The sequence below is a fragment of the Telluria sp. AZSoR62 genome (genome assembly GCF_058111565.1).
Genome location: NZ_JBYTST010000012.1, coordinates 1 through 110,900 on the forward strand (window position 1 = coordinate 1; position 110,900 = coordinate 110,900).

Below are 110,900 nucleotides of genomic sequence, written 5' to 3' on the forward strand. Positions count from 1 at the left end.
GTAACGGAGGAGTTCGAAGGTACGCTAGGTACGGTCGGACATCGTGCTAATAGTGCAATGGCATAAGCGTGCTTAACTGCGAGACCGACAAGTCGAGCAGGTACGAAAGTAGGACATAGTGATCCGGTGGTTCTGTATGGAAGGGCCATCGCTCAACGGATAAAAGGTACTCTGGGGATAACAGGCTGATTCCTCCCAAGAGTTCATATCGACGGGGGAGTTTGGCACCTCGATGTCGGCTCATCACATCCTGGGGCTGTAGCCGGTCCCAAGGGTATGGCTGTTCGCCATTTAAAGTGGTACGTGAGCTGGGTTTAAAACGTCGTGAGACAGTTTGGTCCCTATCTGCCGTGGGCGTTGGAAATTTGAAGGGGGCTGCTCCTAGTACGAGAGGACCGGAGTGGACGAACCTCTGGTGTACCGGTTGTCACGCCAGTGGCATTGCCGGGTAGCTAAGTTCGGAAGAGATAACCGCTGAAAGCATCTAAGCGGGAAACTTGCCTTGAGATGAGATTTCCCGGAGCCTTGAGCTCCTTGAAGGGTCGTTCGAGACCAGGACGTTGATAGGCTGGGTGTGGAAGTGCAGTAATGCATTAAGCTAACCAGTACTAATTGCCCGTACGGCTTGTCCCTATAACCTTGGTAGGCTATAGACAAGTCAAGAATACAGCTGCTGTTTGTTGATACAGCTACCCCAAAAAAACTACTTCTTCCGGATTCAGAGTGCCTCACTACACGGTGAAGCGCTCGTACAAGTCAAAGCCTGATGACCATAGCAAGTCGGTCCCACCCCTTCCCATCCCGAACAGGACCGTGAAACGACTTTGCGCCGATGATAGTGCTGCAACCAGTGTGAAAGTAGGTTATCGTCAGGCTAGTTATAAGCAAAACCCCACCAGTGATCTGGTGGGGTTTTTTGCGTTTGGAAGCCCGCCCGTTTGGATTCACATGATGGACCCTCTCCTGATGGGCTTTTGCATTTGCACGCTTGGGCGCAGGCAAATAAAAAAGCGGAGCCAAAGCTCCGCTGTTTCCCTGCATTCCTGCAGTTGGCTCAAGGGCGGGCATGCCCGCCTGGCTACCTGACTCAGACGCCCCAGAGCACGTCGGTCTTCTGGTCGCGCGCCGAACGCAGCATTTCCAGCAGCGGGTAGGCACGGGTGGAGAAGGTCACGACCTCGATCGGCTCGTGGTCGTTGTCTTCGGTTTCGCCATGGTGCGCATGGACGTCGCGCTCCACCTGTTCCGATACCTGGTGCTTGCGGCTTTCTTCGATTTCGCCCTCGAGCAAAGCGACTGCGCGCGGTGCTTCTTCCGCCGTGATGACGCCGCGTTCCATATCCTTATGCAGCAGGTCGAGAATGCGCTTGGCATGCTCCTGGTACATCAAGACCTCAGGATAGGACTTGCACTTGAATGTAATCAACATAGCTATTCCAATCGTCAGTTAATGACTAAACGATAACACGACTCGGTAACGCGGTCATCCCCGCACACAATCTTACGGCTGGGGCCGGCGTAAAAACCAGGCCAGGACCAGCGTGGCCAGGGCTGCGGCAAACGCACCGGCCGCGCCGAATACTTGCATATCAGAGGCCTTTCCCGTTGCACTTGACACTAAGCACCACGCAAACCCGCCCCAGGACAAGCCATTGAGCACCTCGAGCATCGACCTGAGCATCCCGCCCTTGCCGCGCAATGCGTAGTCGCTGCGTACGCCCGGTCGCGCGCACCAGTTCACGACCAGCGCGGCCGCGCACACTGCGCCGCTGACTGTAAAGCATGCCAGCAAGCCCGCTACCGGGGCGCGCACCACGAGCCAGAGCAGGGGAACGGCGACCAGCGCCAGCGAGGGCATGACCGCAGCGGCGAGCTTGGCCAGCCGGACGGTGCGCGGCGCCGCCGGCGCCATGCGCAGCAGGTCGGGCGCGTCTTCGGCCGAAACCACAATCCAGGTAAGCGATGCCGTCAGCGAGGCGCACAGCAGCGTCAGGCCGGCAGCCACCGCCGGAAGCTGGATCTCGCTGCGGCGGAACACGATAAAGCACAGCGGCAGCAGGTAGATCAGCTGCAGCGCTACCTGCGAGATCAGGTGCGGGTCGCGCACGATCAGCCGCCACTCCTTGAGCACGACGGTATCGAACAGGCTGCGCCCGAAGCGGTAGCGCACGCCGCCTGCCGGCTGGGGCGCGGCGCGCCGGGAGGACGCGGCCTGCTGCAGGCCGTGCACGAAGAAGCGGTGGATGCGGCCTGCCGTGAACAGCGCTGCCGCCACAGCCAGCAGCACCAGCCCGACCACCGGCAGCGGTTCGCCCAGCAGCGCCCGCCCCGGTAGCCAAAGCGGGCTCGATGCGCCCAGCAGGCCGTCTTCCGCGAACGCGCGGGCAAACGCAGTGGCGGCCTGGGCTTCCATCTTGTCGGAGAAAAAGGAGAACAGCTGCGACAGGATGAACAGCAGCGCGCCGGCGAGCGCCCCGATCACCTGGGCGACCACGCGTGTGCGTCGCGCACCGATCAGCCTGACGAGCCCCAGCGTCATCAGCATGGCGATGCAGGCGACGATGGTGGCGCAGCCGAGGATGACGGGATAGACCGCGAGCCAGCGTGCGTAGCCGAGCATGGCCCCAGCATGCCCGAACGGCGCCAGCAGGAACAGGTAGAGCGCGGAGGTGCCGATAGCGACTGTCCCCAGCCGCACGGCGAAGATGCTGCGCGAGGACAGGGGCGAGGACAGCAGCAGGTCGAGGTCGCCGCGTTCGAACAGCACCATCACGCTGGAACTCAATGCGCTCGAGAGCATGAAGGTCATGCAGCCGAACAGCAGGGCGGTGACCGCGACCAGCACGCGCGGGTCGGCCATGTCGATGCCGGCGCTGCGCGAGACCACGAAAAAGGCCGCGGCATGCAGCACCAGCCAGGCCAGGGCGACGGCGGCGAGCCCGCCTGCGCCCGGACGGAGCTGTGTCGTCTTCCCCTTGCCGGAGGCCGCGTTGTACCAGAACAGCCTGGCCTCGTGCCAGGCCAGCCAGCCGATGCTGCCAGGCGCGCCCATCATGGCTGCGCGGTCAGCTGCAGGAAGACCTCTTCGAGACTCCCGCCGCTGGTGCGCGCGCGCAGCTCGTCGAGCGTGCCTTCGGCGATCAGGCGGCCCTCCCGGATGATGCCGATGCGCTGCGCGAGACGCTCCGCCACTTCGAGGATGTGCGTGGTCAGGATCACGGTGCCGCCCTTCGCGACGTGCGAGAGCAGCAGGTCTTTCACCTGGCGCGCCGCGGCCGCATCGAGACCGGTGAGCGGCTCGTCCAGGATCAGCAGTTCCGGCTCGTGAACCAGGGCTCCGGCCAGCGCCAGCTTTTGCTTCATCCCCCGCGAGAAGCCTTCAGTGAGTTCGTGCGCGTGCTGGCTCAGGTCCAGCCAGTCGAGCAGCGCCCGCGCCCGCGCTTCGGCCGTGGCGGCATCCACGCCCCACAGGCCGGCCACGAATTCGAGGTATTCGGTCGGCTTGAGCTTCCCGTACAACATCGGGTCGTCGGGCAGGTAGGCCAGGCGCCGCTTGGCTTCCTGCGGCTGGGACGCAAGGTCGATGCCGAGGACCTCGATAGCGCCGCTATCGGGCGCCACCAGCCCGGCCACCATGCGCAGCGTGGTGGTCTTGCCGGCGCCGTTGGGGCCGAGCAGGGCGTACAGCTCGCCGCGCCGCACCGACAGGTCCAGTCCATCGACAGCGGGACGGCCGAAAGCCTTGTGTAGCCCGGCGATGCGCAGCGCAGGAGAGAGGTCGTCTTTCATGCGGGCCTTGTATCAACGGGCTGCGAAGGAGCCGAGGAACTGCTCGGTTTGCTCGGGCGGCATGGCGTCCGGCCTGCCGATCACGATCACCTGGTAGACGCGTGCGCCCTTGGCCGTGAAGCGTCCCACCAGGCGCATCGGTCCGCCCTGGCCCTTGCCGGTGGCGTCCACCTCGAGCCCCGCCGCGCCGGGCTTGGGCGCCGCGTCGTCGGGTGCGGCGCCGATATTGCGCAACAGCGCCTGGCGCATCGCCGGCAGTGTCGCCTGCGCCAGCGCCGCGTCGGGCGCCAGGGCGGTGCCGACGGCGAAGGTGGTGCCGTCGACCTCGGCGGCCGTCATGGTCATGTCGACCCGGATTCCGCCCAGGTCGATGCTGCGCGTATGGGTCGCGGGCTTGTCCGGGAACGTGACATGGAAGCTGCCGTCGCTGCTGGTGTAGTCGCGCCAGTTATAGGTGGGCGAGCAGCCGCCCAGCAGCAGGGCGAGCAGGCCGGCTGCCAGCGGCGCATAGGAAAATGGTTTGATGTGCATGTGCCAGATGGTAGCAGGAGGCGCAGCCGCTGCGTGTATCCGGCAAGCGCAAGCCTCAGCTTTCGCGCAGCGCGCGCCGGTACTGGATCGCCTCGGCGATATGCGTGGCCGCTACCGCTTCGGCGCCGGCCAGGTCGGCGATCGTGCGCGCCACCTTGAGTACGCGGTGGTAAGCGCGCGCCGACCAGTGCAGCTGCTGCATCGCTGCGCGCAGCAGCCGGTCGCCGGCCGTATCGGGGCGGCACCAGCGGTCGATCTCGCCCGGCGCCAGGCGCTGGTTGGGCTTGCCCTGGCGCGCCAGTTGCGCGGCATGCGCCTGCGCAACGCGTGCCGCGACCACGCTGCTACGCTCGCCGTCGGCCTGCGCGCCGATGCTTTCGGCCGGCATGGCCGCCACCGTGAACTGGATGTCGATGCGGTCGAGCAGGGGGCCGGAAATACGGCCCTGGTAGCGCTGTGCGATGTCGGGCGTGCAGCGGCATTTGCCGGACGGATGGCCGAGCCAGCCGCAGGGACAGGGATTCATCGCGGCGATCAGCTGGAAGCGTGCCGGGAAGTCGGCCTGGTGCGCCGCGCGCGAGATCGTGATCTGGCCCGATTCGAGCGGCTCGCGCAGCACTTCCAGCACGCGGCGGTCGAACTCAGGCAGCTCGTCGAGGAAGAGCACGCCGTGATGGGCCAGCGAGACTTCGCCCGGGCGCGGCAGGTTGCCGCCGCCGACCAGGGCCACGCCCGAGCTCGTGTGATGCGGGCTGCGGAACGGGCGCCGGCGCCAGCGCTCGGGCGAGAACCCGCCGCACAGCGACTGCACCGCGGCCGACTCGAGCGCCTCGTCGTCGCTCATCGGCGGCAGCAGCGCCGGAAAGCGCGACGCGAGCATGCTCTTGCCCGCACCGGGAGGGCCGATGAGCAGCACCGAATGGGTGCCGGCGGCGGCCACCTCGAGGGCGCGCTTGGCCGACTGCTGTCCCTTGACCTCGGCGAAGTCCGGATACCCGATGGCCGCTACCGGCGCCTGGCCCTGGTGGCGCGGCAGCCGCAGTTTGCCCGCACCATGGGCGAAGTGGGCGCAGACCTCGAGCAGGGTGCGCGCCGGCAGGATGGCGGCGTCCGTCACCAGCGCCGCTTCGTCGGCATTGGCGAGCGGCAGGATGAAGGCGCGCGCGCCGCCCTCGGCATCGCGGTGCATGGCCAGCGTCATGGCCAGCGCGCCGCGCACGGGCCGCAGCTCGCCCGACAGCGACAGCTCGCCCGCGAATTCGTAGCGCGCCAGTTGATCCGCCGGCAGTTGCTGCGAGGCGGCCAGGATGCCCAGCGCGATCGGCAGGTCGAAACGGCCGGACTCCTTCGGCAGGTCGGCCGGGGCCAGGTTGACGGTGATCCGGCGCGGCGGAATGGTGAAGCCGGAATTCTGCAAGGCCGCACGCACGCGGTCCTTCGCTTCGCGCACTTCGGCATCGGGCAAGCCGACGATGGTGAACGCGGGCAAGCCGTTCGCGAGGTGGACTTCGACATTGACGACCGGCGCGGCCATGCCGGCCAGCGCACGGCTGCGAAGGACTGCAAGACTCATGATGTGCCTGGACAGGGATGGGGGACCTGCAAAGTCTGCAGGGTGGCCAGGGCCTTACGGTTGCGCTCGACCAAACGTGCGGGCCGCAGGTTTTCTGGAAAGCATTGTTTGTGCTAGGCTCGCTGCTTTCGCCGGAGAGTATCTTGCAGCGTCCGTCCGTACCCAGGAGCCCCAGCGCGGTCGCCGCGGGATTCCGCTACGCGCAGCCCCGCGAGGGGCACATTCCTGGCCTCGACCTGCTGCGCGCCATCGCCATCCTCTGGGTGATGGCCTATCACCTGACCAGCTATGGCGTGCAGCTGCCGGGAGTGGCGGAATTCGGCTGGATGGGCGTGGACTTGTTCTTCGTCCTGAGCGGTTACCTGGTCGGTGGCCAGGCCCTGGCCAGCTGCCTGGCGCGCGGCGGAGCGCGCTGGGGACAATTCATGGCGCGCCGCGTCCTGCGCGTACTGCCCGCCTACCTGGCCGTGCTGGGCATCTACCTGTGGATTCCGGCCTGGCGCGAAAGCCCGGGCATGCAGCCGGCCTGGCAGTTCCTGAGTTTTACCGCCAACCTCTTCCCCGACTACTTCAATGCCCGCGCCTTCTCGCATGCCTGGTCGCTCTGCGTGGAGGAGCATTTCTACCTGGTGCTGCCGCTGGTGGTGTCCTTCCTCGCATGGCGTCCGGCGCTATGGAAGACGGCGGCGATGGCGCTCGCGATTCTCGCCGGGGGCATCCTGCTGCGCAGCTGGGCGTGGCAGCAGGACGTCGCGCCCTGGCTGGGCGTGACCAGTGGCAGGGATACCGGGGTGCTGCGCTATATCGAGCACATTTACAACCCGACCTGGGCCCGGCTCGACGGCTTGCTGGTGGGCGCCGTGCTGGCGGCAGTACGCCTGTTTCGCCCCACCTGGTGGGCGGCGATGACGGCGCGGCCGTGGGCCTTCCTGCTGGCCGGCGTCGCCGGCGTGGCGTCAACCGGCATCCTGCTGTTCGACGGCCCCCTGAACGCGGGCATGGCCATCGCCGGCTTTCCGCTGCTGTCCCTCGGCCTGGGAAGCATCCTGGTGGGCTGCGCCAGCAGGCAATCGATGCTGGGACGCGTGAACCTGCCGGGTGTGCGCATAATCGCAACCCTGGCCTTCAGCCTCTACCTCACGCACAAGAGCGCCTACCATCTGGTCGGGGAGCACCTCGGCATGCTCACCGGCGGCGGCAACCTGGCAGCGCTGGCGACGTATGGCCTTGCAGCGCTGCTGTGCGCCACGCTGCTGTATCTGCTCGTGGAACGCCCCGGCTTGCAGCTGCGCGGCCGCCTGCTCGGGCAACAGCGCACAGCTCCGGGAGCCGCCCTTACAGCAGCGGGCTCTTCGTGACCGCCACCGCGACGATATAGGCGAAGCAGGCCAGGGCGCCGGCAAAGGCGGCGGTGCGCACGGTCTGCGTGCGGCCGCGTTTCAGTGCGATGGTGCCCAGCACGATATAGCCCACCAGCGCCACCACCTTGGCCGTGAGCCAGGACTGCTGGCCGGGATACTGGCTGCTCCACACGGCCAGGCCGATGGCGCTGACCAGCAGCAGGGTATCGACGACATGCGGCACGATCTTCACCCAGCGCCGCTGCAGCTGCGCGGAGCTTGAGAGCATCCAGATCCCGCGCAGCAGGAACAGCAGGCCGGAGAGGAGGGCAAAGGTGACATGGATGTGCTTCAGGGCGAAATAGGTCATGGCAGGTTAAGAAGTTGACAACCCGCGCAGTATGCCTCAGCCGCACTCTCCCACATAGTGGCATTCGTCGCAGCGGGTGCAGCCGTCGACCTTGCGCAGCGCCCGCGCGCCGCATTCGGGGCATTTGGCTCCACCGGTAGCCGGCAGGGCGCCCGACACCGTCGGCGCCTGCGGTTCGGGCGCGAGCGCCACGCCATCCTCGCGCGCGGCGTACCGGTTCGCCAGTTCGCGCAAGGGCACCTGATTGCCCCAGGCATCCAGGAAGCCGCGCCGGATCAGCACCCGCTGCAGCATGAAGGCGATCGCCGCCACTTCCGAGTCGTGGTAGACCGGCACCTGCACGCCATCCTCGCGCGTGAGGTAGCCGCAGCGCACCGGGCCTTTTTCCCACACCACGTCGCGCATGTCGGCCAGCGCCCGCGCGATCGGCCCGCCGGCGCGCGCCACCATCGACAGCAGGCGCATCGAGGCCGTGATCCATTGCTGGCCGCCGGTACGCTGGTTCGACGGCATGAAGAATTCGAAGGGCCGCTCGACCGTCACCGGCTTGCCTTCGCACGTGCCGTCGGCGCGGATGAAGCTCACCGTCAGGTAGGCCGTCTTGCGGCCTTCCTGGGTCGAATATTCGATTTTCGAGGTCACCGATTCGAGCTCGCCCAGCGGCCGGCGCTCGAAGCGCTTGCGCAATGGGTCGTCGTCGGGCACAGCCGGGCGCTCCGGCTCGGGCGAGGCCGACAGCACGCTGCCCAGCACCGTGTTGGGCCGGTAGGTCGCCAGTCCCTTCAGCCCCGCATGCCAGGCCTGGCTGTACAGGTCGCGGAAATCCTCGAAAGGATAATCTTCCGGCACGTTGACGGTCTTGGAGATCGCCGTGTCGACGAAGGGCTGGACCGCCTGCACCATGCGCAGGTGCTCCAGCGCGCGCATCTCGAGGGCGGTGACGAATTGCGCGGGCAGCTGCGCGGTGTCGTGACCCATCTGGCGATACAGGCGCCAGGCGTGGTCTTCGACCTCGTAGCCGCGCATCGAGCCGTCGGCCATGCGCTTCTTGCGCTGGTAGGTCCAGGAATAGGGCGGCTCGATGCCGTTCGAGGCGTTGTCGGCAAAGGCGAGCGAGATGGTGCCGGTCGGTGCGATCGACAGCAGATGCGAGTTGCGGATGCCATGGGTGCGGATCGCCTCGCGCAATTCGGCCGGCAGGCGCCCGACGAACTGCCCGCGCAGGTATTGCTCCGCATCGAACAGCGGGAACGCTCCCTTCTCGCGCGCCAGTTCGATCGACGCGGCGTAGGCCGCATCGCGCAGCGCCTCCATGACGGTGGCGGCGAATGCACGTCCCTCATCCGAATCGTAGCGCAGCCCCAGCATGACGAGCGCACTGCCCAGGCCCAGGAAACCCAGGCCCACGCGGCGCTTGGCGCTGGACTCCGCCGCCTGTTGCGGCAGCGGCCAGACGGTCGCGTCGAGCACCAGGTCGAGCATGCGCACCGCCACCGCGGCCACCTCGCGCATGCGCTCGAAGTCGAAGGCGGCCTTGTCGCCGAACGGATCGGTAACGAATGCGGTGAGATTGAGCGAGCCGAGGTCGCAGCAGCCATAAGCGGGCAGGGGCTGCTCGCCGCAGGGATTGGTGGCACGCAGCTCTTCGGCATACCAGAGGTTGTTTTCCAGGTTGATGCGGTCGACGAACAGCACGCCCGGCTCGGCATGGTCGTAGGTCGAGGCGACGATGCGGTCCCACAGGGCGCGCGCGGATACCTGCCGGTAGGCCCAGCGGCCATCAATCAGGCGGCGCGCGCCGGCCAGGTCTTCGTCGCCGGGTTCGGCGCGGTGCACCAGCTCGAAGGGCGCATCGGCTTCGACCGCGCGCATGAAGGCATCGGTGACGCCGACCGAGATATTGAAGTTGGTGAGGCCGCCCTCGTCCTTGGCGGCGATGAAGCGCTCGATGTCGGGATGGTCGATGCGCAGCACGCCCATCTGCGCGCCGCGCCGGGCGCCGGCCGATTCGACCGTGCGGCAGGAGGCGTCGAACACTTCCATGTACGAGACCGGCCCCGAGGCGCGCGAACGGGTGCCGTGGACCTTGCTGCCCATCGGGCGGATGGCGCTGAAGTCGTAGCCGACGCCGCCGCCGCGGCGCATGGTCTCGGCTGCTTCCGCCAGGGCGGTGTAGATGCCCGGCAGACCATCGCTGTCGGTACCCGAGATCGAGTCGCCGACCGGCTGGACGAAACAGTTGATGAGGGTGGCCTGCAGACCGAGGCCCGCGGCGGAGTTGATGCGCCCCGCGGGCACGAAGCCCTGTTCCTGGGCCCACAGGAAGCGCGCCTCGAACGCGGCGCGCTGGTCTTCAGGTTCGAGCGCGGCAAGGGCGCGCGCCACGCGCCGGCGCACGTCCTGGATGCTGGTTTCCTGGCCCTTGGCGTATTTCTCGCGCAGGACGTCCAGCGATACCTCCTGCGGCGGCAGGTTAGGCGGTGTGTCCTTGGCATTCATGGTGCGCTGTGCCTCCGCATGAATGCGCCCCGAACATCAGGGCTTGTCGAGGATGACGTGCGGCGCCGACGGGTCGGTGGCGCCGGGCAGGGCGCCGTTCGACGCCGCGCTGGCGGAAGCCGGCGAGCCGGCCTGGGCAGCCAGGCGCGTCTCCAGCTCGACCACGCGCAGCTCGAGCGCTTCGAGCTTGGCGCGGGTCTTGGCCAGCACCTGGGCCTGGATGTCGAATTCTTCGCGGGTGACCAGGTCGAGCTTGGAGAAGCCCTGGGTCACCATCGCCTTGACGTTGCGCTCGATGTCCTTGGCCGGCGTGCTTTCCAGCGCCTGGTTGATCTTGCCCTGCAAGTCGTTGAAGAAAGTATTCATATCCGTGCATTCCTAAATGAGGCGGAATCGGTGCACCACGACGGTGCGTCCGCTGCCCGCCATGGTGCGTGGCCTTGCGGCAAATCGCTGCCGCGCGGTGTTCCTGGGTTGAACGAATGGCACATGGGGCGCATGGCTGAGAAATCAAGCCTGTTTGGCCACATCCGCATCCGGTTTGGGCTGGCACGCATCCTGCTAAAGAGTTGTCAGGCGTGTAGCAAACAGGATTGTAAACCGCAACGGCCAAGACCGTTGAACATGAGGGGAATGTCATGAAGTGCAACACAACCGCGGCAGCAGTGGCCCTGGCCGTCCTGGCCTTGTCGAACGTCACCGCCAGCGCGCAAGAAGCAGCCCCTGAGCATCAAGTCAGCTATAACGCCGCCCTTACCAGCGACTACCGTTACCGCGGCCTGTCGCAAACCAGTCTCGACCCGGCGCTGCAAGGCGGCGCCGACTACGTGCACGGCCCGACCGGCTGGTACGTGGGCACCTGGCTGTCCACCATCAAATGGACCAAGGATCTCGGCGGCGACGGCAGCATCGAGTGGGATATCTACGGCGGCAAGCGCGGCAACCTCGGCGAATCCGTCACCTACGATGTCGGCGGCCTGTACTACCTGTATCCGTCGAACGGCCTGAGCCCGAGCGCGAACACCTTCGAGCTGTACGCGCGCCTCGGCTTCGGCCCGGCCTATGTCAAGTACTCGCACTCGACCACCAATTTGTTCGGCACCGCCGACAGCAAGGGCAGCGGCTACCTCGACGTCGGCGCGGATATCGACGTTGGCAGCGGCTTCCTGCTGAACCTGCATGCCGGACGCCAGGAAGTGCGCCATAACAGCCAGTACTCGTACACCGACTACAAGGTCGGCGTCACCAAGGACCTGGGCGTAGCCACCGTCTCGCTGGCCTGGATCAAGGCCAATACGAGCGCCTACCTGAACCCGCAGGGCAAGAACCTCGGCAAGTCGGGCGCCATCCTGACCGTGTCAAAAACTTTCTGAATGCATAGAGGCACACCATGAAAATGATTACCGCCATCATCAAACCCTTCAAGCTGGACGAAGTCCGGGAAGCGCTGTCGGAGATCAACGTGCAGGGCATGACGGTGACCGAAGTGAAGGGCTTCGGGCGCCAGAAGGGCCACACCGAGCTGTACCGCGGCGCCGAGTACGTGGTCGATTTCCTGCCAAAAATCAAGATCGAAGCCGCCGTGGACGATGCCGTGGTCGACCAGGTCATCGACGCCATCCAGGGCGCAGCCCGCACCGGCAAGATCGGCGACGGCAAGATTTTCGTGGCCGACCTGAACCAGGTCATTCGTATCCGTACCGGCGAGACCGGCAACGACGCACTGTAAGGGGAGCCCAATGAAGCACACCATCACAAAAGTCCTGGCCGGCCTCATGGCCATGAGCCTGGCGCTGCCGGCCCTGGCCGCACCATCCATCAACAAGGGCGACACCGCCTGGATGTTCACCGCCACGCTGCTGGTCATCATGATGGCCATTCCCGGCCTGGCGCTGTTCTACGGGGGCCTGGTGCGCGCCAAGAACATGCTGTCGATCCTGATGCAGGTCTTCATGGTCTTCTCGGTGATCATCGTGCTGTGGTGCCTGTACGGCTATTCGCTGGCCTTCACCCAGGGCAGCGCCTTCATCGGCGGTTTCGACCGCATCTTCCTGAACGGCATCTACGATCCGGTGGCCGGCACCTTCGCCCAGGCTGCCACCTTCAGCAAGGAGACGATGATTCCCGAGTTTATCTTCGTCGCCTTCCAGGGGACCTTCGCCGCCATCACCTGCGCCCTGATCGTCGGCGCCTTTGCCGAGCGCGTGCGCTTCTCGGCGGTACTGCTGTTCATGGTCTTGTGGTTTACCTTCGGCTACCTGCCGGTGGCGCACATGGTCTGGTTCTGGGCCGGCCCGGATGCGATTACCGATGCAGCCTCGCTCGCCACGGTCACCGGCAATGCCGGCTTCCTGTGGCAGAAGGGCGCGCTCGACTTCGCGGGCGGCACCGTGGTCCACATCAATGCGGCGGTGGCCGGCCTGGTCGGCGCCTATGTGATCGGCAAGCGCGTGGGCCTGGGCCGCGAATCGATGGCCCCGCACTCGCTGACCATGACGATGATCGGCGGCTCGCTGCTGTGGGTCGGCTGGTTCGGCTTCAACGCCGGCTCGGCGCTGGAAGCGGGCGACGTCGCCGCGCTGGCCTTCATCAACACCCTGCTGGCGACTGCCGCGGCAGCCGTGTCGTGGATGCTCGGCGAATGGATCTTCAAGGGCAAGCCGTCGCTGCTGGGCGCCGTCTCGGGCGCGGTGTCGGGCCTGGTGGCGATCACCCCGGGCTGCGGCTTCGTCGGGCCGATGGGCGCCCTGGTCATGGGCCTGCTGGCGGGCATCGTCTGTCTGTGGGGCGTGACCGGCCTGAAGCGCCTGCTGGGCGCGGACGACTCGCTCGACGTGTTCGGCGTGCACGGCGTGGGCGGCATCCTCGGCGCGCTGCTGACCGGCGTGTTCGCTTCGCCGGCGCTGGGCGGGCAGGGCATCTGGGACTACATCGCCAACAAGGCCTCCAGCGATTATTCGATCGCGAACCAGGTGTGGGTGCAGGCGCAGGCGGTCGGCATCACCATCGTGTGGTCGGGTGTGGTCGCCTTTATTGCCTTCAAACTGGTGGACATCGTGATCGGCCTGCGGGTGCCGGCAGACCAGGAACGCGAAGGGCTGGACATCACCAGCCATGGGGAGTCGGCCTACCACGCTTGACCCTGGCTTGTTTCCTGAAAGGCGCCTGCGGGCGCCTTTTTTACGTTCAGGCAAGCGTGCGCCTTTAAACTGGCTTCTTCGTCCATATATAGCTGTACCGATATAATTCGAAAAAGCCACTACTAGGACGTCCCACATGGTTCCGCACCTCGCCACCGCCCTTACCGGGCCCCTGCTCGACCTGGAAAAGAAGATCCTCGAAGCCACGCCCGCCATCGAGCGCTGGTTCCGGCTCGAGTGGCAGGAGCATACGCCGCCGTTCTATTGCTCGGTCGACCTGCGCAATGCCGGCTACAAGCTGGCGCCGGTCGACACCAATCTGTTCCCGGGCGGCTTCAACAACCTGTCCACCGAAATGCTGCCGCTGGCGGTGCAGGCCGCGATGGCCGCGATCGACAAGTATTGCCCGGATGCGCGCAACCTCCTGATGATCCCGGAAATCCACACGCGCAACCCGATGTACCTGCAGAACGTGGCGCGCCTGATGCAGATCTTCCGCCAGACCGGCCTGCACGTGCGCCTGGGTTCGCTGTCGCCGGACGTTACCCAGCCGACGCCGCTGGCGCTGCCGGACGGGAACATGCTGGTAGTCGAGCCGCTGGTGCGATCGAGCAATGGCCGCCGCGTCGGCCTGGCCGACTTCGACCCGTGCACGATCCTGCTGAACAACGACCTGTCCGCCGGCATCCCGTCCATCCTGGAAAACATCCACGAGCAGTCGCTGCTGCCGCCAGTCCACGCGGGCTGGGCGCTGCGCCGCAAGAGCAACCACCTCAAGGCCTTCGACGAAGTGGCGAAGAAGTTCGGCAAGCTGATCGACATCGATCCCTGGCTGGTCAATCCACTGCACAGCAAGGTCGGCGAAGTCGACCTGCAGGAAGACGTCGGCACCGAGCAGCTGGCCGATGCGGTCTCGGCCCTGCTCTCGAAGATCAAGAAGAAGTACAAGGAATACGGCATGAAGGAGCAAAAGCCCTTCGTGATCGTGAAACCCGACGCCGGCACCTACGGCATGGGCGTGATGACGGTGAAGGACGCCAGCGAAGTGCGCGACCTGAGCCGTGCCCAGCGCAACAAGATGACCGTCATTAAAGACGGCGTGGCGGTCAACGACATGATCGTGCAGGAAGGCGTGCCGACGTTCGAGAGCATCAACGACGCGGTGGCCGAGCCGGTGGTCTACATGATCGACCGCTATGTGGTGGGCGGCTTCTACCGCATCCACGCCGAGCGCGGCATCGACCAGAACCTGAACGCGCCGGGTTCGCAATATGTGCCGCTGGCCTTTGCCCAGCAACACGCCGTGCCCGACCTCAAGGCCAAGCCGGGCACGGCCGCGCCGAACCGCTTCTACGTCTACGGCGTGGTGGCGCGCCTGGGGCTGCTGGCGGCCTCGCTCGAGATGGAGCGAACCGATCCCAACCCCGAGGTTTACTAAACCTTTACGTATCGGTGGAGACGGCATCCCAGTCGTCTTCCTGATCTGCCCGGATCATCCAGTTCAGCGCGTGGTGCCATTCCAGCACCACGCCCGGGTTGATGCCGGGCGGCTGTTCATGGCCATTCAATTGCGCGTCGCGCACCGCCCAGTGCAGGCGGTAGAGCAGATCGGCCTGGTCCAGGATGTCCGCCTTGCTGCGCAAGCGGATCGCATCGCGCAACATGGCGGCGTCCGCCAGGTCGTGCGGGTAGAGGGGCAGGATGCCTTCCGCGCTGGACGGCGCGCTGGGCAGGAGCGGCTTGTCGGCCAGGCCCGCGCACCAGGCCAGGCACATCATTGCTTCCAGGCGCCACGAGAAACGGATGATGTCTTCTTCGGCCGGCGCATCATTGAACAGGAAGGCGGCCTCGTCGTTCGACAGCATGGCGCGGCGCTCCTCGCCGGCGAAATACTGCTGGAAAAAGGTGTTCTGGCGCACCATGGCCGCGCCCACCACGCCCCACAGCGCCACCAGCCGGCGCCACACCTCGTCCTCGCTGCGCAGGGTAACGTCCCCGCCATCCTCGATCATCGGCAAATGCGGATTGACGGGAATCCCGTAGTCGCGCAATAGCGCTTCGTTTGCTGCCCTGCGTGCTTCTGCTGTCATGTGCTGCCTCCGGAAAGTCTTTGCAGGACATTAACATCAACCGCGCCGGGACCGGCGTACGCCCAGGCGCTTGTGCAGAATGGATGGGCCGCCCGCGAGAAACTGCGTTTCCGGCTAAAATCAGGGCATTCCCCGCATTGGACCGTCCATGAAAATCGCCTTCCTCGCCGATCCCCTTTCCACCTTCAAGATCTACAAGGACTCGACCTTCGCGATGATGCGCGAAGCCGCGAAGCGCGGCCATACCGTCTATGCCTTCGAGCAGCGCGACATGGTGCTGGAAGAGGGCGTGGTCACGGCCCAGGTCAGGCGCCTGACGCTCACCGGCGAGCCGGATGCCTGGTACCGCGCGGATGGGCCGGAAATCCTCGAGCTGTCGGCTTTCGATGCCGTCATCGAGCGCAAGGATCCGCCTTTCGACATGGAATATGTCTATGGCACCTATTTGCTGGAACTGGCCGAGCGCCAGGGCGCGCGCGTGTTCAACCGCCCCGGCGCGATCCGCGACCACAACGAGAAGCTGGCCATCGCCCAGTTCAGCCAGTACACCTCGCCGACCCTCGTTACCTCGAACATGGACCGCCTGCGCGACTTTCACGCCAAGCATGGCGACGTGATCTTCAAGCCGCTCGACGGCATGGGAGGGGCAGGCATCTTCCGCATCAAGGAAGACGGCATGAACCTGGGGTCGGTCATCGAATCGCTGACCGTCAATGGCCTGCATACCATCATGGCGCAAAAATATATCCCGGCGATCAAGGCGGGCGACAAGCGGGTGCTGGTCATCGGCGGCAAGCCGGTGCCGTTCGCGCTCGCGCGCATTCCTCAAGGCAATGAAGTGCGCGGCAACCTGGCGGCCGGCGGCCTGGGCGTGGCCCAGCCCATCACCGAGCGCGACCGCGAGATCGCCGAAGCGCTGGGGCCGGTACTGGCCGCCCGCGGCTTATTGCTGGTAGGATTGGATATCATCGGGGATTTCCTAACCGAAGTGAACGTCACCAGCCCGACCTGCTTCCAGGAAATCACCGACCAGACCGGATTCGACGTGGCCGCGATGTTCATCGACGCGGTCGAACAGCAGCTCCCAGCACACACCGACAGACACTGACATGGTAGGCATCCTCCTGATGACCCACGCACCACTGGGCCAGGCATTCATCACCGCGGTCGCGCACGTCTTCCGCGGCCCCACCGAGCGCTTCGAGGCGATCGACGTGGCCGCCGACCAGGACATCAACGAAGTCAACGCCCTGGCCAAGGACGCAATCGCGCGCCTGGACGAAGGCGACGGCGTGCTGGTCATCACCGACATCAAGGGCGGCACGCCGTCCAATTGCTGCAATTCGCTGGCCAATGCCGGCCATGTGGAAGTCATTGCCGGCATCAGCCTGCCGATGCTGCTGCGTGCAATCACCTACCGCCGCGATACGCTCGACGTCGTGGTGGAAATGGCCCTGGCCGGCGCCCAGAACGGCGCGGTACGGGTGGACAACCGGATCCGCGTTGGATCGAGCTGACGGGCTGCGCTTCCCATCACGACAGTTTTTGGCGACAAGACGATAACGAGAACATGATTCAACAAGAACTAGAAATCATCAACAAGCTGGGCCTGCATGCCCGCGCTTCCGCCAAGCTCACCCAACTGGCCGCGAAATTCCAGAGCGACGTCTGGCTCACCCGTAACGGCCGCCGCATCAATGCCAAGTCGATCATGGGCGTCATGATGCTCGCTGCCGGCAAGGGCGCGAAAGTGCTGCTCGAGGCGGACGGCGCGGACGAGGAAGCCTGCATCGCCGCGCTCACGGGCCTCATCAACGACAAGTTCGGCGAAGGCGAGTAATGCCGCGCGAAGCGGCAGCTCCGCGCCACACGGGACCCTCGATGGCATCGTTCACGCTCCATGGCATTCCGGTTTCGCGCGGCATTGCCATCGGCCGCGCGCACCTGCTCACGCCGGCGGCGCTCGACGTCAAGCACTACCTGGTCCCGGTCGAGCAGGTCGAGGCGGAAGTGAGCCGCCTGCAGCATGCCATCGCGGAGGTGCACCGCGGCCTGCAGGCCCTGTGGACCGAGCTGCCCAAGGACGCCCCGACCGAGCTGGGCGCCTTCATCGACGTGCACGCATTGATCCTGTCCGACCCAATGATCTCGGAGGCGCCGCTCGACATCATCCGCACCCGCCACTACAACGCCGAATGGGCGCTGGTGACCCAGATCGACGAGCTCTCGAGCCAGTTCGACGAGATCGAGGACGAGTACCTGCGCGAGCGCAAGCACGACATCCAGCAAGTGGCCGAGCGCGTGCTCAAGGTCCTGATGGGCACCGCGCTGAGCGTGCCCCCGGTGTTCTCCGGCGAGGACCACGCACCGCCCCAGATGGTCGTGGTGGCCCACGACATCTCGCCGGCCGACATGCTGGCCTTCCGCGACCGTTCCTTCATCGGTTTCGTCACCGACGTCGGCGGCCAGAACTCGCACACCGCCATCGTCGCGCGCTCGCTCGACATCCCGGCGGCAGTGGGCATGAGCCAGGCGTCGCGCCTGATCGAGCAGGACGACTGGGTCATCGTCGATGGCGACGCCGGGGTCGTGATCTGCAACCCGAGCCAGCTGGTGCTGGAGCAGTACCGCGCGCGCCAGGCGGCGCTGAGCCGTGCCCGCAAGCGCCTGCTGAAACTCAAGAAGACGCCGGCCGTGACGAAGGACGGCACGCCGGTCAAGCTGATGGCCAACATCGAGCTGCCGGAAGACTGCGCCGGCGCCCTGGAGGCCGGCGCCAACGGCGTGGGCCTGTTCCGCTCCGAATTTTTGTTCATGGGGCGCGCCAATGTGCTGGGCAATGCGCTGCGCATCCCGAGCGAAGACGAGCAGTTCGAGCAGTACCGCAAGGCGGTGGTGGCGATGAAGGGCCGCCCGGTCACCATCCGCACGCTGGACGTGGGCGCCGACAAGCCGCTCGACCCGACCGAGCACACCGCGCTCAATCCGGCGCTGGGCCTGCGCGCGATCCGCTACTGCCTGGCCGAGCCCCAGCTGTTCCTGACCCAGCTGCGCGCCATCCTGCGCGCCTCCTGCTACGGCAAGGTGCGGATCCTGATTCCGATGCTGGCGCACGCCTTCGAGATCGACCAGACCCTCAGCATGATCGAGCAGGCCAAGCAGCAGCTGCGCGAGGAGGGCGTCAAGTACGATCCGGCGGTCGAAGTGGGCGCGATGATCGAGATTCCCGCGGCCGCGCTGGCGCTGCCGATGTTCGTCAAGCGCATGGATTTCCTGTCGATCGGGACCAATGACCTGATCCAGTACCTGCTGGCGATCGACCGCGTCGATTACGAAGTCGCGCACCTGTACAATCCGCTGCACCCGGCGGTGCTCATGCTCATTGCCCAGACCATCGCCACCGGCCAGAAGGCCGGGCTGGATGTGGCGGTGTGCGGCGAGATGGCCGGCGACACCAAGCTGACCCGCCTGCTGCTGGGCATGGGCTTGCGCGAGTTCTCGATGCACCCGGCGCAGCTGCTGTCGGTGAAGCAGGAAATCCTGAACAGCGACCTGGCCGCGATCACCTCGCGCACGCGCCGCATCCTGCGCTCGATCGAGCCGGACGAGATCGCGAACGCGGTGGAGCAGCTGCAGTCGCTCTGACCTGGCGCATGCGCCGCAACATATAAAACAAGAACACCACGTAAAGCCCCATGGGATCGATCGGAACAGTCACACCACAGGCGATGCAGTTCGCCGAGCCCCTGCGCCTGCAAAGCGGCGCCCATATCGGCGACTACACGCTGATGTACGAAACCTATGGCACGCTCAATGCCGACAAGTCCAATGCGGTGCTGGTCTGCCACGCGCTCAACGCCTCGCACCACGTGGCCGGCACCTATGCCGACCAGCCGAAAAGCGTGGGATGGTGGGACAACATGGTCGGCCCGGGCAAGCCGCTCGACACCAACCGCTTCTTCGTCATCGGCGTCAACAACCTCGGTTCCTGCTTCGGTTCGACCGGCCCGATGCATACCAATCCGGCCACCGGCAAGCCGTATGGCGCGGCCTTCCCGCTGCTGACGGTGGAAGACTGGGTCAGCGCCCAGGCGCGCCTGGCCGACCGCCTCGGCATCGAGCAGTTCGCGGCGGTGATGGGCGGCTCGCTGGGCGGCATGCAGGCACTCTCCTGGAGCATCCTGTTCCCGGAGCGCTTGCGCCACTGCATCGTGATCGCCTCCACGCCCAAACTGTCGGCCCAGAACATCGCCTTCAACGACGTCGCGCGCCAGGCCATCCTGACCGATCCCGACTACCATGGCGGCGACTTCTACGAGCACGGCGTGGTGCCGAAGAACGGCCTGAAGGTGGCGCGCATGGTCGGCCACATCACGTATTTGTCGAACGACGACATGGCCGACAAGTTCGGCCGCAAGCTGCGCAACGCCGCGGAAAACGATGACTACAACTTCGACTTCGGCATCGACTTCGAGATCGAATCCTACCTGCGCTACCAGGGCGACAAGTTCTCGGAATACTTCGACGCCAACACCTATTTGTTGATCACCAAGGCGCTCGACTATTTCGACCCGGCGCGCACCTACGACGGCAACCTGACCCGCGCATTGGCGGGAACGAAGGCGCAATTCCTGGTGGCCTCGTTCAGCACCGACTGGCGCTTCTCGCCCGAGCGCAGCCGCGAGATCGTGCAGGCCTTGATCTCGAACCGGCGCAAGGTCACCTACGCGGAGATCGACGCGCCGCACGGGCACGATGCCTTCCTGCTGGAAGACCCGCGCTACCTCGGCGTGGTGCGCGCCTATTACGACCGGATTGCGCTCGAGCTCGAGGGGAGGGTGGCGGCATGAACTTCAACGACCTGATCGCCCTGCGCCCCGACCTGGCTTTCATCGCCCACTGGGTGAACGACGGCGCCCACGTGCTGGACGTGGGCTGCGGCGACGGCGCCATGCTGCGCTACCTGGAGCTGGGCAAGCGCTGCACCGGCTACGGCATCGAGATCGCCGACGACAAGGTGCTGGCCAGCACCCGGCGCGGCGTCAACGTGATCCAGCACGACATGGAGCAGGGCCTGGCTTTGTTCGGCGACAACGCCTTCGACACGGTGCTTTGTCTGTCCTCGCTGCAGATGATGCAGCACGTCGAGGCCCTGCTGCGCGACATCGTGCGCGTGGGCCAGGAAGCGATCGTCTCGTTCCCGAATTTTGCGCATTGGCCGCACCGGCTGGCGCTGCTGCGCGGGCGCATGCCGGTGTCGCGCACCCTGCCTTACCAGTGGTATGACACGCCCAACGTGCGCTGCGCAACGATCTACGATTTCCAGGAACTGGCGGAAGAATGCGGTCTCGAAGTGCTGGAATGCGTGGCGCTGGCCGACGGCAAGCCGGTCGACTTCCTGCCGAATCTGCGCGGCAGCCTGGCGGTGTTTCGTCTGCGCAAGAAGGTGCGGGCGACCGGCTAGGCAGCCGGGCAGTTGTGCGCTTATGTGCGGTGGCGGCTAGTCGGGCAATCGTGCATCCGCGATGATCGGCGCTATTGTGTGTCCTTCACGGTGTCTTTCTGCGAGGATAGACTGCTAAGAACAGCCTATCGGTAAACGAAATGAAAAAATTCAAGCAATTGGCCGTGTGCCTGTCCCTGTTTGCCGCCGTCGGCGGCGCCTTTGCCCAGGATGGCAAGACCGTGGTGCAGGACGGTATCCGCGTCACCCCGCTCTCGCGCAGCCGCGTCCTGATCCCGGAAGCCCAGCTCAACGAAGCCGCGGCCCAGCAATACACCCAGATGATGGGCCAGGCCCAGCAAAAAGGCGTACTGCTGCCGGCCTCGCACCCGGAAGTGCGGCGCCTGCGCGGCATTGCCCAGCGCATCATCCCGCATGCGCCGCGCTGGAACCAGAACGCAAGCCAATGGCAGTGGCAGGTCAACCTGATCGACTCGAAGGACGTGAACGCCTTCTGCATGCCGGGCGGGCGCATCGGCTTCTTCTCGGGCATCCTGACCCAGCTGAAACTGACCGATGACGAAGTGGCGGCCGTTATGGGCCACGAAATCGCCCACGCCCTGCGCGAACACAGCCGCGAAAAAATGGCCAAGCAGGGCATGACCTCGATGGGCGCGCGCGTGGGCGGCGCCCTCATCTCCGGCATCTTCGGCATCGATCCGGGCATTACCGGCACGGTCGCCAACACGGCCGGCCAGATGCTGGTGCTGAAGTTCTCGCGCAACGAGGAGCGCGAGGCCGACCTGGTGGGCCTGGACATCTCCTCGCGCGCCGGCTACGACCCGCGTGCCGGCATCGCCCTGTGGCGCAAGATGGCGGCCCTGAGCAAGCGCGCGCCGATCGAGCTGCTCTCGACCCACCCGGGCGGCGAGACCCGCATCAAGGACATGGAAGAGCACATGGACGTGCTGCTGCCGCTGTACGCGCGCGCCAAGGGCACCACTGCCGCCAAGCTGCCGCCGTACCGGACCAACGTGGCCCTGCGTTGATGAGACGGTGTTGATGGGCAGTGCCAGGAAAGGGCTGCAAGCGCAGGCCAATGCCTACGTGCCGCTGCCGGTCCGCGACGGGGTCTCGCCCAGCTACCTTTGGCTGACCGAGTCGCTCCCCGGCGGCATGCTGCGCTTCCTGGCCACGCGCTTTCCCGACGTACCCGAAGCCGCCTGGGCCCGGCGCCTGGCGCGCGGCGAGATCGTCGATGCGGCCGGCGCGCGGCTGGAGGCCGCCAGCCCGGTGCGGCAGGGCATGCGCATCTGGTATTACCGCGAGCTCGAACACCCGGAAACGCCGATCCCGTTCAGGGAAGCGGTGCTGTTCCATGACGAGCATCTCCTGGTGGCCGACAAGCCGCACTTCCTGCCGACCATCCCGACCGGGCGCTTCCTGCACGAGACGCTGCTGGTGCGCCTGAAGAAGCAGTTCGATTTGCCGCACCTGACGCCGATCCACCGCCTGGACCGCGAGACCGCGGGCGTGCTGATTTTTTCCCACAATCCGGACACGCGCGGCGCCTACCAGTCGATGTTCCAGAAGCGGGTGGTGAACAAGGTGTACGAGGCCCTGGCGGGCCCGATCGAGGGCAGGGAGTTTCCGTTTACCTATCGCAGCCGCATGCAGGATGCGGAGCAGTTCTTTGTCAGCACCGAGGTGCCGGGCGAGCCCAATTCCGAGACGCTGGTGGAGCTGATCGAGCGGCGCGGAGACTTGGCGCATTACCGGCTGCACCCGCATACCGGCCGCAAGCACCAGCTGCGCCTGCACCTGGCGGCGCTGGGCGCGCCGATCCTGAACGATGCCTTTTATCCGGTGGCGCTGCCCTGCAAGGGCGACGATTTCAGCGCCCCGCTGCAGCTGCTGGCGCGCAGCGTCAGCTTCGTCGATCCCCTGAGCGGCCAGCCGCGCCGCTTCGACAGCGCCTTCCGGCTCGACTGGCCCGACCGCTAGGCTCGCTCCTTACAGGATCGTGAACTGCCACTCCGGCACGCCGATCACGGCGGCATTGCCGGCCAGGTCTTCCACCGCGCTGTTGTTCGCCTGCAGACGCAGAAAACCGGTGAGCCCAATATTGAAGTTCAGGACCGTATCCGCATCCGTGAGATGCCAGCCGTTGCCGTTATGGTTGCTGTCGTAGTCCCGGTTGAGGATCAGGCCGTGCAGCTCGAAGCGTCCGCTCGGGCTGAAGCGGATCGCTTCGGTAAAGCTCAGGGCGAACTGGTTGCCGAGCAGGCTGCCGGCGGCGTTGACCAGGGTCGGGGCGGCGGTATCGATCGTGACCGCCAGTGCATTCGAGTCCACGCTGGCATTGCCGGCGGCGTCGTACTGGCGCACGCGGACCTGGTGCAGGCCGTCGGCCAGCTCCTTGCCGGCTTCGACCGTGTAGCTCCAGTTGCCGGACGCATCGGCGTTGACGCGGCCCACCTCGATGCCGCCCACGACGAGGGCGACCTGGCCGTTGGCCGCGGCGCCGCTGCCCGTGAAGGTCGGCGCCTTGATCCTGGTGAGGTTGTCGCTGCTCGAGACGCCGCTGTCGCTGCTTGCAGCCAGGTCCAGCGTGGGGGCCGCCGCCAGCGCGATGGTGTCGACGACCAGGTTGAACGCGCTCGAATACGGGCTGGCGTTGCCCGCCACGTCGAACTGCCTCAGGCTGACGCTGTAGCTGCCGTCGGCCAGCCCCTGTTCGCCGTCGCCCACGGCGTCGATGGTCCAGTTGCCCAGCGCATCGGTCATCGCGGTCCCGGCTTCGCGCTCGTTGATGTACAGGCCGACGACGGTATTGGCCATGGCGCCGCTGCCGATGAAGGTGGGCGTGGCGTCGCCGGTGATGCCGTCGTTGTCCAGGATGCCGGTGTCGCTGGCCGCTGCCAGCAGCGGCGCCGGCGGCGCGCTGGCGGGGCCGGTGCGGTCGATGGTGAAGCTCAGCGGGCCCGAGGCGGCGCTGGCGTTGCCGGCCTTGTCCTGCTGAAGCACGGTGACGGTGTGCACGCCTTCGGCCAGCGGCGCATCGACATAGGCGGTCCAGTTGCCGTTGGCGTCGCTGGCGCCGGTGCCGAGGAGCGACGCGCCGTTCATGATCTTGATGACGGCATCGGCCTCCGCGCCGGTGCCGGAGATCACGGCGTAGTTTTCGCGCGTGATGCGGTCCGAGTCCGACACGCCGGTGTCGCTGGCCAGGAAGACGCCGGTCAGCGCAGCCGGACCGGTGGCGTCGATGGTCAGCGCCAGCGGGCTGGAAGCGGCGCTGGTGTTGCCGGCGCGGTCGACCTGGCGCACCGTCAGCGTGTGCAGGCCATCGGCCAGCGCATTTTCCAGGGCGAGCGTGGCTTCCCAGTTGCCGGCGGCATCGGCCTGGCTGGACGCGACCAGGGCCGCGCCCTTGTAGACCTCGACCAGGGCGAAGGCTTCCGCGCTGCCCGACAGGGTCGGGGTACGGTCCGACGTGAGCTGGTCGAGCAGGCTGCCCGAATTGCTGGCGCTGGCCAGCAGCGGTGCGGCAGGGGCGGCGGCCGCGGTGTCGATGTCGACGCCGATCAGGCCGTGGCCGAGGTTGTCGTAGATGCCGCTGAAGACGATGTGGGCCGCGTCCAGCACGTTGCCGGCCAGGTCCTGGACCTTGCCGGCCAGGCCGGTGGTGTCGTTGATGGCTAGCGCGCTCTTGTCGTCGCCGGCGGCGACGGTGTAGCGGAAGCTCATCTCGTTGCCGTTCACGCCGGCGAACTGCGCCTGCGCGCCGTTGCTCAGGCCAAGGGTCGGGACCGCGTTGCCGACCGTGCGCACCGCTTCGTCGAAGCGGATGCGGAAGGTCAGGGTTTCGCCGGCGCGGTAGCTGCCGTCGCCGTCGACGAACACGCGCACCGCGCTCGGTCCCCCGACCGTGTGGAAGGCCATCTCGTAGGCCTGCAGCGCATTGCCGGCGATGTCGGTCAGGTTCTGCGGCAGGCGCAGGCTGTAGGCGGAATCGGCCTGCAGCTTGTGCTCGGCCGCCTTGATGGTCAGCGTGCGGCCGTCGTTCGAGAAGCTGGCGGCGCTGAGGTAGACCCGGGTCACGGCCTCGTTCTCGCCGTACAGGTAGAGCACATCGGCTTCGCCTTCCTGCTCCTGCCAGTACACCGCCTCGTCGAAGGTGACGACGATGTCGGCGCCGACCGCCAGGTCGGTCTGGCCGTGCGGCGAAGCGGTGACAGCCGGGGCGGCGGTGTCGAGCACGACCTGCTGCACCACGGTGGCGCTGCTGTGGCCATCGGCCTTGACGACGCGCGCCACGATCGTGTTGGCGCCTTCCTTGAAGACCGGCGGCTCGCCGGCTTCGTCGTTGGCGTCGTAGGTCCAGCTCCAGGCCTCGCCCGTGTTTTCGAGGCGCACCAGCGCCCGGTCGACGGCGCGGCCGTTGATGGTCAGTTCGATGTGCTCGTCGGCGGCCAGGCTGCCGGCCAGGACGCCCGAGGCGTATTGGTTGCGGTCGGCGGTGATGCCGTCGTGCTCGAACGGGCCGGTGTCGCTGACGTCGATGTGCGGATGGAGCCAGGCATCGACGATGGTGTCGACCGCGTAGGGGCTGGAGGCGAGCATGCCGCTGCCGCGCAGGCCGCCGGCGCTGCTCACCTGGCTCATGTCCAGGCGCAGCAGGTTGGCCACGGACTCGACGCTGTCGGCGGCGCCCAGCATGACGGTCCAGGTGCGGCCATCCGGGCTGGCGCTGAGGTCCTTGACGATGGCGTGTTCGGCGCTGAAGGCGCCGGCAGAGAGCGCCGTCACGGACTCGGTGAAGGTGACCGTGACCTTCAGGTCGGCGCCGGCCTTGAGGGTCTTGTCTTCGATCGCGATGGTCGCGCCCAGGGCCGGCGCGGGCGCCCCGGCCGGCGTGGTGAAGGCGGCCTGGCCCGGCGCCGAGATGCCGGCGAAGGCGCGGCCGTCGCCCAGCAGCGCTGCGCCGCCCATGAACACGTTGTAGGCGCCGCCCGGCGTCAATCCGCTGGCGTCGAACTCGACGTGGGCGCCGTTGATCGTTACCCGGCTGAGCGGGATTTCGCGGGTGACCGTGGCGCCGACAACGCGCAGTTCGGGCTGGCCGGTGACGCGGTTGATGACCGTCTGGACCGCACCGTCGGTGACGAAGATCGAGCCGCCACCCTTGGACATGGCGGTCGAAAACGTCAGGTCGATATGGGTGTTCCCGGCAGTCGTCGTGAACGACTTGTTCAGCAGGGTGGGGGCGGCGGTCGTGTTGATGGTCATGGTCGATGCGATCTATTCGTTGGTTTTCCGACAACAGAACATTCTGCTCGGAAAAGTTACCGTACGGATAGTATCAATAAAAAGGCAAGTCGTTTTACCTGGACGGCAAAATAATGCCTTTTAGCATCGTTTTATTGAGGAACCTCTCCCTGATCGAGAGGCTGGGATCAGCTCATCCATAAGACAAGCTGATATATCACTGGTCTTCTATTAGAGATGGTAATCAATAATCAAGGGCGCGTGGTCGCTGAAGCGCTCGTCCTTGTAGACCGATACCGCCTTGGCGCTGGCGGCGATGCCCGGGGTGGCGATATGGTAGTCGATGCGCCAGCCGACATTCTTGGCCCACGCCTGGCCGCGGTTGCTCCACCAGGTATAGTCGGGCGCGTCGGGCGCGACCACGCGGTGCACGTCGACCAGTCCGACTTCGTCGAAGATGCGGCTCAGCCAGGCGCGCTCTTCCGGCAGGAAGCCCGAATTCTTCTGGTTGCTCTTCCAGTTCTTCAGGTCGATTTCCTTGTGCGCGATGTTCCAGTCGCCACAGATCACCACTTCGCGGCCTTCGGCCTTGAGCTGCTCCAGGTGGGGCAGGAACACTTCCATGAAGCGGAACTTGGCCAGCTGGCGCTCCGGCGACGACGAGCCCGATGGGCAATAGACCGAGATCACCGTCAGGTTGCCGAAATCGCAGCGCGTGTAGCGGCCTTCGGCGTCGAATTCGGTACAGCCGAACCCGATGCGCTTGTTGTCCGGCGCCGTGCGGCTGTACACGCCCGTGCCCGAGTAGCCCTTTTTCTCGGCATAGTGGAAATGGCCGTGGTAGCCGTGCGGGGACAGCATGTCCTCGGTCATGTCGGCTTCCTGCGCCTTCAGTTCCTGGACGCAGATGAAGTCCGCGTCCTGCGAGGCGAGCCAGTTGAAGAAACCTTTTTTGTGCGCCGAACGGATGCCGTTCAGGTTCGCGGAGATGATGCGTGGCATGGATCTTGAATGAAAATGAAGGGCCGCCCGGGAGGCGCGCACGGTGGGTTCGGAAGCTGCTGAGCGCGACAGTGTAGCGCGTTTTGCCGCCGCCAGGAATGGCCGGCGGCCACTCCCTGCAGGCAAGCCGAAGCGCGGTTTACAATACGCGCTTTCGGACATTCAGGAGAAGCACGTGAGCGATCTGCGCCAGGAATTTATTGCATTTTCGGTCGAGGCCGAAGTATTGAGGTTCGGTGAGTTCACCACCAAGGCCGGGCGCCTGTCGCCGTACTTCTTCAACGCCGGCCTGTTCCACGACGGCGCCACCCTGGGCCAGCTCGCGCAGTTCTATGCCCAGACCCTGCTCGACTCCGGCGTGCAGTTCGACATGCTGTTCGGCCCCGCCTACAAGGGCATCACGCTGGCGTCCGCCACCGCCGTGGCGCTGGCCGGCAAGGGCCGCAATACGGCGTTCGCCTACAACCGCAAGGAAGCCAAGGACCACGGCGAGGGCGGCACCATCGTCGGCGCGAAACTCGCCGGCAAGGTCGTGATCGTCGACGACGTGATCTCGGCCGGCACCTCGGTGCGCGAATCGGTCGACATGATCCGCGCCGCCGGCGCTATACCTGCCGCCGTGCTGATCGCCCTGGACCGCATGGAGCGCTCCGGCAAGGACGGCGCACTGTCCGAGCATTCGGCGGTGCAGCAGGTCGCGCAGGAATTCAGCATCCCGGTCATCTCGATCGCCAACCTCGACGACCTGTTCGGCTACCTGTCGGGCGCCGGCGCCGATCCGCGCCTTTCCCAGCACAAGGAAGCGGTCGCCGCCTACCGCACTCGCTACGGCGTCTAATAACCCCGAGGGCAATAGCCCCAGGAATAAATTAGGGTCAGAGTCAAATTATTGAGCAATTTTCCAGAATTGCTTTTAATTCGACTCTGACCCTCATTATTTTGCAACGAGTTGCCTGCCCAAAAAATGAGGGTCAGAGTCGAATTGCAGGAAACTTTTCGAAGTTTCCCAACAATTCAACTCTGACCCTATTGGTCTCGCGCGCTTTACCCAACTGCGGTCAGGTGAGCGGGCAGGATCCCCTTATTTGCTGCAGCTGCCTGGCAGGGCCATGTCGAGCTTGGCGACGTCGAGTTTGCCTTGCTCTTCGGCGATCTGTTCGATGCCGGCACCGCCGACAAACGCGCCCATCTTGATGTACTGACGGAGGAAATAGTTTTTACCGGCTTCCAGCGTCAGCTCGAGGTCGTTTGGCGAAAACTCGGATTCGGTCGAGAACTTGTGCTTTCCGCCTGCGACCTGGGTGTAGAAGAAGACATCCGGTGCGCTTTCGCCCAAGCATTTGCCGTCGATCCAAATGTCCTTCTTCAGCGCCTTGCCGACAAAGCTGTTGCGGTAGATGTAAACGCCGGCGTTATCGGCAGTCGGCGCGGCGAATTGCTTTGCTTTGGCGGACTCTTCTTTTGGCGCCATGCCGACGGAAGCGCAACCGGTGAGGAGCAGGGAACCGGTAATGACCAGCAACGAAGCGATTTTCATAAATTTCTCTCAGGTTATAAGTATCAGGTCAATTCTTTTAGCCTAAAGCGAGCTACAGGCAAGGCGGAGAATGATCGGAGAGAATTATCTAAGCGCTTCAATATTGACGCAAGGAATATATTGCTAAAACGTCATGCAACTCGCATAGATTGCCTGCAGCGTGATCACAAAGCGTCCGCCCAATAAAAAACCGGAGCCTCGGCTCCGGTTCTCGATCAAGCGACAGGCGCTCAGGCTGCCAGCTTCTTCTTCAGCAACTCGGTGACCTGGGCCGGATTGGCCTTGCCCTTCGAGGCCTTCATCGCCTGGCCGATCAGCGCATTGATGGCCGCTTCCTTGCCGGCGCGGTACTGTTCGACCGACTTGGCGTTCGCCGCCAGCACTTCGTCGACGATGCCTTCCAGCGCGCCGGTGTCCGAAATCTGCTTCAGGCCCTTCTGGTCGATCACGGTATCGGCCAGGTTCTCGTCATGCGAACCGGCTTCCCACATCGCCGCGAACACTTCCTTGCCGGCCTTGTTCGAAATGGTGCCGTCCTGGATGCGCTTGAGCAGCAGCGCCAGCTGGGCTGCCGATACAGGCGAGGCGTCGATCTCCACGCCCGCGCGGTTCAGGGTCGACGACACGTCGCCCATCAGCCAGTTGGCCGCCGCCTTGGCGTTTTCCTTGCCGGCCCTGGCCACCACCGCTTCGTAATAGGTCGCCATCGCCTTGGACGAAGTCAGCACCAGGCTGTCGTATTCCGGCAGGCCGTATTCCCCGGTGAAGCGCGCGCGCAGGGCGCCCGGCAGCTCGGGCATCTCGGCCTGGATGCGGTCGATCCAGTCCTGGCCAATGACCAGGGGAGGCAGGTCCGGGTCCGGGAAGTAGCGGTAGTCCTGCGCGTCTTCCTTGGTGCGCATGGAGCGGGTTTCCTTCTTGTCCGGGTCCCACAGGCGCGTGGCCTGGACCACCTTGCCGCCGTCCTCGATCAGCTCGATCTGGCGCCGCACTTCGTAATGGATGGCTTCTTCCATGAAGCGGAAGGAGTTCAGGTTCTTGATCTCGCAGCGGGTGCCGAATTCCTGCTGGCCGACCGGGCGCACCGAGACGTTGACGTCGCAGCGGAAGGACCCTTCCTGCATGTTGCCGTCGCAGACGCCCAGCCACATCACCAGCGAATGCAGGGCCTTGGCATAGGCCACGGCTTCGTTCGCGCTGCGCATCTCCGGCTCGGACACGATCTCGAGCAGCGGCGTGCCGGCGCGGTTCAGGTCGATGCCGCTCATGCCGGCATAGTCTTCGTGCAGCGACTTGCCGGCGTCTTCTTCGAGGTGGGCGCGGGTCAGGTTGACGGTCTTGGTTTCCAGCTTGCCGTCTTTTTCGTAGGCGAAGCTGACCGTGCCGCCCTGGACCACCGGGTCTTCGAACTGGCTGATCTGGTAGCCCTTCGGCAGGTCGGGATAAAAGTAGTTCTTGCGCGCGAAGACCGACTGCGGCGCGATTTTTGCGCCCACGGCCAGGCCGAAGCGGATCGCGCGCTCGACCGCGCCGCGGTTCAGGACCGGCAGCACGCCCGGCAGCGCCAGGTCGACCGGGCTGGCCTGCGTGTTCGGCTCGGCGCCGAAACGGATCGAGCTGCCGCTGAAGATTTTCGAGTTGGTCGTGAGCTGCACGTGGTTCTCAAGACCGATGACGACTTCCCATTGCATAGTGTTCTCTCTTTTCTGTGCGCGTGGCTTACACGCCGTCCGGGGCGCGGGTATGCCAGTCCGTCACCTGCTGGTACTGGTGGGCGATGTTCAGCAGCTTGGCTTCGGCAAAATAGTTACCGATGATCTGCAGGCCGACCGGGCGCTTGGCGTTCTTCTCGCCTGCACCGAAGCCGGCGGGAATCGACATGCCCGGCAAGCCGGCCAGGCTGGTCGACAGCGTGAAGATGTCGGCCAGGTAGTTCGCCACCGGGTCGTTCGCCTTGTCGCCCAGGTCCCAGGCCACGGTCGGGGCCACCGGTCCCATGATCACGTCGCACTTGTCGCGGAATGCGGCCTGGAAGTCGTCGGCGATCAGGCGGCGGATCTTCTGCGCCTGCACGTAGTAGGCATCGTAGTAGCCGTGGCAGAGCACATAGGTGCCGACCATGATGCGGCGCTGCACCTCGCGGCCGAAACCTTCGGCGCGGGTTTTGCGGTACATGTCTTGCAGATCCTTGTACTCGGCAGCGCGGTGGCCATAGCGCACGCCGTCGAAGCGCGACAGGTTGCTCGAGGCTTCGGCCGGGGCGATGATGTAATAGGTCGGGATCGACAGCGCGGTCTTGGGCAGCGAGATCTCGACCAGCGAAGCGCCCAGCTTGACGAATTCGTCGAGCGCGGCGCGCACGGCGCTTTCCACGTCGCTGGCCAGGCCTTCGCCAAAGTATTCTTTCGGCACGCCGATGCGCAGGCCGTCCAGGGGCTTGTTCAGGTCGCGCGTGTAATCCTCGGCCACGTTGCCTTGCTCGACCGTCAGGCTGGTCGAGTCGCGCTCGTCGAAGCCGATCATTTCGTTGAGCAGCAGGGCGCAGTCTTCCGCGGTCTGGGCAATCGGGCCGCCCTGGTCCAGCGAGGAAGCGAACGCGATCATGCCGAAGCGCGACACGCGGCCGTAGGTCGGCTTGATGCCGGTGACGCCGCAGAATGCCGCCGGCTGGCGGATCGAGCCGCCGGTGTCGGTGGCCGTGGCCGCCGGCGCCAGGCGCGCGGCGATCGCCGCGGCCGAGCCGCCCGAGGAGCCGCCCGGCACCGCCAGGGTATCCCATGGATTCTTCACGGCGCCGAAGGCCGAATTCTCGTTGGCCGAGCCCATCGCGAATTCGTCCAGGTTGACCTTGCCCAGCGTGACCATGCCGGCTTGCGCGAAGCGGTCCACCACGGTCGCGTCGAACGGGCTTTCGTAATTGGCCAGCATCTTCGAGCCGGCAGTCGTGCGCCAGCCGCGGGTAACGAAGATGTCCTTGTGCGCGATCGGCACGCCGGTCAGCGGACCGGCGCTGCCGTCGGCCAGGCGCGCGTCGGCGCCGGCGGCCTGCGCCAGCGTGCGCTCGTGGTCCACGTGCAGGAAAGCGTTGTAGGGGTTGCTGTCGATGCGGCCCAGGTAGTGGCGCGCCAGTTCGGTCGCGGAGACCTGCTTCGAATGCAGGAGCGCGGACAGCTCTTTGATGGTCTTGTTATGCATGTGCGTGTCGGTGAGGGATGCGTGAATCGGTTACTCGATGACCTTCGGCACCAGGTACAGGCCGTCCTGGGCTTTCGGCGCCGGCGCCTGGTAATCCTCGCGGCGGTTCTCTTCGGTTACCACGTCGTCGCGCAGGCGCAGCGGCAGCGCCAGGATGGCGGCCAGCGGCTGCGACAGCGGCGCAACACCGGTGGTGTCCACCGCCTGCATCTGCTCGGCCAGGGCGAAGATGCCGTTCAGCTCCTGCAGCGCGGTCTCCGCGTGGGCCTCATCCATTTCGAGTTGGGCCAGGTTGGCGATGCGTTTTACGTCTGAAAGTGTCAGGGACATGGCTAAGGGGCGCGGCGCGGGCCGCACGCAAAATGTGGTTGAGCAGTTAACAAACTGGAATCGAGTGAATATCGAATGACTAACGATAAACGGCGGATGTTGGCAAGCCGTCAGCGAACGGCAGGCTACGGACGATAAAACCTTGGTAACACCGTCGATCTCGCTCTGGAATTGGGGTGGAAAACCCCCCGTTTTCAGCGTTTAATCGCCAAATTATAAGGTAGAATGGCGGGCTAATGCGCTATGGGGCCGAAAGCTGGTCCACCGCAGGAAAGACCGCGCTGCCCTCGGCATTCATCGGGGCGGGTACGGCAAGGACAATCCCGATCAATTTTCAGGCGCGCCGCAAAGCGCAATCAGGACACACATGTTTGGTTTTTTACGCAGCTACTTCTCGAATGACCTGGCGATCGACCTCGGCACCGCCAACACCCTGATCTACGTGCGCGGACTGGGCATCGTGCTGGACGAGCCGTCGGTCGTCGCGATCCGCCAGGAGGGCGGCCCGAACGGCAAGAAGACGATCCAGGCAGTCGGCAAGGAAGCCAAGCAGATGCTGGGCAAGGTGCCGGGCAATATAGAGGCCATCCGCCCGATGAAGGACGGCGTCATCGCCGACTTCACCGTCACCGAGCAGATGCTCAAGCAGTTCATCCGCATGGTCCACGATTCGAAGTTCTTCCGCCCGTCGCCGCGCATCATCATTTGCGTGCCTTGCGGTTCGACTCAGGTCGAGCGCCGCGCGATCCGTGAGTCGGCGCTCGGCGCCGGCGCCTCGCAGGTCTACCTGATCGAAGAACCGATGGCAGCGGCCATCGGCGCCGGCCTGCCGGTATCCGAAGCGACCGGCTCGATGGTGGTCGACATCGGCGGCGGCACCACCGAAGTGGGCATCATCTCGCTGGGCGGCATGGTCTACAAGGGTTCGGTGCGCGTGGGCGGCGACAAGTTCGACGAAGCCATCGTCAACTACATCCGCCGCAACTACGGCATGCTGATCGGCGAACAGACCGCCGAAGCGATCAAGAAGGCGATCGGCTCGGCCTTCCCGGGTTCGGAAGTCAAGGAAATGGAAGTCAAGGGCCGCAACCTGTCCGAAGGCATCCCGCGCTCCTTCACCATCTCGAGCAACGAGATCCTGGAAGCCCTGACCGACCCGCTCAACAACATCGTCTCGGCCGTGAAGAACGCGCTGGAACAGGCCCCGCCGGAACTGGGCGCCGACATCGCCGAAAAGGGCATGATGCTTACCGGCGGCGGCGCACTGCTGCGCGACCTGGACCGCCTGCTCATGGAAGAAACCGGCCTGCCGGTGCTGGTCGCCGAAGATCCGCTGACCTGCGTGGTGCGTGGCTCGGGCATGGCGCTCGAGCGCATGGACAAGCTGGGTTCGATTTTCTCCTACGAATAAAACAGCGGCGCAGCCGATGACACTGCGGGCAGGGCGTGCGGATCGACCCGCGCGCGTCTGCCCGCAGTGACATTCGCGCCATACGCCGACTAGACAGGACGCCAAGCCGGACATGCAATACAGTCCTCCGCCGCTTTTCAAACAGGGCGCCCCCGCGCGGGTGAAGGCGATCGTTTTCGCGCTCATTTCCGTCGTGCTGCTGGTCGTCGACGCCCGCTACCACACCCTGGGCGCCGTGCGCCAGGTGGCCGCCACCGTCCTGTATCCCCTGCAGATGGCCGCCCTGATGCCGCGCGAAGCGCTCGGCAACATGGGCGGCTATTTTTCGTCGCTGTCCACGCTCCAGAAGGAAGTGCGCGAGCTGAAAACCCAGCAGCTGGCGCAGGCGCGCGTGCTGCAGCAGGCCCAGTACCAGATGGCCGAGAATACCCACCTGCGGCGCCTGATGGAGGCGCGCGCCCACCTGCCGCTGCAGGCGCAGATGGCCGAGATCCTGTACGACGCGCGCGATCCGTCGACCCGCCGCGTGGTGCTCGACCGCGGCTCGCGCAACGGCGTGGCCGCAGGACTGCCGGTGATCGACCATGCCGGCGTGGTCGGCCAGGTCACGCGCGTGTTCCCGTTCACTTCCGAAGTCACCCTGCTGACCGACAAGGACCAGGCCATTCCGGTGCAGGTGCTGCGCAGCGGCCTGCGCAGCATCGCCTACGGCCGCGGCCACTCCGGCCTGCTCGATTTGCGCTTCGTGGTGGCCAATGCCGACATCCAGGTCGGCGACGTGCTGGTCACCTCGGGCCTGGACGGCATGTACCCGGCGGGCCTGGCCGTGGCCAAGGTGGTGCAGGTCGAGAACGTCGCGGCCGGCGCCTTCGGGCGCGTGGTCTGCCAACCGCTGGCCGGCATCGACCGCCAGCGCCAGCTCCTGATCATCATGTCGCAATCGAATTTGCCGCCGCGCCCGCAGGCGCAGGCGCCAGCCGCCCCCACCACGGCGCGCCGCAAGCTGCCGGACATGGCCCCGGTGCCGCCGCCGCCGCTGGCGCCGATGCCGCTGCCGCCGCAGGGCGTGCCGCAAGTGCCGGGCGCCGCCGCAGGGCAGGGCGGCCCGGCCAATGCCGTGGCCGGCGTCGGCACGCAAGGCGCCGCGCCCCAGGCGGCGCCAGCCATCGTTGCGCCCGCCGCGACGGCGACCCTGCCGCCGGCCCGGCCGCTGGCCGCGCCGGCGACCGGCGCCGTGCAACCGCGCGCCACGCCCGGGACCGCCCCGGCCACCACACAGCCGCCAGCCACGGTGCGTCCGGCGCCGGCCACCTCTAACGGCGCGGCCGCCACGCCGGCGCGCCCCGCCACCACGGAGGGCCAATAATGCCCGGTAACCGCCCGCATTACATCCTGCTGCCCGTCAGCCCGCTGTTCATCACCTTCAGCCTGGTCTGCGCCTTCATGCTCAACCTGCTGCCGCTGGGCCGCTGGGTCGGCGCGCCTGATTTTGTGGCCATGGTGCTGGTCTTCTGGGGCATCCACCAGCCGCGCCGGGTCGGGATCGGCGTGGCCTTCATGATGGGCCTGCTGATGGACGTGCACGACGCCAGCCTGCTGGGCGAGAATGCACTGGCCTATACGCTGCTGTCCTACCTTGCCATCATGATCCACCGCCGCGTGCTGTGGTTCCCCATGATGACCCAGGCCATGCACGTGTTCCCGCTGCTGCTGCTGGCGCAGGCGGTGCAGGCCTTCGTCCACTTCACCGCCTCCGGCCGCTTCCCGGGCCTGCTGCATTTCGCCGAAAGCGTGGTCGCGGTCGCCCTCTGGCCCGTGCTCACCTGGCTGCTGCTCGCGCCCCAGCGCCGCGCCGTCGACCGCGACCACACCCGCCCGATCTGAGCGCACCCGAAACGAGTCTTTTGCCGTGACCGAATTCAAGGACAACGACCGCGAGATCCACCAGTTCCGCACGCGCATGACGGCGCTGGTGGCCCTGGTCTTCATCTGCTTTGGCCTGCTGGTGGCGCGCTTCGTCTGGCTGCAGGTGCTGCGCCACGACCAGTTCGCGCTGCAGGCGGAAGACAACCGCATCGCGCTGGTGCCGATCGTGCCCAACCGCGGACTGATCGTGGACCGCAACGGCGTGGTCCTGGCCCGCAACTATTCCGCCTACACGCTCGAGATCACGCCGTCCAAGCTGCAGTCCAACCTGGAGTCGACCATCGACGAGCTGGCCAAGCTGGTGTCGATCGAAGCGCGCGACCGCCGCCGCTTCAAGCGACTGCTGGAAGAATCGCGCAGCTTCGCCAGCGTGCCGATCCGCACCCGCTTGAGCGACGACGAAGTGGCGCGCTTCACCGCGCAGCGCTTCCGCTTTCCCGGCGTGGAAGTGCAGGCGCGCCTGTTCCGCCAGTACCCGCTGGGCGAAACCGCCTCGCACGTGATCGGCTATATCGGCCGCATCAACACCAAGGAAGCGGCCAAGCTGGAAGAAGACGAGCTGGCCGCGAACTACAACGGCACCGAGCATATCGGCAAGGAAGGCGTCGAGAAGCGCTACGAAAGCCACCTGCACGGCACCACCGGCTACGAGCAGGTCGAGCGCTCGGCCGGCGGGCGCGCGATCCGCACGCTGTCGCGCACCGCGCCGGTCCCGGGCAGCAACCTGATCCTCTCGCTCGACATCGAGCTGCAGAAGATCATCGAGGAAGCCTATGGCGAGCAGCGCGGCGCCCTGGTGGCGATCGAGCCGGCCACAGGCGACGTGCTGGCCTATGTCTCGCGCCCGGGCTTCGACCCGAACCTGTTCGTGGACGGCATCGACAGCCAGAACTGGAACGAACTCAATACCTCGCTCGACAAGCCGCTGATGAACCGCCCGCTGTCGGGCACCTATCCACCGGGTTCCACCTTCAAGCCCTTCATGTCGCTGGCCGCGCTCGAACTGGGCCACCGCAGGCCGAGCGACGCGATCCGCGACCCGGGTTTCTTCATGCTCGGCGGCCACCGCTTCAACGACGACAAGCCGGGCGGCCACGGCACCGTCGACATGTACAAGTCGGTGGTGGAATCCTGCGACACCTATTACTACCAGCTCGGCAACGAGATGGGCATCGACAAGATCTCCAGCTTCATGGGGCAGTTCGGCTTCGGCCATCCGACCGGCATCGACCTCGACTTCGAGAAGACCGGCGTGCTGCCGTCCAAGGAGTGGAAGGCCAAGCGCTTCGCCAAGAACCGCGCGGCCCAGAAGTGGGTGGGCGGCGACACGATCTCGATCTCGATCGGGCAGGGCTTCAACAACTACACCATGATCCAGCTGGCCCATGCGGTGGCCAACCTGGCCAACAACGGCGTGGTCATGAAGCCGCACCTGGTGAAGATGATCGAGGACGGCGCCACCAAGCAGCGCACCCTGACGGTGCCGAAGGAAACCCGCCGCATCCCGCTCAAGCAGGAACACATCGATTTCATCAAGCACACCATGGTCGGCGTGACCCAGGAATCCTACGGCACCGGCCACCGCGCCTTTGCCAACGCCGGCTATATCTCGGGCGGCAAGACCGGTACCGCCCAGGTGATCGGCCTGAAGGGCCAGAAATACAATGCCAACGCCATCGACGAGCGCCACCGCGACAACGCGCTGTATGTCGCCTTTGCGCCGGCCGACAATCCGCGCATCGTGATCGCCCTGGTGGTGGAGAACGCCGGTTTCGGCGCCGCCTCGGCCGCGCCGATCGCGCGCAAGGCGCTCGACTACTACCTGCTGGGCAAGCGCCCGGCGCCGCCCAAGCCCAAGGACCTGCCGCCCGGCGCCAAGGCGCCGCCGGCCGCCAAGCCTGCCGTGCCTGCAGCGCCGGCCGCCGCGCCGGTCATCCAGGCCGCCGCGCCTGCGGCCGGCATCCCTGCCACCAGAAAGGAATAAGCCCATGGCGCGCATCCCAGAACGCCGCTCGCTGCGGCGCCGCCTGCGTCCGTATTTCACGGTCTTCGACTGGCCGCTCGGGCTGGTGCTGTTCGTCTTGATGATCACCAGCGTGATCATCATGAGTTCGGCCGGGGCCGAGTTCCCGGACCGCCTGGAACACCAGATCCGCAACTTCCTTCTGGCCTTCGCCGTGATGTGGGTAGCGGCCAACGTGCCGCCGCAGATGCTCATGCGTCTGGCGGTACCGATCTATACGGTCGGCGTCGCGCTCCTGATTGCGGTGGCGATGTTCGGCATCATCAAGAAGGGCGCGCGGCGCTGGCTGTATGTGGGGGTGGACATCCAGCCCTCCGAGATCCTGAAGATCGCGACGCCGCTGATGCTGGCCTGGTATTTCCAGCAGCGCGCCAATGCCAATAACTGGAAATCCTTTGCGATCGCCGCGGTCCTGCTGGTGGTGCCTTTCACCCTGATCGCCAAGCAGCCCGACCTGGGCACCGCGCTGATGGTCGCCTCGTCCGGTTTCTACGTGATCTTCCTGGCCGGCCTGCCATGGAAGGCGCTGGCCGGCATCGCTGTCGCCGGCGCCGCGGCGCTGCCGATCGGCTGGTCGATGATGCACGACTACCAGCGCGAGCGCGTGATGACCCTGATCGACCCGACCTCGGACCCGTTGGGCAAGGGCTTCCACATCATCCAGTCCGAGATCGCCATCGGTTCCGGCGGGCTGATGGGCAAGGGCTATGGCAAGGGCACGCAGAGTTACCTGGAATTCGTCCCCGAGCAGACCACCGACTTCCTGTTTGCCGTGTATTCGGAAGAGTTCGGACTGATCGGCAACTGCTTCTTGTTGTTCGTCTACCTGCTGCTGATCGGGCGTGGGATGATGATCGCGGCCAATGCCCCGAATACCTTCTGTCGCCTGCTGGCGGGCGCCATCACGATGATTTTCTTCACCTACGCCTTCGTCAACATGGGCATGGTGAGCGGCATCCTGCCGGTGGTCGGCGTGCCTTTGCCCTTGATGAGCTATGGGGGAACCGCCTTCATTACCCTGGGCCTTGGTGCTGGCATATTGATGAGTATCCAAAGACATCGTAAACTAGTGCAGACGTAATTGAACAAGGACTGCGAATGGCCGTTCCAAGAAAACAACTTGCTGCGGTCACCGTAGTTACTGCATTCACCACCCTGCTCACCGGCTGCAGCACCACCGGCGAGCACAAGAGCCTGATACCGCTGCCCTGGGGCCACCGCCCCACGGCGCAGCACCCCGAGGCGCCCAAGCTGCCGGCGGCCAACTCCGGCCGCGGCGGCTACTACAAGGACGACGGCCCCGGCGCCAATCCGCCGCCGGGCCTGCTCGACCTGCCCGACGCCATCGTGCGCGCCGAGCCCTACGCCAAGTGGGCCAACCGCCCGTATTCCGTGCTCGGCCAGAGCTATACACCGATCGTGCACGAAGACCCCTTCACCCAGCGCGGCGTGGCCAGCTGGTACGGCGTCAAGTTCCACGGCCAGAAGACCTCGTCGGGCGAACTGTACGACATGTACAAGATGACCGCGGCGCACCCGACGCTGCCGATTCCCTCCTATGTGCGCGTGACCAGCGTCGACAGCGGCAAATCGGTCGTCGTGCGCATCAACGACCGCGGCCCCTTCCACGCCAGCCGCATCATCGACGTCTCGTACACGGCCGCCCTCAAGCTCGGCCTGCTCGGCCGCGGCAGCCATCAGGTCGAGATCGAACGCCTGTTCCCGAACGACCACCCGAGCCGCATCGCCACCGTGCGCCGCGCCATGACCTCGCAGGCGCAATCGGCGCCGCCCGAAATCACGGCGCTGATGCTGGAAGATACCGTGCGCTCCGACAGCGCGGCCGTGGCCCAGGTGGTGCCCAAGCTGGTGCCGGCAGGGAGCTTCTACGTGCAGCTCGGCGCCTATGGCCGCGCCGGCATGGCCGAGGCGATGAGCGAGCGCCTGTCCCAGGCCGGCCTGGCGCTCGGCGCGCTCGAAGTAGTGAAGGTGGGGGCGGTCAACCGTTTGTACGGCGGGCCGTTCGCCACGCGCGACGAGGCGCAGGCGGCGGCGCGTGCGGTGCCGGCATCGTTCGGCCTGAAGCCGATCGTGGTCAAGCGCTAGGTTCGCCGGCAGGCCGGACCCGGCACTGCCGCCATCATTGATAAAGGAACGCATGCGCCGCCTGCTCGCCCTCTTGCCTCTGTTGTGCAGCCTGCCTGCGGCCATGGCTGCCGCCCCGGTCGACATCTACCCGCCAGCGCGCGTGCAGGCCTGTAGCGAGGCCAAGCCATGCCCGGTCGCCATCGTCAGCCCCGGCTACGGCATGCATGGCTCGGAATACTCCTTCGTCACCGCGCATTTATCCCGGATGGGCTACCTGGTGATCGCCGTGCGCGACAGCGCCGGCGGCGCACAGGTCGACCGCAATGCCCCGATGACGCCGCAAGTGCAGGCCATGGCACGGACGGCCTCGAAGGCGATCTCCGCCGCGATCGACGAGACCGCGCCGCGCTTTCCACGCTTCGACTGGCAACGCCTGCTGCTGGTCGGGCATTCGCTCGGCGGCGACAGCTCGGCCCAGTTCGCCGCCGACAACCCGCGGCGCGTGTCCGCCCTGGTCAGCCTCGACAGCCGGCGGGTCGCCTTGCCGCGCGCGGCCGGTATCCGCGTCCTGAGCATTCGCGCCAGCGACACCGTGGCCGACCCCGGCGTGCTGCCGGACGAGGCGGAGCGCAGCCGCTACGGCGCCTGCGTGGTCCGCATCGAAGGCGCGCGCCACAACGACATGTTCGATGGCGGCAGCGAGCAGTTGAAGGCCAGGATCACGTCGGCCATCGATACCTTCCTCGCTCCGGCGGCGCATCCGGCCTACGCCTGCGCCAGGGATTCCCGGCTGGACTGAAGCTAGCTGCAGGGCCGCAGCTGCACCCCGGCGAAGTCGTCCGCGATGCCGGCCAGGCTGGTGCGTTCGTCCACCGTCAGGTTGCGGAACTGCCAGGCCGTACGCGTGCCCTGGGGCCCGCGCGGCAGCACGCGTACGCCGCGCACGCCCTGGCGTCCCAGGTCGGCCACCAGCTTTTGCGCGGCGGCGTCGGTCTTGAACACGCCCAGCGAGATCGCCCATTTCAAGGGCGACTCGCCCTGCATCACGAAGAAATTGGCGACGCCGCTTTCCTTGAGTTCAGCCACGCGCTTGTCGGCGCCTTCCTTGCCGCCATTCGGCGGCAGATACACCAGGTGGCTGGTCACTTCCTGGAAGGGCACGCTGGTGCGCGCCTGGCGTTCGCCGAAGCCCAAGCGACTGATGCGCGACTCGAAGCGGCGTGCGTCCGTATTGGAAAAGGCGCCGGCCTGCATGCAGGCGATGGTGGCGGCCGCCGGCGCGGCCGGCTGCGGCGCAACGGGGGGCGCGGCAGCGACAGGCGCGCCGGCCGCCGTGCTCTCGGTTGCGGCGCGCGCCTCGGCTGCGGTGAGCATCACGATGCGTTCGGCGGCGAGCTGGTTCTTCAGGCGCTGCGGCTCGCGCTCGCTGCCTTCGACTTTCCCGAGATAGCCCTGCGCATAGGCGAACAGCGCGGCGTTCGCTGCCAGCAGTACCCAGAATACGAATTTCAACAAGGTCGGTCTCCCATCTTCAGGCGGCGGCTGCGGCATGCAGGCCGACCAGCACGATATTATCGACCAGCCGATGGCCGACCTTGAGGGCCGGCGCGATATAGGGTGCTGCGCCGCCCGAGACGATGCAGGCGGTAGCGCCGTGCGCGGCGCAGGCGCGCTCGATCGCCCCGGCCTGGGCCGCCAGGATGCCCGAGACGATCGCGTCGTCGGTATTGTCCCCGAACACCGGCGGCGGCGCGGCGCCCGGCACGACTTGCGGCAGTTGGGCGGTGTTGCGGGCGAGCGAAGCGGCCATCAGCGCCAGCCCGGGCAGGATCATGCCGCCCACGAACAGCCCATCGGCGCGCACCGCATCGACCGTGGTGGCGGTGCCGCAGGTGGCGACCACCAGGTCCTGGCCGGGCGCCAGGGCGCGCGCGCCGATGGCGGCGGCAAAGCGGTCGCAGCCCAGCTGGCCGGGATGGCGATAGCCGTTGCGCAGGCCGGCGCGCTCGAGCGTCGAAGCAAACCACTCGACGTCGATCGCCGCCGGCAAGGCAAGCAGGATGCGCTCGCGCACCTCGCTGCCTGCGACATTCGACACGATCGCGCGGCCGATTCCGGCGCGGCGCCAGGCCGCGGCGATATCGGTGAGGTCGGCGTGCGGCGCGGCATGGCTGGTTTCCCATGCGCCGGGGGCCGCGCCAGGGGCGGCAATCGCCCACTTGATGCGTGTATTGCCGGCGTCGACCAGCAGCAGCTTCATGGCTTCACCCGCAACGAGACGTCGCCCGCCAGGATGGCAACGCGGCCGTGAGGCGTATCGAGCAGCAGGCGCCCCAGCTCGTCCACGCCGGCGGCCAGGCCCTCGTGCAATACTACGCCGTGGTCGACAATGGTGACCGTCCGGCCCTGCCAGGCATGGCGCAGGTTCCAGCGCGCGCAGAAGGCGCCGAAGCCCTGGCGCGCGAACAGCTGCAGCGCTTCGGCCAGGCCGTCGAGCAGGGCGGCCATCAGGACCTCGCGGTCCATGCGCGCCAGCCAGGGCGCGCCCGCGGCGCTGCGGCCCAGGCGCGCTTCCATCTCGTCGGGCATGACGAGGTTCAGCCCGATGCCGATGACGGTCCAGGTGCCGCCGCCCGGTGCGTTCTGCGTTTCGACCAGGATGCCGGCCAGCTTGTCGCCGTCTTTCAAGACGTCGTTGGGCCACTTGAGCTGCACCTGCACGCCCAGCTGCGCCAGCGTCTCGCCCAGGGCCACGCCCACCGCCAGCGGCAGGCCGCTGAGCGCCTGCGGGCCGCCGTCGAATTTCCAGGCCAGCGAAAAGGTGAGCGAGCCTTCGCTCGAGGACAGCCAGCTGCGTCCGGCGCGGCCGCGGCCCGCAGTCTGGTGCTCGGCCACCAGCAGCAGGGGGCCGCTTAGCTGCGCCGCGCGCGCCAGCAGGTCGGCATTGGTCGATCCCGTCTCGGCCACCACCTCGACGGCGACGCCGGCCCGCGCCAGCGCGGCGATACGTTCGGCCTTCATGCTTCGCCCTTGCCCTGCTTGGTCGGCGCGCGCGAGAACGCCAGGTCGAACAGGCCGTTGGGCAGCAGGCGCAGCACTTTGGCCACGAGGCCCATCTGCCAGGGCAGCACGCGGTAGCTGTGGCCGCGCGCGATGACTTCGCGTGCCTGCGCGGCGAAGCGGTCGGCCGGCATCAGGAAGGGCATGGGAAAGCGGTTGTGGCGGGTCATGGGCGTGTCGATGTAGCCGGGGGCGATGGTGACGACCTTGATGTTGGTCGCGCGCAGTTCCAGGCGCAGCGATTCGCAATAGCTGTGCACGGCCGCCTTGGAGGCGCAGTAGGCGCCGGCGCCGCGCATGCCGCGGATGCCCGCGACGCTGCCGATGCCCACCAGCCGGCACGGGCTGCCGAGCTCCTTCATCGACGCGATGAAGGGCGCGAAGGTCGCGACGGTGGCGTTCACGTTGGTGGCGAAGACGGCGTCGAACACCGCCAGGTCGGCCGGGCGTTCGGTCAGCGTGCCGTGCGAAATGCCGGCGCTGGCGATCACGATGTCGGCGCCGCCCTTGGCCGCGATGAAATCGCGGGCGGCCGCCTCCAGGCCCGCGCGGTCGGTGGCGTCGACCGCATAGATCCGGTGGCGTTCGGGGGAGGGCAGGCTGGCCGCGAGGTCGGCCAGCAGGTCGCCGCGGCGGGCCAGCAGGCCGAGGGTGGCGCCGCGCGCCGCGTAGTCGCGGGCCAGCGCCGCGCCGATGCCGCTCGAAGCGCCGGTGATGAAGACCCGGTCCGAGCGGCCCGGCGCCAGGGTCATTTCTTGTCCGCTTTCGCGCGCGCGACCAGGCTGTCCATCACCTGCAGGGTGCCCTGCAGTGCGTCGCCTTCGCCGCGGGTGGCTTCCTGCACCATGCCGGGCGAGGTGATGAAGCGGCCGTCGACAGCGATCATCGGCCAGTGGGTGATGCGGTAGGCTTCCATCATCGACTGTGCACGGCGCACCTTGGCCTGCACGCCGAACGAGCGGTAGGCGTCGATGAAGCGTGCGCGGTCGATGCCGGCGCGGCTGGCCCAGTCGAACACCTGTTCGTCCTGCGCCAGGGGCAGGCGCTCGACGTGCATCGCGGCGAAGGCCTTGCCATGGTATTGCTCGAGCAGGCCGAGCGATTCGAGCGTGAAGAACAGGCGCTGCTGGGCCGCTACCTGCGGGCCGCGCGGCACGTGCACGCGGCGGAACACGATATTGTCGCCCTGCTTTTTCACCCATGCCGCGAGCTGGGGTTCGAAGGCGTAGCAGTGCTGGCAGTAATATGCGAAGAACTCGAGCACCTCGGTCTTGCGTCCGCTGTCGGTCGGCTGCACGTTCGCGAGCGTCTGGTACTCCGCGCCATCGCGCGGCGCCGCGGGCGTAGCGTGGGCGCTGCCGGCCAGCAGCAGCAGGGCGGACGTACAGATCAGGCGGCGTAGTGCGTGCATGGGCTTCCTCAGCGTTGGTTGCGGACGATGGCCACGTCGATGCCGCTGTCGAGCAGCTTGGCGCGCGCCTTGTTCATGGATTCGACCCCGTTGTACGGGCCGACACGCACGCGGTGCAGCACGCCGCCGTCGGTGGTGCGGTCGGTGATTGCGGCCTCGAAGCCGAGCAGGGCCAGCTTGGCGCGGGTGTTCTCGGCGTCGGACATCTCGCGGAAGGCGCCCGCCTGCAGGAAGTAGATATAGCCGTCGCTGCCCGCAGCCGGGGCGGCTGCCACTGCCGGGGCAGGGGCGGCGGCCGGTGCGGCGGCGGGCGCCGCGGCAGGCGCCGGTGCAGCCGCCGGCGCCTGCATGCCGGCGATCGCCTGGCCGAGCGGATCGGCTTGCGCCGTAGTCGCAGCCGGGGCCGGGGCCGGCGCCGGAGCGGGCGCCGCCGCAGCCTTGGTGGCGCGTTCGGCGATCTCGCGGTTCGCTTCGCGCGCGGCGTCGCGGTTGCCGTACAGCGGCTTGTTCGGGTCGCTCGCCTGGCTCGGCTCGAGGTCGGCCGGGCGGCCCATCTTGTTGGAGCGGTCGGTGAACGGCGACTGGCCCTTGGTGATCACGAGCGCGACCGCCACCGCGATTCCCAGGCCGATGATCAGGCCGATGATGACGCCGGTCAGGGTGCTGCCGCGCTGGCGCAGCGCTGAGAAGGATCGAATGGCGGTCATGGGCTTACTCTTGTGGTTCGGTAGGGGCGCGTTCCATCTTGCTCGGGGCCGATACGCCGATCAGGGCCAGGCCGTTGCGCAGCACCTGGCGGGTTGCCGCAGCCAGGGCCAGGCGCGCCAGCTTGAGCGGCTCGTCGTCGTCGAGCAGCCATTTGTGCGCAAAATAATAGCTGTGCAGTTCGCCGGCCAGTTCGCGCAGGTAGAAGGCGACCTGGTGCGGGCCGAGTTCCAGCTTGGCGCGCGCCAGCATTTCCGGATACGACGCCAGCTTGGCCAGCAGGCCCGCTTCGTGCGGAGTGGTCAAGGGCGACAGGTCGGCCTTGGCAAGCTGGGCTTCGTCGCCGCCCCAGTTGGACAGGGCCGAGCAGATGCGCGCGTGGGCGTACTGCACGTAATACACCGGGTTTTCCTCGCCGGTCGCCAGCGCCACGTCGACGTCGAACACGAACTCGGTGTCGGCCTTGCGCGAGATGAGGAAGAAGCGCACCGCATCGCGCCCGCGCGTCACGTCGCCATTGCCCGACCATTCGATCAGGTCGCGCACCGTCACGTAGGAGCCGGCGCGCTTGGAGATCTTGACCTCTTCGCCGTTCTTCATCACCGTGACCATCTTGTGCAGCACGTAGTCGGGGTAGCCCTGCGGGATGCCGATGTTCACGGCCTGCAGGCCGGCGCGCACGCGCGCGATGGTGCCGTGGTGGTCGCTCCCCTGGACGTTGATCGCCTGGTCGAAGCCGCGGCGGAATTTCTGCATGTGGTAGGCGACGTCGGGCACGAAATAGGTATAGCCGCCGTCGGACTTGCGCATCACGCGGTCCTTGTCGTCGCCATAGTCGGTGGTGCGCAGCCACAGCGCGCCATCGAGCTCGTAGGTCACGCCGGCGTCGACCAGGGCCTGCACCGCCTGCTCGACCTTGCCGTCGGCATACAGCGACGACTCGAGGTAGTAGTTGTCGAACTTAACGCCGAAGGCTTGCAGGTCCATGTCCTGCTCATGGCGCAGGTAGGCCACGGCGAAGCGGCGGATCGATTCGAGGTCGTCGGCGTCGCCGCTGGCGGTGGCCGGTTCGCCGTCGCTGGCCGACACGGTCTTTTTCGCCAGGAAGTCGTCGGCGATGTCCTGGATGTAGTCGCCGTTATAGGCCGACTCGGGCCAGGCGGCGTCGCCCGGCTTGATGCCGCGCGCGCGCGCCTGCACCGAATTGGCCAGGGTGGCGATCTGCACGCCGGCGTCGTTGTAATAGAACTCGCGGGTCACCTCGTGGCCCTGCGACTCGAACAGGGACGACAGCGCGTCGCCCAGCGCGGCCTGGCGACCGTGGCCGACGTGCAGCGGACCGGTCGGGTTGGCCGAGACGAATTCGATGATCGCGTGGTGGCCCTTGCCGGAATCGCCCGCCCCAAAAGCCGCGCCCTGCTCGAGCACGGTCTTGACGACCGATTGCTTGGCGCTGGCGGCCACGCGCAGGTTGATGAAGCCGGGGCCGGCCACGTCGGCGGACTCGACCAGGCCTTGCGCGCCCGGTTCGGCCAGCACGGCGGCGACCACGCGGGTCGCCAGCTCGCGCGGGTTGGTCTTGAGCTGCTTGGCCAGCTGCATCGCGATATTGCAGGCGATGTCGCCGTGGCTCGGGTCGCGCGGGCGCTCCAGCACGACGTTGGGGACGAGGTCGGTGCCGGCGACGATCGGCGCGAGGGCGGCCTGGAACAGGGCAACGATTTGTTGTTTTTGTTGAGCGAGCATGGGGAAGTCGGTCTAATTAGATAGCGAACTGCGGAGGCAGGCCTGCGGACAGGCAAACAGCCGTCATTATACTGGTTTGGGGTTCGGCGCAACATGTTCATCCCGGCAAGAACTGCAAGCATGGTTTAAGTTGCACCAAAGCCGATGCCGTTACAATGGGGGCCTTTTTCGACCGTATTGATCCTGCCATGACCGACAAGCGCCCGACGCTCTCCCTGAAACCCACAGCCAAGCCGGCCCGTTCCACGGCGCCGAAGGGCGGGGCGCGCCCGGCCTGGCCTGCCGCCAAGCCGGCGCAGGCGCGGCCGCCGCGCCAGGAGACGCGTCCGCAGGCCAGCGCACCCGCGCCCAATCCGGGGCAGGACCGTCCGCCGCGTCCGGAGCCTTACCGCCCGGCCGCCGAGCGCGGCCAGCCGCCGCGCCGCGAGCAGGCCGAACGCCCCGACAAGAAGCCGGCCCCGCGCCTGCGCGAAAGCCACGAGGTCGTGGTGGCGCCCCAGCAGGACTTCCGTCCCGACCTGAAGGCCGATTCGCTGGCGCTGGCCCTGCTGGGCGCGGCCAATGCCGTGGCGCGGGTGCGCGGCGGCACCGCGCTGCCGCAGGCGCTGTCGATCGTGTTCTCGGTGTACGACGTGACGCCGCAGGCGCGCGGCGCGATCCAGGACATCGCCTACCGCACCATGCGCCAGCTCGGGCGCAGCGAGGTGCTGCTCGGCCTGATGACGACCAAGGCGCCGGAGCCGGCCATGCTGGGTGGCCTGCTGTGCGCGGCGCTGGCCCTGCTCGACCCGCCGCCGGACACCCCGGCCCCCTACGAAGCGTTCACGGTGGTCGACCAGGCGGTGCACGCGGCCGCCCACCACCCGGACTTCGCCCATGCCAAGGCGATGGTGAACGCCGTGCTGCGCCGCTTCCTGCGCGAGCGCCCGGTGCTGGCGGCCGAAGCGATCAAGCAGCCGCTGGCGCGCTGGAACTACCCGCAGTGGTGGATCGACAGCACCCGCGCGGCCTATCCGGACCGCTGGGAGGCGATCCTCGAGGCCGGCAACGTGCATCCGCCGTTGACCCTGCGCGTGAATGCGCGCCGCGGCGACACGGAATCCTATCTGGCCACCCTGGCGCAGGCCGGCATCGAGGCCACGCGCCTCGGGCCCACCGCGGTGCGCCTGGCGCAGCCGGTCAACGTCAGCCAGATCCCGGGCTTCCACGACGGCCTGGTATCGGTGCAGGACGCCGGCGCCCAGCTGGCCGCGCCGCTGCTCGACCTGCAGGACGGCATGCGCGTGCTCGATGCCTGCGCGGCGCCGGGCGGCAAGAGCGGCCACATCCTGGAATCGGCCGATGTGGAACTGACCTCGGTCGACGCCGATCCCCAGCGCCTGGCGCGGGTGCGCGACAACCTCGGGCGCCTTGGCCTGGAGGCAAAGCTGATCGCGGCCGAGGCGCAAAGCGCGGCCTGGTGGGACGGCGTGCCCTTCGACCGGATCCTGGCCGACGTGCCCTGCACGGCCTCGGGCATCGTGCGGCGCCACCCGGACATCCGCTGGCTGCGCCGCAAGTCCGACACACTCCAACTTGCAACACTTTCAAGCAAAATACTCGACAACCTTTGGCAGATGCTGCTGCCCAATGGTAAATTGTTGTTTGTGACATGTTCGCTCTGGCCCCAGGAATCGGAGGCGCAGGCCGCCGCGTTTGCGGCGCGCCACGACGCCATCCGCCTCGACGCGCCGGGCCAGCTGCTGCCAGCCAGCGGTGCCGGGCAGGATCATGACGGCTTGTTCTACGCCCTGTTCCAGAAACGCGCGGCGTAATCGTCATCCCGACATAATGCTTCAATTTAAGGCTCCGGCTCACCCGTGACGTTACGATTTTTCTGCCTCCTCGCCTGCCAGCTGTTGCTGGCATTGGTGTGTACGCAGGCACGGGCTGCGGACGCCGTCGACATCACCCAGGCGGAAATCCAGTTCTCCGAGGACGGCTACCGGCTGAAGACGCGCTTTGCCTTCGAGCTGAACCACGAGCTCCAGGACGCCCTCCAGAACGGCATCAAGCTGCACTTCACGACCGAGATCGAGATGACGCGCCCGCGCTGGTGGTGGCGCGACGAGAAGGCCGTGCTGGCCAAGCGCACCGTCGGCATTTCCTACGACGTGCTCACGCGCCAGTACAACGTGCTGATCGCCGGCAGCCTGCCGCAAAGCTTCACCACCCTGGAAGACGCCATGTCCCAGATCCGCAGTCCGGCGCGCTGGCTGATCGCGCCCAAGGGCGCCCTCAAGCAGGGCGAGGTGTATGACGTCTCGGTGCGCATGTACATGGACCGCGACTACCTGAACAAGCCCCTGCAGGTCAATGCCATCAACGACTCGAGCTGGCGCCTGGCCTCGAGCCGCAGGACCTTTGCCTACCGTGCAGGCTAGGGCGCATGGCCGGATTTCGCATCAGGGCTAAAGCCATCAACCAGGCGCTGCGCTACGCGCTGGTCGTAGGCGGCTTCATCGTCTCGGTCCTGCTGTTCCTGCTCGCGGGCGCGTCCGACAATTCCAGCTTCTTCGACCGCTACTACACCTGGCTGCTGGGCGTGAACGCCGGCATGGCCGGGCTGATGCTGGTGCTGGTGGCCGTCGCACTGGGGCGCCTGTATTCGCGCTACAAGGCCGGCAAGTTCGGCTCGCGGCTGGTGGCGCGCCTGGTCCTGCTGTTTGCCGGCATCGGCATCCTGCCCGGCCTGGTCATCTTCATGGTGTCGGTGCAGTTCGTGTCGCACTCGATCGATTCCTGGTTCGACGTCAAGATCGAGGCCGCGATCGAATCGGGCCTGAACCTGGGCCGCGCCGCGCTCGACGAGGCCGTGGCCGAACTGGGCGCCACCGGCCAGACCGCCGCCGCCACCCTGGCCGGCCAGGATGCGGTGATGGTGCAGGGCATCCTGACCGGCCTGGTCAACGACATCAGCGGCATGCAAAGCGCGATGCTGCTCACCGCCGACGGCACCGTGCTGGCCTCGAGCGCGCAGGACCGCAACGCCAACCTGGAACTGGACCGTCCTTCGCCCGACATGCTCAAGTCGGCCGCGCTGCCGGGCGGCTATGCGCGTCCCGAAGGCAGCAGCGACGCCTCGGCGGCCGGGCCCAATGCGCTCGATGCGGCCACCGGCCTGCGCCTGCGCGTGCTGCTGGCGGTACCGGAAGCCTCCGGCATGGAGCCGCGCTACCTGCAGCTGCTGCAGGCGGTGCCGGTGAACCTGGCCTCGAATGCGGTGGTGCTGCGCAGCGCCTCCGACGAATACCGCTCGCGCGCCCAGGCCAGGACTGGCCTGCGCAAGATGTACATCGTGACGCTGACCTTGACCCTGCTGCTGGCGATCTTCGGCGCCATCGGCAGCGCCTTCCTCATCGCCGGCAACCTGGCGCAGCCGCTCCTGGTGCTGGCCGAAGGCACGCAGGCGGTGGCCGAGGGCGACCTGTCGCCGCGCCCGATCATCGAGACCAACGACGAACTGGGCACGCTGACGCGCTCGTTCAACGCCATGACCGGCCAGCTGTTCGAGGCGCGCAGCGCGGTCGAGCGCAACCGCACCGCGCTGCAGAACGCCAAGGCCCACCTCGAATCGGTGCTGGCCAACATGTCGGCCGGCGTGATGGTGCTCGATGCGGAAGGGCGGGTGGTGAACTCGAACGACGCCGCCTACCGCATCCTGCAGGTCGAGCCGGGCGCGCTGGCCGGCCCGCTGGTGCGCATCGCTGGCCTGGAGACCTTCTACAACTGCATCACGCGCGCGATCTCGGCGCAGAGCGCGCAGAGCGCGGCCGGCAGCAGTGGCAGCGACGACCGCCGCCGGCGCGCGCACTGGCAGCAGCAGATCGAGATTCCGCGCCGCGGCACCGGCGACGAGCATGACCACGACATCACGCTGCTGGCGCGCGGCTCGCGCCTGCCGGTCGGGAACGGCCATGGCTTCATCGTGGTGTTCGACGATATCTCGGACGTGATCTCGGCCCAGCGCTCGGTGGCCTGGGGCGAGGTGGCGCGCCGCCTGGCGCACGAGATCAAGAACCCGCTCACCCCGATCCAGCTCTCGGCCGAGCGCCTGCAGATGAAGCTCGAGGGCTGCCTGCCCGAGCGCGAGGCCGAGCTGCTGAAGAAGAGCACGACCACCATCGTCAACCAGGTCGATGCGATGAAGCGCATGGTCGACGACTTCCGCGACTACGCGCGCACGCCGCCGGCGATGCTCGAGCCGCTCGACCTGAACGCCCTGATCGAAGAGATCCTGCAGCTGTACCTGTCCGAGGACAGCTCCGACATCATCCACGCCGCGCTGGCGCCGAACCTGCCGCGCGTGATGGGCGACGCCACCCAGCTGCGCCAGGTGATCCACAACCTGGTGCAGAATGCCCAGGATGCGCTGGCCGACCGCGTCGGCGGCGCGGCGCCGCCGCGGGTGGACGTCACCACCGAAGCCATCCACTACGAAGGCGCGGACGGCGCCACCGGCACCGCGGTGCGCCTGGCGATCCTGGACAATGGCCCCGGTTTCGCCTCGCGCATCCTGGCGCGCGCGTTCGAGCCCTATGTCACCTCGAAAGCGCGCGGCACGGGGCTGGGACTGCCCATGGTCAAGAAGATCATCGACGAACACGGCGGCCGGATCGACATTGGGAATCAATCGGATGGATCTGGCGCGTCGGTATTCATTTTGCTGTTAAAGTTAGCCCCCGAGGCGAACTTGTCCGAAATATAATGGGGGCATAGAATCCCCGTTAGCGGCAAGGCAGCAGACAGCAGACATTAGGCGAGTAGGCACTGAGCGGGTAAGAGATCAGGAAGGCAAACAGATGGCGAATATACTCGTAGTTGACGATGAAATGGGCATCCGGGAATTACTCTCGGAAATCCTGGGCGACGAAGGCCACGCCATCACCCTGGCCGAGAATGCGCAGCAGGCACGCGAGGCGCGGGCCGCCGGCGCGCCCGACCTGGTGCTGCTCGATATCTGGATGCCGGACACCGACGGCGTCACCCTGCTCAAGGAATGGCAGCGCGACGGCTTGCTCACCATGCCGGTCATCATGATGTCCGGCCATGCCACCATCGATACCGCCGTCGAGGCCACCCGTATCGGCGCCCTGAATTTCCTCGAGAAGCCGATCGCGCTGCAAAAGCTGCTCAAGGCCGTGCAGCAGGGCCTGAACCGCGCGCAGGAAGTGGCGCGCGCGCCCCTGGCGCCGCCGCGCCCGGCCGTCACCGCCGCGATGCCGATGATGGACAGCGGCGCCAGCGCCGTGCCCAGCCCCGCCGCGCCGATGTTCGCGCCGCCGGCCCCGCCGATGGGCAATGGCTCGCGCATGGTGCATGCGATGTCGCAGGGCGAAAGCGCCGGCTACACGCTGTCCTTCGACCTGCCGCTGCGCGAGGCGCGCGACGCCTTCGAACGCATGTATTTCGAGCACCACCTGGGACGCGAAGGCGGCAGCATGACGCGTGTCGCCGAAAAGACCGGCCTGGAACGCACCCACCTGTACCGCAAGCTCAAGCAACTCGGCGTCGAGCCGGGCAAGCTCGCCAAGAAAGGCGTCTGATTGACCAGGCGGGCCGCGACCACCCTGGTCACGGGCGCGTCCGCCGCCGCACGCGAGCGCGCGATCGCCGCGCTGCTCGCCGCATCTCCCCCGACAGGCTTTGACGCCGTCATCCTCGAAGGGCTGCCCGCCGGCAGCCCGCTCATTCCCGAAAGCTCTTCCGTAAGACTTGTCCGACTCGCAAGCGGGTGTCCGTGCTGCGCCGGGAACCTGGTTTTGCGTGTAACATTAAATCGACTGTTACGCCAAGGGCCGGAACGCCTGTTCATCGGTTTGGCGAGCAGTACACATCTTGATCAGTTGCGATCGTGGTTGCAAGACCCACCATACGATCAGCTGTTGGCCCTGGAACCGGTTGTCTCACTTGAAATCGGTCCGGACAGCCCCACCTCTTAACCGAAGTGAACAGCCAGTCGCCCGCCGCCGCGCGGCTGGTACGCACAACCACTCTGATCGAGAGAAGGAGTCATCATGAACATGATCTACAACAGCGAACAGTACAGCGTCGTCGAGTTCGGCGTGGATCGCGAACTCGAAGCGCTGCGCTTCGGCGGCTATGAAATCGTCGACAAGGCCGGGCGGCGCGAAGCCTTCATCGGCGGCAAGCTGGCGCAATCGTTCCGCCGCGACGTCAACAACCTCATCGCGAGCGAACCAACCATGGAAGAGATCGACGACTTCCTGGGTTCCTACGACACGCTCATGAGCCAGCCGGTCGTCCTGCATTGAACCCTCCCTTCGCCATTGCCGCTTGACGCGGCGATGGCGCATCCCGCGCCCCTGGGCGTGGTAAGCTGCACCTCATGTGCCAGCTACTCGGAATGAACTGCAACGTCCCCACGGACATCGTTTTCTCCTTCACCGGCTTCGCCCACCGCGGCGGCCGCACCGACACCCACCACGACGGCTGGGGTATCGCTTTCTTCGAGGGCGCGGGCGTGCGCCACTTCGTGGACCACCAGGCCGCAGTCGCCTCGCCGATCGCCGAACTGATCAAGCGCTACCCGATCAAGTCCACCAATGTCATCGCCCACATCCGCAAGGCCACGCAAGGCCAGGTGGCGCTCGAGAACTGCCATCCCTTCGTGCGCGAACTGTGGGGCCGCTACTGGGTCTTCGCCCATAACGGCGACCTGAAGGAATTCGCGCCCGCGCTCACCGGCCCGTTCCGCCCGGTCGGCAACACCGACAGCGAACTGGCCTTCTGCTGGCTGATGCAGAGCCTGCGCGAGGAATTCGGCGATACGGCGCCCGGCCTGCCGGCGCTGCGCGCCGCGCTCGAGCGCCTGGTGGCGCAAGTAGCCGCGCACGGCACCTTCAACATGATGCTCTCGGACGGCACCGCGCTGTTCACGCATTGCTCGACCAAGCTGTGCTACGTGGTGCGCAGCTATCCGTTCGTCACCGCCTCTTTGTCCGACGAAGACCTGTCGGTCGACTTCTCGCAAGTGACCACGCCGAACGACCGCGTCGCCATCATCGTGACCGAACCGCTCACCACCAACGAGACCTGGACCCAGTTCGCGCCGGGCGAATTGAAGCTGTTCGTGGACGGCTTGCCACAGTAATGGTCCTGTCATGACAATCAGGTATCATTCCGCTAATAAATTAATGCCTAAAAGCCACTAAAACTGACGGATACGGTAAAGTAGGCGTGTTCGCGAGCCCAACCAGACGACATGACCGATACCGCCAGCCTTGACCAGTCCGCGCAGCCCCTGCGCCTGCGTAATTTCTACCTCGGGCGCCAGCCGGTGCTCGACCGTAACCAGGCGCTGTTCGGCTATGAGCTGCTGTTCCGCGGCGGCGCCCAGGGACCGGCCCAGATCGAGTCGGGCATCTCGGCCAGCGCCAGCGTGATCCATCACGCCTCGCAGCTGGGCCTGGCGCGCGCGATCGGCGACGCCACTGCCTTCCTGAACGTCGACGAAGAGGTCTTGAAGAGCGACATGTTCGCCTTCCTGCCACGCGAGCGCACCGTGCTCGAGATCGTGCGCACGGTCGAGCCGACCGATGCAGTGATCCAGCGCATGACCGAACTGTCCACCCACGGCTTCCGCTTCGCGGCCGAGGCCTCGGCCCACGGCGCGTCGCTGGCGCGCCTGCTGCCGGTGATCGACTTCGTCAAGATGGACTTGCGCGAACTGCCGGTGGTGACCCTGCTGTCGCTGGCCCCGCGCCTGCGCGGCACGGGCAAGCGCCTGGTGGCCGAAAAGGTCGAGACCCACAACGAATACCGCACCTGCCTGGACATCGGCTTCGATTACTTCCAGGGCTATTATTTCGCCAAGCCGACCGTCATCGCCGGCCGCAAGCTTTCGCCCTCGCAGGCGGCGGTGCTGGACCTGATGAACCTGGTGACCTCGGATGCCGACAATGCCGAGATCGAGCGCGCCATCAAGAAGGACATCACGCTCGGCCTGAACCTGCTGCGCCTGGTGAACACGCCGGCGGCCGGGGCAGGGCGCCGCATCGAATCGATCAGCCAGGCCCTGATGCTGCTGGGCCGCCGCCAGCTGCAGCGCTGGCTGCAGATCCTGCTGTACGCCGAGCCGGGCGTGCGCGGCCACAACCTGAGCCCGCTCCTGATGCTGGCCACCACGCGCGCGCGCCTGATGGAACTGCTGGCCAAGCGCCTGCGTCCGCAGCAGCGCAACGTCGCCGACATCGCCTTCACGGTCGGCATGATGTCGCTGATGGATACGCTGTTCTGCATTCCGATGCACGACATCGTCGACCAGATCCCGGTGATCGACGAAGTACGCCACGCCCTGCTGGTGCGCGGCGGCTTCTTCGGCGAATTGCTGCGCCTGGCCGAATCGATCGAGCGCATGGAAGACACGGAAGACGAAGTGATGCCGGCGCTGAACAGCCTGTCGATCAACGGCGACGACCTGGCCGAGCTGGAAGTGTCGGCTTTCGAGTGGAGCGACAAGGTGGTTCGCTACGCCATCTGAAGCTTGGACGTGGGCGGAAGATCCGCCCACGCCATCACTGCACACCCTCTACGTTACCCGGCCGCCAGAGCGCCACTGGCTGTACAACTCCGGATCGCTGCGCAGCTCCCACAAGCCCAGCACGATGGTCGCGATCCCCGCGACGACCAGGCTCCAGGTCATCGCCGTGTCATCCAGCGTACCGACCATCCACGGCGAAATCGTCACCCACGCGCCCACGATAATATTGAACAGTACGGCCCAGACATAGGTCTTGACCAGGTCGAAGGCCGCCAGGATGCCGATGACGGCGCCGGCCAGCGTGGCGTTCCACGCCGCCGGCGTGCCGGGCGGATAAGCGAATACCCAGGGCGAAACGAATAGCCAGACGCCGACCACCACCATCAGCTGGTCTTGCCAGCGCCTGGTCGACAGATGCATTGCCATGATGTCCTCCTCCATCATCGAGATGCTGACACCGGCTTAGACAAATCGGGTGGGGCGGACGTTCCGTACGCAGGTGCTCAGGGAGAAGGGGAGCCGTGCCGCCGGCGCGCGGCCGGCGGCAGGTGAAGTGACGATTACAGGTTCGGCGCCAGGTGGCGCTCGAGTTCGGTCTTGTCCATGCCGCGGCGTTTGGCCATGTCCTCGACCTGGTCGTCGCCGATCTTGCCGACCACGAAATACTTCGACTCCGGGTGGGCCAGGTAGAAGCCCGACACGGCCGCGCCCGGGTACATCGCGTACGATTCGGTCAGCTCCATGCCGATCTCGTCGGCCTGCAGGGTGCGGAACAGCTCGGCCTTCACGGTGTGTTCCGGGCAGGCCGGGTAGCCCGGCGCCGGGCGGATGCCGCTGTAGCTCTCCGCGATCAGGGCGTCGCAGCCCAGGTCTTCGCCCGCCGCATAGCCCCACAAATCGGTGCGCACGCGCTCGTGCAGGTATTCGGCAAAGGCTTCGGCCAGGCGGTCGGCCAGGGCCTTGAGCATGATCGACGAGTAGTCGTCGTGCGCCGCTTCGAAGCGCTGCTCGTGCTTCTCGATCCCCAGGCCCGCGGTCACGGCGAACATGCCGATATAGTCCGCCACGCCGGAATCCTTCGGCGCGACGAAATCGGCCAGGCACTGGTTCGGGCGCTGCACGCCGTCGACCACCGGTTTGACGCCCTGCTGGCGCAGGCCATGCCAGGTGAAGGCCACCTCCTGGCGCGATTCGTCCGTATAGATTTCGATGTCGTCATGGTTGACCGAGTTTGCCGGCAGCAGCGCGATCGCGCCATTGGCGGTCAGCCAGCGGCCTTCGATGATTTTCTTGAGCATCGCCTGCGCTTCCTCGAACACCTTGCTGGCCGCTTCGCCCACCACCTCGTCCGTCAGGATGGCTGGGTAGGGCCCCGCCAGGTCCCAGGTCTGGAAGAAGGGGCCCCAGTCGATGTAGCGTGCAAGCGTCGACAGCTCGACGTTCTTGAAGACGCGGCGGCCGATGAACTTCGGTTTCACCGGCGCATATTCCAGGCGGGCGCGGTTGCCGCGCGCCTGCTCGAGGGTCAGCATCGGCAGCGCCTTCTTGTTGGCGTGCTGGAAGCGGATACGTTCGTAGTCCTGGGCCAGCTCGATGATGTAGGCGTCGCGCGTGTCGTCGGTGAGCAGCGACTGCCCCACCGACACCGAGCGCGACGCGTCCGGCACGTAGACCACCGGGCCGTCGTAGTGCGGCGCGATCTTCACGGCGGTGTGGGCGCGGCTGGTGGTGGCGCCGCCGATCAGCAGCGGGATTTTCTTCTCGCGGAAATAGGGGTCGCGCTGCATCTCGCGCGCCACGTGGGCCATCTCTTCCAGCGACGGCGTGATCAGGCCCGACAGGCCGACGATGTCGGCGTTCTCGGCCTTGGCCTTGGCCAGAATGTCCGAGCAGGGGACCATCACGCCCATGTTCACGATCTCGAAGTTATTACATTGCAGGACCACCGAGACGATGTTCTTGCCGATGTCGTGCACGTCGCCTTTCACCGTGGCGATCACCATCTTGCCCTTCGGTTTGGCGACCACGCCGGTGCGCGCTTCTTCCAGTGCCTTTTCTTCTTCGATGAAGGGCACCAGGTGGGCCACGGCCTGCTTCATGACGCGCGCCGATTTCACCACCTGCGGCAGGAACATCTTGCCCTGCCCGAACAGGTCGCCGACGATGTTCATGCCGTCCATCAGCGGCCCTTCGATCACGTGGATCGGGCGGCCGTTGGCAGCGAGCACCTGCTGGCGCATCTCTTCGGTGTCCTCGACGATCCACTGCGTGATGCCGTGCACCAGCGCGTGCGCCAGGCGCTTCTCGACCGTGGCGTTCCTCCATTCGAGGTTCTGCTCCTGCTTGCCGCCGCCGGCCTTCAGGGTGCCGGCAAATTCGATCATGCGCTCGGTGGCGTCCTCGCGGCGGTTCAGCACCACGTCTTCGACGCGCTCGCGCAGCTCTGCAGGCAGGTCGTCGTAGACGCCAACCATGCCGGCGTTGACGATGCCCATGGTCAGGCCGGCCTTGATCGCGTGGTACAGGAAGACGGTGTGGATCGCCTCGCGCGCCGGGTCGTTGCCGCGGAAGGAGAACGAGACGTTCGACACGCCGCCCGAGACCTTCGCGTGCGGCAGGTTCTTGCGGATCCAGGCGGTGGCTTCGATGAAGTCGACCGCATAGTTGTTGTGCTCTTCGATGCCGGTGGCAATGGCAAAGATGTTCGGGTCGAAGATGATGTCTTCCGGCGCAAAGCCCACCTGCTCGACCAGTATCTTGTAGGCGCGGCCGCAGATCTCGGTCTTGCGCGCGAAGGTGTCGGCCTGGCCCTGCTCGTCAAACGCCATGACGATGACGGCGGCGCCGTAGCTGCGGCACAGCGCGGCCTGGCGGATGAATTCTTCTTCGCCTTCCTTCATCGAGATCGAGTTGACGATGGCCTTGCCCTGCACGCATTTCAGGCCCGCCTCGATCACGCTCCATTTCGAGGAGTCGATCATGATCGGCACGCGCGAGATGTCCGGTTCCGAGGCGATCAGGTTCAGGAAGCGCGTCATGGCCGCCTGCGAGTCGAGCATCGCCTCGTCCATGTTGATGTCGATGACCTGGGCGCCGTTTTCCACCTGCTGGCGCGCCACCGACAGCGCCTCGTCGAACTGCTCGTTCAGGATCATGCGCGCGAAGGCTTTCGAGCCGGTCACGTTGGTGCGCTCGCCGACGTTGACGAACAGCGAGCTGTCGTCGACCGTGAAGGGCTCCAGGCCCGACAGGCGCATCGCGACCGGGATCTCGGGGACGGCGCGCGGCGCGTGGCCTTCGAGGATTTTCGAGATCGCGGCAATGTGCTCGGGCGTGGTGCCGCAGCAGCCGCCGGCGATGTTGATGAAGCCGGCGTCGGCGAATTCGCGCAGCAGGGCCGAGGTGTCCGCCGGGAGCTCGTCGAAGCCGGTATCGCTCATCGGGTTGGGCAGGCCGGCGTTCGGGTAGATGCAGACAAAGGTGTCGGCGATCTGCGAGAGCTCTTCGGCATAGGGGCGCATCAGGGCCGCGCCCAGTGCGCAGTTCAGGCCGATGGTCAGCGGCTTGGCGTGGCGCACCGAATTCCAGAAGGCCGGCACGGTCTGGCCCGACAGGATGCGTCCCGAGGCGTCGGTGACGGTGCCCGAGATCATGATCGGCAGGCGCAGCACTTCCGGGCGCTCGTTGAAATACAGGTCGATCGCGAACAGCGCGGCCTTGCAGTTCAGGGTGTCGAAGATGGTCTCGACCAGCAGCAGGTCGGCGCCGCCATCGACCAGGCCGCGGACCTGCTCGTGGTAGCTCGCGACCAGCTGGTCGAAGGTCACGTTGCGCGCCGCCGGGTCGTTCACGTCGGGCGAAATCGAAGCGGTCTTGGGCGTCGGCCCGAGCGCGCCGGCGACGAAACGCGGTTTGTCGGGCGTAGAGTATTTGTCGCAGGCCGCGCGGGCCAGCCTGGCCGCTTCCACGTTCATCTCGTAGGCGAGATGCGCCATGTGGTAATCGTCCTGGGCCACGCCGGTGGCGCCGAAGGTGTTCGTCTCGAGCAGGTCGGCCCCGGCCGCCAGGTAGCGCTCGTGGATTTCCTGGATGATCTGCGGCTGGGTCAGGGTCAGCAGCTCGTTGTTGCCCTTCACGAACAGCTCGCGGTTGCCTACGCCTTCGGGAGCCGCAAAGTCCGCGAAACGCTCGCCGCGGTAGGCTGCTTCATCGAGCTTGTACTGCTGGATGATGGTACCCATCGCGCCATCCAGGATCATGATGCGGCGCGACAGGATGTCGCGCAGCTGGGCGTCGATCGGGGAAAAATTGGCGTGGCGGGCGTTCATGATGGGCGACTTTCTGGATAGGCGGCAATGGGATTGCTGCAGGCCGGTACTGTTGGGCGGTCTGAAATTATACGTCAAGGCGTTGCTTTCCTCTGGAGGGCCCCGATTTGAGGTTTTGTGTATGTATCTTTATGTAAGCAAAACGTGAACTGATACATGACGTTACAAAACCCGGTGTATCCGCAATCTTTACGTTACATACACGGACGACAATTACCCCATCGACACAATGTTGGCGATGCTTTTAACGGGATAATTGTATGAACAAAGAATATGTGCCGGACTGGGACCAAGCGGTCATGCGTGATGACGAACCGGCGGTTGCGCCGAAGCCGCCAATGATCAACGGCGTGAAGCAGATCGTGACGATCCGCCTGGATGTGGACATGCTGGAATGGTTCAAGGCTGCCGGTCCGGGCTACCAGACCCGTATCAACCAGGTGTTGCGTGAACACATGGACGCGCAGCGCGCTGCCGCGGCGGATTACGACAAGTGATGCGATAGGGCGAAGGCCCTTGTTCGTGAAGTGTTCGGGGGCGCAAGCCCCCGTTTCATTTGGTTGACGCCCGACGTCGTGCCTTCGGGGTCAGGTCTGACATTCGGACACGAGCCCAGCATTACACCGGTTGAGCCCGTGCGCCTTCGGGGTCAGGTCTGACATTCGGACACGAGCCCAGCCTTACATCGGTTGAGCCCGTGTCCGAATGTCAGACCTGACCCTGATTTTGTTTGGCGTGCAGATGGATGCGCAGCGCGTTGCTGCGGCGGATTACGACAAGTGATGCGCTGGGGCGAAGGCCCTGGAGATCTGGAGTGTTCGGGGGCGCAAGCCCCCGTTTTGTTTGGCGAGCCTGGCTGGCCTGCCCTATGAAAAGCTCAAACCCGCCAGCGGGAAGCTTTTGAGGAATTCCTGCGCAGCGAGGCGCTTGCCACCGGGCTTCTGCAACTCGGTCAGTCTCAGCGCGCCATCCCCACAGGCCACCACGATTCCCTGCTGGCCATCGGCCGACAGCACCTGCCCCGGCGCGCCGCTGCCCTGCGCCAGTTCGGCATTCCAGATCTTTACCGTCACGCCATCGACGAGGCCATGCGCCCCCGGGAAGGGGTTGAAGGCGCGAATCCGGCGCCACAGCAGGTCGGCCCGCAGGCTGAAATCGAGTTTCGCTTCTTCCTTGCTGATCTTGGCCGCATAGGTCACGCCATCTTCCGGCTGCGGCGCCGATTCGAGGCTGCCTTGCTCCAATTTTCGCAGCGCCTCGACGATCATGCGGCCTCCCAGCGCCGCCAGCTTGTCGTGCAGGCTGCCGGTGGTGTCCGCATCCTCGATCGCCACGCGCTCGACCAGCATCATCGGCCCGGTGTCCAGGCCTTCTTCCATGCCCATGATGGTGACGCCGGTCTCGACGTCGCCCGCTTCGATTGCGCGGTGGATTGGCGCGGCGCCGCGCCAGCGCGGCAGGAGCGAACCATGGATATTGATGCAGGGCTTGATATCGAGGGTGCTGAGCGGCAGGATCAGGCCGTAAGCCGCCACCACCATCACGTCATAGTCGAGTGCGAGCAGGCGCGCGTGGGCGGCGCGTGCTTCGTCGGCGCGCTGCGGGTCCTTGCTGTCCATGCGCAGCGAGAGCGGCTGCGCGACGTCCATGCCGTGGGCCAGCGCATATTGCTTGACGCTTGATGCCTGCAGCTGCATGCCGCGTCCGGCCGGGCGGTCGGGCTGGGTCAGGACCAGGGGAATCTCGAAGCCGGCCTCGTGCAGGGCACGCAGGGCGACAGCGGCGAACTCGGGGGTGCCGGCAAAAACGACTTTCATCGGGGCGCCGCGATCAGTAGCGGCGGCCGGCGGCCTTCAGGGCGGCTTCGCGCTCCATGCCGCGCTCTTCCTTCTGCAGCTTGGCCTTGATGCGGTTGCGCTTGAGCGGCGACAGGTATTCCACGAACACCTTGCCCACCAGATGGTCCATCTCGTGCTGGATGCACACGGCCAGCAGGCCGTCGGCTTCGACTTCGAATTCCTTGCCGTCGACATCAAACGCCTTGCACTTGACGCGCGACGGGCGCTCGACGCCGTCGTAGACGCCCGGCACCGACAGGCAGCCTTCGTCGTAGACCTGCTTGTCGTCGCTGGCCCAGGTGATTTCCGGGTTGATGAAGACCATCAGGTTGTCGTTGGTTTCCGAGACGTCGATGGTGATCACGCGCTCGTGCACGTCGACCTGGGTGGCGGCCAGGCCCACGCCCGGCGCGTCGTACATCGTGGCGGCCATGTCCGCCACCAGCTGGCGCAGGCGCTCGGTGCCGAATTCGGTGACCGGGGCGGCGATCTTGTGCAGGCGCGGGTCAGGGTAGCGGAGGATATTCAGTAAGGCCATAGTCGGGGAGCTTCAGGAATTGGTAGGGATTCAATGGGTCCCGGAACGACCAAAAATGCAACACTCATCAAACCTTGCAGGACGCGGTTTGTCTTGCTAGTTCGGGGAATTGTGTGCAGAATTTGATTCAGTACGGCAACCCTTTTACGATCAGGGAGCGGCGCATCGTGCTGTCGGCCTGCCCATTTGCCGGGGCCTGGTAACGCACGCTGCCAAGCGATCCGGTGTAAAAGCCGCAATTTACGGACGCAATAACGGACGTCTCAATGAAAAATTTTAGCACAGTCGTGACCCGCGCTGCTGCCGTGGCGCTCGTTGCATGTGCCGTGGCCAGCCCGGTCCAGGCCGCCCAGTGCGCCTTCCGCCCGAATGCACCCGACCAGCATGTCGTGGTCAAGGGCGATACCCTCTGGGATATTTCCGGCACCTTCCTGCAGAACCCATGGTGCTGGCCCCAGGTCTGGGGCATGAACCGCGACGAAATCCGCAATCCGCACTGGATTTATCCCGGCCAGGTCATTTATTTCGACCGCGCGCGCGGCCGCCTGTCCTTGACCCGTCCGGGCGGCGACGGCCGCGGCGACCCGCCTATCACGAAACTCTCGCCCCAGGTGCGCACCGAGCCGATCGAGCGCGACGCCGTGCAATCGATCCCGGCCGGCATGATCGAGCCTTACCTGACCCAACCGCTGGTGGTCGAGGCCAATGAACTGGCAGGCGCGCCGCGCATCGTGGCGTCGCAGGAAGGCCGCGTCTTCCTCGGCGCCGGCGACCGCGTCTATGTAAAGGGCAACCTGCAGGGCGGCACCAGCTTCCAGGTGTTCCGTCCCGGCGGCATCCTGCGCGACCCCCAGACCCGCAAGGTCCTGGCGCGCGAAGCCGCCTACCTGGGCAGTGTTGCGCTCGACACCGAAGCCAAGCCGGGCGTGGACGTGCACACCTTCCGCGTCAGCGAAACGCGCCAGGAGATCGGCGTGGGCGACCTGCTCATCCCGATGCCGCCGACGCCGGTGCGCAACTACATGCCGCACGCGCCGCTCCAGCCGGTCGATGCGCGCGTGATGTCGATCTACGCCGGCGTCACCTATGCCGGCCAGAGCCAGGTGGTGACTGTCAATCGGGGTTCGCTTGACGGACTCGATGTCGGCTCCGTGCTGCAGCTTTATCATCTCGGCAGGACGATGGTCGACCCGGCCCACAAAGGCGTGTTCGGCATCGGCAAGCAGAACATCAAGCTGCCCGACGAGCAATACGGCAGCCTGTTCATTTTCCGCGTGTTCAAGAACGTCTCGTACGGCTTGGTCATGCAAGTGACGGCGCCGGTGGAAGTCGGCGACGTGGCCCGCTCACCGGAGTAAACCCACCCGTGCAGGACACGGCCCCCCATCCCGCCAGCAACGCCGCCCCTTCACCCGTCGCCGACTGGATCCGCCTGGAACAGGCGAGCGGGGTGGGGTGCCGCACGGCCCACCTGCTGCTCGGCGCCTTCGGCTCGCCCGCGGCGATCTTTCGCGCCGGCTACGCGGCCCTGGCCGCGCACGTGCCGGCGGCAACGGCCGCCGCGCTGTGCGCTCCCGTCCCGCCGGCGCTCGCGCAACTGCTCGACGCTACCCATGCGTGGCTGGCCCAGCCGCTGCACCACATCCTCGCCCTGCACGACGACGGCTACCCCGCGCTGCTGCGCCATATTCCCGATCCGCCCTTGCTGCTCTATATAACAGGGCGGCGCGAACTGCTGGATGCGCCGATGGTCGCAGTGGTCGGCAGCCGCAATGCCAGCACGCAAGGCCGCGCGAATGCGGAAGGCTTTTCGCGCGCGCTGTCCGAAGCCGGGCTGTGCGTGGTATCGGGCTTGGCGCTGGGCATCGATACCGCGGCGCACGAAGGCGCGCTGCGCGGGGCGGGTTCCACCATTGCCGTGATCGGCACCGGCATCGACCGCGTCTATCCGGCGCGCAACCGCGCACTCGCCCACCGCATCGCCGAAGAAGGCTGCCTGCTCAGCGAATACGCGCTCGGTACGCCGCCGGTGGCCGGCAATTTTCCGCGCCGTAACCGCATCATCAGCGGCATGACGGCCGGCGTGCTGGTCGTCGAAGCGGCGGCGCAGTCGGGTTCCTTGATCACGGCGCAACTGGCGGCCGAGCAGGGCAGGGAGGTGTTCGCGCTGCCGGGCTCGATCCACTCGGCGCTGGCCAAGGGCTGCCACCAGCTGATCCGCGAAGGCGCGCGCCTGGTCGAGACGGTCGACGAAGTGCTGGACGCCATGCAGGCCTCGCCGCTGGCGCGCCGGCCTGCATGCGCGGCGCCTGCAGGCAACACGGTGCTGCTCGATGCGCTGGGCCACGACCCTGTCGAGCCGGATGCATTGCTTGCTTGCGTCGACGGCGATGCCGCCGTGCTGGCGGGCGAACTGCTGGCCCTGGAACTGGCTGGACTGGTCGAGCGCCTGCCTGGCGGCAGGGTGCAACGGGTGGTCCGAATCGCTTGAAGCGCGTAGCATGTCGGTTCTTCCATATTCACTTTGCATGGATTGATGCGATAAAGAATATTCTTCCTGAGATGTCCTAGTGGAATGCCTGGCCTTGATTCCCAAGGAAATAAGGAAAACTGTACGAACCGATAAGGCCTCGATACAACGGTTTTTATCGGCCGCACGCGCGCCTGCGGGACACACTTGTGCCGCGACGAGCTTAGCTGCTACAGTAGCGACACTATGTTCGACATCCTGGTCTACCTCTACGAGACGTACTATCGTCCTGACGCCTGCCCCGAGCCGGCGGCCCTGGCACGCAAGCTGTCCGCCGTCGGTTTCGATGACATCGAAATTTCCGAAGCGCTGGACTGGCTGTCCGGGCTGACCGAAGCGGAAGTTACCGACGCCATCGATGCCTGCACCGGCACGCGCTATTACGTGGACGAGGAATACATCGAGCTGGGCAGCTCTGCCATCGGCTTCATCCAGTTCCTCGAAAGCGCCAAGGTACTCAGCCCGACGCAGCGCGAGATCGTCATCGAGCGCGCGCTGGCCTGCGACGAGTCGCCGGTGGCGCTGGGCAAGCTCAAGATCATCGTGCTGATGGTCCTGTGGAGCCAGGGCAAGGAGCCCGATGCGCTGATGTTCGACGACCTGTTCGGCGACGACGACGAGCAGGAACCGCGGCTGCTGCACTAGGCAGATCGACAGGATGAACGACGGGGCTGATGGCCCCGTTTTTCATTTCTGGCGCACCCTTGATGCGCATCCTGACCATGCCATGCCGCGCGCTACCTGCCGAATGTGCACTTGCGGTATGCGCGTCATCGCGCTTATCATTGGCCGCTCAATCGAGACAGTTACCATACAGACACTACGGCGTTGAACCGCCCACAGGCTCGCAAGCATGTATGATGCGCGTGGCCGACAGCCAGGCCGGGCCCCACACTATATATAAGCAAGTACGAGAAACTATGACCAAATCCCTCATCATCGCCGAGAAGCCGTCGGTCGCGAACGACATCGCGAAGACGCTGGGCGGCTTCACCAAGCACGATGAGTATTTCGAATCCGACGAGTACGTATTGTCGTCGGCCGTCGGCCACCTGCTCGAGATCGCGGTGCCGGAAGAATACGACGTCAAGCGCGGCAAGTGGAGCTTCACCCACCTGCCGATGATCCCGCCGTACTTCGCGCTGAACCCGATCGCCAAGACCGAGTCGCGCCTGAAGGTGCTGAACAAGCTGATCAAGCGCAAGGACGTCACCACCCTCATCAACGCATGTGACGCGGGCCGCGAAGGAGAACTGATCTTCCGCCTGATCGCGCAGAACGCCAAGGCCAAGCAGCCGGTCAAGCGCCTGTGGCTGCAGTCGATGACGGCCAATGCAATCCGCGAAGGCTTCAAGCAGCTGCGCACCGACGACGAGATGCTGCCGCTGGCCGATGCCGCGCGCTGCCGCTCGGAAGCGGACTGGCTGATCGGCATCAACGGCACCCGCGCCATGACTGCCTTCAATTCGAAGGAAGGCGGCTTCTACCTGACCACCGTGGGCCGCGTGCAGACGCCGACCCTGTCGATCGTGGTGGAGCGCGAAGAGAAGATCAAGAAATTCGTCCCGCGCGACTACTGGGAAGTGCGCGCCGAATTCGTGTGCGCGGCCGGCGTGTACGAAGGCCGCTGGCTCGACCAGGCCTTCAAGAAGGACGAGAACGATCCGGAGAAGCGCCCCGAGCGCCTGTGGAGCAAGCTGGCGGCCGATTCGATCGCCGCCGCCTGCCGCGGCAAGCAGGGCAGCGTCACCGAAGAATCCAAGCCGACCACCTCGATGGCGCCGGCGCTGTTCGACCTGACCAGCCTGCAGCGCGAGGCCAACGGCCGCTTCGGTTTCTCGGCCAAGAACACGCTGGGCCTGGCCCAGGCGCTGTACGAGAAGCACAAGGTGCTGACCTACCCGCGTACCGATTCGCGCCACCTGCCGGAAGACTACATCCAGACCGTCAAGGACACGATGGGTGCGCTGGCCGATACCAACAACTACAACCAGTTCGCCAAGCAGGTCACCAAGAACGGCTGGGTCAAGCCGAACAAGCGCATCTTCGACAACACCAAGATCTCGGATCACTTCGCGATCATCCCGACCGGCGTGGTGCCGAAGAACCTGACCGAGCCGGAACAGAAGCTCTACGACCTGGTCACGCGCCGCTTCCTGGCCGTGTTCTTCCCGCCGGCCGAGTTCCTGGTGACCACCCGCTACACCGAAGTGTCGGGCCACCAGTTCAAGACCGAAGGCAAGGTCATGACCAACCCGGGCTGGCTGGCGGTGTACGGCAAGGAATCGCAGACCGACGACAAGGACGGCGCCAACCTGGTGCCGGTGCAGAAAGGCGAGAAGGTCCTGACCGACAAGATCACCGCCAATGGCCTGGTCACCAAGCCGCCCGCACGCTACTCCGAAGCGACGCTGCTGTCGGCGATGGAAGGCGCGGGCAAGCTCGTCGACTCCGACGAGCTGCGCGACGCCATGGCCGGCAAGGGCCTGGGCACGCCGGCCACGCGCGCGGCCATCATCGAAGGCCTGCTGACCGAGAAATACCTGATCCGCGAAGGCCGCGAGCTGATCCCCACCGCCAAAGCCTCGCAGCTCATGACGCTGCTGCGCGGCCTGGGCGTGAACGAACTGACCGCGCCCGAGCTCACCGGCGAGTGGGAATTCAAGCTCTCGCAAATGGAGAAGGGCAAGATCTCGCGCGAGGAATTCATGCGCGAGATCGCGCAGATGACGCAGATTATCGTCAAGCGCGCCAAGGAATACAGCAACGACACGATCCCGGGCGACTACGCGACCCTCTCGACCCCATGCCCGAACTGCAGCGGCGTGGTCAAGGAAAACTACCGCCGCTTTGCCTGCACCAAATGCGAATTCTCGATGTCGAAGACGCCGGGCAGCCGCCAGTTCGAGATCAATGAGGTCGAAGAGCTGCTGAAGAACCGCACCATCGGTCCGCTGCAGGGCTTCCGCTCGAAGATGGGCCGTCCGTTCGCCGCCATCCTGCGCATCGTGCGCGACGAAGAGATCAAGAACTTCAAGCTCGAATTCGACTTCGGCCAGGACCAGGAAGGCGAAGAAGGCGAGGGCGTCGACTTCACCGGCCAGACCCCCGTGGGCCCGTGCCCGAAATGCGCCGCCGGGGTGTTCGAGATGGGCCTGGCCTATGTGTGCGAGCACAGCATGGCCAAGCCGAAGACCTGCGACTTCCGCAGCGGCCGCATCATCCTGCAGCAGGAAATCCTGCCGGAGCAGATGACCAAGCTGCTGGTGGACGGCAAGACCGACCTGATGCCGGGTTTCGTGTCGCAACGCACGCGCCGCGCCTTCAAGGCGTTCCTGGTACGCGGCAAGGACGGCAAGGTCAGCTTCGAGTTCGAAGAGCGCAAGGCCAAGCCGGGCGCCAAGCCCAAGGCCGGTGCTGCCGATGGCGCGGAGGGCGCGGAAGGCGAGGGCGAGGGCGCGGTCGCAGTGAAGGCGGCGCGCAAGGCTCCGGCCAAGAAGGCTGCAGCCAAGCCGGCAGCCAAGAAGGCCGCGGTGCGCAAGCCGGCGGCCAAGAAAATTGCGACGGCCTTGAAAAAATAAGCAGCGCTGCTTCATCGAACGACGCGAACCCGAGGGTTCGCGTTTTTTTTTGCGTGCTTGTTTTTCAGGGCGAAGCACACTCCCCCCCTCGATTTTATGCACCATGCAAACCGTGCATTCCCTACAACAGCTTGTACTACCGATAAGCAATATTTTTCTTTCCAGTATCACTTCTCCAAGTAATAATCAGACAAGCCCTTAAAGCTTGAAGTTTCGTCATGCGGCCTGCCCGGCTTTCCGGGCATCACTCTTATAACTATCTACCCGTCTGAACTTATGAAGCTCTCCGACCTGAAAATCGCCACCCGGCTGTATCTCGGCTACGGTGTCCTGATCGGCATTACCGGCATCGTCGTCGCCATCGCCTATGCCAACGTGATCGCGCTCGATGCCGCCACCGATGCGAACGTGCGCACCTACCAGGCGCTGGTCGAGGTCGACGGGGCGATGCAGGCGCTGGTCAATATCGAGACCGGCGAGCGCGGTTATGCCTTGACCGGCCAGGAAGGCTCGCTCCAACCCTATAAGACAGGCAAGGAGGCGTTCGGCACCCACGTCGACAAGGCGCTGGCGCTCGTGGACGACAGCCCGGCACAACAGGAGCGCCTGAAGCAGCTGGCGGCGCACCAGCGCACCTGGCTGGCCCAGGCCGTCGATCCGGTGATCGCCCTGCGCCGCGCGGCGGTGAACGAAGACCTCTCGGCGGTCGTCGCCACGGTCCAGGCAGGCAAGGGCAAGGCGGGCATGGACGCGATGCGCGGCCTGGTCGAGCAGGTCCGCGAAACCGAGAACGCCCTGTTGGTGGAGCGCGAACAGGCCATCGTCACAGCCCGTTCGGCCATGCGCCGCACCCTGGTCGGCGGCGGCCTGATCGCGGCCGTGCTGGCGGTCTTCATGGCTTACCAGCTGGGCCGCAACATCAGCATCCCGCTGCGCCGCGCGGTCACCCTGGCCGAGCGCGTGGCGCGCGGCGACCTGACCGGCGAGGTCAAGGTGCGCACCAACGACGAAGCGGGCGAGCTGATGGCCGCGCTCAAGGCCATGAACGCCTCGCTGGTGGCGATCGTCTCGAAAGTCCGCGCCGGCACCGGCGCCATCGAAACGGCGGCCCAGGAAATCTCGGCCGGGAACATGGACCTGTCGGCGCGTACCGAACAGCAGGCCGGATCGCTGGAAGAAACGGCATCCTCGATGGAAGAGCTGACATCGACCGTCAAGCAGAACGCCGACAATGCGCGCCAGGCCAACCAGCTTGCCGCCAGCGCCGCCGACACCGCCGCGCGCGGCGGCGAAGTGGTGGCCGAAGTGGTGGTGACCATGGGTTCGATCAACCAGGCCTCGCGCAAGATCGCCGACATCATCACCGTCATCGACGGCATCGCCTTCCAGACCAATATCCTGGCGCTGAACGCGGCGGTCGAGGCGGCGCGCGCGGGCGAGCAGGGACGCGGGTTTGCCGTCGTGGCAGGCGAAGTGCGCAACCTGGCCCAGCGCTCGGCCGCGGCCGCGAAGGAAATCAAGGGCCTGATCGGCGAGTCGGTGGCGCGCGTGGACGCCGGTTCGCGCCTGGTGGACCAGGCCGGGCAGACGATGGACGAGGTGGTGGCCAGCGTGAAGCGCGTCTCGGACATCATCGGCGAGATCGCGGCGGCCAGCCAGGAACAGCGCGACGGCATCGAGCAGGTGAACCAGTCGATTATGCAGATGGACCAGGTGACGCAGCAGAACGCGGCCCTGGTGGAGCAGGCCGCCGCCGCGGCCGCCGCAATGCGCGAGCAGGCCGGCGCGCTGGCCCAGCTGGTGGGCACCTTCCAGCTGGCGCAGGCAGGCCAGCCAGCGCAGGCCGCGCCGCCGCCTGCGCGTCCTGCGCTGGCGGATGCCCGCAAGCCGGCACGCAAAGGCGGGCACAAGGGCGCAAGCAAGGGCGCACACAAGGCGGCCGCGCCGGCCCAGGCCGAAGACGCGGTGGCACCGGCCGCGGAAGCGGCGTGATGGCCGAGCCGTTCCTGACCCGGGCGGCGGCGCTGCTGTGCTGTACGCTGATGGCCTCGTCCGTGCTGGGCGAAGGCCGCGGCGCGCCGCCGGAGCAGCGCGCCAGGCAGGAGATCGTCGCGCAATCGATCGCGGCCTATCCCGGCCGTTGCCCCTGTCCCTACAATGTCACGCGTAACGGCAGTTCCTGCGGTGCACGCAGCGCCTGGAGCCGAAAAGGGGGCTATGCTCCCATTTGCTACGAGGACGAAGTCACCAGCGAGATGGTGAAGCGCCATTCGCAGCAGGCATCACCCAAACTGACCCGCGTGGACAGGCAAAAGACGCCGCCGCAGTAAAGGCAGGCCGCTGCCGTTTCCGCGCTCTTGAAAGGAGAATGCAATGTTCAGCCTGGACGAGTTTGCGCAGCTGCAGTTCCTGGAAGGCCGCTGGAAGGGCACCAGCCCGGACGGCAAGGAATTCTTCGAAGAGTACGACCGGCCCGAACCCACCGTGTTCCAGTCGCGCCGCTTCCCCGACCGCGATTTCGGCAAGCACACCGACGGCGCCACCATCAGCCTTGACAACGGCGAGGTCGTCTCGCGCTGGGGCGAATACACCTGGAAGGCCAGCGCCATCGGCGCCGACAGCGCCGCGTTCGAGCCGGTCAGCGCGCCCAGCCAGTTCTGGTGGCGCCGCGTGGATGCCGATACGCTCGAGGCGCGGCAGCGCTGGAGCGTGGACGGCAAGGAGCAGGAGCACACGATGCGGCTGACCAGGGTGTGAGCCGGCTACAGGGGACAAGCGCTGCATGGCGAAGATGCTGGGCCTCATCCTGGTGCTGGGCGTGTGCGCCTATGCCGCCGCCTGCCTGTTGCTGTTCGTCTCCCAGCGCGGGCTGATCTACTATCCGCCGCCCTCCGCGGCCTTCCCCGCACCCCACACGTCCAGGCTTGCCGTGCCCGGCGCCACCCTGGTGGTGTCCGAACGCCCCGTCGCGGGCCCGAAGGCATTGATCTACCTGGGCGGGAATGCGGAAGACGTCAGCGCCAGCCTGCCGCTGCTGGACCAGACCTTCCCGGAGCGCTCGCTCTACCTGCTGCACTACCGCGGCTATGCGGGCAGCACCGGCAAGCCGACGGAAACCGCGCTGGTGGCCGATGCGCTGGCGCTGTTCGACACGGTAGCGTCCAGGCACGGCGACATCGTGGTGGTCGGGCGCAGCCTGGGGTCCGGCGTGGCGCTGCAGCTGGCCAGCCGGCGCCGGGTCGGCAAGCTGGTGCTGGTCACGCCCTTCGACAGCCTGCGCGGGCTCGCTGCCCGGCAGTTCCCGTATTTTCCCGTGCGCTGGCTGCTGCGCGACGGCTACGACAGCTGGCGCCACGCGCCGAAGGTTGCGGCGCCCACCCTGCTCGTCGCCGCGTCGAACGACGAGATCGTGCCGGCCGACAGCACGCGCCGGCTGCTGGCGCATTTCCCGGCTGGCGTGGCGTCCATGCGCGTGATCGCGAAAACAGGACATAATTCGATTTCCGACAGCCCCGACTACCTTGCAGCGCTGCAGTGGGCGAGGTAGTCCCAACCATGAAAAGGAGTGTCATGTCCGCCGATTCCATCCTGCGCCACGTGGTGCTGTTCGCCTTCCGCAAAGACGCCGCGCCGGGCGAGGTCGCCGCCATCGTCCACGACTTCGCCCGCCTGCCCCAGGAGATCCCGGGGATCGCTTCGTATGAATGGGGCACCAATGTCAGCCCCGAGGGGCTGGACGACGGCTTCACGCACTGCTTCACGCTGGGCTTCGCGTCGAACGAGGCGCGCGACGCCTATCTGGTGCATCCGGCGCACCTGCGCTTCGTGTCCACCCTGGGCGGCTGCCTGGAGCGCTCGCTGGTGGTCGATTACTGGGCGCAGGGCTGAGGCCAATCCCCCGGGCCGGAAAGCAAAAACCGCGGACAAGCCGCGGTTTCTTTCATGCGCGCCCGAGGCGCGAGGTAGAACTTATTCCTGCCACTCCTGCAGCGCGCGGATGGCCGCTTCGCCGTTGCGGATCGCCTTCACGCGGCGCACCACTTCATTGCGCCAGGCTTCGTCCGCGTCTTCGTCGGGACCATCGATATCCTGAAGCAGCATCCGCACCAGCGTATGTTTCTCCTCTTCGCTCAGCAGCTTGATCTTTTCAGCGATCTCGGCAACCACGTTCGACATGATGATCTTTCGTATAAACAGTGGTTCGATAATAACGCGAGAATCAAAGGTTGTCGACTGGAACCATGTTGTCCGTTGGTTTTCTGTCAATTAGCTTATTGTCAGGATCGATGCCGGCGCGCGCGGGGCGCGCATTGACGACTAACGTGACGGTCTGCGCGGCCCGGTCGACCAGGCGCCGCTCGCGCACCAAGGGATTGCCGTTGCGGTCATCGACGCCGAATTCGATGTAATCCTTCAGGGGCGCCGGCTGTTCGTCGCCCAGTTCGCCCGCCCGCACCTTGCCGGCGCGCGCCTTGATCGTCACCTCGTACTTGCCGTCCTTGCGCTGGCGCGCGACCGCGCCGTCGGCGCGGTTTTCATACAAGACGATCGATTCGAACAGGTCGCCGATCAGGTAGGCCTTGTCAGGCGGCGCCACGGCCTTCAAGGCGTCCACCAGCACCGTGACGCTGGGGTAGGGCGCGCCCTTGAACGCGTGCTGCGCCAGCAGGCCGCGCAGCACGCCGTTGACGGTGTCTTCGCCCAGCAGGTCCTGCAGCAGGTAGAGCGCCAGGCTGCCCTTGCGGTAGTGGATGTAGTCCTGCTGCTCGTTCTGCGCCAGCGGCAGTTCCTTGCGGCGCTCCATCGCGCGGCCCCGCAGGTAGGCGTCGAGGTTGTAGCGCAGGAAGCGGCGCATCTTCTGCGCGCCCACGCTGCGCTTCATGACCATCAGCGCCGTGTACTCGGACAGGCTCTCGGACAGCGCGCTGGCGCCGCGGGTGTCGGCGCCCACCAGCTGGTGGCCCCACCACTGGTGCGCCGTTTCGTGCGCGCTGACGTAGAACGGGTAATCGATGTCCTTGGGCGAATCGCTGTCGATGCGCGCGATGAAGCCCATGCTCTCCGAGAACGGGATGGTGCCCGGGAAGGCCTGCGCATAGCGGGCGTAGCGCGGGAACTCGACGATGCGCAGTTCGCGGAAAGGATAGGGACCGTAGCGGCGCGAGGCGTAGTCCAGTCCCGCCTGGGCCCCGCGGATCATGCGCTCGACGTTGTAGTCGTGGCCCGGGTGGTAGTACACGTCGATGGTCACGTCCTGCCAGCGGTCGTGGCGCACTTCGTACCTGGCCGACTGGAAGGCGTAGAAATTCAGGATCGGATTGTCCATCCGGTAGTGGAAGCGGCGGCGGCCCTTGTCGATCCATTCGCGTTCCAGCGTGCCCGGTGCGATCGCGACCTGGTCGGGCGTCGTGCTGACGGTGGCCTCGAAGCCGATCCAGTCGGCGTCCACGCCCAGGCCGTTGTTGGCGCGCCCGGCCGCGTCGTCGTGCGCCGCCATCGGGGCGCGCGGCGGCAGGCCGTGGCGCTTGCGGTCGCGGTCGTCCAGCAGTTCGATCGCCGGCTGGTAGCCCAGGCGCGGCATCACCTCGTTGGTGAAGAAGCTGCCATTGCCCACCACCGGCGTCTCGCTTCCCACCCCCAGCAGGCCGCGCGGCGCATACGCCAGGCCGAAGGACATCGCCATGCGCGCGCCCGGCGCCAGGGGCGTGGCCAGGCGGTAGTGGTAGAAGCCGCGTTCCGCGTCGGCCGCGACCTGCCGCGCCGGGCGCGAGAAGCGCGTGGACAGCAGCGCGCCGCGCTGCTGGTAAAGGACGATGTCCGCTACCGGCTTGCCGCTGCGGTTCTCGAGCTGGTAGACGCCCTTCACGCCAAGTTGGCGCTGCTCGGGACGGATATCGACGTCGAGCTTGACGCCGGCGATGCGCGGCTGCGGCAAGGTGGCGAAGCGGCGGTAGCGCTGCTCGTATTGGGCGCGCGTTTTTTCCACCTGCACGGTGGTCTGGTAGCCGCCGGCGCACAGCTCATAGGCCAGCAGGGCGCCGGTGCCCGCAAACACGACCAGGCCTGCACCAAAGCCCAGCAGCACCGGCCTGGACAGGTTGCGGCGCGCCAGGCGCAGGCGTTCGCGCCAGCCGGTATCCACGCCGCGCGCCCACAGCACGCGCGCCGCCACCATCAGCATCAACGCGAAGCCGGCCCAGTAGAGCTGGAACAGGTATTCGCGCAGCAGGTAATGGCCGAAGCCGTTCATCGCCGAATAGGTGAAGGGCGGGGTGTAGCCATAGACCAGCATCGGGTGGTCCAGCCCATAGCCCTGGGCGGTGCCGGTCACCAGGTAGATCGCGATCAGGATGAAGTACGCCAGGTACTTGTTGTTGACAATGACCTGCATGGCGATTGCCACTACGGCCAGCAGCGCGTATTGCGGCAGCAGCACCGTGAACAGGAAGCGCAGGTAGAGGCCCGGTTCGAGCCCGAAATAGCCCTTGAACAGCTGGATCAGCATGCCCACCGCCATCGCCATGAACAGCAGCAGCGCCTGCAGGCCGACCAGGGCCAGGGTCTTGCCGGCCAGCGGCAGCCAGGTCGGCGCCGGCAGGGCGTCGAGCATCTGCGCCATGCGCGCCTCGCGCTCGCGCCATACCAGTTCTCCGGCAAACAGCGTGGTCACCACCAGCATGTAGAGCTCGAACACGTCGCGGATCAGCTCCAGCACCATGTAGGTCACCGGCAGGGTCGAGGTGCCGTAGATGGAACCGAGGTCGATCGCGCTGGCCGCCAGGATCAGGGCGCCGGCCAAGGCCAGCGCCAGGAAGTAGATGTTCTTGGTCACTTCGCGCAGGTTGTACCAGGCCGACTTGGCGAGCAGGAGGCCCAGGCTGCGGTGGGCGAAGTCGGGCGCCTCGCGCGTGTTCACGGCGGCCTGCGACAGCTGCACCGGGGTTTCCTCGGGCGGCAGCAGCTGGCCCTTCCTGTGGCGCTGGTCGACGCTGCCGGTGGTATGGAAGCGCCAGTAGCCCAGCAGCAGGACGGTCAGGCCGAAGGCCACCCAGCCCAGGCGGTTGACCAGGAATACGCCCTCGAGCAGCACCGGGCGCGTATTGCGCTCGGCAATCGGCCAGTATTCGGTGAGGCGGATCAGCGCGGTGGTGCCGAAGGGGTCGATCAGCGCGGCCAGGGTCTTGTAGTCGAGGTCGCGCGCCAGCGAGGGCGCGACGATGTAGCCGATCATCATGACGATGCTGGCCACGTAGACCGGCAGCATGCGCCGCGACAGCGCGGCCAGCACCCAGAACAGGGCGCCGAAGATGAAGGTGTTGGGCAGCAGCGTGAACAGGTAGGGCAGCAGGAAGGTCGAGAGCGGGGCCGGACCGAGGCGGTCGGCTTCCACGCCGGGGATGAAGCTGCCCAGCCAGGCGCCCAGCACGATGCTCGACAGGATCACCGCCAGCGTGGCGAAAGCCCCCAGGAAGCGCCCCAGCACGTAGTGGTGCTTGCGGATCGGCGCGCTGAAGAAGAAGTGGTGCATGTCGTACTCGAAGTCCTGCTGCACCGAGCGCCCCATCACCGCCGCCACCACGATCACCCCGAAGCAGCCGAGGAAGGAAGCGGTCAGCGCGACCTGGCGCGGCCCGTTGATCAGGAGCCGGCCGCCGAAGGTGACCATGGCGTCGCGGAAGACCCCGCCGGCCGCCGCCATCCACAGCATGGCCAGCGCCAGGAACATGCCGAAATAGATCCAGGTCGAGAGCAGGCGCAGGCGCTGGGCCGCCTCGAAGCGGGCGATGGCAAGAAGCGGGCCCATTGCCTCAGCAGGTCCCTGCCGCCGCGTTGTGGCGGCCGGCGATGGTCGCGAAATACACGTCGTCCAGGCTGGCGCGGGCCGGCTCGAAGCCGTCGCCCGGGTCGCTTTCGGCATACACGTGGATCAGGGTGCGGCCGGTGAGCAGGCGGGTGGAGATCACCTGGTGGCGCTTCTGGAACAGCGGCAGCTCCTGGCGGGTGACGATGCGCGCCCAGATATAGTCTTCGATCTCGTAGGTCAGCTCTTGCGGGTCGCCGCACAGCAGCACGTGGCCCTTGTTGATGATGGCCATGTTGGCGCACAGGTCGGCCACGTCGGACACGATGTGGGTCGACAGGATGACGGTCTTGTCTTCGCCGATCTCGGACAGCAGGTTGTGGAAGCGCACCCGCTCCTGCGGGTCCAGGCCGGCGGTGGGCTCGTCGACGATGATCAGGCGCGGGTCGCCCAGCAGGGCCTGGGCGATGCCGAAGCGCTGGCGCATGCCGCCCGAATAGGTGCCCAGGCGCTGGTTGCGCACTTCCCAGAGGTTGGTCTGCTGCAGCAGGCCGTCGACCACTTCGCGCCGGCGGCCCTTGTGCGACAGGCCCTTGAGCTGGGCGAAATGGTCGAGCATCTCGACCGCGCTCACTTTCGGGTACACGCCGAAATCCTGCGGCAGGTAGCCGAGCATGCGGCGCACCTCGTCCTTGTCGTCGAGGACATCGATGTCATCCAGGAAGACCGAACCGGAATCGCATTCCTGCAGCGTGGCCAGGATCCGCATCAGCGTCGACTTGCCGGCGCCGTTCGGACCGAGCAGGCCGAACATCCCGGGGGGGATGGTCAGCGTGACACGGTCGAGCGCCACCACGCCATTGGCGTAGGTCTTCGACAGATTGCGGATGCGTAATTCCATGCTTGCTCCATGACAACGCGACAAAGATGCGCGTGGAAACCTTCTTTAACGCTTGCATTGTATTAAATTGTTCAGCCGCATGTGGACTCTCTGCGACGCACGGGCCATTCGATGGCCCAGACTGCATAAATCCAGTGACAGGGCGCACGGGTAGTTTCCTCGTGCAAACATTGCTCGCCTTGCCGGTGTAAACGTGGATAATGGAAGGATGAACAAGGTCATCGAGGACAAGCTGCTGGCATTGATGCGCGAGGGCCGCGACCGGGTCGAGGCGACCGACTGGTTCCGCGTCGGCCTGGGGCTGTATTACCTGGCCGGGCTGATGACCCAGGAGGCGATCGACTTCAAGGCCGTGGACCGCGCCTTCAACCGCTTCATCTACCATACGCTCGGCAAGGGCCACAGCATCGCCAGCGTGCTGCAGTACATGAGCGGCGAGAAGGTGATGCCGACCGTGGAGTCGCCGCGCTTTACCGAGGCCTTCCGCCGCCACTGCCCGGACCTGCCGATCGAATCGATTCCCTTCCTGCTCGAGCTGAACCTGGGCGTGGCCAAGAATATCTCGGGACTGGAGCCCGACGGCCCGCTGGCCGACTGGGTGGCGCGCCAGAAGGCGCTGGCGGCGGGGCAGGGCGGCGCCTGATGCGCCGAGGCGGGCGTCCCGGCCCGGGCGCTCGGCCTATAATGGTGTTTTCGAATACTGCATCGACGACACCATGAGCGCTTACCGTTCCAACTCCCCCCTCGACAGCCTGATCACGGGTTTCGACAAGGCCCTGCGCGTGGTGGGCGGCGTGGCCGCCTCTTCGCGCCCGAACCCGGGCGCCCACGCCACCGACTGCGAACTGAGCGACGACGAGCGCCGCCACAGCGCAGGCCTGATGCGCGTGAACCACGTCGGCGAAGTCTGCGCCCAGGCGCTGTACGACGCCCAGGCGCGCTTCGGCAAGAGCGAGACGATCCGCGCCCAGTTCAAGAAATCGGCGCGCGAGGAAGAAGACCACCTGGCCTGGACCGCCGAACGCCTGTCGGAACTGGGTTCGCAGCCGAGCATCCTCAATCCGCTGTGGTATGCCGGCTCGTATGTGCTGGGCTCGATCGCGGCCAAGCTGGGCGACCCGCACAGCCTGGGCTTCGTGGTCGAGACCGAGCGCCAGGTCGAGGCCCACCTCAACCAGCACCTCGAACAGCTCCCGCCCCAGGACGCCCGCTCGCGCGCGATCGTGGAGCAGATGCGGGTCGATGAAATCGCCCACGGCGCCTCGGCGCAGGCGCTGGGCGCCTCGGAGATGCCGGCGCCGGTGCGGATGGTGATGACGGCGATGTCGAAGGTGATGACGACGACGGCGTATCGTATTTAGTTATTTGCGAGATCCGCCTGAGCGCTGATGCGCGCGCTGGCTATCACCGCGTGGGCAGGGGACCTGCCCACCTTACGGTTCGCCGGCTACTCGTAGCGTGGGCAAGTTCCTTGCCCACGCGTTCAACCAGCTTCCGAGCAGCCAACAAGCGCGATCAAACTTCGACGATCTCGATCGAATGCGTGATCTGCGCGGTCTGGGCCAGCATGATCGACGCCGAGCAGTACTTGTCGTGCGAGAGCGTCACGGCGCGCTCCACCGCCGCCGGCTTGAGGTTGCGCCCCGTGACCGTGAAGTGGAAATTAATCTTCGTGAACACCTTGGGATCGGTCTCCGCGCGCTCGGCCTGCAGCGTCACGTCGCAGCCGCGCACGTCCTCGCGCCCGCGTTTCAGGATCAGGACCACGTCGTAGGCGGTGCAGCCGCCGGTGCCGACCAGGACCATCTCCATCGGGCGCGGCGCCAGGTTGTGGCCGCCGGCTTCCGGGGCGCCATCCATCGCCACCATGTGGCCGGTGCCGGTCTCGGCCCGAAAACTCATGCCCGACGGGCCATTCCAGCTGACTTTCACTTCCATGCGATTTCTCCGCTATTGAACCAGTGCCGGTGATTGTAAGGCAGGGCGGGCGCCTGTGCCGGCGCCCCGCCAAAGCCTACACCGCCAGCACGTAGCGCTCGCTCTTCATGCGCCAGCTGGCAAAGGCCACGATCAGGAGCGCCGGCACCGCCGAGCACAGGAAGGTCAGCAGGAAGGGCAGGCTGCCCAGGTCGCCGCCCTTGGACAATTCCTTGATCAGGGTCTGGTTCGACAGCATCGGCACCGCATACATCCACAGCGCGGTCTTGAGGTCGAGGAAGGACACGACGATGCCCGGGACGATCGGCAGGATCAGAACGAAGCTCAGGACCGTCTGCGCTTCCTTGAAGGTCTTGGAATTCATGGCCAGCGCCACGTACAGGGCGCCTGCCAGCAGCGACAGCGGCGCCGATACCAGGCAGACCAGGGCCAGGTCGCCCCAGCCCAGGCTCCAAGACATGCCGATTTCCTCGAGCGGCAGCCACATGAGCATGATGTGGGCCAGTACCAGTTCCACGGTCACGCCGACCACGCCCAGCAGGCTCGCGGCCAGCCACTTGCCGCCGATGAGTTCCCAGGTATGCGCGGGCTGCGCCATCAGCACTTCGAGCGAGCGCCGTTCGCGCTCGCCGGCGGTGCTGTCGACCGAGGCCGACATGGTCAGCATGAAGGCCGGCAGGAACAGCACGCCCATGATGCTCCCGACCAGCATGGCCGAGCGCGAGGCATTGGTGCCGGTGTCGTAGCGCTGCACGTGGATCGGCGTGAGCGCCGCCGGCGACACGCCGTGCGCCAGCAGGCGCGCGCTGGCCACGTTCGAGCCATAGGCGTCGAGCACGTCCTGCACTTCGCGGCGCTGCGAATTGCTCTCGGCCGCCGAGTCGTACCAGATCTCGACCCGGGCCGGACGCATCGCGTAGTAGTTCTCGCTGAAGTCGTCCGGCAGGCGCAGCACCGCCGCCACCTTCTTGGTGCGCAGCAGCTCGCCGATGGCGTCCTCGCTCATCGGCGCGGTGTCCTTGACGGTGATGTTCTTCTGGCCCAGCTGGGCCATCAGGGTCGGCGCCTTCGCGCCGCCGATCACCGCCAGGTCGACGCCTTCGCGCTCGGTCTTGGTGCTCTTTTCGATCAGCTGGTGCATCGTCAGGCCGATGATCAGCGGGTACAGCAGCGTGAACAGGGCGAGCATGCCCAGCGTGCGCTTGTCGCGCAGGGTTTCGCGCAATTCCTTGAGATAGACGATCAAGAGCCGGGATTTCATGCGATTCCTTCTTCGGTGCCGACCAGGCTGACGAAGGCGTCTTCCAGGTTGGCGATGCCGGTGCGCCGGCACAGTTCTTCGGGCGAGCCCTGGGCCACGGTGTGGCCGCCGGCGATGACGATCACGTCTTCGCACAGGGCCGTCACTTCCTGCATCACGTGGGTGGCCATGATCACGCAGCAGCCGTCGGCGCGCAGGGCGCCCAGGGCGGTGCGCAGGGCGCGCGTGCTCATGACGTCCAGGCCGCGGCTCGGTTCATCGAGCAGCAGGTGGCGCGGGCGGTGCAGCAGGGTGCGCGCCAGCGCGACCTTGATGCGCTGGCCCTGCGAGAAGCCCTTGCTGCGGCGCGCCAGGATGTCTTCCATGCCGAGCAGCGCCGACACTTCCTCGATGCGCTTGCCGATGGCGGGACGGTCCATGCCATTGAGCTCGCCGAAATAGGTGAGGTATTCGCGCGTGGACAGGCGCTCGTAGAGCCCGAACTGGTCGGTCAGGAAGCCGATGCTGCGGCGTACCGCCATCGGATCTTTTTCCGGGTCGATGCCGTCGATCGAGATCGTGCCGTGGTCGCGCTTGAGCAGCCCGACCAGGGTGCGCAGCAAGGTGGTCTTGCCGGCGCCGTTGGGGCCGAGCAGCGCGGTGATCTGGCCGTCGCGCGCGGTGAAGCTCACGCCCCCGAGCGCCTTGACGGCGCCAAACTGCTTGCGTACATCGTGGACTTCAATCATGTCTGTCGCCTTAAGGTTGCGGGCCGGCGCTGCCGAGCTGGAAGGTGGGAGCCGGGATCTCGCCCAGGCACTTGGCGTCGAGCGGGGCTTGCGGCTTGTCGAGGAACGCGCGCAGCAGGCGCGGGGCGCAGCCGAGCTGCGAGACGCCGTGGCCGGCATTGTCCACGACTACCTGCTGGGCATGGGTCATGTACCTGGCGGCGGCGGCGGCGCGGTGCGGCGGCGTGACCGGATCGAGGGCGCCCGACAGCAGCAGGGCCGGGGTCGCGATCGGGCTCGGGCTGCGGTACGCCACGGCCGGCACGTTCATCGCCTTGCACATGGCCGGCATCTTGTCGGCCAGGGTCTTGGTCAGCTGGCCCACATCGGACTTGAGCAGCTCGGGCGTGAAGCGCGGGATGTCTTCGGCGCACACCACGGCCAGGTGCATCAGCATGGCCATGTTGCCTTCGGCGCCGAAGTCGCTGGCCAGGTTCTGGCGCGCCACGAAGGGCTGCCAGCGGCCCTGGGCCGCGTTGTGGATCAGGAAGGGCAGGCGGCGCGCGTCGGCCGGCGAATACAGGATGTTGTGCACGGTGCCCAGGAAGCGCGCCGAGGTCATCGACAGCGCCAGTGGTTTCGCGGTGCGCGGGTCGGTGATCGACAACTGCACCGGGCCGGCGGCCAGCTTGGCCACCAGGGCGTCGAAGTCGGCGCGCACGGTGGGGAAGGCCTTGTTGCAGGCGGGGTCCCTGGCGCACAGGGCAAAGGTCTTGTCGAGGGCGGCCTGGGCGTCGCGCGCGCCGGCCGGGATCACCTGGTCGGGCGCGGCCACGCCGTCGAGCACGATGCTGCGCAGGCTGGCCGGGTACAGGCGGGCATAGGCCTGGCCCAGGCGGGTGCCGTAGGAAGCGCCCCAGACGTTGACGGCGCCGTAGCCGAGCGCGCGGCGCACCAGCTCGATATCGCGCGCGCTGGCTTCGGTGGTGTAGGCGCTCCATGGCGCCTTGTTGGCGGCGATGCAGGCGCGCAGCTCGGCCTCCAGCTGCGCTTCGGTCATGGTCTCGTGCTCGGGCTTGTTCTTGCAATCGAGCTTGCCCGACAGGCCGGTGCCGCGCTGGTCGATGAAGACGATGTCGCGGGTGGCGCGCACGCGGCCGAAGGCCAGCGACAGCAGCTGCACCACGTCGCTGCCGGCCTGGCCGGGACCGCCGGCCAGCACGAACAGCGGGTCGCCCCGGGTGCCGTCGCGGTGCGCCGGCGCCACGGTGACGTGCAGCTTCATGCTGCCGGCGCGCGGGTTGGCGTGGTCGACCGGAACCTGCAGGCTGATGCAGCGCAGCGCATCGGTGGCGCCGGGCAAGTGGCAGCTGCGGCTGGCCGCGGGGACCGGCTTGGCTGCCGGGCCGGCGCTTGCTGCGCCGGTGGGCGCTGCCGCGCCGGCAGTCGATGCCGCCAGCCAGATGGCGGCGGCGGGCAGGAACGATCTTGTCTTCACACAATCTCCTCAGGGGTTGCCTGCATAGTAGGTTGCCATCGTTTTGCCGGTCAATAACTTAGTTGCAAGCTCGCACGAAATTATGCGGGAGAGCTTGATTGGCGCGGAAGGAGGCAGGGTCGGCAGGCGAGGGAGCGTAAAAAGCCACAGCGGGCGGCAGGCGGATTGACGCCTCTACCGTGAATCGGCTATCATCGTGGGCTTTCCCTTTGCTCGGGGAAGATAATAAGGCAGAGTCCGCTGCAGCAAGGGCGGAACCACCACAGTGAGCACTTTTAATTAGGAAGTCAACATGAAAACTTTTTCCGCTAAGGGCCATGAAGTCCAGCGCGACTGGTTTGTGATTGACGCGACGGACTTGGTCCTCGGACGTGTTGCCAGCGAAGTGGCACTCCGACTGCGCGGCAAACACAAGCCAGAATTCACTCCGCACGTCGATACCGGTGACTTTATCGTCGTCATCAACGCAGGCAAGCTGCGCGTGACCGGCACCAAGGCCACCAACAAGACGTACTACCGTCACTCGGGCTACCCGGGCGGTATCTACGAAACCAACTTCCTGAAAATGCAACAGCGCTTCCCGGGCCGTGCCCTGGAAAAGGCTGTCAAAGGCATGCTGCCGAAGGGCCCGCTGGGCTATGCAATGATCAAGAAGCTGAAAGTGTACGCGGAAGGTTCGCACCCGCACGCAGCACAGCAACCACAAGCACTGACCCTCTAAGGAACTGACATGATCGGTAACTACAACTACGGCACCGGCCGTCGCAAGAGTGCAGTCGCTCGCGTGTTCATCAAAGCGGGCACCGGCCTGATCATCGTGAACGGCAAGCCTGCGAACGAATACTTCTCGCGCGAAACCGGCCTGATGGTCATTCGCCAGCCACTGGAACTGACCGGCAACGTCGAGCGTTTCGACATCAAGGTCAACGTGCACGGCGGCGGCGAGTCCGGCCAAGCTGGTGCAGTGCGCCACGGCATCACCCGCGCCCTGATCGACTACGATGCAGGCCTCAAGGGCGACCTGGCACGTGCCGGTTTCGTCACCCGTGACGCCCGTGAAGTCGAGCGTAAGAAAGTCGGCCTGCGTAAAGCACGTCGCGCAAAGCAGTTCTCGAAGCGTTAATTCGACTTCGACAGCGCCCCTGGGCGCTGCTGCAAGAAAGCCGTCCTCCGCAAGGTGGGCGGCTTTTTGTTTTTGGGCCGCGGTTTTGCGGCAAGGTGCCGTGCGAGTACCTGCCCGCTAGCCGGCAGCCGGATGGCGAGCCCGGGCAAGGTTGGCGGCCAGCGCCGCCCGGTCATGGCGTTCCTGCTTCCACGCCGGCTGGCCAGGAGCGCTGCGCCAGGATTCGGCCAGCGGGCTGTGGTCGACGGTATCGAAGCCGAAGGCGTCGTACAGGCTCGTCACCAGTGCCACAGCCTCCGGATAATCGCTCGAGGTCGACAAGGCCACCCGGTCCGGCGCGCCCGGCGGCCGCGACCAGGCCGTGATGCGTGGCGCCTGGATATGGGTGAAGGCTTTCGCTACCCTGGATGTCGGCAACTGCTGCTGGCGCAGTTCGTGCACGGTCTTGTCCCCGCTATCGACCACGGCGAAATGACCGTCGCGCCAGGCCATGTAGTTGTTCGTATCGAGCACGATCTTTCCGGCGAGTTCGGCGACCGGCATGTCGTTGGTCATTTTGAGCGGCACGGCGATGACAACGAAGTCGCCTGCCGCGGCCGCGCCGGCCGCCGTAGCCGCGCGCGCTGCCGGCCCGAGTTCGCCGACCAGGCCGGCAAGCGTTTCCGGTCCGCGTGAATTGGCGATGACGACGTGGTAGCCGCTGGCGATGGCGGCGCAGGCGACCTGGCTGCCGACCTCGCCGGCGCCGATGATGCCGATGGTAGTCATGGGCATGACATTCCTCTCTGAGTTGAAATTTACCGTAACGACTATTACGATAACGGTCAGTATATAATTTTGACCTGTGATGCTGTCAAGGCATTTCTGTAGCAAACATTATTAAAAGGGGGAGGTCATGGGACGCCACCGTGAATTCGACGTGGAGACGGCGCTTGACGCCGCATTGTGCGTATTCTGGCGCAAGGGCTATGAAGGCACTTCCTATGTCGACCTTACCGAAGCGGCCGGGGTCGAGCGGCCTGCCCTGTATGCTGCCTTCGGTAACAAGGAAGCCTTGTTCCGCCAGGCTCTGGCTCGTTACAACGAACGCTACCTGGCCTACATTCCCGACGCCCTGGCGCTGCCGACCGCGCGAGAGGTGGCAGCCCATGTCCTGCACCGGGCAGTCGAGCTCAATACCATGTTCGACGACCAGCGCGGCTGCCTCGGCGTCAATGGCGTGCTGGCCGGCTCGGACAGCGCGGAACCCGTGCGCCAGGCCCTGATTGCGTTCCGGGCCGAAGGCGAGGGCCGGCTGCGCGAACGCTTCGAGCGCGCCAGGACGGAAGGAGACTTGCCGGCAACGGCAAGACCAGAGGCGTTGGCAGCTTTCCTGATGGCCGTCACCCATGGCATCGCCGTGCAGGCCAAGGCCGGCTTCAGCCGCGAGATGCTGCAGGCCGTCGCCGAGCAAGCCCTGGCGGCGTGGCCCGCCGGCCGCGCCGAACAGGCAGCCTAGGGGCATGCACAGGATATTCGGCGTTATGGTGCGGAATGCAAACATTGTTTGCATGGCAAGCACAGCTGTCCCAGGTGCCCCAGGAGGCACGCATTTTTCTGCGCTGTTAAAATGCAGCCTCGTCCTGAAAAGGTCATTTTTACATTACGAAGGAACAGAACATGATCAAAGTTGGCATCGTTGGCGGAACCGGATACACGGGCGTGGAATTGCTGCGGCTGTTGGCCGCGCGCCCCGACGTGCAGCTGACCGCGATCACCTCGCGCAAGGAAGACGGCCTGCCGGTGGCCGACATGTTCCCTTCGCTGCGGGGCAGCGTCGACCTGGCCTTCTCGAGCCCGGACAAGGCCGACCTGACCCAGTGCGACGTGGTGTTCTTCGCGACCCCGCACGGCGTGGCGATGGCGCAAGCGCCGGCCCTGCTGGCGGCCGGCGTCAAGGTGATCGACCTGGCGGCCGACTTCCGCCTGAAGGACCAGGCCACGTTCGAGAAGTGGTACAAGATCCCGCACACCGCGCCCGAGCTGCTCGAGGAAGCCGTGTACGGCCTGCCGGAACTGAACCGCGAGGCCATCAAGGGCGCGCGCCTGATCGCCAATCCGGGCTGCTACCCGACCACGATGCAGCTGGGCTTCTACCCGCTGTTGAAAGCCGGCGTCATCGACGCGGGCAACCTGATCGCCGACGCCAAGTCGGGCGTGTCCGGCGCCGGGCGCAAGGCCGAGATCGGCACGCTGTTCTCGGAATCGAGCGACAACTTCAAGGCCTACGGCGTGCACGGTCACCGCCACACGCCGGAAACCTCGGCCCAGCTGGCGCGCTTCACCGACCAGAAAGTCGGCCTGGTGTTCACCCCGCACCTGGTGCCGATGATCCGCGGCATGCACGCGACCCTGTACGCGCGCCTGACGAAGGACATCGACGATGCCGCCCTGCAGGCCCTGTTCGAGAACGAATACAAGGACAGCGCCTTTGTCGACGTGATGCCGTTCGGCTCGCACCCGGAAACCCGCTCGACCCGCGGCTCGAACATGCTGCGCCTGGCCGTGCACCGTCCGGACGGCGGCAACACCGTCGTCATCCTGGTGGTGCAGGACAATCTGGTCAAGGGCGCGTCCGGCCAGGCCGTGCAGTGCATGAACCTGATGTTCGGCCTGGACGAAACGACCGGCCTGAAGCACATCGCGCTGCTGCCTTGAGATTTCGCCTCCCGGCGAGGGCCGCGGACAGCGTTTCCGCGCGGCATTCTGGCAACACTTCCACCCTCCCGATCTAGATCAAGACCACCCCTGTTGAGCACGGTAAATTGACCAATGCACAGGTGATCTCGCGTTCCGGCAGCCGCCGCGGGCGCCATTCAGGAGGGGTGGAACATGTTCGGTCGACAAGTAAAGAGCGAGATTGACAGCCTGGTCGGCATCTCGGCCCGGATCGAGGGCGACCTGTGCTTTACCGGCGGACTGCGCATCGACGGTGAAGTGCACGGCAACGTGGTCGCGGCCGACGGCGCCGACAGCATGCTGATCGTCTCCGAGCACGCCCGCATCGAGGGCGAGGTGCGCTGCGCCAGCCTGGTGGTCAACGGTTATATCGCCGGCTCGGTGTATTCGTCGGAACTGCTTGAATTACAGCCGAAAGGCCGCATACATGGTGATGTCCATTACCGTTTGCTCGAGATGCACGGCGGCGCCCTCGTGACCGGGAAACTGACCCACGAACCAGCCGGCGAACCGGTGTTTCATCTGGCCGACGCCGAGGCAGGGTCCGCAGCATGACTTGCCACTAGGGTCTATAATGGGCGTAATTCGAAATTCACCAGGAGTTCTCCCATGACCGCAGTCGTCGAAGTGCAAGACCTTGACACGATCCCCGTCCCGATCAACTTCACCGACAGCGCGGCACAAAAAGTTGCACAGCTGATCGAAGAAGAAGGCAATCCCGACCTCAAGCTGCGCGTCTTCGTGCAGGGTGGCGGCTGCTCCGGCTTCCAGTACGGCTTCACGTTCGACGAAATCGTCAACGAAGACGACACCACGATGGAAAAGAACGGCGTCCAGCTGCTGATCGACTCGATGAGCTACCAGTACCTGGTCGGCGCCGAGATCGACTACAAAGACGACCTCGAAGGCGCCCAGTTCGTCATCAAGAACCCGAACGCCCAGTCGACCTGCGGTTGCGGCTCCTCGTTCTCGGCGTAAAGTTCCCCCAGGCCGCCCGGTGATCCGGGCAGTCGACGGCCCGGTTGATCCGGGCCGTTTCTATTTGTGCGCCGATTGTTATGCCGGATACAGGGCGCCCAGGATGCGCGGTCCGCGTGCGCCGGTGACGGCCGCCAGATTGCCCGGCTCGCGCTGGGCGAAGCGGTAGCCCAGCCAGGCGAAGGCCAGCGCCTCGACCCGGTTCGGCGCCACGCCCAGGGCCGCCGTCGATTCCACCTGCACGCCGCCCAGCGCGGCGCCGATGTCGCGCAGCAAGGTAGCGTTATAGGCGCCGCCGCCACAGACATAGATCGCTTCCACGCCCGTGCTGCCGCCGCGGATCGCTTCTGCAATCGTGACGGCCGTCAGGCGCGTCAGCGTCGCCATGACGTCCTGCGGCGTCACCTCGGAGAATCCCGCCAGCTTTTTATCGAGCCATTGGTCGTGGAACAGGTCGCGGCCCGTGCTCTTGGGCGCCGGCTGGCGGAAATAGGGCTCGTCCAGCAGCGCCTGCAGCAGCGGCTCATCGACACTGCCGCCCGCGGCCCAGGCGCCGTCCTCGTCATACGGCTTGCCCAGGTGGCGGCCGATCCACAAATCCATCAAGACATTGCCCGGCCCGGTGTCGAAACCGGTCACGCGGCCATCGCCGTGCAGCACGCTGATGTTGCCGATCCCGCCGATATTCACCACCACGCGCGCGGTGCCCGGCTTGCCGAAGGCGGCGTCGTGGAAGGCCGGCACCAGCGGCGCGCCCTGGCCGCCGGCCGCCACGTCGCGGGTGCGGAAGTCGGCAATGACGTCGATGCCCGTGAGCTCGGCCAGCAGCGCCGGATTGTTGGTCTGGCGCGTGAAACCCAGTTCCGGGCGGTGGCGGATGGTCTGGCCATGCACGGCCACGGCCGTCACCGGCACGCTTGCCGATGGCATCAGCTGGCGCACGCAGTCGGCATAGCACAGCGCCAGCGCGTTGGCGGCCAGGGCCTCGCGTTCCAGTTCGTTCTCGCTGGCCGCCTGCAGCGCCATCAGTTCGCTGCGCAGCTCCGCAGGGAAGGGCGTGAAGGCGGCGCCGAGCGAGCGGATGCTGCCACCCGCGAAGTCGGCCAGCACGCCGTCGACGCCGTCGAGGCTGGTGCCGGACATCAGGCCGATGTAGAGGGAAGGGGAGGGGCTCATAGGGCGTTCTCGCTCGATTGACATGGGACAGCGCGGGCGGTGCCGGCGCCCCTGCATACTAAACGGTGCGCCCGAAAAGCGGAAGGCGGGCCGGGCAGCCGCCGGCGTGACAAATGACGCATTTGCAGCAGGGCCGTGTCTGCTACCCTGAGTCAAAACCATTCAGGAGAGCATTGTGAACAAGGTCGCCATCGTTGTACAAGGTCTTTGCTGGCTGGCGCTGGCCGGCACGGCGCAGGCAGCTCCAATGGTGTCGCATTTTCCGAAGCAGGGGCTCGGCCAGTTCCTGGCGGACCAGTTCGACCTGGCCTCGATCCGCAGTTCCTTCGGCCCGCGCCGCACGCCCGGCCAGCGCACCTTCGCGGACTTCCAGCTGAAGCCGACCCGGGTTACGGAGTCGCTGGCCGAGTTTGCGCGCCCCGACTGGTTCTACCAGATGGTGGTCACCGAGCGGCGGGATATCAATGGGGACGGTATCGAGGACCTGGCGGTCTGTTTTACCGACAAGGCGGTGGGAGCGGGCAATTACGATGCGCAGCATGGCCTTCTGGTGACCCGCTATGCTCCCAATGGCTATGCGCTTGCGCTCGACTACCATATCGATGCCTGCGCCTCCGTGCGGGAGGCAGCGGTGCGCAGCAGCGCTGCGGCGGTGGGGCGGCAACCCCCGGAAGCGCCGTATTACGAGACGCTCGGGCGCTTCATCTACGCCTACCACCGCGAAGGCGTCTCGATCGACGAAATGAACAACCCGGAACTGGCCCGGCGCGGCCCGCCCGAACTTGCAGCACGCGCTCGCGGCATGGCGCAACAATTCGACTGGATCCTGCATGGCGAGATCAAACCGCCCGAATCGGAGCTGAAGGACATCTTGCGCGAGGCGGTGGCGATCAGCGCGGCAATCCGGGAATGGCATCAGAGCGCCAAGCCGTAAAACGCACACCCAAGTCAAACATGAACGCCCCGCGGCATGCACGATGCGGCGGGGCGTTTCGTGTCGTGCCTGCGTCCTAGCGCTTGCCGCCGGCGATCAATACGGCCGCACCCGCCACGATGGCAGCCAGGCTGGCCCACAAGGGGATATTCACCTGTTTCTCTTCCTCGACAGACAGGTTGAACGGCCCGACGCTGGCCTTGTGCGTGTCCTGGGTAAAGCTGAAGCCTCCCAGCGCGGCGCCGAGCAGGCCTGCGACGAGGAGGACGATGCCGATGATCCTGGTGCTGTTCATTTTTATTATCCTTTTGGTTTTATGTGAAGAACTGCCGGTCAGTCATCGTTCCTGCGGTTGGGCACGACGCGCGGCAGGCGCGCGGAAATGACGACACCGTCATCTTCGTTCGAGATCACCGAGACTTCGCCCTCGTGCGCTGCGACAATTTGTTTGACGACATACAGCCCCAGCCCCAGGTTCTGGGTGCGTGCAGAGGCGCGCTCGCTCGCCGGACGGATGGCGAAACGCTTGACCGGGTCGAACAGCGTGCGCAGCTTGGCCGGCGAAATGGGATCGGCCTGGTTTCGCACTTCGTAGATGACTTCGGCCGGCAGTCCGCGCAGGGCGACCTTGACCGCTGCCTCCGGCCGGCCATGCTGGACGGCATTCGAAATGAGGTTGGAGAAGGCCTGCGACATGCGCGCGCCGTCCCAGGCGCCGGTCAGGTCGCCCTCGACCAGCAGGTCGATCGTGCGGTCCGGATGGAAGGTGCGCGCTTCGTCGACCACGCCCTGGCTGATCTCCGCCAGATCGACGGTGTGCGGATCGACCGGAATGCCCTCGCCGAGGTGGGTGGTGGAAAAGTCCAGCAGGTCGCGGACGATCGCGTCCATCCGTTTCGAGCTGTTGAAGATGCGCAGGGCGACCTTCAGCACTTTCGCCGGCAGGGTCTGGTCCTGCAGCAGCACCTGGGCGCCCATGCTGATGGCGCCCAGCGGCGTGCGGACATCGTGGCCGAGAATGGCCAGGAACAGGTTCTGGGCTTCGCGCAGCATCTTTGCGTAGCGCGCCATGGATTCGGTCTGGGCCTGGTCGATCGACTCGTTAAAGCGGATCATGTCCTGGATGTCGCCGGCGGTCGCGATCTCGGCCTGGCGCGCCCACAGGCGCAGCACGCTCGAGCGCAGGGCCCGGTATTCCGCCATCACCTGCTCGCCGGTAAAGCCCGAGGCGACCCGGTCGGCTGCGTGGATCTCGGCCGCGGTATCGTCGGTCGCCTGCGGGCCCTGGCCCTTGGACTTGGCAATGCTCTCATGCTCGGCCTGGGGTGTGTCCAGGTCGGTGGCAACCACTTTCAGGACGGCCGCAGCATGGTCCCGCAGTTCTTTTTTATTGGCATTGGCAAGTGGTTCGAGGGTCGACGCGAAGTCTTCCCACTCCTGCAAGATGCATTCAAGATTATTGCGGATAAAGTCTGATAATTTCATTGATTTCCTGAATGTGCCTGGGTGGTGCATGCGCTGTTCTGAAGTAGCGTGCGCACCTGTAGTAATAGGTCTTCTGCAAGGAACGGTTTGCGCAGGAAAGCGTCGTACGCCTTTCCGCCGGCTACCTTGCACTGCATGGAGCCGCTCATCAGCAAGATGGGGAAATGCCCATCGGCGGGTCGGGATTTGAGTTGCTCGCTCAACTCCAGCCCGGTCATGCCCGGCATGCAGCAATCGGAAATGAGCAGCTCGGGCTGCTGGCGCGAGATGCGCGCCATTGCTTCCGACGCGCTCAATACGACGCTGACGTCGTAGCCGTGGGACTCCAGCATCATCGAGCAGTTTTCCGCCAGGTCCGAATCATCGTCTGCTATTAAAATCATGCTTCTCTCCTTAGGTGGGACGGGTGTCACGACGCTTGCAGGCAAAGCCGGCGGCCGCAGCCGCCAGCTTGGCATCAGCGCTGCGGCACCACGATCACCGTGTCGCCGGTCCTGCCCTTGTCGCCTTTTTCGCCGTCGACACCCTGGTCGCCGGTGTCGCCGGTCTTGCCCTTGGCGCCGTCGTAGCCGGTCGCGCCGGTATCGCCCTGCACGCCTTCTGCGCCGGTAGCGCCGGTCACGCCCATGGCGCCGGTATCACCCGTGGCGCCGGTCGCGCCGGTCGCTCCAGCCTGGGCTTCGGCGCCGGTGGCACCGGTGGCGCCGGTCGCGCCAGGCGCACCGGCCGGACCGGCAACCACCTGGACGACCGGCGGCGGCGCTTCGCGCTGGCAGGCCGACAGGGTGAAGGTAGCGGCGAGGGCGAGCAGAATGAGGGAATGTTTCATGGTGAATCCTTGTGTGGGTCGTGCGCCGCAGCAGGCGAACGGCGCGACGGCGTCGGGCAGCGTTGCATGGCGGGAGGGGAAATCGGCCCGGAGGCGCTGCCCCAGGTCAGGATCGGGAGGCGGTAGCGGGGAAGTGGGACCATCATGCTCCGCCGCTTGAGGTAGTTCCGTTCGGAACCGAACACAAGTTCTTGCCGTCCTGCAGTTTGCAGGCGGCGTCCTTCCCATCAAGCTGTTCGCTGCATGCGCTCGCTGATATCGAGCCCGATGCCGCGGTAGCCCACAAAGGCACTGGCTGCGTCGAACATCGGTTCGCCGCTCACTTGCAGGTACTGGATCCGCCCGTCCGGCAGGGTACGGCTGTAGACGAAGTCGAGGAAGGGCTGGCGGTTCGCGATGTTGGCGTCGAGTGTTGCCCGTTCTTCGACGTTCCAGCCGGCCACCGCCAGTTCCTCGGCAGTTGCAGCATGGCTGATGCCGAGCATTTCTTCCACCGGGCCCGAGAATTGCGTCAGCTTGCCCGTGGCATCCTGCTCCCAATACCAGTCCGACGACAGCTCCGTGAAGCGCTGGAAACGCGCTTCGCTCTGCCGCAGCTCGGCCGTGCGCTCGAGCACGGTCTGCTCGAGCAGGCGGTTGTGGTCGTTCAGCCTGCGGTAGAGCAGGCGCACTTCCAGCATGTTGTGGATGCGGGTCTGCATTTCCACGAAATCGAAAGGCTTGCTGACGAAGTCCTTTGCGCCCGCCTGCAGGGCGCGCAGCTTGTGCGCCGGCTGGGCCGTGATCACCAGTACCGGCAGGTAGCCGCCGTCTTCGATTTCCTTGAGCGCCTCGATCACCTCGAAGCCGTCCATCTCCGGCATCTGCAGGTCGAGCAGGATCAGGTCGAAACGGTGCTCCCGGTGCAGCGCGCGCACCGTGCGCGGATCCTGGGTGGTCGTGACGTTCCGGTAGCCCTCGTTGTGCAGCATCATTTCGAGCAGCATGACGTTCGCTTCCTGGTCATCCACGATCAGGATGGTGGCGTTCAGAATTTCGCTGGCTTCAAGCATGGCAGTTCCGTGGATGGTCATCGTCGTGGTGAGGTGGGAGTTGGTCGTCGGGCGGCACCGGGCAGTAGGCGGCGGCGTGCACCAGCGCGAGATCGAGCGCATTCATGAATTCGTGCACGCGGATCGGCTTGGTCAGGTAACGGAAGAAGCCCGCTTCCAGCCCTTTTTCGATATCGCGCGGCACCGCATTGGCCGATAGCGCCAGCACCGGGATGTGGGCCGTGAGTGGATCCTCGCGCAGGCGTTTCAGTGCGCCGTAGCCGCTCATGCCCGGCAAATTGATGTCCATCAGGATCACGTCCGGCAGGTAGGCGCGCGCCAGCTCGATGCCGAGGTGGGCGTCGATGGCCGTGAGCAGTTTCAGGTCGCCCCGACGCGCGATCAATTGCTCGACCAGGGCGAGATTGGCCGGGTTGTCTTCGACGTACAGCAGGGTCGGCTGCTCGCCCAGTTCCTTCGGAACGACCGGGCGGCGCTCGAGCGAGTCTTCGTCGATGTTGTCCAGCAGCAGGGTCGGCGGCGCCGAGGCTGCGAACTCCACCCAGAACACCGTTCCCACGTCGACGATGCTGTCCACACCGATGCGTCCACCCATCAGCTCGACCAATTGTCGGGTGACGACTAGCCCGATGCCGGTGCCTTCTTCGACGCTGTCGTGCTGGCCGAGGCGGTTGAATGGCTGGAACAATTGCGCCAGCTGCTCGGCCGAGAGGCCGGCGCCGGTATCCTTGACGCTGATGCGCACGCGCTCGGTGCCGCTGTTGGCGCACTGCACGATGACGCTGCCGCCCAGGCCGTTGTATTTGATGGCGTTCGACAGCAGGTTGATCATGACCTGCTTGATGCGGGTGCGGTCGGCATGCACATAAAACACATTGTCGGGCGAGGGGAAGCTCATCCCGATACCGCGCTTGGTGGCCTGCGGCTCGATCATGCCCTTGCAGTCCTGCAGCACCTCGTTGATCGACATCGATTCCTGCGACATCGTCACCTTGCCTGCCTCGATCATGGTCAGGTCGAGGATCTCGTTGATCAGGCGCAGCAGGTACCAGCCGCCTTTCAGGATCTGGTCGATCGAGCGCTGCTGGCGCGGTTCCGGCGCCGGAACTTCCGAGCCCATCAGCTGGGCAAAGCCAAGCACCGCATTGAGCGGCGTGCGCAGCTCGTGGCTCATGCTCGAGAGGAATTCGGATTTGGCCAGGTTGGCCTTGTCGGCCGCTTCGCGGGCGGCGTGCAGCTCGACATTGGTTTCCTGCAGCGCGTGTTCGAACTGCTTGCGCTCGGTGACGTCGCGCGCCGCGGCAAACACGCCCTGCAGCTTGCGGTCGCGGTCGTGCAGCGTGGTCGCGTTGAACGAGACCACCGTCTGCTTGCCGTCGCAGGCCAGCACCGTCAGTTCGTAATTCCTGACCTTGCCTTCCTGGAGCACGCGGGCAATGGCCTCATCGCTGCGCTGCGTCTCGGTAAAGCAGCTCCTGAACGGTGAACCGATCAGTTCGTCGCGGGTACGGCCGGTCAGCATTTCCATCTGCTGGTTGACGTCGCTGATGATGCCGCAGGGATCGGTGGTGATCAGCGGGTCGATGTTCGATTCGATCAGCGAGCGGGTATAGAACTGCTGGTCGCGCAGGCGCTGGTCGAGCAGTTCCTGCTCGGCTTCCACCTGCTTGCGGGCGGTGTTGTCGGTGCCGATCAGCAAAAAGCCGATGACTTCATCCTTCGCGCCGCGCAGGGCCGTGACCGAGACCAGTGCCGGGAAGCGGGTGCCGTCGGCGCGGATATAGGTCAGCTCGTAGATGTCTTCGATGCCGCGCACGGCCTTGTAGACCAGCGCCTCGAAGCCGGGCCGGATCGTGGCGCCGGACTCCAGGCTCAGTGCGGCCGCGCGCTCGATCAGCTCCTTGGCATCCGAAATGCTGGCCGGGGTCAGCTTGTTGACCACGTCCTTCGGGGCGTAGCCGAGCATGCGCTGGGCGCCGACATTGAAGATCTGGATCACGCCTTCGGCATCGGTGGCGATGCTGGAGAAATTTTCGCTGTTGAAGATCGCGTCCTGCAGCGCGCCGGCCTTGAGCAGGGACTCGGCGGGGGCCGGTTCCTGTTCCTTCATGATCTTGCGCTGGCGCGCCTGGCGCCTGGCCACGACCAGCAGGCCGGCCAGCACGCACAGCAGCAAGCCGAGGCTGGCGCCGATGCGCAGCGCAGCCGCGCTGCTGACGGCGCCCTCGTCGAGGGCCATCGCGCTGACCAGGAGCAGCACGATGAAGGTGGCAGTAAAGCCGGTCGCCATCAGGCGCTCGACGGAGAGATGTCGCTTGTTTTGCATTGGTACTAACTAAAATGGAACAACGGGCGCCATCCGGCGCCAGGGGATGACTGCAATAAAGAAGCTCAGGCGGCGCGCACGGGCTGGCCGTCGGGCCGGCGTTGCCGCAGGTCCGGCAGCAGGCGCGCAAATTCCTTCTTGACCACCCCGTAGCATTCGCACACCTGGCCTTCGAGACCGACCCGGTCGAGCACGGTGATGTGGCCGCGCCGCGAGCTGATATACCCACGCAGCTGCAGCCTGCCGGCAGCCTCGGTCACGCCTTCGCGCCGTACGCCCAGCATGTTCGAGATCAATTCCTGAGTCATCCTGAGTTCGCCGGATCCGAGGCGGTCGAGCGTCAGCAGCAGCCAGCGGCACAATTGCTGTTCAACACTATGGTGGCGGTTGCACACGGCTGTCTGCGACATATGGGTCAGCAAGGCCTGGGTGTAGCGCAGGAACATGCGCATGGCCGGACCGCCACGGTCGAATTCTTCCGCCAGGATCCGCACCGGCAGCCGGAAGCCGAAGCCGCCGGTCTGGATCACGGCACGGCTCGGCGTGCTGCTGCCGCCCATGAACAGGGACACACCCAGCATGCCCTCGTTACCGACCCCGGCAATCTCCGATGAACCGCCGTTTTCCAGCAGGTAGTGGATCGAAATGATGGCCGTCGTCGGAAAATAGACGTAATCGGGTTTGGCGCCGGACTCGGACAGGACGTCGCCAAGGAGCAGTGGTAAGAGCTCGAGGTGAGGAGCGACGCGGTCGAATTCTTCGTCGAGCAGGGCAGCGAGAAGCTGGTTCTGGTTGGGGTCTTGCCGAGATTGCATACTGCCTTATTGTTCAGTCAGGAAAGACTGATTAAGGGGCAGGGTAGCATGCGATTTACCTGAAACCTACAACTATCTGGGCTGCAATAAATAAAGGAAGTTGCGCGTGCTACCGAACGGAACGGGCTCCTGTAGAGGTAGATATTCAAGCAACGGGAGCAAAAAAGCTGTCAATACAACGCGCTCCGGCATTTCCAAACTTGCATGACCTCGTGCTGAGAATTCGGGAAATGATCTACTAGAAAGTACCGATATGCGCCTCGACCGCGGCTATGCAGCAATCACAGGATTCTCGGCCACCGGCTGGCACAATCCTCTCGCGTCGCCGCTTGTGGCGCTGGCAGCGGGCCGGATCGCCGCCCTGGCCTGGGCCTTCCAGCAACAGGGCTGGGCCTGCTGCATTCCCCTGATCGCCGTCCTTGCCGGAAAGACCGCCCGGCTGGCTGGAAGAACCTATTCGAAATGGTAGAGCAGGCCATGCCTGCCTGCACCAAACAAAACGCCCCGCTGCATCCAGGATGCGGCGGGGCGTTGTTACGTCAGGAGACGACGGTCAGCGGGCTGCCATGGCGTTGCCGCTCGGTGCCAGCAGCGAGAAACGGTGGTTCATTTCGGCTGCGGCCATGCGGAAGCGGTTCAGTTCGGCCGGGGTCAGCGGCTGCTGGGCCAGCGACTTGAAGCGGTTCGGATCCTTGGCGTCGCCTGCAACGCGGAACTCGTAGTGCAGGTGAGGGCCGGTCGACCAGCCGGTCGAGCCGACATAGCCGATGACCTGGCCCTGGCTGACCTTGGCGCCCTTGCGCAGGCCGGGAGCGAAGCGGCTCATGTGGGCGTACGCGGTGCTGTAGTTCGACCAGTGCTTCAGGACAACCTGGTTGCCGTAGCCACCGCTGTTGCCGGCGAAGTCGATCGTACCGTCGGCGACTGCGCGGATCGGGGTGCCCGTGGTTGCCGCGTAGTCGACGCCCTTGTGTGCTTTCCACTTGCCCGACAGCGGGTGCACGCGCATCGAGAAGCCCGACGAGATACGCGAGAATTCCAGCGGCGACTTGAGGAAGGCCTTTTTCAGGGCCTTGCCGTCGAGGCTGTAGTAACCGCCCTGCTTGGTGACCGGGTCTTCGAACCAGACCGACTGGTAGGCCACGCCGCGGTTGACGAATTCGCCGGCCAGCACGCGGCCGGTTTTCACCAGTTCGCCGTCGAGCCAGAAGGTTTCGTACACGACGTTGAAACGGTCGCCGCGCTTGATGTCCGAACGGAAGTCGATGTTGGTCGAGAACATCTCGATCATTTCGCGAACGATCGAGTCCGGCATGCTGCCGCCGTCGACGTTCGAGTCGGTGGCCGAGAACAGCGAGCCCTTGATTTCGCGCGAACGCATCTCGACGCGGCGCTCGAGCTTGGCCGGCGCTTCGATGGCGACGAAGTCTTCGCCCTTGCGCTCGACCGTCACCTGGCGTGCTTCGCCGCCCTTGGTGTCGGTGATGGTGGCGCGCATCGACAGCAGCAGGCCGTTTTCATCGGTTTCGGCCTGGATGCGCTTGCCGGTCTTGAGCGACAGCAGGCGGCGGGCGGTTTTATCGGTACGGACGAATTTTTGCGCTTGGGCGTCGTCGACACCGAGGCGGTTGAAGAGGGAGCCGAGCGAATCGCCAGGGCGGATGCGCTCTTCATGGATGAATTGCTGCTCGTTTTGCTGGAGGGCGGCGATCTGGTCTGCCAGGTTCGGCATTTCCAGGTTCTGCTGGATCGACTTGACGGCCACGTCGGACGTGTCGGCAGTGATCGGCGAGACACCAATGGCGCTGAAGGCGCACGCGCTCAGGAACACGGCGCCGGCGCTGAGGATACGCGCCTTGCGGGTGACCGGCACCAGCTGGAGCAGGCTTTTAGGGGTAATTTTATGTGTAATGTTCATGCAATCAGTTAAAATTTGCGGCTGAACTTCCAGGATTCCTTCTTCTTGTCATCTTGAAAAGATGTTGACAGGAAACAGAAACGGGATCGGGCATTATACCAAAAGATCTGGTCCTACAACCGCTTTAGCCAATTTCCTACAAGAATTTATGACTTCAATTGCTTCGTCCGGTAACGGCGCCCCGGTGAATTCGTCTGCCCCATTGCCGTTGACGGACAAGGTGCGCGAGGCGCTGGCCATTGCCAAGCGCGGTGTCGATGAACTGCTGATCGAGAGCGAATTCGCCCAGAAACTGGCGCGCTCCGAACAAACCGGCAAGCCCCTGCGCATCAAGCTGGGCCTGGACCCGACCGCGCCCGACCTGCACCTCGGCCACACCGTGGTGCTCAACAAGATGCGCCAGCTGCAAGACCTCGGCCACCAGGTAATCTTCCTGATCGGCGACTTCACATCGATGATTGGCGACCCATCGGGCCGAAACGCTACTCGTCCGCCGCTGACCCGCGAGCAGATCGAAGAAAATGCGATGACTTATTTCCGGCAGGCATCGCTGGTGCTGGATGCCGCGCGCACGGAAATTCGCTACAACTCAGAGTGGTGCGACCCGCTGGGCGCACGGGGCATGATCCAGCTTGCCTCGCGCTATACCGTTGCCCAGATGATGGAACGGGACGATTTCACCAAGCGCTACAAGAGTGGGACACCGATTGCGGTGCATGAGTTCCTTTACCCTTTGATGCAAGGCTATGATTCGGTCGCCTTGCAGTCGGACCTGGAACTTGGGGGCACCGACCAGAAATTCAACCTCCTGGTGGGCCGCGTTCTGCAAAAAGATTACGGCCAGGAGCAGCAGTGCATCCTGACCATGCCGCTGCTCGAGGGCCTGGATGGCGTCGAAAAGATGTCGAAATCGAAAAACAACTACATCGGCATCACCGAAGCCCCGAACACCATGTTCGGCAAGCTGATGAGTATTTCCGACGACATGATGTGGAAGTACTACAACCTGCTGTCCTTCCGCTCGATCGCCGAGATCGAGGCCGTGAAGGCGGAAGTGGCCGGCGGCGCCAACCCGCGCGACGCGAAAGTAGCGCTGGGCAAGGAAATCGTCGCACGCTTCCACTCGGCCCAGGCCGCCGACGACGCGCTGGCCGACTTCGTCAACCGCTCGAAGGGCGGCATCCCGGACGACGTGCCGGAAATCAGCCTGTCGGGCGCCCCGATGGGCGTGGCGCAATTGCTCAAGCAGGCAGGCCTGTGCGCTTCGACCTCGGAAGCCATGCGCATGATCGACCAGGGCGGCGTGCGCATCGACGGCGCCGTGGTCAGCGACAAGGGCCTGCAGATCGAGGCCGGCACGTTCGTCATGCAAGTGGGCAAGCGCAAGTTCGCCCGCGTCACGTTCGCCGGGGCGCCGGCCGCATGATTGCCCTGCTGCAGCGCGTCAGCGAAGCCAGCGTGCGCGTCGACGGCAAGGTCGTCGGCGCCATCGAGGCCGGCCTGATGGTGCTGGTCTGCGCCGAGAAGGGCGACACCGAGCGCGAAGCCGAGCTGTTGCTGGCCAAGCTGCTGGGCTACCGGGTGTTTTCCGACGACGCCGGCAAGATGAACCGCAGCATCCTGGATACCGCCGGCGGCCTGCTGCTGGTGCCGCAGTTCACTCTTGCAGCCGACACCAAGTCGGGCACGCGTCCCTCGTTTTCGCCGGCGGCGGCGCCCGAAGACGGCCGGCGCCTGTTCGACCATGTCGTGCGCCAGGCGCGCGCACGCCTTGGCATCGTCGAGACCGGCGTCTTCGGCGCCGACATGAAAGTCGGCCTGGTCAACGATGGCCCGGTGACTTTCTGGCTGCAAGTTGATCCAGTTGGAGTTTTGCGTTGACTGGCGCCTGTTTGCCTTGAAACCCGTGCAGGCCGCGGGAGTCAATAGCAATATGGCCTGGGAGGACGTATGCGAATCTGGAGCGACTCATTTATCGAAGGCGAGGCGATCCCGCCCGAATGCGCGTTTGCGGCAATCGACCCCGACCGTCACGTCAGGCTGTCGAACAACCGCAACCCGCACCTGGCCTGGGAAGACGTGCCTCTCGGCACCAAATCGCTGGTGCTGATCTGCCATGACCCCGACGTGCCATCCAGCGGCGACCGGGTCAACCAGGAAGGCAAGACCGTGCCGGATACCTTGCCGCGGGTCGATTTCTTCCACTGGACCCTGGTCGATATCCCGATCGTGCTGAAATCCTTCCCCGAAGGCGTGTTTTCCGACATGGTCACGCCCCACGGCAAGCCGGGCCCGCTGGTGCCCTTCACCATCAAGAACGGCACCGAGCACCAGTTGCGCCATGGAATCAACGACTACACGAACTGGTTCGCGGGCGACCCGGACATGGCCGGCGAATACTACGGCTATGACGGCCCGTGCCCGCCCTGGAACGACGAGCGGGTCCATACCTATGTGTTTACAATGTATGCGCTCGACGTCCCGCGCCTGCCTTTGGAGGGCGCCTTCACCGGCGCCCGGCTGCAGCAGGCCATCCGCGGCCATATCCTCGACGAAGCCCGGACCTTCGGCATGTATTCGCTCAATCCGGCCATCGCGCCTTTATTAACGATCTAACCAGACAATCATCCGCCCCGAGGTTCGGGCGAACGGACCTCATGCTTTCGAACGACACTGCGCATCCCACCACCATTCTCCTGATCCGCCATGGCGAAACCGCCTGGAACGCCGAACGCCGGCTGCAGGGCCATATCGACATTGCCCTCAATAGCGAAGGCGAGCGCCAGGCCGCGCTGCTTGCCGCCGCCCTGGCGCCGGAACGCATCGACCACATCGTTTCCAGCGACCTGGCGCGGGCGCGCCAGACCGCCGAAGCCATTGCCGGCGGCCGCGGCATGGCGGTCGCCCTTGATCCGGCGCTGCGCGAGCGCTGCTATGGCGGCTTCGAAGGCTTGCTCTACAGCGAGATCGCGGTGCGCTTCCCGCGCGAGTTCGCCGCCTGGCAGGGGCGCGACATCGACGGCGTGTTGCCGCCGGGCGCGAACCGGGGCGAGAGCTTCCGCCAGTTCTTCGACCGGGTGCGGATGGCCATCCTCGCGCAGGCCGCCGCCCATCCCGGCCGAACCCTGGCCCTGGTGGCCCACGGCGGCGTACTCGAATGCGCCTACCGGGCGGCGCTGGGCCTGTCGCTGGAAACGCCGCGCGACTTCAAGGTGCTCAATGCGAGCGTCAACCGCTTCGTGGTGGAGCCGGGCGGCTTGCGTCTGGTGAGCTGGGGCGAAGTGGGGCATCTCCAGCCGGCGGTGCTGGATGACCTGACCTAGGCGGCTGCCGGCGCCTTTACCCCCGCTGCCGTCCCCTGCCAATATCACACAAACAACACTCCCGAAAAATTCTGCCGATAATTTGAGCAGCGATTAAGGTAAAATAATAGGTTCCCCGAGAAACTTCTGAGATTTCTGCTGTGCAAATCGGACCCTACATCCTGCGTAATAACGTCTTCGTCGCCCCCATGGCCGGGGTGACGGACCGGCCGTTCCGCCAGCTGTGCAAGCAGCTCGGCGCCGGCTACGCCGTGTCCGAGATGGCGGCCTCGAACCCGCGCCTGTGGGCCAGCGAAAAGACCTCGCGCCGCACCGACCACACGGGCGAAATGGAGCCGAAAGCGGTGCAGATCGCCGGCGCCGATCCGAAAGACCTGGCCGATTGCGCGAAGTTCAACGTCGAGCGGGGCGCCCAGATCATCGACATCAACATGGGTTGCCCGGTTAAAAAAGTGTGCAACAGCTGGTGCGGCTCCGCGCTGCTGCAGCACGAAGACCTGGTCGAGCGCATCCTGCACGCCGTGGTCGAGGCGGTGGACGTGCCAGTGACCCTGAAATTCCGCACCGGCTGGGATCGCCAGAACAAGAACGCCCTGCGCATCGCGCGCCTGGCCGAGCAGGCCGGCATCCAGATGCTGACCCTGCACGGCCGCACCCGCGCCGACGGCTACAAGGGCGAGGCCGAATACGACACCATCCGCGCCGTGAAGGCCTCGGTCGGCATCCCGGTGGTGGCCAACGGCGACATCACCACCCCGGAAAAAGCGAAGTTCGTGCTCGACTACACCGGGGCGGACGCCGTGATGATCGGCCGCGCCGCCCAGGGCCGTCCCTGGATCTGCCGCGAGATCGACCATTTCCTGCGCACCGGCGAGCACTTGCCGGCGCCGCTGGTGGAAGAAGTGCGCGAGCTGATGAACGAGCACCTGCCGGCCCACTACGCCTTCTACGGCGACTTCATCGGCGTGCGCTCGGCCCGCAAGCACATCGGCTGGTATGTACAAGACCTGGCTGGCGGGGAAGCATTCCGCCAGCGCATGAATCTGCTGGAATCGACCGCCGAGCAGCTCGCGGCAGTCGACTTGTTTTTCAAATCGCAACTCGAGCATGGGGAGCGGTTACAATACCGCCCCGCGCTTCGCGACGCGCTTCCTGCCGATGAGGCGTTGGCGGCGTGAGGCAGCCAGCGCGCCGCATCAAGTGACGCAAGCAGCAAGAACACGCAGTGCATAAAAAATAGAACACACGGGGACACGCTGCGCCAGCAGCGAGCAATCATTAACCAGGATGAAGCAGCAGAGAACATGAGCAAAGAAAGTATCCAGGAAGTCGTCCAGAAAAGCCTCGAGGATTATTTCAATGATTTGGGCGAGCAAAAGCCGACGAACATCTACGACATGATGGTCCTGACCGTGGAAAAACCGGTCCTCGAAGTGGTAATGACGCGCGCCGACGGCAACCAGTCGCACGCCGCGCAGATGCTGGGCATCAACCGGAACACTTTGCGCAAGAAACTCCAGGAGCACGGTCTCCTCTAAAGCACTGCATGGCGTGGGCCGTGCGTTGGGGCGCGGCCGGTACAAGGTCCGCGCGCCCGGACGCACCAATTCTCAACAACAGGCCACACCATGATCAAACAAGCACTGATTTCCGTCTCCGACAAGACCGGCGTCCTCGATTTCGCCAAGGCCCTGGCTAGCCTCGGCGTCAACATCCTGTCCACCGGCGGCACCGCCAAACTGCTGCAGGAAAATGGCGTGCAGGTGACCGAAGTCGCTGACTACACCGGCTTCCCGGAAATGCTCGACGGCCGCGTCAAGACTCTGCACCCGAAAGTGCACGGCGGCATCCTGGCGCGCCGCGACTTGCCCGAGCACGTCGCCAAGCTGGAGGCGCATGGCATCCCGCAGATCGACATGGTCGTGGTCAACCTGTATCCCTTTCAGCAGACCGTCGCCAAGGACGAATGCTCGCTGGACGACGCGATCGAAAACATCGACATCGGCGGCCCGACCATGCTGCGCTCGGCCGCCAAGAACCACCGCGACGTGGTCGTCATCTGCGACCCGCTCGATTATGGCGTGGTGCTGGCGGAAATGAAGGGCACGGGAGCATCAGCCGGCCCGGTCAGCTACGAGACCAAATTCCGCCTGGCCAAGAAAGTGTTCGCGCACACCGCGCAGTACGACGGCGCCATCACCAACTACCTGACCAGCCTGGGCGAAGACCGCCAGCACGCGACCCGCGCCAGCTATCCGCAGACCCTGAACATGACGTTCGAGAAAGTCCAGGACATGCGCTACGGCGAGAACCCGCACCAGGGGGCCGCCTTCTACCGCGACCTGACGCTCGGCGCCGGCGCATTGGCCGCCTACACCCAGCTGCAGGGCAAGGAACTCTCGTACAACAACATCGCCGACGCCGACGCGGCCTGGGAATGCGTCAAGTCGCTCGGCGGCCTGGGCCAGCCGGCCGGCTGCGTGATCGTCAAGCACGCCAACCCCTGCGGCGTGGCGATCGGGGGCGATGCGCTGGACGCCTATTCGCGCGCGCTGCAGACGGACCCGACCTCGGCCTTTGGCGGCATCATCGCCTTCAACGTCGAAGTCGACGCCAGGGCGGCCGAAGCGGTCGCCAAGCTGTTCGTCGAGGTCCTGATCGCGCCCTCCTTTAGCGAGGAGGCGCGCCGGATCATGGCGGCCAAGCAGAACGTACGCCTGTTGGAAATCCCGCTGGGCGACGCCCAGAACGCCTACGACGTCAAGCGCGTCGGCGGCGGCCTGCTGGTGCAGGCGCCGGATGCGAAGAACGTGGGCCTGGGCGAACTGCGCGTGGTCAGCAAGAAGCAGCCGACCCAGCAGCAGCTGCAAGACCTGATGTTCGCCTGGCGCGTGGCCAAGTTCGTGAAGTCGAACGCCATCGTGTTCTGCGCCAACGGCATGACGCTTGGCGTCGGGGCAGGGCAGATGAGCCGTATCGATTCGGCGCGCATCGCCTCGATCAAGGCGCAGAACGCCGGCCTGTCCCTGAGCGGTTCGGCGGTGGCCTCGGATGCCTTCTTCCCCTTCCGCGATGGGCTGGACGTGGTGGTCGATGCGGGCGCGACCTGCGTGATCCACCCGGGCGGCTCGATGCGTGACCAGGAAGTGATCGACGCGGCCGATGAGCGCGGCGTGGTGATGCTGTACACGGGTGTGCGTCACTTCCGTCACTGACCGTACAAGCCTGGATCCCGGCCTGCGCCGGGATGACGGTCTCGAGGCTCACGCTACGCTTGAAGCCGTCGTCCCGGCGAAGGCGGAAACAATGCCCCGGCATTGTTTCCGCCAAGTCCGTTGCGTACCACGCACGCGCCTGTCGCCCAAAAGCCGACGTCACCTGTGTTTTTACACAGTATTTTTCCCACCAACCCCCTTCCGCCGTATATCATTCCACAATGATTATTCTCGGCATCGACCCGGGCCTGCGCACGACGGGCTTCGGCGTCATTGAAAAACACGGCACCAAGCTGCGCTACATCGCGTCCGGCACCATCAAGACCGGTCTGGAAGGCGCATTGCCGCCGCGCCTGAAGGTGATCCTGAAGGGCGTGAGCGAAATCGTCGCCGCCTACCAGCCCGGCTGCGCCGCCATCGAAAAAGTGTTCGTCAACGTCAATCCGCAATCGACGCTGCTGCTGGGCCAGGCGCGCGGCGCCGCGATCACGGCCCTGGTCGGGGCCGACCTCGACGTGGCGGAGTACACTGCGGTGCAGGTCAAGCAGGCCGTGGTCGGCACCGGCAAGGCGGCCAAGGCGCAGGTGCAGGACATGGTCGCGCGCCTGCTCAAGCTGCCCGGCCTGCCCGGCAGCGACGCCGCCGACGCGCTGGGCGTGGCGATCTGCCATGCCCACAGCATCGACACCCTGGCGCTGCTCGGCGCGCTGGCGCCGGCAGCGCCCGTGCTGCGCATGAAGCGCAGCCGCCTCGTCTAAGAACCAAGAACAACAAGGAAACAGCGATGATCGGTCGTCTCTCCGGAACCCTGCTCGAAAAAGCGCCGCCGCACGTGCTGGTGGACTGCAACGGCGTCGGCTATGAAGTCGACGTGCCGATGAGTACCTTCTACAACCTGCCGCATACCGGCGAGCGCGTGGTGCTGTTCACCCACCTGGTGGTGCGCGAGGATGCCCACCTGCTGTTCGGCTTCGGCAGCGCGTCGGAGCGGGCGCTGTTCCGCCAGCTGATCAAGATCACCGGCATCGGCGCGCGCATGGCGCTGTCGATCCTGTCCGGCATGACGGTGGCCGACCTGGCGCAGGCGGTCACGCTGCAGGAAACCGGGCGCCTGGTGAAGGTGCCGGGCATCGGCAAGAAGACCGCCGAGCGCCTGCTGCTCGAACTCAAGGGCAAGCTGGGCGCCGACATCGGCATGGTCGCCGGCAGTCCGCGCGACGATACCCAGACCGACGTGCTCAATGCCCTGGTGGCCCTGGGCTACTCCGACAAGGAAGCGCTGCTCGCGATCAAGAACATGCCTGCGGGCAGCTCCGTCTCGGACGGCATCAAGTTTGCGCTGAAGGCGCTCTCCAAAGCTTAAGTACCCATGAGCATCCAGACCGACAATTTCACCGAACAGCGCGTCATCGACGCGGCCCCGGCTTCGCCCAACGAAGAGGCGATCGAACGCGCCTTGCGCCCGAAGCAGCTGGAAGAGTACGTCGGCCAGGAAAAGATCCGCGCCCAGCTCGAGATCTTCATCCATGCCGCCCGCAACCGCCGCGAAGCGCTCGACCACACGCTGCTGTTCGGTCCGCCGGGCCTGGGCAAGACCACGCTGGCGCACATCATCGCGCGCGAGATGGGCGTGAACCTGCGCCAGACTTCCGGCCCGGTGCTGGAACGCCCGGGCGACCTGGCCGCGCTGCTGACCAACCTCGAGCCGAACGACGTGCTGTTCATCGACGAGATCCACCGTCTCTCGCCGGTGGTCGAAGAAATTTTGTATCCGGCGCTCGAGGACTACCAGATCGACATCATGATCGGCGAGGGGCCGGCCGCGCGCTCGGTCAAGCTCGATTTGCAGCCGTTCACGCTGGTCGGCGCCACCACCCGCGCCGGCATGCTGACCAACCCGCTGCGCGACCGCTTCGGCATTGTGGCGCGGCTGGAGTTCTACAACGTCGACGAGCTGACCAAGATCGTCACCCGCAGCGCCGCGCTGCTGGAAGCGCCGATCGACCAGGATGGCGCGCGCGAAGTGGCGCGCCGGGCGCGCGGCACGCCGCGTATCGCCAACCGCCTGCTGCGCCGCGTGCGCGACTATGCGGAAGTCAAGGGCAACGGCGAGATCACCAAGGACATCGCCGACCTGGCGCTGAAGATGCTCGACGTCGACTCGGTCGGCTTCGACGTGATGGACCGCAAGCTGCTCGAAGCGGTGCTGTTCAAGTTCGGCGGCGGGCCGGTCGGCATCGGCAACCTGGCCGCGGCGATCGGCGAAGCGGCCGACACCATCGAAGACGTATTGGAGCCCTTCCTGATCCAGCAGGGCTACCTGCAGCGCACCCCGCGCGGGCGGATCGCCACGCCGCTGGCCTACCAGCATTTCGGCGTGACGGCGCCGCGCATCAGCCCGACGGGCGACTTGTGGGACAACCTGCCGCCGGCGTGAGTCCGGCTTGCCGGCAGCGCGTCATGCGCTGAGGCGGTAGGGGTGGCCGACGCAATGCCCCTGTGCGTAATCGATACCCAGGTCGCGCACGATAGCGAGCGTCTGCGCGTCTTCGACATACTCGGCAACCGTCTGCAGGCCCATCACATGCCCGACCTCGTTGATGGCCTTGACCATGGCCCGGTTGGTGGGGTTGTTGGCGATGTCGCGGATGAAGACCCCATCGATCTTGAGGAAGTTGACCGGCAGCGAACGCAGGTAGGCGAACGACGACAGGCCGCTGCCGAAGTCGTCGAGCGAGAAGCGGCAGCCCAGCTTGCGCAAGCTGCCCATGAGTTCCTGCGCCTTGGGCAGGTTGGCGATGATGGCCGTTTCGGTGATCTCGAAACAGATGCGGGCAGGATCGATTGCGTAGCTGTCGAACTGCTGCAGGATATGGGCCAGCAGGCCCTCGTCGTTGAGGGAAATGCCCGACAGGTTGATCGAATACAGGTCGGGCAGGGCGCCATTGGGCAAGCTCGATGGGTCGGCGTCCCGTTCGCGACGGATGTGCTGGCACACGGTCTTGATCACCCAGCGGTCGAGTGCCGACATCAGGTCGTGGCGCTCGGCCGCGGGGATGAACGCGCCCGGCAGGATCAAGCCGTCGTTGGCGCTGGGCAGGCGCAGCAGCACTTCCTGGTGGACCGTCTTCTCGGGGCCCAGCGGCACGATCGGTTGTCCGTAGAGCTGGAAGCTGCCGGACGACAGCGCATCGTTCAGGCGCGCAACCCATTGCAGTTCGCCCTTGCGCCGCGCCTGCAGCACGTCCGAATCCTTGTACACGTGTATCCGGTTGCGCCCGCTTTCCTTGGCCAGGTAGCAGGCCTGGTCGGCAGCCGTGATCAGTTCGGTCGTGGTCGTGCTGTCGGGATCGATCTCGACCAGGCCGATGGAGACGCCCAGTTCGAAGGTGCGTTCGGCCCACACGAAACGGAAGTCCTTCACGGCCTTTCTCAGCCGCTCGGCAAGCTCGAGCGCCTGCTGCATGGGGCAGTGGCCCAGCAATACCCCAAGTTCGTCGCCGCCCAGGCGCGCCAGGACGTCGCTTTCCCGCATGTGGTGCTGCAGCATGTGCGACAGCATCTGCAGGAGGACGTCGCCGGCCGCGTGTCCGCAGGTGTCGTTGACGATCTTGAAGCGGTCGAGGTCGAGGTAGAGCAGGGCATGGTGGTGGCCGTCTTCCTTGGCGCTCGATAGCGCGCCCGCGACCAGGTGCTCGAATTCGCGCCGGTTGACCAGGCCGGTGAGGGCGTCGTGCGAGGCCTGCCAGCGCACTTCGTGGGCCAGCTTGCGTTCGTGGCTGACGTCGCGGAATACGGCCACCGTACCGATGACGCTGCCTTCGCGCGACCAGATGGGGGCGACCGCGTCCTCGATGGGAACCAGGCGCCCGTCGCGCGACAGCAGCTGGGAATGCCCCGATACGCCGATGGCCTGGTGCGACTGCAGGCACTTGTATACGGGGTTGTCGAGTTCGTTGCCGCTACGGTCGTCGACGAGGCGCATCAGGTGGCGCACATCGAGTGCCCGGGCATCGGCGTCGCTCCAGCCGGTCAGGTGTTCGGCAACCCGGTTGAGCATGGTGACCCTGCCCTGTGCATCGGTGGTGACCACGGCGTCCCCGATCGACGCCAGCGTGACTTCGGCCAGTTCCCGCTGTTCGAACAGCTGCTGTTCCTGGAGCTTGCGTTCGGTGTCGTCCCAGACGATGCCGATGGTGCCGACCGGCCGCCCGTCTTCGCACAGCGTGTGCGCCCTGGCCCTGAGCCAGCGCAGCTCTCCATCGGCGCGGACGACGCGGTAGCCCACTTCATACTGGCGGCATTGGTCGACATGGGCCTGCATGTTCTCGAGCACCGCCGCGCGGTCGTCCGGATGGATAAAGTCGAGAAATTTACGGAACGGCTGTTCGAACGCGTGGTCGCCCAGTCCGATGAGGCGGCTACCCGTGCTGGACCAGTGGACAACACTGTCGAGGACGCTCCCTCCTGATAGTGTCGAATCCCAGATCGCCATGTGCGCCGCATCGAGCGCAAGTTTCAGTCGTTGCTTGGTGATGTCCATAAAGTTCCGATCTGGTCAGGTGAGAGCGGAGCGAGCTGTAGCAACTGCACACTTCATGTACGAGTAAATTGTAATCCCGGCGGGAGCGCCTGTCAGGCGGCGCCGTATTGTGCGCGTGCGTGCAGTAGCCAGGCTGGCGGGCGCATCTGCTTCGGATACCGGGACGCTCCACGCCGCTTGGTGACAAATGTCATGGCAAACCGGTGGCGCATGCTTCTATCGGCGCGGGGGCCTTGTTCGCATACTGGTTCCATCCCAACCAAGCGAGGAACGCATGAACACCACCCTGAAAGCCCTGTCCGCCGCCGCATTCTGCCTGGCGAACGCCGCCATCGCCGCCCCGACCCTGGTCCAGGATGTACGCGTCTTCGATGGCGAGCGCGTCCACGAGCGCCGCTCGGTCCTGTTCGACAAGGGCGTCATCGTCGACGCCGACTATCGCGGCGCCACCCCGAAAGACGCGCGGGTCGTGAACGGGCAAGGCCGCACGCTGCTGCCGGGGCTGATCGATTCCCATACCCATGCCTTCCGCCACTTCGAGCTGCCGGTGCTGTTCGGCGTGACGACCCAGATCGACATGTTCACCGACGTGGGCATGATGAAGCAGGCCAAGAAAGCGATGGCCGAGGGCGGCAACCACCACCATGCCGACCTGTTTTCCGCCGGGACCCTGGTCACCGCGCCGAATGGCCATGGCACCCAGTTCGGCCTCGCCATTCCCACCATCACCAAGTCGGAACAGGCCCAGGCCTTCGTGGACGCGCGCATCGCAGAGGGTTCCGACTTCATCAAGATCGTGATGGAGACCGGCTACGGCTTCCAGTCGCTCGACCTGGCGACGGCGACCGCCGTGATCGAGGCGGCGCACCGGCGCGGCAAGCTGGCGGTCGTCCACATCGGCAACGAAAAGGATGCGCGCGCCGTCTTATCGGCCGGCGCGGACGGCCTGGTGCACCTGTTTCCCGGGACTTCGAGCGATGCCAAAGGCCTGGCGCAACTGGCTGCCAGCCGGGGCGCCTTCGTGATCCCGACCTTCACCGTGCTGGAGAGCATGGCCGGCTGGCGCGGCGACGACCTGCTGGCCCATCCCGGCTTTGCCGCCTTGCTCGACAAGGATGCACAGGCCCCGCTCAAGACCAGCTATGGCAACACCGCACGCCACGAACGGCTGCTGGCCCCGAAGGCGGTCGCGGCGGCGATGGTGGCGGCCGGCGTGCCGGTGCTGGCCGGGACCGACGCGGGCAATCCCGGCACGCAGTACGGCGTGAGCATGCACCGCGAACTCAAGGCCCTCGTCGAAGCGGGCATGAGCCCGGCGCAGGCGCTGGCGGCGGCGACCAGCGTGCCGGCGAAGGTGTTCAGGCTCGGGCAGCGCGGCCGCATCCAGAAGGGCTACAAGGCCGACCTGCTGCTGGTCGACGGCAACCCGGCCGCCGACATCCTGGCCACGCGCCAGATCGTCGAGGTGTGGAAGAACGGCGAGAGCGCGAACGGCCTGCGCGACGCCCAGCGCGAGCAGGTGGCGAAGGCGGCGCAGCCGGTCAGCAAACCGATTGCATTGCCGCCTGGCGGGCGTATCAGCCAGTTCAGCGAGCAGCACCTGGCCAGTCCTTTCGGCATGGGGTGGGGTCCGTCGACCGACAGTTATGTCGGCGGCAAATCGACCGTCGCCCTGGCCGCAGGACCGGCATTGCCGGGCGGCGAGGTACCGCTGGCGATCGATGCGAAGGTTGCGCCGGGCCTGCCCTTTGCCTGGGCCGGCGTGGCCTTCATGCCGGGCGCGGCGCCGATGCAACCGGTCGACCTCTCGGCCGCCAAGGTGGTCCGCTTCAAGGCCCGCGGCGACGGCAAGCGCTACCAGCTGATCGCGATGTCGCAGGGGGTGCGCATGCCCGGTGCGACGTCCTTCACGGCGGGGCCGGAGTGGACCGAAGTGACGGTGCCCTTCAGCGACTTCAAGGGCATCGATCCGGCGGCCGTGACCATGTTAGGATTCAACGCCGGTCCACAGCCGGGCGATTACCGCTTCGAGATCGCCGACGTGCGCCTGCTCGCACAATAACCACCTGTTAAACACTCACACTATATGAACCGGATCGGGCAGGGCATGGGCAGAGTATGGACGGGACCCTGGATCCCGCCCGAGCAGGGCAAGATGCCGTACTTCTGGCTGCTCAGCCTCGGCTACATGGGCTGGAAGTACGCCTACGTCGCGCCGACTCCCTTCGAGGCGCTGATGCTGGCGCTCACGCTGGTGGTGTTCCTGGCGCTGTACTTCGCCAGCTACTGGGCGCGCGGCTGGCAGTCGGTCGGCTGCATGCTGGCGGGCTGCCTGATCGGCGCGGCCTGGGTGCGCTGGAACGCCGGCGCCGCCACCTTCTTCATCTTTGCCTGCGCGGCCGCCGCCGGGATCACGCAGCTGCGCCTTGCCATGCTGGCGATCGTGGGCGTGGTGGCCCTGGCCGGCCTGGCGTCCTTCCTGATCCCCGGCATGCAGATGCGCTTCCTGTTCCTGATGCCGG

The 110,900-nt window shown here is 65.8% G+C and carries 103 protein-coding genes, 2 rRNA genes and 1 pseudogene (1 of these 106 running past the window's edge); 62 read left to right on the plus strand and 44 right to left on the minus strand.

All coding sequences use genetic code 11. The features are described from left to right. Positions 1-633, plus strand: a 23S ribosomal RNA gene (locus tag AC3XQU_RS17900); the annotation flags it as partial. A 129-nt stretch (positions 634-762) separates the two neighbouring features. After that, a 5S ribosomal RNA gene (gene rrf, locus AC3XQU_RS17905) occupies positions 763-875 on the plus strand. Positions 876-1,087: 212 nt separating this feature from the next. Here rrf and AC3XQU_RS17910 read toward each other — a convergent pair. From AC3XQU_RS17910 to AC3XQU_RS17930, 5 genes are all read right to left on the minus strand, one after another. Beyond that, positions 1,088-1,429 (minus strand): DUF1840 domain-containing protein, encoded by a 342-nt coding sequence (locus AC3XQU_RS17910; RefSeq protein WP_489875515.1) that lies wholly within the window; start codon positions 1,427-1,429, stop codon positions 1,088-1,090. Positions 1,430-1,501: 72 nt separating this feature from the next. Further along, on the minus strand, positions 1,502-3,055 hold the full coding sequence (locus tag AC3XQU_RS17915; protein WP_489875516.1) for a putative ABC transporter permease subunit: 1,554 nt from the start codon (positions 3,053-3,055) through the stop codon (positions 1,502-1,504). Next, the gene (locus tag AC3XQU_RS17920; protein WP_489875517.1) at positions 3,052-3,789 is read right to left on the minus strand and encodes an ABC transporter ATP-binding protein; all 738 of its coding nucleotides are present in this window, start codon (positions 3,787-3,789) and stop codon (positions 3,052-3,054) included. The genes AC3XQU_RS17915 and AC3XQU_RS17920 overlap by 4 nt, the downstream gene beginning before the upstream one ends. Before the next feature lie 12 nt (positions 3,790-3,801). After that, complete coding sequence (locus tag AC3XQU_RS17925) at positions 3,802-4,320, minus strand: hypothetical protein (RefSeq protein WP_489875518.1); 519 nt, start codon at positions 4,318-4,320, stop codon at positions 3,802-3,804. A 55-nt stretch (positions 4,321-4,375) separates the two neighbouring features. Continuing rightward, positions 4,376-5,893 (minus strand): YifB family Mg chelatase-like AAA ATPase, encoded by a 1,518-nt coding sequence (locus AC3XQU_RS17930; protein WP_489875519.1) that lies wholly within the window; start codon positions 5,891-5,893, stop codon positions 4,376-4,378. 143 nt (positions 5,894-6,036) lie between these two features. Between AC3XQU_RS17930 and AC3XQU_RS17935 the strand changes: the two genes are divergently transcribed. Continuing rightward, complete coding sequence (locus AC3XQU_RS17935; protein ID WP_489875520.1) at positions 6,037-7,251, plus strand: acyltransferase family protein; 1,215 nt, start codon at positions 6,037-6,039, stop codon at positions 7,249-7,251. On the opposite strand, the gene AC3XQU_RS17940 is transcribed toward AC3XQU_RS17935, so the two are convergent. The 3 genes and pseudogenes from AC3XQU_RS17940 to AC3XQU_RS17950 form a co-directional block, all read right to left on the minus strand. Then, a complete protein-coding gene (locus AC3XQU_RS17940; protein ID WP_489875521.1) occupies positions 7,229-7,603 on the minus strand; it encodes a SirB2 family protein in 375 nt (124 codons plus the stop codon). The two genes, AC3XQU_RS17935 and AC3XQU_RS17940, sit on opposite strands and share 23 nt — an antisense overlap. 36 nt (positions 7,604-7,639) lie before the next feature. Next, a complete protein-coding gene (locus AC3XQU_RS17945) occupies positions 7,640-10,102 on the minus strand; it encodes an adenosylcobalamin-dependent ribonucleoside-diphosphate reductase (protein WP_489875522.1) in 2,463 nt (820 codons plus the stop codon). A gap of 144 nt (positions 10,103-10,246) precedes the next feature. Beyond that, positions 10,247-10,468: pseudogene (locus AC3XQU_RS17950) on the minus strand (accessory factor UbiK family protein); the annotation flags it as partial. A 272-nt stretch (positions 10,469-10,740) separates the two neighbouring features. Between AC3XQU_RS17950 and AC3XQU_RS17955 the strand changes: the two are divergent. The 4 genes from AC3XQU_RS17955 to gshA all read left to right on the plus strand — a co-directional run bounded on the left by AC3XQU_RS17955 (position 10,741) and on the right by gshA (position 14,680). Continuing rightward, positions 10,741-11,475: a TorF family putative porin gene (locus tag AC3XQU_RS17955; protein WP_489875523.1), complete on the plus strand. Its 735-nt coding sequence runs from the start codon at positions 10,741-10,743 to the stop codon at positions 11,473-11,475. A 17-nt stretch (positions 11,476-11,492) separates the two neighbouring features. After that, positions 11,493-11,831 (plus strand): P-II family nitrogen regulator, encoded by a 339-nt coding sequence (glnK, locus tag AC3XQU_RS17960; protein WP_005667790.1) that lies wholly within the window; start codon positions 11,493-11,495, stop codon positions 11,829-11,831. Between the two features lie 10 nt (positions 11,832-11,841). Beyond that, positions 11,842-13,242, plus strand: coding sequence for an ammonium transporter (gene amt / locus AC3XQU_RS17965; RefSeq protein ID WP_489875524.1), 1,401 nt, complete (start codon positions 11,842-11,844; stop codon positions 13,240-13,242). 136 nt (positions 13,243-13,378) lie between these two features. Beyond that, positions 13,379-14,680 (plus strand): glutamate--cysteine ligase, encoded by a 1,302-nt coding sequence (gene gshA, locus AC3XQU_RS17970; protein WP_489875525.1) that lies wholly within the window; start codon positions 13,379-13,381, stop codon positions 14,678-14,680. A 4-nt stretch (positions 14,681-14,684) separates the two neighbouring features. On the opposite strand, the gene AC3XQU_RS17975 is transcribed toward gshA, so the two are convergent. Further along, positions 14,685-15,332, minus strand: a complete 648-nt coding sequence (locus AC3XQU_RS17975) for a DUF4272 domain-containing protein (RefSeq protein WP_489875526.1) — start codon at positions 15,330-15,332, stop codon at positions 14,685-14,687. 148 nt (positions 15,333-15,480) lie between these two features. Between AC3XQU_RS17975 and gshB the strand changes: the two genes are divergently transcribed. The 8 genes from gshB (at position 15,481) to AC3XQU_RS18015 (ending at position 22,779) form a co-directional block, all read left to right on the plus strand. Then, positions 15,481-16,440 (plus strand): glutathione synthase, encoded by a 960-nt coding sequence (gene gshB, locus AC3XQU_RS17980; protein ID WP_489875527.1) that lies wholly within the window; start codon positions 15,481-15,483, stop codon positions 16,438-16,440. Position 16,441: 1 nt separating this feature from the next. Next, positions 16,442-16,849 (plus strand): PTS sugar transporter subunit IIA, encoded by a 408-nt coding sequence (locus AC3XQU_RS17985; protein ID WP_489875528.1) that lies wholly within the window; start codon positions 16,442-16,444, stop codon positions 16,847-16,849. A gap of 53 nt (positions 16,850-16,902) precedes the next feature. Then, positions 16,903-17,172, plus strand: a complete 270-nt coding sequence (locus AC3XQU_RS17990; RefSeq protein ID WP_489875529.1) for an HPr family phosphocarrier protein — start codon at positions 16,903-16,905, stop codon at positions 17,170-17,172. 41 nt (positions 17,173-17,213) lie between these two features. Then, a complete protein-coding gene (ptsP, locus tag AC3XQU_RS17995; RefSeq protein ID WP_489875657.1) occupies positions 17,214-18,977 on the plus strand; it encodes a phosphoenolpyruvate--protein phosphotransferase in 1,764 nt (587 codons plus the stop codon). A 50-nt stretch (positions 18,978-19,027) separates the two neighbouring features. Beyond that, complete coding sequence (gene metX / locus AC3XQU_RS18000) at positions 19,028-20,182, plus strand: homoserine O-succinyltransferase MetX (RefSeq protein ID WP_489875530.1); 1,155 nt, start codon at positions 19,028-19,030, stop codon at positions 20,180-20,182. After that, entirely contained in the window at positions 20,179-20,796 is a 618-nt protein-coding gene (gene metW / locus AC3XQU_RS18005; protein WP_489875531.1) for a methionine biosynthesis protein MetW, read from the plus strand. The genes metX and metW overlap by 4 nt, the downstream gene beginning before the upstream one ends. Positions 20,797-20,936: 140 nt before the next feature. Further along, a complete protein-coding gene (locus AC3XQU_RS18010) occupies positions 20,937-21,824 on the plus strand; it encodes a M48 family metallopeptidase (RefSeq protein ID WP_489875532.1) in 888 nt (295 codons plus the stop codon). 13 nt (positions 21,825-21,837) lie between these two features. After that, positions 21,838-22,779, plus strand: coding sequence for a pseudouridine synthase (locus tag AC3XQU_RS18015; RefSeq protein ID WP_489875658.1), 942 nt, complete (start codon positions 21,838-21,840; stop codon positions 22,777-22,779). 9 nt (positions 22,780-22,788) lie between these two features. Here the strand turns inward: AC3XQU_RS18015 and AC3XQU_RS18020 are convergent, their stop codons facing one another. Continuing rightward, on the minus strand, positions 22,789-26,067 hold the full coding sequence (locus AC3XQU_RS18020) for an Ig-like domain-containing protein (protein WP_489875533.1): 3,279 nt from the start codon (positions 26,065-26,067) through the stop codon (positions 22,789-22,791). 210 nt (positions 26,068-26,277) lie between these two features. Next, complete coding sequence (locus AC3XQU_RS18025; protein WP_489875534.1) at positions 26,278-27,048, minus strand: exodeoxyribonuclease III; 771 nt, start codon at positions 27,046-27,048, stop codon at positions 26,278-26,280. A 175-nt stretch (positions 27,049-27,223) separates the two neighbouring features. Here AC3XQU_RS18025 and pyrE point away from each other — a divergent pair, with 175 nt between their 5' ends. Continuing rightward, complete coding sequence (gene pyrE, locus AC3XQU_RS18030; protein ID WP_489875535.1) at positions 27,224-27,886, plus strand: orotate phosphoribosyltransferase; 663 nt, start codon at positions 27,224-27,226, stop codon at positions 27,884-27,886. A gap of 243 nt (positions 27,887-28,129) precedes the next feature. Here pyrE and AC3XQU_RS18035 read toward each other — a convergent pair whose 3' ends face one another. The 4 genes from AC3XQU_RS18035 to gatC all read right to left on the minus strand — a co-directional run bounded on the left by AC3XQU_RS18035 (position 28,130) and on the right by gatC (position 32,110). Continuing rightward, entirely contained in the window at positions 28,130-28,585 is a 456-nt protein-coding gene (locus AC3XQU_RS18035; RefSeq protein ID WP_489875536.1) for a DUF2846 domain-containing protein, read from the minus strand. Positions 28,586-28,815: 230 nt separating this feature from the next. Then, the gene (gatB, locus tag AC3XQU_RS18040; RefSeq protein WP_489875537.1) at positions 28,816-30,276 is read right to left on the minus strand and encodes an Asp-tRNA(Asn)/Glu-tRNA(Gln) amidotransferase subunit GatB; all 1,461 of its coding nucleotides are present in this window, start codon (positions 30,274-30,276) and stop codon (positions 28,816-28,818) included. Between the two features lie 28 nt (positions 30,277-30,304). After that, a complete protein-coding gene (gene gatA, locus AC3XQU_RS18045) occupies positions 30,305-31,780 on the minus strand; it encodes an Asp-tRNA(Asn)/Glu-tRNA(Gln) amidotransferase subunit GatA (protein WP_489875538.1) in 1,476 nt (491 codons plus the stop codon). Between the two features lie 30 nt (positions 31,781-31,810). Continuing rightward, positions 31,811-32,110, minus strand: a complete 300-nt coding sequence (gatC, locus tag AC3XQU_RS18050; protein WP_489875539.1) for an Asp-tRNA(Asn)/Glu-tRNA(Gln) amidotransferase subunit GatC — start codon at positions 32,108-32,110, stop codon at positions 31,811-31,813. 367 nt (positions 32,111-32,477) lie between these two features. On the opposite strand from gatC, the gene AC3XQU_RS18055 reads away from it, so the two are divergent. From AC3XQU_RS18055 to AC3XQU_RS18085, 7 genes are all read left to right on the plus strand, one after another. After that, the gene (locus tag AC3XQU_RS18055; protein ID WP_020656353.1) at positions 32,478-33,521 is read left to right on the plus strand and encodes a rod shape-determining protein; all 1,044 of its coding nucleotides are present in this window, start codon (positions 32,478-32,480) and stop codon (positions 33,519-33,521) included. 112 nt (positions 33,522-33,633) lie between these two features. Beyond that, entirely contained in the window at positions 33,634-34,887 is a 1,254-nt protein-coding gene (mreC, locus tag AC3XQU_RS18060) for a rod shape-determining protein MreC (protein WP_489875540.1), read from the plus strand. After that, a complete protein-coding gene (mreD, locus tag AC3XQU_RS18065; protein WP_489875541.1) occupies positions 34,887-35,405 on the plus strand; it encodes a rod shape-determining protein MreD in 519 nt (172 codons plus the stop codon). Before mreC ends, mreD begins: the two co-directional genes overlap by 1 nt. A 25-nt stretch (positions 35,406-35,430) precedes the next feature. Beyond that, the gene (mrdA, locus tag AC3XQU_RS18070; protein ID WP_489875542.1) at positions 35,431-37,431 is read left to right on the plus strand and encodes a penicillin-binding protein 2; all 2,001 of its coding nucleotides are present in this window, start codon (positions 35,431-35,433) and stop codon (positions 37,429-37,431) included. 4 nt (positions 37,432-37,435) lie between these two features. Then, positions 37,436-38,551 carry a rod shape-determining protein RodA gene (gene rodA, locus AC3XQU_RS18075; protein ID WP_489875543.1) on the plus strand — a complete coding sequence of 372 codons (1,116 nt, stop codon included), beginning with the start codon at positions 37,436-37,438 and terminating at the stop codon, positions 38,549-38,551. A 17-nt stretch (positions 38,552-38,568) separates the two neighbouring features. Next, complete coding sequence (locus AC3XQU_RS18080; protein ID WP_489875544.1) at positions 38,569-39,576, plus strand: septal ring lytic transglycosylase RlpA family protein; 1,008 nt, start codon at positions 38,569-38,571, stop codon at positions 39,574-39,576. A 52-nt stretch (positions 39,577-39,628) separates the two neighbouring features. After that, the gene (locus AC3XQU_RS18085) at positions 39,629-40,357 is read left to right on the plus strand and encodes an alpha/beta hydrolase (protein ID WP_489875545.1); all 729 of its coding nucleotides are present in this window, start codon (positions 39,629-39,631) and stop codon (positions 40,355-40,357) included. A gap of 2 nt (positions 40,358-40,359) precedes the next feature. On the opposite strand, the gene AC3XQU_RS18090 is transcribed toward AC3XQU_RS18085, so the two are convergent. The 7 genes from AC3XQU_RS18090 to argS are packed head-to-tail and all read right to left on the minus strand — an operon-like array spanning position 40,360 to position 46,480. After that, positions 40,360-41,073 (minus strand): SPOR domain-containing protein, encoded by a 714-nt coding sequence (locus AC3XQU_RS18090; protein ID WP_489875546.1) that lies wholly within the window; start codon positions 41,071-41,073, stop codon positions 40,360-40,362. A gap of 16 nt (positions 41,074-41,089) precedes the next feature. Further along, a complete protein-coding gene (locus AC3XQU_RS18095; protein WP_489875547.1) occupies positions 41,090-41,818 on the minus strand; it encodes a type III pantothenate kinase in 729 nt (242 codons plus the stop codon). Then, complete coding sequence (locus AC3XQU_RS18100) at positions 41,815-42,579, minus strand: biotin--[acetyl-CoA-carboxylase] ligase (protein ID WP_489875548.1); 765 nt, start codon at positions 42,577-42,579, stop codon at positions 41,815-41,817. Before AC3XQU_RS18100 ends, AC3XQU_RS18095 begins: the two co-directional genes overlap by 4 nt. Next, entirely contained in the window at positions 42,576-43,370 is a 795-nt protein-coding gene (locus AC3XQU_RS18105; RefSeq protein WP_489875549.1) for an SDR family oxidoreductase, read from the minus strand. The genes AC3XQU_RS18100 and AC3XQU_RS18105 overlap by 4 nt, the downstream gene beginning before the upstream one ends. Then, a complete protein-coding gene (locus tag AC3XQU_RS18110; protein ID WP_489875550.1) occupies positions 43,367-44,029 on the minus strand; it encodes a thiol:disulfide interchange protein DsbA/DsbL in 663 nt (220 codons plus the stop codon). Before AC3XQU_RS18110 ends, AC3XQU_RS18105 begins: the two co-directional genes overlap by 4 nt. Positions 44,030-44,037: 8 nt before the next feature. After that, positions 44,038-44,736, minus strand: a complete 699-nt coding sequence (locus AC3XQU_RS18115; RefSeq protein WP_489875551.1) for an SPOR domain-containing protein — start codon at positions 44,734-44,736, stop codon at positions 44,038-44,040. Positions 44,737-44,740: 4 nt separating this feature from the next. After that, complete coding sequence (gene argS / locus AC3XQU_RS18120) at positions 44,741-46,480, minus strand: arginine--tRNA ligase (RefSeq protein ID WP_489875552.1); 1,740 nt, start codon at positions 46,478-46,480, stop codon at positions 44,741-44,743. A gap of 188 nt (positions 46,481-46,668) precedes the next feature. Between argS and rsmB the strand changes: the two genes are divergently transcribed. From rsmB to AC3XQU_RS18155, 7 genes are all read left to right on the plus strand, one after another. Further along, positions 46,669-48,294 (plus strand): 16S rRNA (cytosine(967)-C(5))-methyltransferase RsmB, encoded by a 1,626-nt coding sequence (gene rsmB / locus AC3XQU_RS18125; protein WP_489875553.1) that lies wholly within the window; start codon positions 46,669-46,671, stop codon positions 48,292-48,294. Between the two features lie 45 nt (positions 48,295-48,339). Next, entirely contained in the window at positions 48,340-48,903 is a 564-nt protein-coding gene (locus AC3XQU_RS18130; protein ID WP_489875554.1) for a DUF4390 domain-containing protein, read from the plus strand. A 5-nt stretch (positions 48,904-48,908) separates the two neighbouring features. Further along, positions 48,909-51,227 carry a sensor histidine kinase gene (locus AC3XQU_RS18135; protein WP_489875555.1) on the plus strand — a complete coding sequence of 773 codons (2,319 nt, stop codon included), beginning with the start codon at positions 48,909-48,911 and terminating at the stop codon, positions 51,225-51,227. A 94-nt stretch (positions 51,228-51,321) separates the two neighbouring features. Then, positions 51,322-52,065 (plus strand): response regulator, encoded by a 744-nt coding sequence (locus AC3XQU_RS18140; protein WP_489875556.1) that lies wholly within the window; start codon positions 51,322-51,324, stop codon positions 52,063-52,065. 471 nt (positions 52,066-52,536) lie between these two features. Further along, positions 52,537-52,794, plus strand: coding sequence for a BTH_I0359 family protein (locus AC3XQU_RS18145; RefSeq protein WP_159696519.1), 258 nt, complete (start codon positions 52,537-52,539; stop codon positions 52,792-52,794). Between the two features lie 74 nt (positions 52,795-52,868). Then, positions 52,869-53,633, plus strand: a complete 765-nt coding sequence (locus tag AC3XQU_RS18150; protein ID WP_489875557.1) for a class II glutamine amidotransferase — start codon at positions 52,869-52,871, stop codon at positions 53,631-53,633. Between the two features lie 111 nt (positions 53,634-53,744). Further along, positions 53,745-55,022, plus strand: a complete 1,278-nt coding sequence (locus tag AC3XQU_RS18155; RefSeq protein ID WP_489875558.1) for an EAL and HDOD domain-containing protein — start codon at positions 53,745-53,747, stop codon at positions 55,020-55,022. A gap of 48 nt (positions 55,023-55,070) precedes the next feature. Here the strand turns inward: AC3XQU_RS18155 and AC3XQU_RS18160 are convergent, their stop codons facing one another. After that, positions 55,071-55,448 (minus strand): SPW repeat protein, encoded by a 378-nt coding sequence (locus AC3XQU_RS18160; protein WP_489875559.1) that lies wholly within the window; start codon positions 55,446-55,448, stop codon positions 55,071-55,073. Positions 55,449-55,582: 134 nt separating this feature from the next. After that, the gene (gene metH, locus AC3XQU_RS18165; protein WP_489875560.1) at positions 55,583-59,350 is read right to left on the minus strand and encodes a methionine synthase; all 3,768 of its coding nucleotides are present in this window, start codon (positions 59,348-59,350) and stop codon (positions 55,583-55,585) included. A 260-nt stretch (positions 59,351-59,610) separates the two neighbouring features. On the opposite strand from metH, the gene AC3XQU_RS18170 reads away from it, so the two are divergent. Then, a complete protein-coding gene (locus AC3XQU_RS18170; RefSeq protein WP_489875561.1) occupies positions 59,611-59,847 on the plus strand; it encodes a BrnA antitoxin family protein in 237 nt (78 codons plus the stop codon). Between the two features lie 369 nt (positions 59,848-60,216). Here AC3XQU_RS18170 and fmt read toward each other — a convergent pair whose 3' ends face one another. Continuing rightward, positions 60,217-61,167, minus strand: coding sequence for a methionyl-tRNA formyltransferase (gene fmt, locus AC3XQU_RS18175; protein WP_489875562.1), 951 nt, complete (start codon positions 61,165-61,167; stop codon positions 60,217-60,219). Between the two features lie 13 nt (positions 61,168-61,180). Beyond that, positions 61,181-61,726, minus strand: a complete 546-nt coding sequence (gene def / locus AC3XQU_RS18180) for a peptide deformylase (protein ID WP_489875563.1) — start codon at positions 61,724-61,726, stop codon at positions 61,181-61,183. Between the two features lie 266 nt (positions 61,727-61,992). Between def and AC3XQU_RS18185 the strand changes: the two genes are divergently transcribed. The 9 genes from AC3XQU_RS18185 to AC3XQU_RS18225 all read left to right on the plus strand — a co-directional run bounded on the left by AC3XQU_RS18185 (position 61,993) and on the right by AC3XQU_RS18225 (position 71,725). Beyond that, positions 61,993-63,084: a LysM peptidoglycan-binding domain-containing protein gene (locus AC3XQU_RS18185; protein WP_489875564.1), complete on the plus strand. Its 1,092-nt coding sequence runs from the start codon at positions 61,993-61,995 to the stop codon at positions 63,082-63,084. Between the two features lie 8 nt (positions 63,085-63,092). Beyond that, the gene (gene dprA / locus AC3XQU_RS18190; protein ID WP_489875565.1) at positions 63,093-64,217 is read left to right on the plus strand and encodes a DNA-processing protein DprA; all 1,125 of its coding nucleotides are present in this window, start codon (positions 63,093-63,095) and stop codon (positions 64,215-64,217) included. A 225-nt stretch (positions 64,218-64,442) separates the two neighbouring features. After that, positions 64,443-64,901: a Smg family protein gene (locus AC3XQU_RS18195; protein ID WP_489875566.1), complete on the plus strand. Its 459-nt coding sequence runs from the start codon at positions 64,443-64,445 to the stop codon at positions 64,899-64,901. Between the two features lie 275 nt (positions 64,902-65,176). Next, entirely contained in the window at positions 65,177-67,837 is a 2,661-nt protein-coding gene (locus tag AC3XQU_RS18200; protein WP_489875567.1) for a DNA topoisomerase III, read from the plus strand. Positions 67,838-68,113: 276 nt separating this feature from the next. Beyond that, complete coding sequence (locus tag AC3XQU_RS18205; protein WP_489875568.1) at positions 68,114-69,829, plus strand: methyl-accepting chemotaxis protein; 1,716 nt, start codon at positions 68,114-68,116, stop codon at positions 69,827-69,829. Next, complete coding sequence (locus AC3XQU_RS18210; RefSeq protein ID WP_489875569.1) at positions 69,829-70,167, plus strand: hypothetical protein; 339 nt, start codon at positions 69,829-69,831, stop codon at positions 70,165-70,167. The genes AC3XQU_RS18205 and AC3XQU_RS18210 overlap by 1 nt, the downstream gene beginning before the upstream one ends. Before the next feature lie 43 nt (positions 70,168-70,210). Next, positions 70,211-70,594, plus strand: a complete 384-nt coding sequence (locus tag AC3XQU_RS18215; protein ID WP_489875570.1) for a hypothetical protein — start codon at positions 70,211-70,213, stop codon at positions 70,592-70,594. Between the two features lie 25 nt (positions 70,595-70,619). Next, a complete protein-coding gene (locus AC3XQU_RS18220) occupies positions 70,620-71,384 on the plus strand; it encodes an alpha/beta hydrolase (RefSeq protein WP_489875571.1) in 765 nt (254 codons plus the stop codon). Positions 71,385-71,407: 23 nt separating this feature from the next. Further along, complete coding sequence (locus tag AC3XQU_RS18225; RefSeq protein WP_489875572.1) at positions 71,408-71,725, plus strand: Dabb family protein; 318 nt, start codon at positions 71,408-71,410, stop codon at positions 71,723-71,725. 81 nt (positions 71,726-71,806) lie between these two features. On the opposite strand, the gene AC3XQU_RS18230 is transcribed toward AC3XQU_RS18225, so the two are convergent. From AC3XQU_RS18230 to AC3XQU_RS18240, 3 genes are read right to left on the minus strand one after another with little or no spacing between them, the layout of a single operon-like run. Further along, the gene (locus AC3XQU_RS18230; protein ID WP_489875573.1) at positions 71,807-72,013 is read right to left on the minus strand and encodes an addiction module protein; all 207 of its coding nucleotides are present in this window, start codon (positions 72,011-72,013) and stop codon (positions 71,807-71,809) included. 43 nt (positions 72,014-72,056) lie between these two features. Continuing rightward, the gene (locus AC3XQU_RS18235) at positions 72,057-75,641 is read right to left on the minus strand and encodes a M1 family aminopeptidase (RefSeq protein WP_489875574.1); all 3,585 of its coding nucleotides are present in this window, start codon (positions 75,639-75,641) and stop codon (positions 72,057-72,059) included. 4 nt (positions 75,642-75,645) lie between these two features. Then, positions 75,646-76,539, minus strand: coding sequence for an ABC transporter ATP-binding protein (locus AC3XQU_RS18240; protein ID WP_489875575.1), 894 nt, complete (start codon positions 76,537-76,539; stop codon positions 75,646-75,648). A gap of 208 nt (positions 76,540-76,747) precedes the next feature. Between AC3XQU_RS18240 and AC3XQU_RS18245 the strand changes: the two genes are divergently transcribed. Beyond that, a complete protein-coding gene (locus AC3XQU_RS18245) occupies positions 76,748-77,182 on the plus strand; it encodes a hypothetical protein (RefSeq protein WP_489875576.1) in 435 nt (144 codons plus the stop codon). 73 nt (positions 77,183-77,255) lie between these two features. Further along, positions 77,256-77,900 carry a 2-polyprenyl-3-methyl-6-methoxy-1,4-benzoquinone monooxygenase gene (gene coq7, locus AC3XQU_RS18250; protein ID WP_489875577.1) on the plus strand — a complete coding sequence of 215 codons (645 nt, stop codon included), beginning with the start codon at positions 77,256-77,258 and terminating at the stop codon, positions 77,898-77,900. Between the two features lie 154 nt (positions 77,901-78,054). On the opposite strand, the gene AC3XQU_RS18255 is transcribed toward coq7, so the two are convergent. The 4 genes from AC3XQU_RS18255 to AC3XQU_RS18270 all read right to left on the minus strand — a co-directional run bounded on the left by AC3XQU_RS18255 (position 78,055) and on the right by AC3XQU_RS18270 (position 81,943). Next, entirely contained in the window at positions 78,055-78,477 is a 423-nt protein-coding gene (locus AC3XQU_RS18255; protein WP_489875578.1) for an OsmC family protein, read from the minus strand. 76 nt (positions 78,478-78,553) lie between these two features. After that, positions 78,554-79,738 carry an ABC transporter permease gene (locus tag AC3XQU_RS18260; protein WP_489875579.1) on the minus strand — a complete coding sequence of 395 codons (1,185 nt, stop codon included), beginning with the start codon at positions 79,736-79,738 and terminating at the stop codon, positions 78,554-78,556. Beyond that, positions 79,735-80,466 carry an ABC transporter ATP-binding protein gene (locus AC3XQU_RS18265; protein ID WP_489875580.1) on the minus strand — a complete coding sequence of 244 codons (732 nt, stop codon included), beginning with the start codon at positions 80,464-80,466 and terminating at the stop codon, positions 79,735-79,737. Before AC3XQU_RS18265 ends, AC3XQU_RS18260 begins: the two co-directional genes overlap by 4 nt. 10 nt (positions 80,467-80,476) lie before the next feature. Beyond that, entirely contained in the window at positions 80,477-81,943 is a 1,467-nt protein-coding gene (locus AC3XQU_RS18270) for an alpha/beta hydrolase (RefSeq protein WP_489875581.1), read from the minus strand. Between the two features lie 292 nt (positions 81,944-82,235). Here AC3XQU_RS18270 and rplM point away from each other — a divergent pair, with 292 nt between their 5' ends. Both rplM and rpsI read left to right on the plus strand, forming a co-directional pair. After that, the gene (rplM, locus tag AC3XQU_RS18275; RefSeq protein ID WP_091874105.1) at positions 82,236-82,664 is read left to right on the plus strand and encodes a 50S ribosomal protein L13; all 429 of its coding nucleotides are present in this window, start codon (positions 82,236-82,238) and stop codon (positions 82,662-82,664) included. A gap of 9 nt (positions 82,665-82,673) precedes the next feature. Continuing rightward, on the plus strand, positions 82,674-83,066 hold the full coding sequence (gene rpsI / locus AC3XQU_RS18280) for a 30S ribosomal protein S9 (protein WP_259211456.1): 393 nt from the start codon (positions 82,674-82,676) through the stop codon (positions 83,064-83,066). 117 nt (positions 83,067-83,183) lie between these two features. Here the strand turns inward: rpsI and AC3XQU_RS18285 are convergent, their stop codons facing one another. Then, a complete protein-coding gene (locus tag AC3XQU_RS18285) occupies positions 83,184-83,840 on the minus strand; it encodes an NADPH-dependent F420 reductase (RefSeq protein WP_489875582.1) in 657 nt (218 codons plus the stop codon). A gap of 121 nt (positions 83,841-83,961) precedes the next feature. Between AC3XQU_RS18285 and AC3XQU_RS18290 the strand changes: the two genes are divergently transcribed. From AC3XQU_RS18290 to erpA, 4 genes are all read left to right on the plus strand, one after another. After that, positions 83,962-84,564, plus strand: a complete 603-nt coding sequence (locus tag AC3XQU_RS18290; RefSeq protein ID WP_489875583.1) for a TetR/AcrR family transcriptional regulator — start codon at positions 83,962-83,964, stop codon at positions 84,562-84,564. A 161-nt stretch (positions 84,565-84,725) separates the two neighbouring features. Next, positions 84,726-85,763 (plus strand): N-acetyl-gamma-glutamyl-phosphate reductase, encoded by a 1,038-nt coding sequence (gene argC, locus AC3XQU_RS18295; protein ID WP_489875584.1) that lies wholly within the window; start codon positions 84,726-84,728, stop codon positions 85,761-85,763. A 174-nt stretch (positions 85,764-85,937) separates the two neighbouring features. Then, a complete protein-coding gene (locus AC3XQU_RS18300) occupies positions 85,938-86,339 on the plus strand; it encodes a bactofilin family protein (protein WP_489875585.1) in 402 nt (133 codons plus the stop codon). A 54-nt stretch (positions 86,340-86,393) separates the two neighbouring features. Continuing rightward, complete coding sequence (gene erpA, locus AC3XQU_RS18305; RefSeq protein WP_489875586.1) at positions 86,394-86,762, plus strand: iron-sulfur cluster insertion protein ErpA; 369 nt, start codon at positions 86,394-86,396, stop codon at positions 86,760-86,762. 78 nt (positions 86,763-86,840) lie between these two features. Here the strand turns inward: erpA and AC3XQU_RS18310 are convergent, their stop codons facing one another. Then, positions 86,841-87,938 carry an anhydro-N-acetylmuramic acid kinase gene (locus AC3XQU_RS18310; protein ID WP_489875587.1) on the minus strand — a complete coding sequence of 366 codons (1,098 nt, stop codon included), beginning with the start codon at positions 87,936-87,938 and terminating at the stop codon, positions 86,841-86,843. Positions 87,939-88,113: 175 nt separating this feature from the next. Between AC3XQU_RS18310 and AC3XQU_RS18315 the strand changes: the two genes are divergently transcribed. Beyond that, complete coding sequence (locus tag AC3XQU_RS18315) at positions 88,114-88,872, plus strand: hypothetical protein (protein ID WP_489875588.1); 759 nt, start codon at positions 88,114-88,116, stop codon at positions 88,870-88,872. Between the two features lie 76 nt (positions 88,873-88,948). Here AC3XQU_RS18315 and AC3XQU_RS18320 read toward each other — a convergent pair whose 3' ends face one another. From AC3XQU_RS18320 to AC3XQU_RS18350, 7 genes are all read right to left on the minus strand, one after another. Then, positions 88,949-89,167 (minus strand): hypothetical protein, encoded by a 219-nt coding sequence (locus AC3XQU_RS18320; RefSeq protein ID WP_489875589.1) that lies wholly within the window; start codon positions 89,165-89,167, stop codon positions 88,949-88,951. 38 nt (positions 89,168-89,205) lie between these two features. Continuing rightward, entirely contained in the window at positions 89,206-90,357 is a 1,152-nt protein-coding gene (locus AC3XQU_RS18325) for an ATP-binding protein (protein ID WP_489875590.1), read from the minus strand. Further along, the gene (locus AC3XQU_RS18330; RefSeq protein ID WP_489875591.1) at positions 90,354-90,740 is read right to left on the minus strand and encodes a response regulator; all 387 of its coding nucleotides are present in this window, start codon (positions 90,738-90,740) and stop codon (positions 90,354-90,356) included. Before AC3XQU_RS18330 ends, AC3XQU_RS18325 begins: the two co-directional genes overlap by 4 nt. A 74-nt stretch (positions 90,741-90,814) precedes the next feature. Next, a complete protein-coding gene (locus AC3XQU_RS18335; RefSeq protein ID WP_489875592.1) occupies positions 90,815-91,186 on the minus strand; it encodes a collagen-like protein in 372 nt (123 codons plus the stop codon). 227 nt (positions 91,187-91,413) lie between these two features. After that, positions 91,414-92,238: a response regulator gene (locus tag AC3XQU_RS18340; RefSeq protein WP_489875593.1), complete on the minus strand. Its 825-nt coding sequence runs from the start codon at positions 92,236-92,238 to the stop codon at positions 91,414-91,416. Continuing rightward, a complete protein-coding gene (locus AC3XQU_RS18345) occupies positions 92,231-94,348 on the minus strand; it encodes a PAS domain-containing hybrid sensor histidine kinase/response regulator (protein WP_489875659.1) in 2,118 nt (705 codons plus the stop codon). Before AC3XQU_RS18345 ends, AC3XQU_RS18340 begins: the two co-directional genes overlap by 8 nt. Positions 94,349-94,629: 281 nt before the next feature. After that, a complete protein-coding gene (locus AC3XQU_RS18350) occupies positions 94,630-95,379 on the minus strand; it encodes a Crp/Fnr family transcriptional regulator (RefSeq protein WP_489875594.1) in 750 nt (249 codons plus the stop codon). Between the two features lie 253 nt (positions 95,380-95,632). On the opposite strand from AC3XQU_RS18350, the gene AC3XQU_RS18355 reads away from it, so the two are divergent. After that, positions 95,633-95,848: a hypothetical protein gene (locus AC3XQU_RS18355; protein WP_489875595.1), complete on the plus strand. Its 216-nt coding sequence runs from the start codon at positions 95,633-95,635 to the stop codon at positions 95,846-95,848. An 84-nt stretch (positions 95,849-95,932) separates the two neighbouring features. Here the strand turns inward: AC3XQU_RS18355 and AC3XQU_RS18360 are convergent, their stop codons facing one another. Then, positions 95,933-97,297 carry a M23 family metallopeptidase gene (locus AC3XQU_RS18360; RefSeq protein ID WP_489875596.1) on the minus strand — a complete coding sequence of 455 codons (1,365 nt, stop codon included), beginning with the start codon at positions 97,295-97,297 and terminating at the stop codon, positions 95,933-95,935. A gap of 148 nt (positions 97,298-97,445) precedes the next feature. On the opposite strand from AC3XQU_RS18360, the gene tyrS reads away from it, so the two are divergent. From tyrS to ruvB, 10 genes are all read left to right on the plus strand, one after another. Continuing rightward, a complete protein-coding gene (gene tyrS, locus AC3XQU_RS18365; RefSeq protein WP_489875597.1) occupies positions 97,446-98,723 on the plus strand; it encodes a tyrosine--tRNA ligase in 1,278 nt (425 codons plus the stop codon). After that, positions 98,720-99,178: a D-aminoacyl-tRNA deacylase gene (dtd, locus tag AC3XQU_RS18370; RefSeq protein WP_489875598.1), complete on the plus strand. Its 459-nt coding sequence runs from the start codon at positions 98,720-98,722 to the stop codon at positions 99,176-99,178. Before tyrS ends, dtd begins: the two co-directional genes overlap by 4 nt. A 69-nt stretch (positions 99,179-99,247) precedes the next feature. Continuing rightward, the gene (locus AC3XQU_RS18375) at positions 99,248-99,913 is read left to right on the plus strand and encodes a YbhB/YbcL family Raf kinase inhibitor-like protein (protein ID WP_489875599.1); all 666 of its coding nucleotides are present in this window, start codon (positions 99,248-99,250) and stop codon (positions 99,911-99,913) included. A 41-nt stretch (positions 99,914-99,954) separates the two neighbouring features. Next, the gene (locus AC3XQU_RS18380) at positions 99,955-100,620 is read left to right on the plus strand and encodes a histidine phosphatase family protein (protein WP_489875600.1); all 666 of its coding nucleotides are present in this window, start codon (positions 99,955-99,957) and stop codon (positions 100,618-100,620) included. A 140-nt stretch (positions 100,621-100,760) separates the two neighbouring features. Further along, a complete protein-coding gene (gene dusB, locus AC3XQU_RS18385) occupies positions 100,761-101,798 on the plus strand; it encodes a tRNA dihydrouridine synthase DusB (RefSeq protein ID WP_489875601.1) in 1,038 nt (345 codons plus the stop codon). A gap of 126 nt (positions 101,799-101,924) precedes the next feature. After that, a complete protein-coding gene (locus AC3XQU_RS18390) occupies positions 101,925-102,158 on the plus strand; it encodes a helix-turn-helix domain-containing protein (RefSeq protein WP_027865797.1) in 234 nt (77 codons plus the stop codon). A 90-nt stretch (positions 102,159-102,248) separates the two neighbouring features. Further along, positions 102,249-103,835 carry a bifunctional phosphoribosylaminoimidazolecarboxamide formyltransferase/IMP cyclohydrolase gene (purH, locus tag AC3XQU_RS18395; RefSeq protein WP_489875602.1) on the plus strand — a complete coding sequence of 529 codons (1,587 nt, stop codon included), beginning with the start codon at positions 102,249-102,251 and terminating at the stop codon, positions 103,833-103,835. 221 nt (positions 103,836-104,056) lie between these two features. Next, positions 104,057-104,593, plus strand: a complete 537-nt coding sequence (ruvC, locus tag AC3XQU_RS18400) for a crossover junction endodeoxyribonuclease RuvC (RefSeq protein WP_489875603.1) — start codon at positions 104,057-104,059, stop codon at positions 104,591-104,593. A gap of 26 nt (positions 104,594-104,619) precedes the next feature. Next, positions 104,620-105,198 (plus strand): Holliday junction branch migration protein RuvA, encoded by a 579-nt coding sequence (gene ruvA, locus AC3XQU_RS18405; protein ID WP_489875604.1) that lies wholly within the window; start codon positions 104,620-104,622, stop codon positions 105,196-105,198. A 6-nt stretch (positions 105,199-105,204) separates the two neighbouring features. Beyond that, on the plus strand, positions 105,205-106,272 hold the full coding sequence (ruvB, locus tag AC3XQU_RS18410; protein ID WP_489875605.1) for a Holliday junction branch migration DNA helicase RuvB: 1,068 nt from the start codon (positions 105,205-105,207) through the stop codon (positions 106,270-106,272). A gap of 21 nt (positions 106,273-106,293) precedes the next feature. On the opposite strand, the gene AC3XQU_RS18415 is transcribed toward ruvB, so the two are convergent. Continuing rightward, complete coding sequence (locus tag AC3XQU_RS18415) at positions 106,294-108,378, minus strand: EAL domain-containing protein (RefSeq protein WP_489875606.1); 2,085 nt, start codon at positions 108,376-108,378, stop codon at positions 106,294-106,296. Positions 108,379-108,652: 274 nt separating this feature from the next. Between AC3XQU_RS18415 and AC3XQU_RS18420 the strand changes: the two genes are divergently transcribed. Together AC3XQU_RS18420 and AC3XQU_RS18425 are read left to right on the plus strand one after the other, a co-directional pair. Continuing rightward, entirely contained in the window at positions 108,653-110,440 is a 1,788-nt protein-coding gene (locus tag AC3XQU_RS18420) for a CIA30 family protein (protein ID WP_489875607.1), read from the plus strand. A 45-nt stretch (positions 110,441-110,485) separates the two neighbouring features. Then, a protein-coding gene (locus AC3XQU_RS18425) for a sensor histidine kinase (protein WP_489875608.1) crosses the window boundary here: on the plus strand, positions 110,486-110,900 show its beginning. Its footprint extends 689 nt past the window's final position; the window shows 415 of its 1,104 coding nt (coding positions 1-415); it begins with the start codon at positions 110,486-110,488; the stop codon falls past the right edge of the window.

Bases quoted from the DNA above. Each gene is read 5' to 3' on its own strand.
- AC3XQU_RS18135 (WP_489875555.1), top strand. From the start codon at position 48,909: ATGGCCGGATTTCGCATCAGGGCTAAAGCCATCAACCAGGCGCTGCGC.
- AC3XQU_RS18110 (WP_489875550.1), bottom strand. From the start codon at position 44,029: ATGCACGCACTACGCCGCCTGATCTGTACGTCCGCCCTGCTGCTGCTG.
- AC3XQU_RS17955 (WP_489875523.1), top strand. From the start codon at position 10,741: ATGAAGTGCAACACAACCGCGGCAGCAGTGGCCCTGGCCGTCCTGGCC.
- AC3XQU_RS18310 (WP_489875587.1), bottom strand. From the start codon at position 87,938: ATGAGCCCCTCCCCTTCCCTCTACATCGGCCTGATGTCCGGCACCAGC.
- AC3XQU_RS18245 (WP_489875576.1), top strand. From the start codon at position 76,748: ATGAACAAGGTCATCGAGGACAAGCTGCTGGCATTGATGCGCGAGGGC.
- AC3XQU_RS18170 (WP_489875561.1), top strand. From the start codon at position 59,611: ATGAACAAAGAATATGTGCCGGACTGGGACCAAGCGGTCATGCGTGAT.
- metX (WP_489875530.1), top strand. From the start codon at position 19,028: ATGGGATCGATCGGAACAGTCACACCACAGGCGATGCAGTTCGCCGAG.
- AC3XQU_RS18260 (WP_489875579.1), bottom strand. From the start codon at position 79,738: ATGAAATCCCGGCTCTTGATCGTCTATCTCAAGGAATTGCGCGAAACC.
- AC3XQU_RS18420 (WP_489875607.1), top strand. From the start codon at position 108,653: ATGAACACCACCCTGAAAGCCCTGTCCGCCGCCGCATTCTGCCTGGCG.
- AC3XQU_RS18195 (WP_489875566.1), top strand. From the start codon at position 64,443: ATGTTCGACATCCTGGTCTACCTCTACGAGACGTACTATCGTCCTGAC.
- AC3XQU_RS17985 (WP_489875528.1), top strand. From the start codon at position 16,442: ATGGTAGGCATCCTCCTGATGACCCACGCACCACTGGGCCAGGCATTC.
- AC3XQU_RS18210 (WP_489875569.1), top strand. From the start codon at position 69,829: ATGGCCGAGCCGTTCCTGACCCGGGCGGCGGCGCTGCTGTGCTGTACG.
- AC3XQU_RS18155 (WP_489875558.1), top strand. From the start codon at position 53,745: ATGACCGATACCGCCAGCCTTGACCAGTCCGCGCAGCCCCTGCGCCTG.
- rodA (WP_489875543.1), top strand. From the start codon at position 37,436: ATGGCGCGCATCCCAGAACGCCGCTCGCTGCGGCGCCGCCTGCGTCCG.
- AC3XQU_RS17910 (WP_489875515.1), bottom strand. From the start codon at position 1,429: ATGTTGATTACATTCAAGTGCAAGTCCTATCCTGAGGTCTTGATGTAC.
- AC3XQU_RS17915 (WP_489875516.1), bottom strand. From the start codon at position 3,055: ATGATGGGCGCGCCTGGCAGCATCGGCTGGCTGGCCTGGCACGAGGCC.
- AC3XQU_RS18285 (WP_489875582.1), bottom strand. From the start codon at position 83,840: ATGCCCATGACTACCATCGGCATCATCGGCGCCGGCGAGGTCGGCAGC.
- AC3XQU_RS18220 (WP_489875571.1), top strand. From the start codon at position 70,620: ATGGCGAAGATGCTGGGCCTCATCCTGGTGCTGGGCGTGTGCGCCTAT.
- ptsP (WP_489875657.1), top strand. From the start codon at position 17,214: ATGGCATCGTTCACGCTCCATGGCATTCCGGTTTCGCGCGGCATTGCC.
- AC3XQU_RS18215 (WP_489875570.1), top strand. From the start codon at position 70,211: ATGTTCAGCCTGGACGAGTTTGCGCAGCTGCAGTTCCTGGAAGGCCGC.
- def (WP_489875563.1), bottom strand. From the start codon at position 61,726: ATGGCCTTACTGAATATCCTCCGCTACCCTGACCCGCGCCTGCACAAG.
- AC3XQU_RS17920 (WP_489875517.1), bottom strand. From the start codon at position 3,789: ATGAAAGACGACCTCTCTCCTGCGCTGCGCATCGCCGGGCTACACAAG.
- AC3XQU_RS18150 (WP_489875557.1), top strand. From the start codon at position 52,869: ATGTGCCAGCTACTCGGAATGAACTGCAACGTCCCCACGGACATCGTT.
- AC3XQU_RS18055 (WP_020656353.1), top strand. From the start codon at position 32,478: ATGTTTGGTTTTTTACGCAGCTACTTCTCGAATGACCTGGCGATCGAC.
- AC3XQU_RS18185 (WP_489875564.1), top strand. From the start codon at position 61,993: ATGAAAAATTTTAGCACAGTCGTGACCCGCGCTGCTGCCGTGGCGCTC.
- AC3XQU_RS18240 (WP_489875575.1), bottom strand. From the start codon at position 76,539: ATGGAATTACGCATCCGCAATCTGTCGAAGACCTACGCCAATGGCGTG.
- AC3XQU_RS18205 (WP_489875568.1), top strand. From the start codon at position 68,114: ATGAAGCTCTCCGACCTGAAAATCGCCACCCGGCTGTATCTCGGCTAC.
- gatC (WP_489875539.1), bottom strand. From the start codon at position 32,110: ATGTCCCTGACACTTTCAGACGTAAAACGCATCGCCAACCTGGCCCAA.
- AC3XQU_RS18390 (WP_027865797.1), top strand. From the start codon at position 101,925: ATGAGCAAAGAAAGTATCCAGGAAGTCGTCCAGAAAAGCCTCGAGGAT.
- AC3XQU_RS18300 (WP_489875585.1), top strand. From the start codon at position 85,938: ATGTTCGGTCGACAAGTAAAGAGCGAGATTGACAGCCTGGTCGGCATC.
- gshB (WP_489875527.1), top strand. From the start codon at position 15,481: ATGAAAATCGCCTTCCTCGCCGATCCCCTTTCCACCTTCAAGATCTAC.
- AC3XQU_RS18085 (WP_489875545.1), top strand. From the start codon at position 39,629: ATGCGCCGCCTGCTCGCCCTCTTGCCTCTGTTGTGCAGCCTGCCTGCG.
- fmt (WP_489875562.1), bottom strand. From the start codon at position 61,167: ATGAAAGTCGTTTTTGCCGGCACCCCCGAGTTCGCCGCTGTCGCCCTG.
- AC3XQU_RS18350 (WP_489875594.1), bottom strand. From the start codon at position 95,379: ATGCAATCTCGGCAAGACCCCAACCAGAACCAGCTTCTCGCTGCCCTG.
- AC3XQU_RS18080 (WP_489875544.1), top strand. From the start codon at position 38,569: ATGGCCGTTCCAAGAAAACAACTTGCTGCGGTCACCGTAGTTACTGCA.
- ruvB (WP_489875605.1), top strand. From the start codon at position 105,205: ATGAGCATCCAGACCGACAATTTCACCGAACAGCGCGTCATCGACGCG.
- erpA (WP_489875586.1), top strand. From the start codon at position 86,394: ATGACCGCAGTCGTCGAAGTGCAAGACCTTGACACGATCCCCGTCCCG.
- argC (WP_489875584.1), top strand. From the start codon at position 84,726: ATGATCAAAGTTGGCATCGTTGGCGGAACCGGATACACGGGCGTGGAA.
- dtd (WP_489875598.1), top strand. From the start codon at position 98,720: ATGATTGCCCTGCTGCAGCGCGTCAGCGAAGCCAGCGTGCGCGTCGAC.
- AC3XQU_RS17925 (WP_489875518.1), bottom strand. From the start codon at position 4,320: ATGCACATCAAACCATTTTCCTATGCGCCGCTGGCAGCCGGCCTGCTC.
- AC3XQU_RS17940 (WP_489875521.1), bottom strand. From the start codon at position 7,603: ATGACCTATTTCGCCCTGAAGCACATCCATGTCACCTTTGCCCTCCTC.
- AC3XQU_RS18035 (WP_489875536.1), bottom strand. From the start codon at position 28,585: ATGAAAATCGCTTCGTTGCTGGTCATTACCGGTTCCCTGCTCCTCACC.
- AC3XQU_RS18320 (WP_489875589.1), bottom strand. From the start codon at position 89,167: ATGAACAGCACCAGGATCATCGGCATCGTCCTCCTCGTCGCAGGCCTG.
- AC3XQU_RS18290 (WP_489875583.1), top strand. From the start codon at position 83,962: ATGGGACGCCACCGTGAATTCGACGTGGAGACGGCGCTTGACGCCGCA.
- AC3XQU_RS18360 (WP_489875596.1), bottom strand. From the start codon at position 97,297: ATGAACATTACACATAAAATTACCCCTAAAAGCCTGCTCCAGCTGGTG.
- AC3XQU_RS18345 (WP_489875659.1), bottom strand. From the start codon at position 94,348: ATGAAGGAACAGGAACCGGCCCCCGCCGAGTCCCTGCTCAAGGCCGGC.
- amt (WP_489875524.1), top strand. From the start codon at position 11,842: ATGAAGCACACCATCACAAAAGTCCTGGCCGGCCTCATGGCCATGAGC.
- AC3XQU_RS18265 (WP_489875580.1), bottom strand. From the start codon at position 80,466: ATGATTGAAGTCCACGATGTACGCAAGCAGTTTGGCGCCGTCAAGGCG.
- AC3XQU_RS18380 (WP_489875600.1), top strand. From the start codon at position 99,955: ATGCTTTCGAACGACACTGCGCATCCCACCACCATTCTCCTGATCCGC.
- AC3XQU_RS18025 (WP_489875534.1), bottom strand. From the start codon at position 27,048: ATGCCACGCATCATCTCCGCGAACCTGAACGGCATCCGTTCGGCGCAC.
- ruvA (WP_489875604.1), top strand. From the start codon at position 104,620: ATGATCGGTCGTCTCTCCGGAACCCTGCTCGAAAAAGCGCCGCCGCAC.
- glnK (WP_005667790.1), top strand. From the start codon at position 11,493: ATGAAAATGATTACCGCCATCATCAAACCCTTCAAGCTGGACGAAGTC.
- AC3XQU_RS18255 (WP_489875578.1), bottom strand. From the start codon at position 78,477: ATGGAAGTGAAAGTCAGCTGGAATGGCCCGTCGGGCATGAGTTTTCGG.
- rpsI (WP_259211456.1), top strand. From the start codon at position 82,674: ATGATCGGTAACTACAACTACGGCACCGGCCGTCGCAAGAGTGCAGTC.
- metH (WP_489875560.1), bottom strand. From the start codon at position 59,350: ATGAACGCCCGCCACGCCAATTTTTCCCCGATCGACGCCCAGCTGCGC.
- AC3XQU_RS18020 (WP_489875533.1), bottom strand. From the start codon at position 26,067: ATGACCATCAACACGACCGCCGCCCCCACCCTGCTGAACAAGTCGTTC.
- AC3XQU_RS18100 (WP_489875548.1), bottom strand. From the start codon at position 42,579: ATGAAGGCCGAACGTATCGCCGCGCTGGCGCGGGCCGGCGTCGCCGTC.
- AC3XQU_RS18200 (WP_489875567.1), top strand. From the start codon at position 65,177: ATGACCAAATCCCTCATCATCGCCGAGAAGCCGTCGGTCGCGAACGAC.
- AC3XQU_RS18355 (WP_489875595.1), top strand. From the start codon at position 95,633: ATGCGCCTCGACCGCGGCTATGCAGCAATCACAGGATTCTCGGCCACC.
- AC3XQU_RS18225 (WP_489875572.1), top strand. From the start codon at position 71,408: ATGTCCGCCGATTCCATCCTGCGCCACGTGGTGCTGTTCGCCTTCCGC.
- mreD (WP_489875541.1), top strand. From the start codon at position 34,887: ATGCCCGGTAACCGCCCGCATTACATCCTGCTGCCCGTCAGCCCGCTG.
- AC3XQU_RS18010 (WP_489875532.1), top strand. From the start codon at position 20,937: ATGAAAAAATTCAAGCAATTGGCCGTGTGCCTGTCCCTGTTTGCCGCC.
- gshA (WP_489875525.1), top strand. From the start codon at position 13,379: ATGGTTCCGCACCTCGCCACCGCCCTTACCGGGCCCCTGCTCGACCTG.
- AC3XQU_RS17990 (WP_489875529.1), top strand. From the start codon at position 16,903: ATGATTCAACAAGAACTAGAAATCATCAACAAGCTGGGCCTGCATGCC.
- AC3XQU_RS18235 (WP_489875574.1), bottom strand. From the start codon at position 75,641: ATGGGCCCGCTTCTTGCCATCGCCCGCTTCGAGGCGGCCCAGCGCCTG.
- purH (WP_489875602.1), top strand. From the start codon at position 102,249: ATGATCAAACAAGCACTGATTTCCGTCTCCGACAAGACCGGCGTCCTC.
- coq7 (WP_489875577.1), top strand. From the start codon at position 77,256: ATGAGCGCTTACCGTTCCAACTCCCCCCTCGACAGCCTGATCACGGGT.
- AC3XQU_RS17945 (WP_489875522.1), bottom strand. From the start codon at position 10,102: ATGAATGCCAAGGACACACCGCCTAACCTGCCGCCGCAGGAGGTATCG.
- AC3XQU_RS18015 (WP_489875658.1), top strand. From the start codon at position 21,838: ATGGGCAGTGCCAGGAAAGGGCTGCAAGCGCAGGCCAATGCCTACGTG.
- AC3XQU_RS18095 (WP_489875547.1), bottom strand. From the start codon at position 41,818: ATGAAGCTGCTGCTGGTCGACGCCGGCAATACACGCATCAAGTGGGCG.
- AC3XQU_RS18330 (WP_489875591.1), bottom strand. From the start codon at position 90,740: ATGATTTTAATAGCAGACGATGATTCGGACCTGGCGGAAAACTGCTCG.
- AC3XQU_RS18115 (WP_489875551.1), bottom strand. From the start codon at position 44,736: ATGACCGCCATTCGATCCTTCTCAGCGCTGCGCCAGCGCGGCAGCACC.
- AC3XQU_RS18105 (WP_489875549.1), bottom strand. From the start codon at position 43,370: ATGACCCTGGCGCCGGGCCGCTCGGACCGGGTCTTCATCACCGGCGCT.
- AC3XQU_RS18375 (WP_489875599.1), top strand. From the start codon at position 99,248: ATGCGAATCTGGAGCGACTCATTTATCGAAGGCGAGGCGATCCCGCCC.
- AC3XQU_RS18230 (WP_489875573.1), bottom strand. From the start codon at position 72,013: ATGTCGAACGTGGTTGCCGAGATCGCTGAAAAGATCAAGCTGCTGAGC.
- AC3XQU_RS17930 (WP_489875519.1), bottom strand. From the start codon at position 5,893: ATGAGTCTTGCAGTCCTTCGCAGCCGTGCGCTGGCCGGCATGGCCGCG.
- metW (WP_489875531.1), top strand. From the start codon at position 20,179: ATGAACTTCAACGACCTGATCGCCCTGCGCCCCGACCTGGCTTTCATC.
- gatB (WP_489875537.1), bottom strand. From the start codon at position 30,276: ATGCAATGGGAAGTCGTCATCGGTCTTGAGAACCACGTGCAGCTCACG.
- AC3XQU_RS18340 (WP_489875593.1), bottom strand. From the start codon at position 92,238: ATGCTTGAAGCCAGCGAAATTCTGAACGCCACCATCCTGATCGTGGAT.
- ruvC (WP_489875603.1), top strand. From the start codon at position 104,057: ATGATTATTCTCGGCATCGACCCGGGCCTGCGCACGACGGGCTTCGGC.
- AC3XQU_RS18145 (WP_159696519.1), top strand. From the start codon at position 52,537: ATGAACATGATCTACAACAGCGAACAGTACAGCGTCGTCGAGTTCGGC.
- AC3XQU_RS17975 (WP_489875526.1), bottom strand. From the start codon at position 15,332: ATGACAGCAGAAGCACGCAGGGCAGCAAACGAAGCGCTATTGCGCGAC.
- gatA (WP_489875538.1), bottom strand. From the start codon at position 31,780: ATGCATAACAAGACCATCAAAGAGCTGTCCGCGCTCCTGCATTCGAAG.
- AC3XQU_RS18140 (WP_489875556.1), top strand. From the start codon at position 51,322: ATGGCGAATATACTCGTAGTTGACGATGAAATGGGCATCCGGGAATTA.
- argS (WP_489875552.1), bottom strand. From the start codon at position 46,480: ATGCTCGCTCAACAAAAACAACAAATCGTTGCCCTGTTCCAGGCCGCC.
- tyrS (WP_489875597.1), top strand. From the start codon at position 97,446: ATGACTTCAATTGCTTCGTCCGGTAACGGCGCCCCGGTGAATTCGTCT.
- rsmB (WP_489875553.1), top strand. From the start codon at position 46,669: ATGACCGACAAGCGCCCGACGCTCTCCCTGAAACCCACAGCCAAGCCG.
- AC3XQU_RS18160 (WP_489875559.1), bottom strand. From the start codon at position 55,448: ATGGCAATGCATCTGTCGACCAGGCGCTGGCAAGACCAGCTGATGGTG.
- AC3XQU_RS18335 (WP_489875592.1), bottom strand. From the start codon at position 91,186: ATGAAACATTCCCTCATTCTGCTCGCCCTCGCCGCTACCTTCACCCTG.
- AC3XQU_RS18325 (WP_489875590.1), bottom strand. From the start codon at position 90,357: ATGAAATTATCAGACTTTATCCGCAATAATCTTGAATGCATCTTGCAG.
- rplM (WP_091874105.1), top strand. From the start codon at position 82,236: ATGAAAACTTTTTCCGCTAAGGGCCATGAAGTCCAGCGCGACTGGTTT.
- AC3XQU_RS18415 (WP_489875606.1), bottom strand. From the start codon at position 108,378: ATGGACATCACCAAGCAACGACTGAAACTTGCGCTCGATGCGGCGCAC.
- mreC (WP_489875540.1), top strand. From the start codon at position 33,634: ATGCAATACAGTCCTCCGCCGCTTTTCAAACAGGGCGCCCCCGCGCGG.